This window comes from Streptomyces sp. NPDC044003 (assembly GCF_056435185.1).
On record NZ_JBWKFA010000007.1, the window covers coordinates 111,318 to 223,524 of the forward strand.

Annotated in this window: 100 protein-coding genes, 2 pseudogenes and 1 riboswitch (1 of these 103 running past the window's edge); of the genes and pseudogenes, 46 read left to right on the plus strand and 56 right to left on the minus strand. The window is 73.3% G+C overall.

Translation table 11 applies throughout. The annotated features are described in order from the left end of the window. The 3 genes from AC07AW_RS26625 to AC07AW_RS26635 form a co-directional block, all read right to left on the minus strand. A protein-coding gene (locus tag AC07AW_RS26625) for an Lrp/AsnC family transcriptional regulator (protein WP_478817969.1) crosses the window boundary here: on the minus strand, positions 1-77 show its 5' portion. 373 nt of this gene lie to the left of the window's left edge; 77 of the gene's 450 nt are visible here — the first part of the coding sequence; it begins with the start codon at positions 75-77; the stop codon falls past the left edge of the window. A gap of 70 nt (positions 78-147) precedes the next feature. Then, on the minus strand, positions 148-1,860 hold the full coding sequence (locus AC07AW_RS26630) for a DUF885 domain-containing protein (protein ID WP_478817970.1): 1,713 nt from the start codon (positions 1,858-1,860) through the stop codon (positions 148-150). A 40-nt stretch (positions 1,861-1,900) separates the two neighbouring features. Continuing rightward, a complete protein-coding gene (locus AC07AW_RS26635) occupies positions 1,901-2,398 on the minus strand; it encodes an Lrp/AsnC family transcriptional regulator (RefSeq protein ID WP_030686247.1) in 498 nt (165 codons plus the stop codon). A gap of 59 nt (positions 2,399-2,457) precedes the next feature. Here AC07AW_RS26635 and AC07AW_RS26640 point away from each other — a divergent pair, with 59 nt between their 5' ends. Further along, a complete protein-coding gene (locus tag AC07AW_RS26640) occupies positions 2,458-3,684 on the plus strand; it encodes a trans-sulfuration enzyme family protein (protein ID WP_478817971.1) in 1,227 nt (408 codons plus the stop codon). Here AC07AW_RS26640 and AC07AW_RS26645 read toward each other — a convergent pair. The 5 genes from AC07AW_RS26645 to pdxR form a co-directional block, all read right to left on the minus strand. Then, a complete protein-coding gene (locus tag AC07AW_RS26645; RefSeq protein WP_478817972.1) occupies positions 3,596-5,035 on the minus strand; it encodes a GNAT family N-acetyltransferase in 1,440 nt (479 codons plus the stop codon). The two genes, AC07AW_RS26640 and AC07AW_RS26645, sit on opposite strands and share 89 nt — an antisense overlap. Positions 5,036-5,123: 88 nt before the next feature. Continuing rightward, positions 5,124-7,901, minus strand: coding sequence for a DUF7824 domain-containing protein (locus tag AC07AW_RS26650; RefSeq protein ID WP_478817973.1), 2,778 nt, complete (start codon positions 7,899-7,901; stop codon positions 5,124-5,126). Positions 7,902-7,954: 53 nt separating this feature from the next. Then, a complete protein-coding gene (locus AC07AW_RS26655) occupies positions 7,955-9,328 on the minus strand; it encodes an SWIM zinc finger family protein (RefSeq protein WP_478817974.1) in 1,374 nt (457 codons plus the stop codon). Positions 9,329-9,395: 67 nt separating this feature from the next. After that, entirely contained in the window at positions 9,396-10,988 is a 1,593-nt protein-coding gene (locus tag AC07AW_RS26660; RefSeq protein WP_478817975.1) for an alkaline phosphatase D family protein, read from the minus strand. A gap of 292 nt (positions 10,989-11,280) precedes the next feature. Continuing rightward, positions 11,281-12,690 carry a MocR-like pyridoxine biosynthesis transcription factor PdxR gene (gene pdxR, locus AC07AW_RS26665; protein ID WP_478817976.1) on the minus strand — a complete coding sequence of 470 codons (1,410 nt, stop codon included), beginning with the start codon at positions 12,688-12,690 and terminating at the stop codon, positions 11,281-11,283. A gap of 158 nt (positions 12,691-12,848) precedes the next feature. Here pdxR and AC07AW_RS26670 point away from each other — a divergent pair, with 158 nt between their 5' ends. Next, positions 12,849-14,141 carry a pentapeptide repeat-containing protein gene (locus AC07AW_RS26670; protein ID WP_478817977.1) on the plus strand — a complete coding sequence of 431 codons (1,293 nt, stop codon included), beginning with the start codon at positions 12,849-12,851 and terminating at the stop codon, positions 14,139-14,141. Positions 14,142-14,164: 23 nt separating this feature from the next. Here AC07AW_RS26670 and AC07AW_RS26675 read toward each other — a convergent pair whose 3' ends face one another. Beyond that, positions 14,165-15,196: a saccharopine dehydrogenase family protein gene (locus AC07AW_RS26675; protein ID WP_478817978.1), complete on the minus strand. Its 1,032-nt coding sequence runs from the start codon at positions 15,194-15,196 to the stop codon at positions 14,165-14,167. 123 nt (positions 15,197-15,319) lie between these two features. On the opposite strand from AC07AW_RS26675, the gene AC07AW_RS26680 reads away from it, so the two are divergent. After that, positions 15,320-16,297: a helix-turn-helix domain-containing protein gene (locus AC07AW_RS26680; RefSeq protein WP_478817979.1), complete on the plus strand. Its 978-nt coding sequence runs from the start codon at positions 15,320-15,322 to the stop codon at positions 16,295-16,297. Positions 16,298-17,230: 933 nt separating this feature from the next. Here the strand turns inward: AC07AW_RS26680 and AC07AW_RS26685 are convergent. After that, positions 17,231-18,061 (minus strand): alpha/beta fold hydrolase, encoded by an 831-nt coding sequence (locus AC07AW_RS26685; protein WP_478817980.1) that lies wholly within the window; start codon positions 18,059-18,061, stop codon positions 17,231-17,233. A gap of 154 nt (positions 18,062-18,215) precedes the next feature. Here AC07AW_RS26685 and AC07AW_RS26690 point away from each other — a divergent pair, with 154 nt between their 5' ends. Both AC07AW_RS26690 and AC07AW_RS26695 read left to right on the plus strand, forming a co-directional pair. Next, positions 18,216-19,133, plus strand: coding sequence for an RNA polymerase sigma-70 factor (locus AC07AW_RS26690; RefSeq protein WP_478817981.1), 918 nt, complete (start codon positions 18,216-18,218; stop codon positions 19,131-19,133). A 257-nt stretch (positions 19,134-19,390) separates the two neighbouring features. Further along, on the plus strand, positions 19,391-20,131 hold the full coding sequence (locus AC07AW_RS26695; protein ID WP_478817982.1) for a GntR family transcriptional regulator: 741 nt from the start codon (positions 19,391-19,393) through the stop codon (positions 20,129-20,131). A gap of 72 nt (positions 20,132-20,203) precedes the next feature. Here AC07AW_RS26695 and AC07AW_RS26700 read toward each other — a convergent pair whose 3' ends face one another. Beyond that, entirely contained in the window at positions 20,204-21,361 is a 1,158-nt protein-coding gene (locus AC07AW_RS26700) for an ROK family transcriptional regulator (protein ID WP_392158382.1), read from the minus strand. Positions 21,362-21,512: 151 nt separating this feature from the next. Between AC07AW_RS26700 and AC07AW_RS26705 the strand changes: the two genes are divergently transcribed. Then, positions 21,513-21,953: a hypothetical protein gene (locus AC07AW_RS26705; RefSeq protein ID WP_478817983.1), complete on the plus strand. Its 441-nt coding sequence runs from the start codon at positions 21,513-21,515 to the stop codon at positions 21,951-21,953. A gap of 3 nt (positions 21,954-21,956) precedes the next feature. Here the strand turns inward: AC07AW_RS26705 and mug are convergent, their stop codons facing one another. The 3 genes from mug to AC07AW_RS26720 form a co-directional block, all read right to left on the minus strand. Next, positions 21,957-22,445 (minus strand): G/U mismatch-specific DNA glycosylase, encoded by a 489-nt coding sequence (gene mug, locus AC07AW_RS26710; RefSeq protein ID WP_478817984.1) that lies wholly within the window; start codon positions 22,443-22,445, stop codon positions 21,957-21,959. 62 nt (positions 22,446-22,507) lie between these two features. Further along, complete coding sequence (purB, locus tag AC07AW_RS26715; protein ID WP_478817985.1) at positions 22,508-23,950, minus strand: adenylosuccinate lyase; 1,443 nt, start codon at positions 23,948-23,950, stop codon at positions 22,508-22,510. A 97-nt stretch (positions 23,951-24,047) separates the two neighbouring features. Continuing rightward, positions 24,048-24,830, minus strand: a complete 783-nt coding sequence (locus tag AC07AW_RS26720) for an SGNH/GDSL hydrolase family protein (RefSeq protein WP_478817986.1) — start codon at positions 24,828-24,830, stop codon at positions 24,048-24,050. A 64-nt stretch (positions 24,831-24,894) separates the two neighbouring features. Here AC07AW_RS26720 and AC07AW_RS26725 point away from each other — a divergent pair, with 64 nt between their 5' ends. After that, complete coding sequence (locus AC07AW_RS26725) at positions 24,895-25,959, plus strand: maleylpyruvate isomerase N-terminal domain-containing protein (RefSeq protein ID WP_478817987.1); 1,065 nt, start codon at positions 24,895-24,897, stop codon at positions 25,957-25,959. A gap of 46 nt (positions 25,960-26,005) precedes the next feature. Here the strand turns inward: AC07AW_RS26725 and AC07AW_RS26730 are convergent, their stop codons facing one another. From AC07AW_RS26730 to bioB, 8 genes are all read right to left on the minus strand, one after another. Continuing rightward, positions 26,006-27,025, minus strand: coding sequence for a hemolysin family protein (locus tag AC07AW_RS26730; protein ID WP_478817988.1), 1,020 nt, complete (start codon positions 27,023-27,025; stop codon positions 26,006-26,008). Then, positions 27,022-28,371 (minus strand): hemolysin family protein, encoded by a 1,350-nt coding sequence (locus tag AC07AW_RS26735; RefSeq protein WP_478817989.1) that lies wholly within the window; start codon positions 28,369-28,371, stop codon positions 27,022-27,024. The genes AC07AW_RS26730 and AC07AW_RS26735 overlap by 4 nt, the downstream gene beginning before the upstream one ends. 172 nt (positions 28,372-28,543) lie before the next feature. Continuing rightward, the gene (locus AC07AW_RS26740; protein WP_478817990.1) at positions 28,544-28,972 is read right to left on the minus strand and encodes a GNAT family N-acetyltransferase; all 429 of its coding nucleotides are present in this window, start codon (positions 28,970-28,972) and stop codon (positions 28,544-28,546) included. Between the two features lie 40 nt (positions 28,973-29,012). Next, positions 29,013-29,666: a class I SAM-dependent methyltransferase gene (locus AC07AW_RS26745; RefSeq protein WP_478817991.1), complete on the minus strand. Its 654-nt coding sequence runs from the start codon at positions 29,664-29,666 to the stop codon at positions 29,013-29,015. A gap of 11 nt (positions 29,667-29,677) precedes the next feature. After that, positions 29,678-30,022 carry a VOC family protein gene (locus AC07AW_RS26750; RefSeq protein ID WP_478817992.1) on the minus strand — a complete coding sequence of 115 codons (345 nt, stop codon included), beginning with the start codon at positions 30,020-30,022 and terminating at the stop codon, positions 29,678-29,680. A 4-nt stretch (positions 30,023-30,026) separates the two neighbouring features. Next, positions 30,027-30,758 carry a dethiobiotin synthase gene (gene bioD / locus AC07AW_RS26755; RefSeq protein WP_478817993.1) on the minus strand — a complete coding sequence of 244 codons (732 nt, stop codon included), beginning with the start codon at positions 30,756-30,758 and terminating at the stop codon, positions 30,027-30,029. A gap of 198 nt (positions 30,759-30,956) precedes the next feature. Next, positions 30,957-32,237, minus strand: coding sequence for an adenosylmethionine--8-amino-7-oxononanoate transaminase (locus AC07AW_RS26760; protein WP_478817994.1), 1,281 nt, complete (start codon positions 32,235-32,237; stop codon positions 30,957-30,959). Next, entirely contained in the window at positions 32,230-33,471 is a 1,242-nt protein-coding gene (bioB, locus tag AC07AW_RS26765; protein ID WP_392158403.1) for a biotin synthase BioB, read from the minus strand. Before bioB ends, AC07AW_RS26760 begins: the two co-directional genes overlap by 8 nt. A 143-nt stretch (positions 33,472-33,614) precedes the next feature. Here bioB and AC07AW_RS26770 point away from each other — a divergent pair, with 143 nt between their 5' ends. Both AC07AW_RS26770 and AC07AW_RS26775 read left to right on the plus strand, forming a co-directional pair. Further along, positions 33,615-34,793, plus strand: coding sequence for an 8-amino-7-oxononanoate synthase (locus AC07AW_RS26770; protein WP_478817995.1), 1,179 nt, complete (start codon positions 33,615-33,617; stop codon positions 34,791-34,793). Positions 34,794-34,963: 170 nt separating this feature from the next. Then, positions 34,964-35,401, plus strand: a complete 438-nt coding sequence (locus tag AC07AW_RS26775) for an ATP-binding protein (protein ID WP_478817996.1) — start codon at positions 34,964-34,966, stop codon at positions 35,399-35,401. Positions 35,402-35,474: 73 nt separating this feature from the next. Here AC07AW_RS26775 and AC07AW_RS26780 read toward each other — a convergent pair whose 3' ends face one another. The 3 genes from AC07AW_RS26780 to AC07AW_RS26790 all read right to left on the minus strand — a co-directional run bounded on the left by AC07AW_RS26780 (position 35,475) and on the right by AC07AW_RS26790 (position 37,408). Then, positions 35,475-35,951 carry a C40 family peptidase gene (locus tag AC07AW_RS26780; RefSeq protein ID WP_392158407.1) on the minus strand — a complete coding sequence of 159 codons (477 nt, stop codon included), beginning with the start codon at positions 35,949-35,951 and terminating at the stop codon, positions 35,475-35,477. 3 nt (positions 35,952-35,954) lie between these two features. Next, a riboswitch (cyclic di-AMP (ydaO/yuaA leader) is annotated at positions 35,955-36,077 on the minus strand. A 400-nt stretch (positions 36,078-36,477) separates the two neighbouring features. Continuing rightward, positions 36,478-36,783 (minus strand): hypothetical protein, encoded by a 306-nt coding sequence (locus tag AC07AW_RS26785; protein WP_478817997.1) that lies wholly within the window; start codon positions 36,781-36,783, stop codon positions 36,478-36,480. Positions 36,784-36,790: 7 nt separating this feature from the next. Further along, on the minus strand, positions 36,791-37,408 hold the full coding sequence (locus AC07AW_RS26790; RefSeq protein ID WP_478817998.1) for an ATP-dependent Clp protease proteolytic subunit: 618 nt from the start codon (positions 37,406-37,408) through the stop codon (positions 36,791-36,793). Positions 37,409-37,471: 63 nt separating this feature from the next. Between AC07AW_RS26790 and AC07AW_RS26795 the strand changes: the two genes are divergently transcribed. After that, positions 37,472-37,750, plus strand: a complete 279-nt coding sequence (locus tag AC07AW_RS26795; protein WP_478817999.1) for a type II toxin-antitoxin system Phd/YefM family antitoxin — start codon at positions 37,472-37,474, stop codon at positions 37,748-37,750. A gap of 109 nt (positions 37,751-37,859) precedes the next feature. Here the strand turns inward: AC07AW_RS26795 and AC07AW_RS26800 are convergent, their stop codons facing one another. Further along, positions 37,860-38,855, minus strand: a complete 996-nt coding sequence (locus AC07AW_RS26800) for an ABC transporter permease (RefSeq protein ID WP_478818000.1) — start codon at positions 38,853-38,855, stop codon at positions 37,860-37,862. A gap of 104 nt (positions 38,856-38,959) precedes the next feature. Here AC07AW_RS26800 and AC07AW_RS26805 point away from each other — a divergent pair, with 104 nt between their 5' ends. The 8 genes and pseudogenes from AC07AW_RS26805 to AC07AW_RS26840 all read left to right on the plus strand — a co-directional run bounded on the left by AC07AW_RS26805 (position 38,960) and on the right by AC07AW_RS26840 (position 46,090). Then, positions 38,960-39,592 carry a TetR/AcrR family transcriptional regulator gene (locus AC07AW_RS26805; RefSeq protein ID WP_478818001.1) on the plus strand — a complete coding sequence of 211 codons (633 nt, stop codon included), beginning with the start codon at positions 38,960-38,962 and terminating at the stop codon, positions 39,590-39,592. Positions 39,593-39,755: 163 nt separating this feature from the next. Continuing rightward, positions 39,756-40,058 carry an urease subunit gamma gene (locus AC07AW_RS26810; RefSeq protein WP_478818002.1) on the plus strand — a complete coding sequence of 101 codons (303 nt, stop codon included), beginning with the start codon at positions 39,756-39,758 and terminating at the stop codon, positions 40,056-40,058. A gap of 13 nt (positions 40,059-40,071) precedes the next feature. After that, a pseudogene (locus AC07AW_RS26815) lies at positions 40,072-40,377 on the plus strand (urease subunit beta); the annotation flags it as partial. A 172-nt stretch (positions 40,378-40,549) separates the two neighbouring features. Beyond that, complete coding sequence (locus AC07AW_RS26820; RefSeq protein ID WP_478818003.1) at positions 40,550-42,271, plus strand: urease subunit alpha; 1,722 nt, start codon at positions 40,550-40,552, stop codon at positions 42,269-42,271. Then, a complete protein-coding gene (locus AC07AW_RS26825) occupies positions 42,271-42,933 on the plus strand; it encodes an urease accessory protein UreF (RefSeq protein WP_478818004.1) in 663 nt (220 codons plus the stop codon). The genes AC07AW_RS26820 and AC07AW_RS26825 overlap by 1 nt, the downstream gene beginning before the upstream one ends. Before the next feature lie 19 nt (positions 42,934-42,952). After that, a complete protein-coding gene (ureG, locus tag AC07AW_RS26830; protein WP_478818005.1) occupies positions 42,953-43,630 on the plus strand; it encodes an urease accessory protein UreG in 678 nt (225 codons plus the stop codon). After that, positions 43,627-44,370 (plus strand): urease accessory protein UreD, encoded by a 744-nt coding sequence (locus AC07AW_RS26835; RefSeq protein ID WP_478818260.1) that lies wholly within the window; start codon positions 43,627-43,629, stop codon positions 44,368-44,370. Before ureG ends, AC07AW_RS26835 begins: the two co-directional genes overlap by 4 nt. 142 nt (positions 44,371-44,512) lie before the next feature. Next, the gene (locus AC07AW_RS26840) at positions 44,513-46,090 is read left to right on the plus strand and encodes an alpha/beta hydrolase (protein ID WP_478818006.1); all 1,578 of its coding nucleotides are present in this window, start codon (positions 44,513-44,515) and stop codon (positions 46,088-46,090) included. A 54-nt stretch (positions 46,091-46,144) separates the two neighbouring features. Here the strand turns inward: AC07AW_RS26840 and AC07AW_RS26845 are convergent, their stop codons facing one another. Both AC07AW_RS26845 and AC07AW_RS26850 read right to left on the minus strand, forming a co-directional pair. Beyond that, a complete protein-coding gene (locus AC07AW_RS26845) occupies positions 46,145-47,179 on the minus strand; it encodes an NAD-dependent epimerase/dehydratase family protein (protein ID WP_478818007.1) in 1,035 nt (344 codons plus the stop codon). A 64-nt stretch (positions 47,180-47,243) separates the two neighbouring features. Next, positions 47,244-47,963 (minus strand): lysophospholipid acyltransferase family protein, encoded by a 720-nt coding sequence (locus AC07AW_RS26850; RefSeq protein ID WP_478818261.1) that lies wholly within the window; start codon positions 47,961-47,963, stop codon positions 47,244-47,246. A 78-nt stretch (positions 47,964-48,041) separates the two neighbouring features. On the opposite strand from AC07AW_RS26850, the gene AC07AW_RS26855 reads away from it, so the two are divergent. Continuing rightward, on the plus strand, positions 48,042-49,055 hold the full coding sequence (locus tag AC07AW_RS26855; protein WP_478818008.1) for a DUF3048 domain-containing protein: 1,014 nt from the start codon (positions 48,042-48,044) through the stop codon (positions 49,053-49,055). A gap of 9 nt (positions 49,056-49,064) precedes the next feature. Here AC07AW_RS26855 and AC07AW_RS26860 read toward each other — a convergent pair whose 3' ends face one another. The 5 genes from AC07AW_RS26860 to AC07AW_RS26880 all read right to left on the minus strand — a co-directional run bounded on the left by AC07AW_RS26860 (position 49,065) and on the right by AC07AW_RS26880 (position 53,666). Next, positions 49,065-49,265 (minus strand): hypothetical protein, encoded by a 201-nt coding sequence (locus AC07AW_RS26860; RefSeq protein ID WP_478818009.1) that lies wholly within the window; start codon positions 49,263-49,265, stop codon positions 49,065-49,067. A 168-nt stretch (positions 49,266-49,433) separates the two neighbouring features. Beyond that, the gene (locus AC07AW_RS26865; protein WP_478818010.1) at positions 49,434-50,384 is read right to left on the minus strand and encodes a cytochrome c oxidase assembly protein; all 951 of its coding nucleotides are present in this window, start codon (positions 50,382-50,384) and stop codon (positions 49,434-49,436) included. Between the two features lie 102 nt (positions 50,385-50,486). Then, positions 50,487-51,512: a 6-phosphofructokinase gene (locus tag AC07AW_RS26870; RefSeq protein ID WP_478818011.1), complete on the minus strand. Its 1,026-nt coding sequence runs from the start codon at positions 51,510-51,512 to the stop codon at positions 50,487-50,489. Positions 51,513-51,670: 158 nt separating this feature from the next. Continuing rightward, positions 51,671-52,399: a type 1 glutamine amidotransferase gene (locus AC07AW_RS26875; protein ID WP_478818012.1), complete on the minus strand. Its 729-nt coding sequence runs from the start codon at positions 52,397-52,399 to the stop codon at positions 51,671-51,673. A gap of 19 nt (positions 52,400-52,418) precedes the next feature. Continuing rightward, the gene (locus AC07AW_RS26880; RefSeq protein WP_478818013.1) at positions 52,419-53,666 is read right to left on the minus strand and encodes a MurT ligase domain-containing protein; all 1,248 of its coding nucleotides are present in this window, start codon (positions 53,664-53,666) and stop codon (positions 52,419-52,421) included. Between the two features lie 126 nt (positions 53,667-53,792). Between AC07AW_RS26880 and def the strand changes: the two genes are divergently transcribed. Next, on the plus strand, positions 53,793-54,350 hold the full coding sequence (gene def / locus AC07AW_RS26885; RefSeq protein WP_478818014.1) for a peptide deformylase: 558 nt from the start codon (positions 53,793-53,795) through the stop codon (positions 54,348-54,350). A 110-nt stretch (positions 54,351-54,460) separates the two neighbouring features. Here def and AC07AW_RS26890 read toward each other — a convergent pair whose 3' ends face one another. Beyond that, complete coding sequence (locus AC07AW_RS26890) at positions 54,461-55,108, minus strand: TetR/AcrR family transcriptional regulator (protein ID WP_392158442.1); 648 nt, start codon at positions 55,106-55,108, stop codon at positions 54,461-54,463. A gap of 162 nt (positions 55,109-55,270) precedes the next feature. Here AC07AW_RS26890 and AC07AW_RS26895 point away from each other — a divergent pair, with 162 nt between their 5' ends. Continuing rightward, positions 55,271-56,485, plus strand: coding sequence for an acyl-CoA dehydrogenase family protein (locus AC07AW_RS26895; protein WP_478818015.1), 1,215 nt, complete (start codon positions 55,271-55,273; stop codon positions 56,483-56,485). Between the two features lie 9 nt (positions 56,486-56,494). On the opposite strand, the pseudogene AC07AW_RS26900 reads toward AC07AW_RS26895, so the two are convergent. Next, positions 56,495-56,988, minus strand: a pseudogene (locus AC07AW_RS26900) (VOC family protein). Positions 56,989-57,131: 143 nt separating this feature from the next. Between AC07AW_RS26900 and AC07AW_RS26905 the strand changes: the two are divergent. Then, the gene (locus AC07AW_RS26905) at positions 57,132-58,505 is read left to right on the plus strand and encodes a cytochrome P450 (RefSeq protein WP_478818016.1); all 1,374 of its coding nucleotides are present in this window, start codon (positions 57,132-57,134) and stop codon (positions 58,503-58,505) included. A gap of 42 nt (positions 58,506-58,547) precedes the next feature. On the opposite strand, the gene AC07AW_RS26910 is transcribed toward AC07AW_RS26905, so the two are convergent. Both AC07AW_RS26910 and AC07AW_RS26915 read right to left on the minus strand, forming a co-directional pair. Beyond that, positions 58,548-59,315 carry a putative protein N(5)-glutamine methyltransferase gene (locus AC07AW_RS26910; protein ID WP_478818017.1) on the minus strand — a complete coding sequence of 256 codons (768 nt, stop codon included), beginning with the start codon at positions 59,313-59,315 and terminating at the stop codon, positions 58,548-58,550. Continuing rightward, on the minus strand, positions 59,308-59,790 hold the full coding sequence (locus tag AC07AW_RS26915; protein WP_478818018.1) for a glutathione peroxidase: 483 nt from the start codon (positions 59,788-59,790) through the stop codon (positions 59,308-59,310). The genes AC07AW_RS26910 and AC07AW_RS26915 overlap by 8 nt, the downstream gene beginning before the upstream one ends. 36 nt (positions 59,791-59,826) lie before the next feature. On the opposite strand from AC07AW_RS26915, the gene AC07AW_RS26920 reads away from it, so the two are divergent. Further along, positions 59,827-60,051 carry a DUF6011 domain-containing protein gene (locus AC07AW_RS26920; protein WP_478818019.1) on the plus strand — a complete coding sequence of 75 codons (225 nt, stop codon included), beginning with the start codon at positions 59,827-59,829 and terminating at the stop codon, positions 60,049-60,051. A gap of 111 nt (positions 60,052-60,162) precedes the next feature. Beyond that, the gene (locus tag AC07AW_RS26925) at positions 60,163-61,233 is read left to right on the plus strand and encodes an RNA ligase (ATP) (protein WP_478818020.1); all 1,071 of its coding nucleotides are present in this window, start codon (positions 60,163-60,165) and stop codon (positions 61,231-61,233) included. A 10-nt stretch (positions 61,234-61,243) separates the two neighbouring features. On the opposite strand, the gene AC07AW_RS26930 is transcribed toward AC07AW_RS26925, so the two are convergent. Next, positions 61,244-62,107, minus strand: coding sequence for an acyl-CoA thioesterase (locus AC07AW_RS26930; protein ID WP_478818021.1), 864 nt, complete (start codon positions 62,105-62,107; stop codon positions 61,244-61,246). A gap of 13 nt (positions 62,108-62,120) precedes the next feature. Beyond that, entirely contained in the window at positions 62,121-64,679 is a 2,559-nt protein-coding gene (locus AC07AW_RS26935) for a DEAD/DEAH box helicase (protein WP_478818022.1), read from the minus strand. A gap of 86 nt (positions 64,680-64,765) precedes the next feature. Between AC07AW_RS26935 and AC07AW_RS26940 the strand changes: the two genes are divergently transcribed. Continuing rightward, positions 64,766-65,557: a metal-dependent hydrolase gene (locus AC07AW_RS26940; protein ID WP_478818023.1), complete on the plus strand. Its 792-nt coding sequence runs from the start codon at positions 64,766-64,768 to the stop codon at positions 65,555-65,557. A 171-nt stretch (positions 65,558-65,728) separates the two neighbouring features. Here AC07AW_RS26940 and AC07AW_RS26945 read toward each other — a convergent pair whose 3' ends face one another. Both AC07AW_RS26945 and AC07AW_RS26950 read right to left on the minus strand, forming a co-directional pair. Continuing rightward, complete coding sequence (locus AC07AW_RS26945; RefSeq protein ID WP_478818024.1) at positions 65,729-67,510, minus strand: ABC transporter ATP-binding protein; 1,782 nt, start codon at positions 67,508-67,510, stop codon at positions 65,729-65,731. Beyond that, positions 67,507-69,303, minus strand: a complete 1,797-nt coding sequence (locus AC07AW_RS26950; protein ID WP_478818025.1) for an ABC transporter transmembrane domain-containing protein — start codon at positions 69,301-69,303, stop codon at positions 67,507-67,509. Before AC07AW_RS26950 ends, AC07AW_RS26945 begins: the two co-directional genes overlap by 4 nt. A gap of 205 nt (positions 69,304-69,508) precedes the next feature. Between AC07AW_RS26950 and AC07AW_RS26955 the strand changes: the two genes are divergently transcribed. Further along, entirely contained in the window at positions 69,509-71,122 is a 1,614-nt protein-coding gene (locus AC07AW_RS26955) for a peptide-N4-asparagine amidase (RefSeq protein ID WP_478818026.1), read from the plus strand. 55 nt (positions 71,123-71,177) lie between these two features. Here AC07AW_RS26955 and AC07AW_RS26960 read toward each other — a convergent pair whose 3' ends face one another. From AC07AW_RS26960 to AC07AW_RS26970, 3 genes are all read right to left on the minus strand, one after another. Then, a complete protein-coding gene (locus tag AC07AW_RS26960) occupies positions 71,178-72,605 on the minus strand; it encodes a Gfo/Idh/MocA family protein (protein ID WP_478818027.1) in 1,428 nt (475 codons plus the stop codon). Positions 72,606-72,845: 240 nt separating this feature from the next. After that, complete coding sequence (locus AC07AW_RS26965; RefSeq protein WP_478818028.1) at positions 72,846-75,770, minus strand: FAD-binding and (Fe-S)-binding domain-containing protein; 2,925 nt, start codon at positions 75,768-75,770, stop codon at positions 72,846-72,848. 39 nt (positions 75,771-75,809) lie between these two features. After that, positions 75,810-76,307, minus strand: coding sequence for a MarR family winged helix-turn-helix transcriptional regulator (locus tag AC07AW_RS26970; protein WP_478818029.1), 498 nt, complete (start codon positions 76,305-76,307; stop codon positions 75,810-75,812). A gap of 87 nt (positions 76,308-76,394) precedes the next feature. Between AC07AW_RS26970 and AC07AW_RS26975 the strand changes: the two genes are divergently transcribed. Together AC07AW_RS26975 and mltG are read left to right on the plus strand one after the other, a co-directional pair. Further along, complete coding sequence (locus tag AC07AW_RS26975) at positions 76,395-78,239, plus strand: ABC transporter ATP-binding protein (protein ID WP_478818030.1); 1,845 nt, start codon at positions 76,395-76,397, stop codon at positions 78,237-78,239. A gap of 287 nt (positions 78,240-78,526) precedes the next feature. Beyond that, entirely contained in the window at positions 78,527-79,432 is a 906-nt protein-coding gene (gene mltG / locus AC07AW_RS26980) for an endolytic transglycosylase MltG (protein ID WP_478818031.1), read from the plus strand. Between the two features lie 9 nt (positions 79,433-79,441). Here mltG and AC07AW_RS26985 read toward each other — a convergent pair whose 3' ends face one another. From AC07AW_RS26985 to AC07AW_RS27005, 5 genes are all read right to left on the minus strand, one after another. Beyond that, on the minus strand, positions 79,442-80,554 hold the full coding sequence (locus AC07AW_RS26985; protein WP_478818032.1) for an NAD(P)-binding domain-containing protein: 1,113 nt from the start codon (positions 80,552-80,554) through the stop codon (positions 79,442-79,444). 121 nt (positions 80,555-80,675) lie between these two features. Then, positions 80,676-81,887 (minus strand): LLM class flavin-dependent oxidoreductase, encoded by a 1,212-nt coding sequence (locus AC07AW_RS26990; RefSeq protein WP_478818033.1) that lies wholly within the window; start codon positions 81,885-81,887, stop codon positions 80,676-80,678. Beyond that, positions 81,887-82,918, minus strand: a complete 1,032-nt coding sequence (locus AC07AW_RS26995) for an ABC transporter substrate-binding protein (RefSeq protein ID WP_478818034.1) — start codon at positions 82,916-82,918, stop codon at positions 81,887-81,889. Before AC07AW_RS26995 ends, AC07AW_RS26990 begins: the two co-directional genes overlap by 1 nt. A 61-nt stretch (positions 82,919-82,979) precedes the next feature. Continuing rightward, positions 82,980-83,714 carry an ABC transporter ATP-binding protein gene (locus tag AC07AW_RS27000; RefSeq protein WP_478818035.1) on the minus strand — a complete coding sequence of 245 codons (735 nt, stop codon included), beginning with the start codon at positions 83,712-83,714 and terminating at the stop codon, positions 82,980-82,982. Next, entirely contained in the window at positions 83,687-84,547 is an 861-nt protein-coding gene (locus tag AC07AW_RS27005; protein WP_478818036.1) for an ABC transporter permease, read from the minus strand. The genes AC07AW_RS27000 and AC07AW_RS27005 overlap by 28 nt, the downstream gene beginning before the upstream one ends. Positions 84,548-84,914: 367 nt before the next feature. On the opposite strand from AC07AW_RS27005, the gene AC07AW_RS27010 reads away from it, so the two are divergent. Continuing rightward, a complete protein-coding gene (locus AC07AW_RS27010; RefSeq protein WP_478818037.1) occupies positions 84,915-85,808 on the plus strand; it encodes an alpha/beta fold hydrolase in 894 nt (297 codons plus the stop codon). On the opposite strand, the gene AC07AW_RS27015 is transcribed toward AC07AW_RS27010, so the two are convergent. Beyond that, positions 85,790-86,413, minus strand: a complete 624-nt coding sequence (locus AC07AW_RS27015; protein ID WP_478818038.1) for a hypothetical protein — start codon at positions 86,411-86,413, stop codon at positions 85,790-85,792. The two genes, AC07AW_RS27010 and AC07AW_RS27015, sit on opposite strands and share 19 nt — an antisense overlap. Positions 86,414-86,791: 378 nt before the next feature. Between AC07AW_RS27015 and AC07AW_RS27020 the strand changes: the two genes are divergently transcribed. From AC07AW_RS27020 to AC07AW_RS27030, 3 genes are read left to right on the plus strand one after another with little or no spacing between them, the layout of a single operon-like run. Then, entirely contained in the window at positions 86,792-87,928 is a 1,137-nt protein-coding gene (locus AC07AW_RS27020; protein WP_478818039.1) for a hypothetical protein, read from the plus strand. A gap of 40 nt (positions 87,929-87,968) precedes the next feature. Next, on the plus strand, positions 87,969-88,517 hold the full coding sequence (locus tag AC07AW_RS27025; protein ID WP_478818040.1) for a nitrobindin family protein: 549 nt from the start codon (positions 87,969-87,971) through the stop codon (positions 88,515-88,517). A gap of 24 nt (positions 88,518-88,541) precedes the next feature. Beyond that, positions 88,542-90,554 (plus strand): prolyl oligopeptidase family serine peptidase, encoded by a 2,013-nt coding sequence (locus tag AC07AW_RS27030; protein WP_478818041.1) that lies wholly within the window; start codon positions 88,542-88,544, stop codon positions 90,552-90,554. A 6-nt stretch (positions 90,555-90,560) separates the two neighbouring features. Here AC07AW_RS27030 and AC07AW_RS27035 read toward each other — a convergent pair whose 3' ends face one another. Continuing rightward, the gene (locus AC07AW_RS27035) at positions 90,561-91,559 is read right to left on the minus strand and encodes a LuxR family transcriptional regulator (protein ID WP_478818042.1); all 999 of its coding nucleotides are present in this window, start codon (positions 91,557-91,559) and stop codon (positions 90,561-90,563) included. 160 nt (positions 91,560-91,719) lie between these two features. Here AC07AW_RS27035 and AC07AW_RS27040 point away from each other — a divergent pair, with 160 nt between their 5' ends. Together AC07AW_RS27040 and AC07AW_RS27045 are read left to right on the plus strand one after the other, a co-directional pair. Further along, positions 91,720-93,132, plus strand: a complete 1,413-nt coding sequence (locus AC07AW_RS27040; RefSeq protein ID WP_478818043.1) for an aminopeptidase P family protein — start codon at positions 91,720-91,722, stop codon at positions 93,130-93,132. A 112-nt stretch (positions 93,133-93,244) separates the two neighbouring features. Continuing rightward, entirely contained in the window at positions 93,245-94,627 is a 1,383-nt protein-coding gene (locus tag AC07AW_RS27045) for a sialidase family protein (RefSeq protein WP_478818044.1), read from the plus strand. A gap of 21 nt (positions 94,628-94,648) precedes the next feature. On the opposite strand, the gene AC07AW_RS27050 is transcribed toward AC07AW_RS27045, so the two are convergent. Beyond that, positions 94,649-95,104, minus strand: a complete 456-nt coding sequence (locus tag AC07AW_RS27050; protein WP_478818045.1) for a VOC family protein — start codon at positions 95,102-95,104, stop codon at positions 94,649-94,651. A gap of 201 nt (positions 95,105-95,305) precedes the next feature. On the opposite strand from AC07AW_RS27050, the gene AC07AW_RS27055 reads away from it, so the two are divergent. The 7 genes from AC07AW_RS27055 (at position 95,306) to AC07AW_RS27085 (ending at position 102,584) form a co-directional block, all read left to right on the plus strand. Beyond that, entirely contained in the window at positions 95,306-95,956 is a 651-nt protein-coding gene (locus AC07AW_RS27055; RefSeq protein WP_478818046.1) for a choice-of-anchor M domain-containing protein, read from the plus strand. A 109-nt stretch (positions 95,957-96,065) separates the two neighbouring features. After that, the gene (locus AC07AW_RS27060) at positions 96,066-97,220 is read left to right on the plus strand and encodes a choice-of-anchor M domain-containing protein (RefSeq protein WP_478818047.1); all 1,155 of its coding nucleotides are present in this window, start codon (positions 96,066-96,068) and stop codon (positions 97,218-97,220) included. Beyond that, a complete protein-coding gene (locus tag AC07AW_RS27065) occupies positions 97,217-98,746 on the plus strand; it encodes an anchored repeat ABC transporter, substrate-binding protein (protein WP_478818048.1) in 1,530 nt (509 codons plus the stop codon). The genes AC07AW_RS27060 and AC07AW_RS27065 overlap by 4 nt, the downstream gene beginning before the upstream one ends. 5 nt (positions 98,747-98,751) lie before the next feature. After that, complete coding sequence (locus tag AC07AW_RS27070) at positions 98,752-100,341, plus strand: choice-of-anchor M domain-containing protein (protein ID WP_478818049.1); 1,590 nt, start codon at positions 98,752-98,754, stop codon at positions 100,339-100,341. After that, on the plus strand, positions 100,338-101,063 hold the full coding sequence (locus AC07AW_RS27075) for an anchored repeat-type ABC transporter ATP-binding subunit (protein ID WP_478818050.1): 726 nt from the start codon (positions 100,338-100,340) through the stop codon (positions 101,061-101,063). Before AC07AW_RS27070 ends, AC07AW_RS27075 begins: the two co-directional genes overlap by 4 nt. Continuing rightward, the gene (locus AC07AW_RS27080) at positions 101,060-102,043 is read left to right on the plus strand and encodes an anchored repeat-type ABC transporter permease subunit (protein WP_478818051.1); all 984 of its coding nucleotides are present in this window, start codon (positions 101,060-101,062) and stop codon (positions 102,041-102,043) included. The genes AC07AW_RS27075 and AC07AW_RS27080 overlap by 4 nt, the downstream gene beginning before the upstream one ends. A gap of 28 nt (positions 102,044-102,071) precedes the next feature. Then, positions 102,072-102,584: an STAS domain-containing protein gene (locus AC07AW_RS27085; protein WP_478818052.1), complete on the plus strand. Its 513-nt coding sequence runs from the start codon at positions 102,072-102,074 to the stop codon at positions 102,582-102,584. Here the strand turns inward: AC07AW_RS27085 and AC07AW_RS27090 are convergent. Together AC07AW_RS27090 and AC07AW_RS27095 are read right to left on the minus strand one after the other, a co-directional pair. Continuing rightward, on the minus strand, positions 102,506-103,231 hold the full coding sequence (locus AC07AW_RS27090) for a response regulator (protein WP_478818262.1): 726 nt from the start codon (positions 103,229-103,231) through the stop codon (positions 102,506-102,508). The genes AC07AW_RS27085 and AC07AW_RS27090 overlap by 79 nt on opposite strands. Positions 103,232-103,233: 2 nt before the next feature. Further along, positions 103,234-104,559 (minus strand): sensor histidine kinase, encoded by a 1,326-nt coding sequence (locus AC07AW_RS27095; protein ID WP_478818053.1) that lies wholly within the window; start codon positions 104,557-104,559, stop codon positions 103,234-103,236. A 205-nt stretch (positions 104,560-104,764) separates the two neighbouring features. Between AC07AW_RS27095 and AC07AW_RS27100 the strand changes: the two genes are divergently transcribed. The 5 genes from AC07AW_RS27100 to AC07AW_RS27120 all read left to right on the plus strand — a co-directional run bounded on the left by AC07AW_RS27100 (position 104,765) and on the right by AC07AW_RS27120 (position 110,865). Further along, complete coding sequence (locus AC07AW_RS27100) at positions 104,765-105,460, plus strand: ABC transporter ATP-binding protein (protein WP_478818054.1); 696 nt, start codon at positions 104,765-104,767, stop codon at positions 105,458-105,460. Continuing rightward, entirely contained in the window at positions 105,457-107,835 is a 2,379-nt protein-coding gene (locus tag AC07AW_RS27105) for an ABC transporter permease (protein WP_478818055.1), read from the plus strand. Before AC07AW_RS27100 ends, AC07AW_RS27105 begins: the two co-directional genes overlap by 4 nt. A 265-nt stretch (positions 107,836-108,100) precedes the next feature. Beyond that, positions 108,101-108,616, plus strand: a complete 516-nt coding sequence (locus AC07AW_RS27110; RefSeq protein ID WP_478818056.1) for a helix-turn-helix transcriptional regulator — start codon at positions 108,101-108,103, stop codon at positions 108,614-108,616. A gap of 102 nt (positions 108,617-108,718) precedes the next feature. Beyond that, positions 108,719-109,933, plus strand: coding sequence for a DUF2306 domain-containing protein (locus AC07AW_RS27115; protein ID WP_478818057.1), 1,215 nt, complete (start codon positions 108,719-108,721; stop codon positions 109,931-109,933). After that, positions 109,930-110,865: a hypothetical protein gene (locus tag AC07AW_RS27120; RefSeq protein WP_478818058.1), complete on the plus strand. Its 936-nt coding sequence runs from the start codon at positions 109,930-109,932 to the stop codon at positions 110,863-110,865. Before AC07AW_RS27115 ends, AC07AW_RS27120 begins: the two co-directional genes overlap by 4 nt. Before the next feature lie 119 nt (positions 110,866-110,984). Here the strand turns inward: AC07AW_RS27120 and AC07AW_RS27125 are convergent, their stop codons facing one another. After that, positions 110,985-111,524, minus strand: a complete 540-nt coding sequence (locus AC07AW_RS27125) for a GNAT family N-acetyltransferase (RefSeq protein ID WP_478818059.1) — start codon at positions 111,522-111,524, stop codon at positions 110,985-110,987. Positions 111,525-111,586: 62 nt separating this feature from the next. Further along, complete coding sequence (locus AC07AW_RS27130; protein WP_478818060.1) at positions 111,587-112,135, minus strand: hypothetical protein; 549 nt, start codon at positions 112,133-112,135, stop codon at positions 111,587-111,589. Positions 112,136-112,207 lie beyond the last annotated feature (72 nt).

Genomic DNA, 112,207 nt, shown 5'->3' on the forward strand with positions numbered 1-112,207 from the left:
AAGCTGGCGCGGCCCTCGGACTGGAGGGCTTCGAGGATGCGCCAGTCGGTGGCGTCCGGAGTGTATTCGGGGCTCATGAGGGAGAGCCTGGAGGGGAATCCCCGGTCGATCAAGGGAACGACCGGGGATTCTCGCCATCCGAACGGCTCAGAGGCGGGAGATCTCGTCCACCAGGTCGTCCAGGCCCAGCGGGCCCAGGGAGAGCGCCGCCATGTGCCAGGCCTTCGCGTCGAAGGCGTCGCCGTGCGCGGCCCGCGCGTTGGCACGGCCGAGCAGCCAGGCGCGCTCGCCCAGCTTGTAGCCGATCGCCTGGCCCGGCATCGACAGGTAGCGGGTCATCTCGCTCTCCACGAAGGACGGCGGCCGGCTGCTGTGCAGCTGGAAGAACTCCTGGGCGAGCTCCGGCGTCCATCGCTCGCCCGGGTGGAAGGGCGACTCCGCGGGGATCTCCAGACCGAGGTGCATGCCGATGTCCACGATGACCCGACACGCGCGCATCATCTGGCCGTCGAGGTAGCCGAGGCGCCGCTCGGCGTCGGGCAGGAAGCCCAGTTCGTCCATCAGGCGCTCCGCGTACAGCGCCCAGCCCTCCGAGTTCGCGCTGACCTTGCCGATCGTCGCCTGGTAGCGGGAGAGCCGGTCGGCGACGTGCACCCACTGCGCGAGCTGCAGGTGATGGCCGGGCACGCCCTCGTGGTACCAGGTCGACACCAGGTCGTACACCGGGAAGCGGGTCGTGCCGTCCACGGGCAGCCAGGTGCGGCCGGGGCGCGAGAAGTCCTCGGAAGGACCGGTGTAGTACGGCGCGGCGGCGCCACCCGGCGGGGCGATCCGGGACTCCACCCGCCGTACGCGCTCGGCGAGTTCGAAGTGGTGCCCGTCGAGCGCCGCGATCGCCTCGTCCATGAGCTCCTGGAGCCAGACCCGGACCTCCTCGACGCCCTCGATGTGGGTGCCGTGCTCGTCGAGGTGGGCGAGCGCCTCCCAGGGGCCCGCGCCCGGCAGGATCCGCTCGGCCTCGGTCCGCATCTCGCCGAGGAGGCGGTGGTACTCGCTCCAGCCGTACGCGTACGCCTGGTCGAGGTCCAGGTCGGTGCCGTTGAAGAAGCGCGTCCAGCGCTGGTAGCGCTCGCGGCCCACCGTGTTCGGCGCGTCGGCCACGACCGGGGCGTACACGTCCCGCATCCAGTCCCGCAGCGTCTCGACAGCCGCGGTGCCGCCCTTGGCGGCCGCCGCGAGCTCGGCCCGCAGCTCCTCGGGGAGCGTGGCAGGGCCGGCGGCGGCGAACTCCTCGAACCAGCCCGGCTTCCCGCTCTCCCCGCCGGCCCACTCGGTGAGCTGCTCGACGAAGGTGGCGGTGGGACGCGGCCCGCCGAAGAGCTTGCGCTCCAGGCCGAGCGCGAGCGCGGCGCGGTAGCCCTCGAACGCGGCCGGGACCGCGCGCAGCCGGGCGGCGACCGCCGTCCAGTCCGCCTCGGTCTCCGTCGGCATCACGGTGAACACGATCCGGACGCTGTGCGCGGGCGAGCGCATGTTGCTGACCGCGCAGAGGTACTCCTCGGCCTCGTGCACGGCGAGTTCCGCCGTCAGCCGCTCCCGCAGCAGCCGGGCGCAGCGCCGCTCGGCGTCGCTGTCCGCGCCGGGGGCCCGCTCCGCCTCGTCGAGCCGGGCGAGCGTGCGGCGGGCGAGGTCGGCCACCGCCCGCTGCCCGGCGGGCGAGAAGTCCGGCAGCCGTCCGGCGCTCTCCTTGACTCCCAGGTACGTACCGATGATCGGGTCGAGGGCGATGAGGGCGTCGACGTGCTCGTCGGCGACCTGGCGGGGCAGCGGGCTGTGGGAAGTGTCTGGCATGGGAGTCATCCTGATGCCTCCGGTGGGCCCGCGTCACCCTCGTCCAGGCTCAGTCGGCTGACAAGGAAGGGCCGGGGGAGGGCGGCAGGAGGGGGCCGCACTCCCACTGCTGGAAGATCAGCCGGGTCTCCACGCGGGCCACCTCGCGGCGCGAGGTGAACTCGTCGAGGACGAGACGCTGCAGGTCGGCGGGGTCCGCCACGGCCACGTGCACCAGGTAGTCGTCGGGCCCGGTGAGGTGGAACAGCGCCCGGGACTCGGGCAGGGCCCGGATCCGGTCGACGAACGGACCGATCAGTTCACGCCGGTGGGGGCGGACCTGGACCAGAAGCAGTGCTTCGAGCCCACGCCCGAGTTTGGCCGGATCCAGACGTAGCTGGTGTCCGAGGATCACTCCGGTGCGGCGCAGCCGCGCCACCCGGTCGAGGCAGGTGGAGGGTGCGACGCCGACCTCGGCGGCGAGTTCGCGGTAGGTGCTCCGGGCGTCGTTCTGCAGGAGGCGAAGAATGTGCAGATCGACCGCGTCCAGTACGACAGAATCAGCCATCTGGCGAACGTAGCACGGTGATTTCCCGCTACTTCCCGGTATCCGTTCACAGTGCCGCCATGGACGCCATGGATCACGGCCTCTCGGTCACCCCGAGGGCCCTTGCCACCGAAGCCGTGCACGCCGGCCGCGAAGACCTCGCCGGCCTCGGGCTGCACGCCCCGCCGCTCGACCTGTCCACCACCTACCCCTCGTACGACGCCCGGGCCGAGGCCGCCCGGATCGACGAGTTCGCCACCACGGGCGCCCGGCTCGACGGTCCGCCCGTCTACGCCCGGCTCGACAACCCGACCGTGGCCCGTTTCGAGGAGGCCCTCGCCCGCCTGGAGGGCGCCGAGGCCGCCGTCGCCTTCGCCAGCGGCATGGCCGCCCTCACCGCCGTGCTCCTCGCCCGCGCGAGCCAGGGCCTGCGCCACGTCGTCGCGGTCCGCCCGCTGTACGGCTGCAGCGACCACCTCCTCGACGCCGGGCTGCTCGGCACCGAGGTGACCTGGACCGACCCGGCGGGCATCGCCGACGCGATCCGGCCCGACACCGGCCTCGTCATGGTCGAGTCGCCCGCCAACCCGACGCTTGCCGAGGCCGACATCCGGGCCATAGCCCACTCCTGCGGCTCCGTCCCGCTGCTCGTCGACAACACCTTCGCCACGCCGGTGCTCCAGCGCCCCGTCGAGCAGGGCGCCCGCATCGTGCTGCACAGCGCCACCAAGTACCTCGGCGGCCACGGCGACGTCATGGGCGGCGTCGTCGCCTGCGACGAGGAGTTCGCCCGTACCCTCCGGCAGGTCCGCTTCGCCACCGGCGGGGTGCTCCACCCGCTCGCCGGCTATCTGCTCCTCCGCGGTCTCTCCACCCTTCCGGTACGGGTCAGGGCGGCGTCCTCGACGGCCGCGGAGCTCGTGCGGCGGCTCGCCACCGACCCCCGGATCGCCCGCGTCCACTACCCGCGGATCGGCGGCGCGATGATCGCCTTCGAGGTGTACGGGGACCCGCACGACGTGATCGCCGGAGTGCGTCTGATCACCCCGGCGGTCAGTCTCGGCAGCGTCGACACCCTCATCCAGCACCCGGCCTCCATCAGCCACCGGATCGTGGCCGAGGGCGACCGGCGCTCGGCCGGCGTCAGCGACCGACTGCTCCGCATGTCCGTTGGCCTGGAGGACGTCGAGGACCTGTGGCGCGACCTGACCCAGGCGCTCAGCGCTCCGCCGGCCGGGCCCCTTCGTGCGGCTGCTCCTGCTGCGTCCGGGCGGCCGGTCGCGGTGCCGGGGCCAGCCGGGCGGTGATGACCAGGGTGCCCTCCTCGATCTGGTAGTCGAGGGGGAGGTTCAGCGCACGCATCGCGGCCACCATCCCCGTGTTGGAGGACTGCGTCACGGCGTACACGCTGTCGCAGCCGGTCTCCTCGGCCATCGCCACCAGCCGGCCGAGGAGCTCGGAGCCGATGCCGCGCCGCTGCCAGTCGTCCTCGACGAGGAGGGCGACCTCCGTCTCGTCGCCGTCCCACAGCAGGTGGCCGAGGGCGACGAGACGGCCCGAGGCCGTCTGGACGGCGAGGGTGCGGCCGAAGCGGGGGCTGAGCAGGTGGTCGAGATAGCGGTCGGCGTCACCGACCGGGCCGTGGTAGCGCAGGCCCAGGGTGCGGGCCGAGCAGCGGTCGTGCATGGCGCGCGCCGCGGCCAGGTCGCGCTGGTCGGCGCGGCGGACGGTGATCTCGTTGCCCTCGGGCAGGGTCAGCACGTCCTGGCTGCGCGGGACGCGGGGGCCGAGCCGGGCGTCCAGCTCGACGAGGGCGCGGGCCCGGGCGAACTCGGTCGGGGTGAACGGCAGATAGGGCCGCTCGATGATCAGGGTGCCGCCGTGCGGGTCGCGCAGCCGCATCACGGTCTCCTCCAGGACGCCCTCGACCGGGGCCTGTTCGCCGGTGGGGCGGCCGGTGAGCGAGACCGCCGGCACCGAGTGGAGGGTGCAGCGGCCCAGCAGCTGGCGCAGCGCGAGCGGCAGTTCGGCCGCGTCGAGGGCGGTACGGGTGGCCAGGCCGAGGACCCGGGTGGGGGTGTCCACCAGGTCGTGGGCGTCGGCCCGCTCGGTCCAGGTGTCGCGACCGCCGGCCGCCGCCGTCGCGCGGGCGAGGGCCTGCGCGGAGAGGTCGGCGGGGGCGCGCAGCAGGAACTCGTCGACGGTGCCGTCGCCCAGCGGGTGGGTCTGGAGGGTGAGGATGTCCACGCCCAGGCGGGCGAGGACCGTGCACAGCGCGGCGAGGCTGCCCGGGGTGTCCTCGACGGTGGTCCGCATCCGCCACAGCGCCGTCTCGGCGGGCGGCGCGGACTGCGTCTCCGTGTCGTTCCGCGGGTCCGCCGCCGGCTGCTCGGTGGTGGAGCGCCCGCCGGTGTCACCGGCGGGCGGGGCATGGCTGGCATGACTGTGCCGCCGCGCCCACCAGGTGTGGAACCCGGCGGTGGCGACCAGCGCGATCGCCGAGAAGACCAGGAGGGAGGGGCCGTCGGGGCCCTTGGCGATGGTCTTGGCGATCGTGTCGGCCACCACCACGGCGGTGAACATGGCGGCGAGCTCGATCAGGTCGTGCCGCCAGTGGTGCGGACGGCGGGTGCTCTTCGAAGACGTCACGTGGGTCATGGCTTCACTGTGACCCAGCGGTGTTGCGTGATCACGAACGCTTTGTGACTGACGGGTTAAGCGCCGATCTGGCGGCTTAAAGGCCGATTCAGACCGTTTCTGTCAGACGCTGATCGGCTCCTTGGCGGAGTGCGTTCAGCAGCCGCTTGGCCTGCACCACCAGCTGCGAGGAACGCCCCGAGGCGAGCGTGTCGAGCCCGGCGACCCCGCCGCCGGCCCCGCATCGCTCCACACAGTCGGCGGCGACCGCGAGGACCTCGCCGAGCCCGCGTACCGGCTTGGCTCCGGCCGACAGCTCCGGAAGCATCGCCGCGAGGATCGCCCACACCGTCCCGTACGCCCCCGTGGCGGCCGCCGTACGGGCCGCGTCCGCCAGCCGGTTCGGCTTGACCGAGCCCTCCGTGACCAGCCACGCCAGCTCCTCGCCGAGCCGCCGGGCGTCCAGCTCGCCCCGCGCCGCCAGGACGAGCACCGCGTCCACCGCGCGCAGCCGGTCGTCCGCGTCCACGCAGGCGAGACCGAACGCCAGCGTCAACAGGACCGCCCGGCCGACCGGGCCGTCGGCCTCGACCAGCGCTGTCAGCGGTTCGGTCGCCCCGCGCGCGTCCGCCTCGGCGGAGTGCGCGATCGCCGGCAGGAGACAGGCCGCGAGCAGCTCACGGTCGGCCGGCAGCACCGGAGCCCACTGCGCGCGGCCCTCCACCCAGTGGTAACAGCGGCGGGGAATCGCCCCCAGGGCACCCCCGAGCCACTGGAAGGCGGGCGGGAACTCCGCCCGGACCGCCGGGTGCTCGCCGAGGTCGACCACGATCCGGTCGAACACGTAGTACCTCCGCAGGGACTTGTCCTCGTCCCGCCGGAGGAACCGTACGGTCGCGCCCACAGCCGCCTCCTCCCGGAGCCAGGCGGCGAGCCGCAGGCCGGCCGCGGTGCCGAGCGCCGCCGCCTCCTCGGCCGCCCGCCCCGCCGACGGATCGGCCCGCAGGACCCGCAGCAGGGCCTGGGCGAGATCGGCCGGAGCGGGCTCGACGCCCGCGTCCCGGTACTGCCGCAGCCGCTCCACCAGGACCATCGGATCGATCGCCCCCGTGTGCCAGGTCGGCGTGGCGAGGAGGAACGGCAGCGCGTCCGTGCCCACCAGGTCGGCGGCCTCCCACAGCCGGGCGTCGAGGACCCCCGACAGGGCCTGGTGGAGACAGGAGTCCACGCTCTGCCCCTTGCTCCGGTGGAAGTCGACGAGGTTCTGGTTCAGCAGACCGAGCAGCCCCGCCAGCACCACATGGATCCCATGGGCCTCGTGGGTGAAGTAGTGGGTCTCCTGCTGCCAACGGGTCCAGGGGAAGGCCTCCCGCACCGCCTCCGCCACGGCCGCCCGGTCCCGGTGCGCAAGCCGCACCAGACCGTCGAGCGCCCGCTCGAACGCCACGGGCTCCTCGGAGAGTCGCTTCACCACCAGCTCCGCAAGCAGCTCCTCGACGGTCGTCGCCGGGACCGCGACCCGCTGCGCCTCGGGCACGGGCGGCAGGATCTCCTCGTACGGCCCTGACACCTCCTCCTCCAGGTCCGCGCCGAACAGCCCCTCGGCGGTGTGCCGGTGCGTCGGGCTCAGCAGCCCGGCTGCCTCTGCCAGCTCGCGCCGCACCTCCGCGTCCACGGCAGGCAGGTGACGGGCGACCAGCTTGAGGGCCCGCTCCTGCACATCGGTGTCCTCGTTCCCGAAGGCCTCCGTCACGGCGGGCAGCAGCTCCCCGGCCGCGCCCGGCTCCCGCGCGAGCACCTTGCCGACCAGCGCCAACTGGGCCCGTACCAGCTTCTTCTCGGTACGGAAGAGAACACCGGACGTCATCTCGGCCAGCGCACCGACCGGCACGGCACCCGCCGAGGCGAGCTCCACCAGGACGTCCTGCGCGTACCCGGCGACGATCGACGGAGCGTCGGCCGCGATCCCGACCCAGTCCGGGATCCGCGCCCGCAGCTCCTCCGCGTCCGGGGCGAGGAGCTGCACCATCTCCAGCGGGAGGCGCAGGTTCCGGACGGGGCCGCCACGCAGCAGCCGGGACACGCACAGGTCCAGGACCTGCGTACGGTCCAGAACCCCTTCCTCGACGAGCGTCCGCAGCGCCGACGGCCAGTGCCTCTCCGGCCGGCGACCGACCGGACGGGTCAGCCGCTCGGGAGGCTCGGCCATCGCGAGGGCGTGCGCCACCAGGGCGGGTGTCTGCGGGTCCTCCCGGAGCCGCTCCACGAGCCGGTCGTCGGAGAGGTGCCAGGTCCACCCGGTGACGTAACCGTCGGTCGGCGCGACGGTGTGTCCTGCGCGGACGATCAGCCCGTGGAGGAGGGGGTAGCTGTTCTCCGCCACCGCCCGGCGCCCGGCCAGACGCCCCGCCAGGTCCGCCGCCCACTCCGGGTCGGGATCGCCGAGCGCCGCGAGGGCCAGGGGTTTGTCCTCCGGCCAGATCTGGAGGTCGCGCGCGCCGAGCCAGCTCGCGGCGGCCGCCGCCGTCGGGAGACACCCGGCGCCCGCCACGTACAGCGCGCTGCGGATGCGGTTCGGAACGTACGGCGGCGTCGCCCACTTCCCGGCACGCACCTCGGCGCGCAGCGCCTTCAGCCGGGCGAGCGCGACCTTGCGCTCGGCGGCGTCCAGCGGCTCCAACGCGGCCGGCACCTCACGAGCCTCCCCGGCCAGCACCACGGCGAGCAGCCTCTCGACGCCGGAGTGGTGGCCCGCACCGGTGCCCGCGCCCGGGCCCTCCGCCCCGCCCGCGGCCACGTCCTCCACCTCGTCCCTCCCCGTCCCCATGCCGTTCCCCACGCCCGTCCCCACGCCGTTCCCCACGTTCTTTCCCGTTCCGTTCCCCATGTCGTCCCCTGTCCTGTTTTCCCTGCCCCGATGGTCCGCCCGTGCCTCCGCCATCACGACGCCTCCGTTGCGGCCTTCGCGCCCCGGCGTGCCATCCGGACCGCGAGCGCGTGCTTGCACGGGCCCCGTCGGCCCTGGTGGTCCGCCCACCACCGGCACGTGCAGCTCAGCGTCCCGGACGATTCGCGCACCCGGTGGCGACGCTCGCCCGAGGCCACCGTCCCCAGGTCCCCGTCCAGCTCCACCGCCCCTTCCACGAGCAGTCGGCGGGCGCTCAGCAGACGGGGGTTGTGCCGTTCGGCGCGGTCCGCGTCGTACGGCAGTTCGCGGTGGAAGTAGGCCGCGTCCGCCACGTCGTACCCCACACGCCCCGCCGTGCCGAGCCGGGTCAGCGCCGCCCGCACCCGGTCGACCGTCAGACCGGCCTGCGCCGCGAGGTCGGCCGGATCGATCCGCGGCTCCCAGGCGAGCAGCACCGCGACGAGCTCGGCGTCCTGTGCCGCCTCCTCCGTGGCCAGCGCCTCCAGGACACCGCCCTCGCCGGAGAAGCCCCGCGCGGGGTCGGGCGACAGCGTCAGCGTGAGCCGCATGCCCGGCAGGGTCACCTCCCAGGCGCTCGCCGTGGCCAGGGTCCCGTCGGGCACCGGGCCGTACACCCGCAGCCCCGTCGCGTACCGCAGCACCCGCTCCAGGGCGGCGAGGCGCTCCGGCCCCGGCAGGCACACCGCGCCCGCGCCCGGCCGCGTCGTCGGGCGCAGGGCCCGCCCGGACTGCGCGATCCACAGCGGACCGCGCCCCCGGGCCTGCCCGCGCGGCAGGGACCGCAGGATGCGGACGGCCTCCGGACCGCCGAGCTCGGCCCGCAGGTCGAAGCGGGCCGAGGCGACCTGCGCCTCCGCGAAGCCCCGCAGCCAGCGGTCCGGCAGCGGGACCTTCTTCTCCACGACCGCGCAGGAGAGCGTGGTCACGGCCAGCTCCTCCGGGCCGACCCGCAGGTGCAGCGGATCGTCCCCGGTCATCCGGGACAGGGCCTCGCGCAGCGGGTCGTTCACGTCGACGTTGGTCGTGCCGTGCCCCGTCTCCGTACCGCCGAGTCCCTCGTCGAGCACGTCCAGGCGCGCGTACACCCCGCCGCAGCCGGAGAAGGACTCGAACCTCAGCCGGTCCCCGTTCCCCGTCACCACCGGGTCCAGCGAGCCGGGCCGCATCCGCTGGTGGTAGCGGGCCGCGGCCACGTCGGCGACCGCCAGCAGACCCCGGGCGGCGATCCGCGGCGAGGCCAGGAAGCCCGAGAAGAAGCGGGGATGGGCCTGCGCCCCTGCGGGCGTGAGGCCCCCCGCCGTCTCCAGACCGAGCAGCCGGCCGGAGCCCGTGGACTCCAGCGCGGACGGGCGGACGTAGGCGAGCGCCTGAACGGATCGCGTCATGGGAACGACGTTAGGACCCGCCTCTGACATTCAGCCCGTGCGGGCCCTCGCACCCGCCCACCAGGGGCTACTGCCCGACCTGCCCCGGCTGCAGGACCTTGCTGAACAGCACCGTCCCGCCCTCGGCCCGCAGCCGTACCGTCAGCTCTCCGCTCCCGCCGTCGATGTCGACCTCGCCGAAGTACTGCGGGCTCTCCATCGGCGACAGGTTCGCCCGCTCCGGCGCCCGCACGAAGACCCGCTCCGGGCCGAAGGTCGCGTCCAGGGCGTTCGCCGGGAACCCGCCCGCCGCCAGCGGGCCGGACACGAACTCCCAGAAGGGGGCGAAGTCCTGGAAGGCGGCCCGCTCCGGCGCGTAGTGCTGCGCAGAGGTGTAGTGGACGTCCGCCGTCAGCCACACCGTGCCGGTGATCCGCCGGTGCTTCACGAACCGCAGCAGCTCCGCGATCTGGAGCTCCCGGCCCAGCGGCGCACCCGGGTCGCCCTGCGCGATCGCCTCGAAGTTCGCCGCGCCGTCCGGGACGACCAGACCGATCGGCATGTCCGCCGCGAGCACCTTCCACACCGCCCGGGACGCGGCCAGCTCCCGCTTGAGCCACGCCAGCTGCTCGGCACCGAGGATGCCGGTGGTGTCGTCGGCCTGCCGGCCGGGCGAGTTGGCGTTCCGGTACGAGCGCATGTCGAGGACGAACACGTCGAGCAGCGGCCCGTACCGCACCACCCGGTGCATCCGCCGCTCGCGCCCCTCACCGCGCGCGTGGAGGGTGGAGACGGGGAAGTACTCGCCGAACGCGCGCGAGGCGCGGGCCGCGAGGACGTCCACGTCCTTCTCCGTGTAGCGGGCGTCGTCCAGGATCTGGCCCGGGTACCAGTTGTTCCGCACCTCGTGGTCGTCCCACTGCACCACCGACGGCACCTGCGCGTTGAAGGCCCGGACGTTGTGGTCGAGGAGGTTGTAGCGGAAGTTGCCCCGGTACTCGTCGAGGGTCTCGGCGACCTTGGACTTCTCCGGCGTCGTGACGTTCCGCCAGATCCGCCCGTCCGGGAGGGTCACGCTCGGCTGGATGACCCCGTCGGCGTAGATCGTGTCACCGCTGCACAGGAAGAAGTCCGGGTCGAGCCGGCGCATCTCCTCGTACGCGCGGAAGCCCCCGATGTCCGGGTTGATGCCCCAGCCCTGCCCCGCGATGTCGCCGGACCACAGGAAGCGGACCCCGTCGCGGCGCCGGTCCGGGGCCGTACGGAAGGTGCCGAGGACCGGCTCGCCCGCCCGGCGCGGGTCGTCCGGGTCGACGAGGGTGACGCGGTAGTGGATCTGCTCGCCCGCGGGCAGGCCGCGCAGGGCGGTCGTGCCGGTGAAGTCCGTGTCCGCGCCGATCAGCGGCCCGAGGTGGCGGCGCGCCTGCCGGAAGGACTCGGTCGCCGAGGTCTCCACCAGCATCCGCGCCGGCCGGTCCGAACGCACCCACACCAGGCCGGAGGAGGCCGTGACGTCACCCGCCTGCACACCCCACTCGGCCCGGGGCCGGCCCGACAGCGCGAACGCGGGCGCGGCGAGACCGGTGCCGCCGAGGGTGAGCGCCGCCGACGCGGCCAGCGAGCCGCGCAGGACGCTGCGCCGTGCGGGGGAGGGGGAGGAGTCGGGCACGGGAAGGGACATGAAAAGGCCTCCGGGGTCGGGTCGTTCCGGTCGCGGACGGTGCGCCGCCCCGTGCCTCACGGCCGGGGCGCCGCCCCATGCCTAACGGCCGGGTGAGGCGCCCGCGCGAACCCCGCGTGAACAGATCGCCCTTGGGGGGCTGGGGCTTGGATCCAATGTCCGGGATCCAAGCCATCGGATCCCGGATCCCGGATCCCGGATCCCGGATCCCGGATCCCGGATCCCGGATCCCGGATCCCGGATCCCGGATCCCGGATCCCGGATCCAATGTCCGGGATCCAAAATCCCCGCCTCACCCCCTCCCACACGCCTCCGCCGCCAGCCTGATCCCGGTGTCGATGGCCGAAGGCGCCAGGTGGGCGTACCCGATGACGAGCCGTACGTCCCCGTCCGCCGGCCGCGCCGTTCCGTACTCCTCCAGGGGCCGCAGCGCCACCCCGGCCTCCGCCGCCCGCGCCAGGAACCGCTCGGAAGGCCCGAACCGCCCCGGTACGCGCGCGATGACGTGCAGTCCGGCCGCGATCCCGCTCACCCGGGTGCCGGGCAGATGCTGCGCGAGCGCCGCGAGCAGCGCATCCCGCCGCTCCCGGTAGGCGCGTTGGCAGCGGCGCAGCTGACGGTCGTATCCGCCGCGCGTCACGAACTCCGCGAGGACGGCCTGATCGAGTACGGGATTGCCGAGGTCCATCGTCCGCTTGCGTTCCACGACCTCGTCGAGCAGCGCCTCCGGCACGAGCATCCAGCCGAGCCGCAGCCCGGGGGCCAGCGACTTGCTGACGGAGCCCGTGTAGGCGACCCGCTCGGGGTCGAGGCCCTGGAGCGCGCCGACGGGGGCCCGGTCGTAGCGGAAGTCGCCGTCGTAGTCGTCCTCCAGGACGTACCCGTCCACCGAGCGCGCCCAGTCGAGGAGCGCGGCGCGGCGCTCCGCCGACCAGCTGATGCCGGACGGGAACTGGTGCGAGGGCGTCACGACCACCGCCCGTATCCCGGAGTCGGCGAGCGGCCCGGGGCGCAGCCCCTCCTCGTCCAGCGGAAGCCAGACCGTCTCCATGCCGGTGGAGGCGAACAGCCGTCCGTGCTCCGGGCTGCCGGGATCCTCGATCCCGACCCGGCGCAGTCCACGCGCGCGCAGGACGAAGCCTAGGAGCGTCGACGCCTGGGCCACGCCCGAACAGACCACGAGCCGCTCCGGATCGGCGACCACGCCCCGCCGTCGCGCCAGCATCGCGGCCAGCGCCTCGCGCAGTTCGGGGAGCCCGCGGGGGTCCGGGTAGCCGAGCGCCGGGTGGGGGAGCCGCGTGAGCACGGACCGCTGCGCCGCCGCCCACGCGCTCCTGGGGAACAGCGACAGGTCGGGGGTCCCCGGGCGGAAGTCCACCCGGACTCCCGGTGCCCCGGCGGCCAGGTCTCGGGTCCCGCGCACGGCCGCCCGGGCCGCGCCGCCCACCCAGGTTCCCGCGCCCCGGTCGCTGCGCAGATAGCCCTCGGCGGTCAGCTGCTCGTACGCCTCGGTGACGAGTCCCCGCGAGACGCCGAGGTCGGCGGCGAGCTCACGGGTGGACGGCAGCCGTGTCCCTGCCGCGAGCCGGCCCGAACGCACCGCCTCCCGCAGTGCCTCCTGCAGGGCTCGCCCCCGCCGCCGCGCCGGGGCTCCGACGGCCGGCAGAAGCAGCTCCCAGGCCGCCTGCCCCGGACTCCCCATGTCATCTGGCCCTTCTCGCCGCCCCCGCGCCGGGGTCCGTCGGTCCGTCCCGGTCGGGACCCATGATGCCGGGGCCCGTGACAGGGCAGCTACGTCGATCGGGTGCATCGGCGGTGTGGCGTCCGCCCGTTGCGGGGTCGGTCGACTGCCATGGACGGGTGAGGGGACGCACGGGCAGCGGCCTGTTGGCACGGATCGCGAACCGGCGCGAGGCCCGGCGCGGAAGCCGGCGCCGAGGTGCGGGCGACTCCGGCGCGGGCCGGCCGGGCCGTTCGCAGTGGCCCGTGCTGGCGGTGGCCGTGCTGCCCGGCTTGGCCGCGATGGTGGCGCTGCTCTTCACGTGGCGGGAAGTACGGGTCACGGAGCAGGGCCAGCTCACGAGCCGGTTCAACGACGCGATCACCAACCTCGGGTCCCCGTCGCTCGACGTGCGTTTCGGCGGCATCTACGCCCTCGAACGCATCATGCAGGACTCGCCGCGCGACCAGCCGAGGGTCGTCCAGGTCCTCTCGGCGTACGTGCGCCGCCATGCGAGCGTCCCGGCGACCGGCTTCGCGAAGGAGCCGGAGGAACCGCGGGAGGGACAGGAGGCACCCGAACACCGACGCCCTGCGACGGACGTGACCGCCGTGGTGAACGTCCTGGCCCACCGTGCCCCGGGGCACGACGGCGATGCCCCGGTCGACTGGAGCCGGGCGGACCTCCGGGGCCTGCTTCTGACCACCTGGGCCGTCGAGGACATCGCGAAGATGCCCGAGGTCGGCTCGTTCCCGCGCGCGCGTGCCCCGTTCGCCTACGTGAACCTGGAGGGCGCGGACCTGCGTCACGCCAACCTGTCAGGGGTCGACCTGCGGAGCGCGTTCGCCGCCGAGTCCAACCTGAGGCAGACCCAACTTCTCCGCGTCGACCTGCGCGAGGCCGATCTGAGCCTGGCCGACCTGACCGAGGCGAACGTGATCGACACGGACCTGTCCGGAGCGGACCTCAGCGGCGCGATCCTGCGGGGAGCATTCCTGGGGGTCTTGGACACGCCTTCCGCCGTCAAACCGGCCGATCTGTCCCGTGCCGTGCTCTGGGACGCGGATCTCACCGGCGCGAACCTCGACGGAGCGACGCTGACGGGGGCGATCCTCGCGGATGCCGATCTGACGGGCGCGTCTCTGATCGGTGCCCACGCCCGCGGCGCCCGGTTCAGCGCGGCCGACAGCTCGCTGCAGGCCGAGGTCGTCGTCGGCACCGTGGTGGAGAGCGCGAATCTGACCGGTGCCGACCTGACCGGCGCCGACCTGCACGGAGCCGACCTCCGCGAGGTGAACCTGACCCGGGCGGATCTCACGGGTGCGGACCTCACCGGAGCGGACCTGAGAGGGGCGAGGACGACCGGAGCCAAACTGACCGGCGCACGCACCGAAGGGGCCCGCGGGTTGTCCGGCTCCGAAGCGCCGGACTGACCCGGACCGGCGACCGGACTCCGCTACTGCCGCACGTCCAGGGTCAGGTGCCCGGACAGCGCGCGGAGGAAGTCCGGCGCGTCGAACAGCGCGCCGGCCGAGGCGACGCCGGTGGTGCGGGTCCGGCCGGTGAGGATCCGGTGGACCGCCTCCACCGCGAGCGGCGCGCTGACGGCGTAGATGTCCTGCCCGGCGGCGACGGCCCGGCGTTCCGCGCCCCCGGAGCGCACGACGACGTCGACGAGGAAGGTCTGCGCGGACCGGCCGCGCTCGTCCACGGCGGTCGGTGCCGACGCGTCCGGCGCCGACAGGTCCTGGGCCGCGTCGACCGCCATGTACGTGCGTACCTCGGGCACCTTCAGATGGCTCGGGACGGTCACCACGTCGGCCATCGTGAACTCGCCGATGACGGGCCGCATGCCCAGGGGGGCGGGGAAGGGCCACTCCACGACCGAGAACGTGTCGTCGTGGTACTCCAGGCGCCCGCCGGTGTAGCGGACGTGCCGGCCGTTCCGCCGCTCGCGGGAGACCTTGCCCGCCGCGAGGGTGCCCGCCGTGGGGTGCCAGCTGCTCAGCCCGTACGCGACGTGCACCTCGTCGGCGGCCGTCCAGTCGCCCATGGCCGTGGTGGCGAGGAGGTCGCCGAGACCGCCGTAGAAGGCCATCGCGGGGACGACGACCGTTCCGGCGGCGCGGGCCCGGTCGGCGAAGCGGGCGAAGGTGTCGGCGTTGGCCTCGATCTCGGCGGCCACGTCCACGTACGGGATTCCCGCGCGCAGTGCGGCCTCGATCACCGGGGCGCCGGTCACGGCGAACGGCCCGGCGCAGTTGATCACGGCCGCCGCGCCGGCCACCGCGCGGTCGAGCGAGGCCGGGTCGTCGACCGACGCCGGGCGGACGTCGAGCCCCTCGTGCGACGCGGCGAGTGCCCGCAGCCTGCCGGCGTCGCGGCCGGAGAGCACCGGGACGAAGCCCCGCTCGAGGAGTTCCGCCACGACGAAGCGCCCGGTGTGACCGTACGCCCCGAACACCACGACCCGCTGACCCGATCCCATGACTTCTCCCGCCGTTCCCGGGCAACGAATTCCCGGTTGTCGAATGTTGAACTACCCCCATCCTGGCGGCCGGTGACGGCGACCGCGAGTGTCCGGAACGACATCCCCCGTACAATTACGGACATGAGGACGCTCGCACTGGCCGTCACCGACGGCATGCTGCACTTCGAACTCTCCCTCGCGTACGAGGTGTTCGGCTCCGCCCCGGACGCGGTGGACGTCCCCTGGTACGACGTGACCCTCTGTGGACCCGGCCCCGCGCGCGTCGAGCGGTTCCGCATGGAACCCGACCAGGGGCTCGACCGGCTCCCGTACGCGGACACCGTGATCGTCCCCGGCTGGGCCGACGTCGACGAGGAACCGCCCGCCGAGCTGGTCGACGCCGTGCGCGCGGCCCACGAGGCAGGCGCGCGCGTGGCCTCCCTGTGCACGGGCGCGTTCGTCCTGGCCGCCGCAGGCCTCCTCGACGGCCGGCGCGCCACCACCCACTGGGCGCACACCGAGGCACTCGCCGAGCGCTACCCCCGCGTCGAGGTCGATCCGGACGTCCTCTACGTGGACAACGGCAGCGTGCTCACCTCCGCCGGCAAGGCCGCCGCGATGGACCTCTGCCTCCACCTCGTCCGCCTCGACCACGGCTCGGCGATCGCCAACACGGCCGCCCGCCGCCTGGTCGTGCCCCCGCACCGGGACGGCGGCCAGGCCCAGTTCGTCACCGCCCCCGTACCCACCCGGGAGGACCACCCGCTCACCGAGCTGCTGCCCTGGGCCGTCGAACGGCTCCACGAGCCGCTGACCGTGGAGGACCTGGCCCGCCGGGCGCGGATGAGCTCGCGCCACCTGGGCCGCCACTTCCGCGCGGCGACCGGCACCACCCCGCTGCAGTGGCTGCTCACCCAGCGGATCCGGCGCGCCCAGGAGCTCCTGGAGGCCACCGACGACAGCGTCGACGCCATCGCGGAGGCGACCGGCATGGGCACCGCCACGACCCTCCGCCGCCACTTCAACCGCACCGTCGGCGTCCCCCCGGACACCTACCGCCGCACCTTCCGCTCCCGCACCCACCCCGTACCCGGTGAGAAGTGGTCCCCGATGGCGTGACGGAAGTGGACCTTAAACGGGGCCGCGCCGGTTCATAGCGTCGGAGGCATGAACGCGAACGCCTTGCGCGGGGTCCTCCTGGTGACCCTCGCCTACGCCCTCGTCGGTGCCTCCTTCACCGCCAACAGCCTGCTCGGCGCCTACCCGTACGCGGGAGGGCAGGCGCTCCGGTACGGCGCCGCCTGCCTGTTGCTCCTTCCGCTGCTCGGCCGTGGCGGGCTCGCCCCGCTGCGGCTCCTGACCGCCCGTCACGGGCTGCGGCTCGCCGCCCTCGCGGCCGTCGGCATGGTCGGCTTCAACCTCGCCGTCCTCGCCGCCGAGCGGACCGCCGAGCCCGCCGTCCCGGGCGTCCTGGTCGGCTGCGCCCCGGTCGTCGTCGCGGTCCTGGTCCCGCTGACCGAGGGTCGCAGGCCCGCCCCCGCCGTGCTGTACGGGGCGCTGCTCGTCGCCGCCGGTGCCTTCACCGTGCAGGGCTGGGGACGGACGGACCCGGCCGGGATCGGCTGGTCGGTGGCGGCGCTCGCGGGCGAGGTGGGCTTCACCGTCCTCGCCGTCCCGGTCCTGCGGATCCTGGGGCCGAAGCTGCTGACGGCCGCCGTGTGCGGGATCGGGGCGGCCGAGGCGGCACTCGTCGGCCTGGTCGTGGACGGCGCGGGGTTCGTGCGGATGCCGACGGCCGTGGAGGCGGGCGCTCTGGTCTGGCAGGCGGCCCTGGCCACGGTCGTCGGATTCGTCCTCTTCTACATGGGCGTCCAGCGCGTCGGCATGGAGAGGGCCACTCTCTACACCGGGGCCATCCCGATCGCCGCCGCCCTGAGCGCCGCCCTGGTCGGAGGCGGCGTCTTCGGCCTCCCGCAGGCGGCCGGCAGCCTCCTCGTGGGTGCGGGCGCCGCCCTGGGCACCGGCCTGTTCACCCGGTCGCCCCGGCCCCTCTCAGCGGCTGCCGTCCAGGATCACGCGCGCGACCAGGGCCGGGTCGTCGTTCATCGGCACGTGCCCGCAGCCAGGCAGCCGGACGAGCCGCGCGGCGGGCAGGGCGTGCTTGGCGCGGACGCCCTGGCGGCGCAGCAGCAGCCGGTCGCGGCTGCCCCAGGCGACGGTGACGGGAACGGCGGGGATGCCGTCACGGAAGAGGGCGGTCCGGCCCGCGGCGAGGGTCTGGTGGAAGCCGGTGGCCTCGCGCAGCGCCAGCGTCTCGGCGACGACGGCCTCGGGTGACCGGCGGCCGGGCCGCGCGTAGATGGTGCTGGTGAGCACGGTGCGCCCGGCGGCGGTGCGCGAGAGGCGTTCGATCACCGGCACGGGCAGCGACAGGGCGGCGCCCCGCATGGCCCGCAGCGTCCCGAAGGCGTACCGCCGCTCGCCCTCCGACCAGAACCCGGCGGGGGAGAGGGCGGTGACCGAGCGCACCAGCTTCTCCCGGCCGAGCTCCAGGGCGAGCAGCCCGCCGAGCGAGTTCCCCGCGACGTGCGGCCGCTCGAAGCCGACGGCCTCGCAGAAGGCGCCGAGCACGGGGACGACGGTGGACAGGTCGTACGGGACGCCCTCCGGCAGCCCGTCGGAGGCCCCGAAACCGGGCAGGTCGGCGGCGATCACCTCGCGTTCGGCGGCGAGGACGTCGAGGACCGGTTCCCAGGCCTGCCAGTGGTGCCCGATGCCGTGGAGCAGCAACAGCGGCTCGCCCGCGCCCCGCCGCTCGTACGCCATGGACGTGGTGCGGGGACCCGCCGGGGTCTCGATCGTGAACGCGATCCGTGCGGGCATGCGGGCTCCTCGGTTCCTCGTGAAGCGCTTCGTGAACACCGGCCGGCGCCACCTTTTAGACGTCCCGTCAGTAAGAATTACCGCTCAGTAGCCAGGAGTTCAAGACGGGAACCGGAAACTGGACACGGCCGGTGGCGTGGGCTGGGATGGACGCGTGCCCACCGACATCCCAGCAGTCGTTCCGACCGACACCCTCACCGAACTCTTCGAGGAGCACCGCCCGATGCTCCTCGGCGTCGCCTACCGGATGCTCGGCCGCACCGCCGACGCCGAGGACGTCGTCCAGGAGTCCTGGCTGCGCTGGACCGCCGCCGACCGGGACGCCGTCCGCGAACCGCGCGCCTTCCTCGTACGGATCACCACCCGGCTCGCCATCGACCGGCTCCGCCAGGCGCAGGCGCGCCGCGAGTCCTACGTCGGCCCCTGGCTCCCCGAACCCCTCGTCACCGACTTCGGCCCCGCCACCCCCGACAGCGCCGAGCGCGCGCTGCTCGCCGACTCCGTCTCGCTCGCGGTCCTCGTGGTGCTCGAATCCCTCTCCCCGCTGGAGCGGGCCGTCTTCGTCCTCCGCGAGGCCTTCGGCTTCCCGTACGGGGAGATCGCCACCGCCCTCGACCGCTCCGAGGCTGCCGTGCGCCAGCTCGCCGGACGCGCCCGGCGCCACGTCGACGAGGGCAGGCCGCGCTACGACGTCGACCCGGCCGAGCGCCGCGACCTCACCGAACGCTTCCTCTCCGCGGCCGCCGGCGGCGACCTCGGCGAGCTCCTCGCGATCCTCGCCCCGGACGTGCGGCTCGTCGGCGACAGCGGAGGCAAGTCCAAGGCGCCGCTGCGGATCATCGAGAGCGCCGACAAGGTCGGCCGTTTCCTCTCCTCGATCGCTCCGGACTCATGGGCCGGATACGCGGTCCGCTTCCTGGAGCTCAACGGCGCCCCGGCCGTGCTCGTCCTCGTCGACGGGAAGCCCGACACCGTCTTCCAGGTCGAGTCGCGCGACGGACTCGTCCAGTGCGTCTACATCCATCGCAACCCCGACAAGCTCCAGGGCGTCGTGGAGCTCCCCGACGCCTGACGGTGATCACGCCATCCGGCCGGATCTCACCCCGCCTCCCCTCCGGGGAGGCGGGGCTTTTTGCTGCGCGGGCCTCACAAGGGCGCGAACGTCCTGTGAACGATCTAGGTCAGAGGGTCACATTCAGGGGCGTTCGACGGAGGATTGGTCTTGACCAAGGGGGTAGCTCGCCTTATGGTCGCAGAGTTAGTGCAGGAACCTTTAATAAACAAGGGCGCGGAAACGCCGCGGGACACGGCGAATTGCGGAGGATCAGGGTGGGGACCACGCAGCTGGCATCGGTACCGGAGCCGAAGTACCAGCACCTCAAGACAGTGATCGGCGAAGCGCTCGACTCGGACTTCGCCGTCGGGGAGATCCTCCCCAACGAGCGCGAGCTCGCGGCCCGCTTCGGCGTCGCCCGCGCCACGCTCCGCCAGGCCCTGGAACAGCTGGAGCTGGAGGGCCGCCTGCAGCGCCGCCGCGGCGTCGGCACCACGGTCGCCCCGCCGCGCGTCGGCGTCGACGTCTCCACCACCCAGCACACCTGGCCCGGTGTCGGCGACGACGTCTGGCAGCCCCAGGACTCCGCGGCCGACGTGGCCCCGGCCGCCGTCGCCCGCGTGCTGGAGACCGGCACCGACGAGCAGGTGCACGTCGTGCGCCGTATCCGCATCAGCCAGGGCCAGCCGGTCGCGGCCGAGCTGCTCTACGTGCCGGCCGGCTCCGTCCCGGGCCTCAGCGCCATCGACGCGCCCGCCGGCCCCGCCCGCGCCCGCGCCGTGCTCCGTGAACTCCAGCACCTCGCCCTCGACGGCCAGGACCGCTCCGTGGAGCTCGGCTCCGCCCGCGCCGACGACGCCAAGGAGCTCGACCGACTGCCGGGCGCGCCCGTCCTCGTCGTGACGACCCGCTACCTCTCCGCCGGGCGCACCGCTGCCGTCTCCGTGGCCACCTACCGCGCGGACACCTGCCGCCTCACCTTCGGCGACTCGGTCGACCTGGTCATGGCCTCGTAACACGGAACGAGTAACGCCGTACGACTGACACCGCACGAGCACCGGCCCGTCGCAGGCTCCCCGGAAAGGGGGCTAGCGGCGGGCCGTCACCGTGCCGTCGACGGCGAAGAGCTGCTCCTCGACGTGGTCGAGGGCGAGCCGCAGGGCGCCCGTGCCCACCGCGGCCTCGCCGAGCAGGGACAGCACCACCCGGGGCGGCCGCAGACAGAACCGCGCCAGCTCCTCGCGGAGCGGCTGGAGCACCCCGTCGAGGCCGGCCGCCCAGCCGCCGACGACCACCAGCTCAGGGTCGATGGCGAGGACCAGGGCCGCCACGTCGTGCACGAGCCGCTGGATGAACCGCTCCACCGCCGCCTGTGCGCGCGCGTCGCCCTTGCGGGCCAGCGCGAAGACCTCCGCGACCGCCTGCTCGTCCAGCGGGTGCAAGGGCTCGTCGGTGGTCGACAGAAGATGCTCGGGAGTGACGCCCCGGCCGAGCAGGTGCAGGGCTCCGATCTCCCCGGCCGCCCCGCCGAAGCCGCGGTGCAGCCGGCCGCCGATCAGCGAACCCGCGCCGGGGCTCAGACCGGCCAGGACGAAGACGATGTCGTCGGAGTCGGTCGCGGCACCCTTCCAGTGCTCGGCGACGGCAGCCGCGTTGGCGTCGTTCTCCACGATCACCGGGCAGCGGAACGAGCGCCGCAGCCGCTCGCCGAGCGCGAGGCCCGTCCAGCCCGGCAGGGCCGTGCCGAGGCGCACCGTGCCGTCGGCCTCCACGATGCCGGGCGTGCCGACACCGACGGCCCGCAGATTGGACCGGGCGACCCCGGCCCTGCGCAGCACGTCGGCCACGACCGTACGCACCCGGTCGAGACGCTCGTCCTCGGGCGCCGTCTCCGACACCTCCCGGGACCCGGCGCCGATGATGCGCCCGTCCAGACCGGAGAGCAGGGCGGCCACGCGGTGCGGGCCGATCTCGATGCCGAGCAGATGACCGGCCTCGGCCCGGAAGCGGAACCTGCGTGCCGGACGTCCCTGCCGCCGGGTCTCGCCCTCCTCGGGCGCCGACTCGACGACGAGACCGCCCTCCATGAGACCCTCGACGACCCCCTCGACCGTGGGCCGCGACAGGCCCGTGATCCGGGTCAGATCCGTGAGCGTGGGCGCGTCGGCGCCCCGCAGCGCATGGAGTACCACCGCGGAGTTGATCCGCCGCAGCAGAGACGGATCCCCGCCGGTCAGCCGCCCCACCGTGTGTCCTCCCAGCTCGTGCGCTTCTCAGGCGGATGGTACTCAATGGGTCGGGATGCGGCGAGTGCCGCCCCCGCGGCGGACCCGGCGGGATCGCGCCCCGCCTCCTGACGCGACGCCAACTGTCAGTGCCAGCGGCTTTACTGTCCCCATGACCACGGCAGGGCACCTGGCGACCATCGACTTACTCCGCACCCGCGCCTTCCCGGCGCGACCGGAGCGATCCGGACCCGTCGACAGCGGTCCCGGCTTCCACATCGGGGAGCTCGCGACGAGCGAGGACTTCTGGGAGGACGACGGCACCCGCAGCCTGCTCGTCGAGGAGCAGTACGAGGCGGAGCGGGACGGGCTCGCGACGCTGCTCACCGCCCGCTGGGGCCCGCCGCTGGAGGTGGCCCTCTGGCCCGTCCTGGAGCGGAGCATGGACGGGGAGGAGATACCGGAGCCGTGGTCGACCCTCAGCTGCCACACCCCGCATCTGAAGCTGTGGCGGGCGGACGGACGGTGGACAGGCCTCGGTGTCTCCCAGTGGGACAAGGAGCTGCCGTTCCAGCTCCTCGCCGTGATCACCGAGGTCGACCCACCTTCCTAGGGCCTAGGTCTCTGCCGCCGCCCGCAGCCGGGCGAACTCCTCCGCCATCGTCGCCGCCGTCCAGTGGGCGTTGAGACCGCTCGGGTTGGGCAGCGCCCAGATCCGGGTGGATCCGATCATCCGGTCCTGCGGCCCGATCGCGGCCTTCGGCTCCCCGAAGGCCGTGCGGTACGCCGTCACCCCGACGACCGCGAGCCAGCGCGGCGCGAGGCGCTCGACCTTCTCCACGAGCAGCCGTCCGCCCTCGCGGTACTCCTCGCGGCTCAGCTCGTCGGCCCGGGCGGTCGGCCGCGCCACCACGTTCGTGATCCCGAGCCCGTACGAGAGGAGCTCTTCCTGCTCGTCCGGCCGCAGCTGCCTCGGCGTGAACCCCGACAGGTGCAGCACCGGCCAGAAGCGATTGCCCGGCCGGGCGAAGTGGTGGCCCGTCGCCGCCGTCATCAGACCCGGGTTGATCCCGCAGAACAGCACCGAAAGGCCGCCCGCCACCACGTCGGGAACGACGCGGTCACGAGCGGCCTCCAGCTCTTCCTGGGTGAACCGGGGAGTCCGGGTCAGAGGATCGCCCCGGGGGTGTAGGCGGCGGCCTCCGGGTGCTGCTTGAGGATCTCGTCGATACGGGAGACCACCGACGCGACCTGGTCGGCGGCGGCGCCCGTGAAGGACAGCTTGTCCGCCATCAGCTCGTCGAGCTGCGCACGGTCCAGCGGGATCCGCTCGTCGGCGGCCAGCTTGTCGAGGAGCTCGTTGCGCTCGGCGCCCTGCTCGCGCATGGCGAGGGCGGAGGCGACGGCGTTCTCCTTGATGGCCTCGTGCGCGACCTCGCGGCCCACGCCGGCGCGGACCGCGCCCATGAGGACCTTGGTGGTCGCCAGGAAGGGCAGGTAGCGGTCGAGCTCACGGGCGACGACGGCCGGGAAGGCGCCGAACTCGTCGAGCACGGTGAGGAAGGTCTCCAGGAGACCGTCGAGCGCGAAGAACGCGTCCGGCAGCGCGACGCGGCGGACCACGGAGCAGGACACGTCGCCCTCGTTCCACTGGTCGCCCGCCAGCTCGCCGGTCATCGAGGCGTAGCCACGCAGGATGACCATCAGGCCGTTGACGCGCTCGCAGGAGCGGGTGTTCATCTTGTGCGGCATCGCCGAGGAGCCGACCTGGCCGGGCTTGAAGCCCTCGGTGACCAGCTCGTGGCCCGCCATCAGGCGGATCGTCTTGGCGATCGAGGACGGCGCGGCGGCCAGCTGCACCAGCGAGGTGACCACGTCGTAGTCGAGCGAGCGCGGGTAGACCTGGCCGACCGAGGTGAAGGCGTGCGCGAAGCCGAGGTGACCGGCGATCCGCTGCTCCAGCTCGGCCAGCTTGCCGGCGTCGCCGCCGAGCAGGTCCAGCATGTCCTGCGCGGTGCCGACCGGGCCCTTGATGCCGCGCAGCGGGTAGCGGCCGAGGAGCTCCTCCAGGCGGGCGTAGGCCACGAGCAGCTCGTCCGAGGCCGTCGCGAAACGCTTGCCGAGGGTGGTCGCCTGGGCGGCGACGTTGTGCGAGCGGCCGGCCATGACCAGCTCCGCGTACTCGGCGGACAGCTTGCCGAGACGGGCGAGGACGGCGACCGTGCGGTCCCGCATCAGCTCCAGGGAGAGCCGGATCTGCAGCTGCTCGACGTTCTCGGTGAGGTCGCGCGAGGTCATGCCCTTGTGGACGTGCTCGTGGCCGGCGAGGGCGTTGAACTCCTCGATCCGGGCCTTCACGTCGTGCCGGGTGACCTTCTCGCGCTCGGCGATGGAACCGAGGTCGACCTGGTCGAGAACGCGCTCGTAGTCGGCGAGGGCGGCATCCGGAACCTCGATCCCGAGGTCCTTCTGCGCACGCAGCACGGCGAGCCACAGCTGACGCTCCAGCTTCACCTTCTGCTCGGGGGACCAGAGGACGGCGAGCTCCGCGGAGGCGTAGCGGCCGGCCAGAACGTTGGGGATGCGGGGCTTCGCAGTCACAGCAGTCACGTGCACAGAGTTTACTGGTGGTTTCTGCAGGCCAGCGCCACGGCCCGGTGTGGAGCTTGCTACGAGACGCAGGTCACGCGCGCGCGTGCCCCGGCCGCTACGGGCCGGCCGGGGGCTCGTACGGCAGCAGCTCGGGGCGCTTGGGCGCGCGGCCGTCCCCCGAGGAGCGGCCGGTCAGGCGCCGTCCGATCCACGGGCCCAGGTGCTCCTTGGCGAAGCGGGCGTCCGCGATCCGCCGGCTCGCCCAGCCGGGCTTCACGGCCGGGGGCAGCGGCGTGCGCCAGTCCTCCTCGGGCGCCAGACCGAGCGTCTGCCACACGGCCTCGGCGACCCGCCGGTGCCCGTCGGGCGTCAGATGCAGCCGGTCCACGTCCCAGAGCCGGGGGTCGCCGAGCGACGGAGCCCCGTACAGGTCGACGACCAGGGCGCCGTGCTCGCCGGAGAGCGCGTCGATGTGGGCGAACAGCTCCTCCATCCGGGGGCGGAAGCGCTCCATGACCGGGCCGTTGCGGCCGGGGCTGCGCATCAGGACGAGCTGCCCGCAGGAGGGTGTGAGGCGTTCCACTGCCTCGGTGAGCAGGTCCCGTACCCGGACCATGTCGACCTTCGGGCGCAGGGTGTCGTTGAGCCCGCCGACCAGGGTCACCACATCGGCCTTCATCCCTGCGGCCAGGTCGACTTGCTCGTCGACGATCTGGCCGATGAGCTTGCCGCGCACGGCCAGGTTGGCGTAGCGGAAGCCGGGGGAGCGGGTGGCGAGCCGGCCCGCGAGGACGTCGGCCCAGCCCCGGTAGGAGCCGTCGGGCTTCAGGTCCGACATACCCTCGGTGAAGCTGTCCCCGACGGCGACGAGACTGTTGTACGTGGCATTGATCTCCATGGCGGAGCGATCATACCGTGCGGTATGCGCGGGGTGCCGTGGAGAACCCGGGAGGGGAAACCCGATGAGCGACGCGCTCCTGAGCACGCTGGCCGAGGCCCTGGCCGAGCTGGTCACGACGGTCGAGACCTCCGACGACGAGGACCTCGACCCGGACACGGCCGTGAAGTGGCTGGAGAACACCGCGCACACCCTGGGCAGACTCGGTGCCGCGGACCGACGCGCCCTCGACGGGCTCTTCCGCGAGGCCGCACTGCGGGAACCGGCCGGCCCCTGGCGCGAGGAGCTCCTCAAGGTCTCCGAGGGCTTCGGCCTCACCGAGGACACCCACGCCGCCGCCTGCGACGCCGCCCTGGAGACCGCGCGGCGCTTCGCCGCGACCGTCCGCACGGCCGACCCGGCGACTCCGGTCCCGACCTGCCCCGGCTGGACCCTCGCGGACCTCACCCGCCACCTCGGCACCGTGCACCTCTGGGCCGAGCACCTCGTACGGACCCGTGCCACCGCGCGCGTCCTCGCCCAGGACGTCCCCCTCGACGTGCCGGCCGACCCCGCCGCGTCCCCCGACTGGCTCACCGCCGGGGCCGAGCGGTTCACCGCCACCGCGCGCGAGGCCGACCCGGACGCCCCGGTCTGGTCGCCCGGCGCCGACCCGCACGTCCGCCACTACCCCCGCCACGTGCTCTTCGAGACCCTGGTCCACCTCGCCGACGCCGAACTCGCCGTCGCGGGGACGGCGGGACCCCTCGACCCCGACACGGCGGCGGACGCCATCGACCACTTCCTCGGGAACGCCCCGTACATCCCCTGGATCGCCGAACCGCTCGCCCATCTCGACCGCGACGGCGCCGTCCTCCGCCTCACCGCCCGCGACACCGACGCCGTCTGGACCCTCGCCCTCGGCGGGGGCGGCTTCACCTGGAGCCGGGAGAGCCGGGAGAGCCGGGAGAGCCGGGGGAGCCGGGGGAGCCGGGGGAACGGCGGCGCGGAGCCGACCGCCGGCGTCGAGGCGGACACCGGGGAACTGCTGCTCCTGCTGCACCGCCGGTACGCGGCCGACGACCCCCGCTTCACCCACACCGGCGACCGGCACCTGCTCGACGACTGGCTCGCCGCCACCGCGCTCTGACACGCCCGAGGGCCCCGGGATCACTCCCGGGGCCCTCGGGGGACGGTCACGGCGCCGCCGGGCGCCCCACCAGTTCGCGCAGCACGTCCTCCATCGCCACCAGGCCGGCCGGCTTGCCGTCCTCGTCGAGCACGGCCGCCAGATGCGTCCGGCTGCGGCGCATCGCGGTGAGGACGTCGTCCAGCGGCGTCGCCGCCCGGACCCGGGCGATCGGCCGCAGCGCCGACACCGGGAACGGCACATCGCGCGGGGTGACGTCGAGGGCGTCCTTGACGTGCAGATAGCCCAGGATGCGGCGCTCGGCGTCGACCACCGGGAAGCGGGAGAACCCGGTCCGCGCCGACAGCGCCTCCAGCTCCTCCGGAGTGGTGCCGGCCTCTGCGTACACGACCTTCTCCGCCGGCATCACGACGTCCCGCACGGGCCGGCGGCCCAGTTCGAGGGCGTCGTGCAGCCGCTCGGCGGCCCGGTCGTCGAGGAGACCCGCGTCGCCCGCGTCGGTGACCATCCGGGCCAGCTCGTCGTCCGAGAAGGTCGCCGAGACCTCGTCCTTCGTCTCCACCCGCAACAGCTTGAGCAGGGCGTTGGCGAAGGCGTTGATCGCGAAGATCACCGGTCGCAGCGCCCGCGCGAGCGTCACCAGCGGCGGTCCGAGGAGCAGCGCGGAGCGCGTCGGCTCCGCCAGCGCGATGTTCTTCGGCACCATCTCGCCGAGCAGCATGTGCAGATACGTCGCCAGGGCCAGCGCGATCGCGAACGAGATCGTGGCGGCCACACCGTGCGGCACGCCGACCGCGTCGAAGACCGGTTCAAGCAGGTGCTCGATGGCCGGCTCGGCGACGATGCCGAGGACCAGGGTGCAGAGCGTGATGCCGAGCTGGGCCGCCGCGAGCATCGCGGAGACGTGCTCCAGGCCCCAGATGACGCTGCGCGCCCGCCGGTTCCCGGAGTCGGCCAAGGGCTCGATCTGACTGCGGCGGACCGAGATCAGGGCGAACTCGGCGCCGACGAAGAAGGCGTTGACGACCAGCGTCAGCAGACCGATCAACAGCTGGATCGCGATCATCGGCCGGCCTCCCCGGACTCGTCCGTGTCATGCGGGGCGGGGCCTGCGGGGGCGTGCAGGAGCACGCGCGCGGCGCGCCGGCCCGAGGCGTCGACGACGTCGAGCCGCCAGCCGGCCAGCTCCACGCTGTCGCCGGCGGCGGGGATGCGGCCGAGCTCGGTCGCGAGGACGCCCGCGAGCGTCTCGTACGGGCCGTCCGGCACCCGCAGGCCGATCGTGGCCAGCTGGTCCGTACGGGCGGCGCCGTCGGCGGACCACAGCTCGCGCCCGTCCGCGTCCTCGCCCGCCCGCGCCAGGTCCGGCGTCTCGTGCGGGTCGTGCTCGTCGCGGACCTCGCCGACGACCTCCTCGACGATGTCCTCCAGGGTGACGACCCCGGCCGTGCCGCCGTACTCGTCGATGACGACGGCCATCGTCTGCTTGCCCGACAGCCGGTCGAGCAGCCGGTCCACGGTGAGCGTCTCGGGGACGAGCAGGGGCTCGCGGAGCATCTCGCCGATCCCGCGGCGGGGCCGGTCCTCGGCCGGTATCGCGAGCACGTCCTTGATGTGGGCGATGCCGACGACCGCGTCGAGGCTGCCCCGGTAGACGGGGAAGCGGGACAGACCGGTCGCGCGGGTCGCGTTGGCGACGTCCTCGGCGGTGGCCTGCACCTCCAGGGCGGTGACCTGCACGCGCGGCGTCATCACGTTCTCCGCGGTCAGCTCCGCCAGGTTGAGGGTACGGACGAACAGCTCGGCCGTGTCCGCCTCCAGGGCGCCCTCCTTCGCGGAGTGCCGGGCGAGCGCCACCAGCTCCTGCGGGGAGCGCGCGGAGGCCAGCTCCTCGGTCGGCTCCAGGCCGAGGCGGCGCAGGACCCGGTTCGCGGTGTTGTTGAGATGACTGATGAACGGCTTGAAGGCGGCCGTGAAGACGCGCTGCGGGGTGCCCACCACCTTCGCGACGGCGAGCGGCGAGGAGATCGCCCAGTTCTTGGGGACCAGCTCGCCGACGACCATCAGGACGACGGTGGACAGGGCGGTGCCCAGGACGAGGGCGACCGAGGAGGCCGCCGAGGGCGAGAGTCCGATCGACTCCAGGGGGCCGCTGATCAGCGCGGCGATCGAGGGCTCGGAGAGCATGCCGACGACCAGGTTGGTCACGGTGATGCCCAGCTGGGCGCCGGAGAGCTGGAAGGTGAGGGAGCGGACGGCCTTGAGCGCGCCCGCCGCGCCCCGCTCGCCGCGCTCGACGGCCGCTTCGAGCTCGCCGCGCTCGACCGTGGTCAGGGAGAACTCGGCCGCGACGAACGCGCCGCACGCGAGAGCGAGCAGCAGCGCCACCACGAGCAGAAGCACTTCGGTCATCGGTTCACCTCCGTCCCATGATCAGTCAGCGGGAGAGGTATCGCTCGATGTCGATGGTCGGAACCAGTGCTACTGGGAGGCTCGCCCATGGGCGGACGTTCACACCTTTCGGTCGTCAGGATGAGTCATCATGGTAAAGGATCAGCAAAGTGGGGCGGGTCCCCCTCTCCGTCTACGCCGTGAACGGCTTCACCCACCGGCGCCACTGCTCCTGTCGCTCGTACCCCGCGGCCCCCCACGCGGCGTGCGCCGTCTCGTTCGCCACCAGGACCATCGCGTCCGCCCGGCGCCCGCCGAGCGCGGCGAAACGATCCTCCGCCGCGCGCAGGAGCGCGGTCGAGATGCCCTGCCGCCGGTGCGAGGGCAGCACGGCGAGCCGGTAGAGCGAGGCCCGCCAGCCGTCCCAGCCGGCGATCACGGAGCCCACGATCCGCCCGTCGGGCAGCGTGGCCAGAATCAGCGCCTCGGGGTCGCGCTCCAGGAGCCGGGTCACCCCGTGCACGTCGTCGGAGATGGACGTGCCCTCGGCGGACTCCCGCCAGAAGGCCAGGACGGCCTCCGCCTCGTCGGTCACGGCGGCGCGAATCTTCACATCGATCATGGCCCGATCCCATCACGCGGCGCGGCGGCACGGCCAGGGACTACCGTCGGGCCGTGCCCAGGACGCAGGGGGAGGACGGCAGCCGCGGACCCTGCTCGGGAACGTCGAAGGAGCGGCACGAGACGAGCTCGAAGCCCGCCTCCTCGATCGCCGCCACGGGGGTACGGGAGGTGTGGCACCCGCCGAACAGCAGCGGCCAGACCGTGCGGTCGAGGCCCCGCTGCACCCGTGCGAGCCCGGGCGTGTCCGCCGCCCCGTGCTCGAAGAACCGCAGCTCGCCGCCGGGCCGCAGCACCCGCCGCAGCTCGGCGAGGACCTCCGGCACGCTCCGTACCGTGCACAGCACCAGCGAGGCCACCGCCGCGTCGAAGGAGCCGTCCGGCCCCGGCAGCGCCTCGGCCGTGCCCGACAGCACGGTCACCGGGACGGCGGCCCGGCGCGCGGCCTCCTCGGCGAGCCGGCGCAGATGGGCCTCCGGCTCGACGGCCACGACCTCGGTGACCCCGGCCGGGTAGTGCGCGAAGTTCAGGCCGTTCCCCGCGCCGATCTCGACGACCCGGCCGGAGAGCCCGGCGAGCAGCTCGGTACGCAGGGCACCGAGCCCGCCGCGCGTGTCGGCCGAGACGCTGAACCGGGCGTAGAAGCGGGCGAACAAAGGGTGGTGGACACGAGGAGGCGAGCCGGGGTGTGTCATCGTCGGTCACCTCATCCCGTCACGAAGCAGAACTCGTTGCCCTCCGGGTCCCGCATGACCTGGAAGGAGCCCTGCTCGTCGGTGACGAGCCCGCCGACCGTCACCGCCCCGAGCGGCACCACCTCCTCGGCCGCCCGTGCCGGATCCGCCACCTCCACGTCGAGATGGACCCGGTTCTTGACGGCCTTGCCCTCCGGCACCCGCTGGAAGGCGATCCGTACGAACTCCGGCGGATCCACGTACGACCAGTCGGCGCTCCGGTCGACGGGATCGCCGCCGAGGAGCCCGGCCCAGAAGCGGACGAGCGCCGCCGGGGCGGCGCAGTCGAAGACGATCTCCTGAACTCGTGCGCGCATACCGTCAGCCTACGGAGACCGGTGCCGCCTGCGCCCCCGCGAACGCCTCCGCGTCCCACGTGCCGCCGAGCTCCGGAGCCAGCCAGCCGCCCGCCGCCGCCCGGAACTCCGCCGGGTCGAGTGCCCCCGAACCCTCCGGTACGGCTCCGAGCAAGGGAGCGCCCGCGGCCTGCGGCAGGTCCGCGAGGTTGCAGCGCGCCGCCAGGTCCGGCGCGTCCGGCCAGCTGCCGACGACGACGCCGAGCTGCTCGATCCCGCGGGCCCGCAGGGCCTCGGCCGTCAGGGCCGTCGAGTTGAGCGTGCCGAGACCGGCCGGGGCCACCACCAGGACGGGCGCGGCGAGCAGCGCGGCCGCGTCGGCGAGGGTGCCGCCCTCCTCGTCGAAGCGGACGAGGAGGCCGCCCGCTCCCTCCACGAGCACCAGGTCGTGCTCCTCGGCCAGCTTCCGGGCGGCCTCGGCGACCTCCCGGGGGCCGACCGGAGCCATCCCCGCCCGCCGGGCCGCCGTCCCCGGGGCCAGCGGCTCCGGGAAACGGCCCAGCTCGGCGGAGGCCGTGGCGCCGGAGAGGCGTACGACCTCGTCCGCGTCGCCTTGCTCGTCCGGGCCGATGCCCGTCTGGGCGGGCTTGAGGACGGCGACGGTGCGGCCGGCGGCGGTGGCGACTGCGGCGACGGCCGCGGTGGTGATCGTCTTGCCGATTTCCGTGCCGGTGCCGGTGACGATGATGATGCCCATGGGGGGTCCTTCCTTGGTCGTGCGGGCGGTGCGGGCGGTGCGGGTTCAGGCGCGGGAACCTCTGGCGCCGGTCAGGGCGCCGTTCCGTTGTGCCCACCCTCCCCCAAGCTCTCGGCTTCGCTCGAGCAGGGGGGACCCCCATCGCCCCTGCGGAACGATTGCCCACAACGGCGGGGCGCAGCCCACGACGGGCATCCGTCAGCCCGCCGCCGCTGCCGCCCTCACCGCCGTGCAGATACGCGCCAGGTCCTCGTCGCCCGTCACGTACGGCGGCATCGTGTAGATCAGGTCGCGGAACGGGCGCAGCCACACGCCCTCCCGGACCGCCGCGCGGGTCGCCGCCGCCATGTCGACCTCGTGGTCGAGCTGGACGACGCCGATCGCGCCGAGCACCCGCACCTCGCGGACGCCCGGGAAGCCGGCTGCCGGGGCGAGTCCGTCCCGCAGGCCCGCCTCGATCCGCTTGACCTCGACCTCCCAGTCCTGGGAGAGCAGCAGGTCGATCGAGGCGAGGGCGACGGCCGAGGCGAGCGGGTTCCCCATGAACGTCGGCCCGTGCGCCAGGACCGGGACCTCGCCGCGCGAGATCCCGTCGGCGACGCGGCTCGTGCAGAGCGTCGCCGCCATCGACATGTAGCCGCCGGTCAGCGCCTTGCCCACGCACATCACATCGGGGGAGACCCCCGCCCGGTCGGCGGCGAACAGCGTGCCCGTCCGCCCGAACCCGGTCGCGATCTCGTCGAACACGAGCAGCACGTCGTGCGCGTCGCAGGCCTCGCGCAGCACCCGCAGGTACGCCGGGTCGTGGAAGCGCATGCCGCCCGCTCCCTGCACGACGGGCTCCACGACCACCGCGGCCAGCTCGTGCGCGTGCTCGGCGATCCGGGCCCGGAGCAGCTCCGCGTACGACTCCTCGTACGCGGCCGGCGGCGCGTCCGTGAACACCTGCCGCTGGAGCACCCCCGACCACAGCTCGTGCATCCCGCCCTGGGGGTCGCACACGGACATCGGCTGCCAGGTGTCCCCGTGGTAGCCGCCGCGCCAGGTGAAGAGCCGCTGCTTCTCGGGGCGGCCGAGGGAGCGCCAGTACTGCAGGCACATCTTGGCCGCCACCTCGACGGAGACCGAGCCCGAGTCGCTGAGGAAGACGTGCCGCAGCGGCTCCGGGGTGATCTCCACGAGCCGGGCGGCGAGCCGGACGGCCGGCTCGTGGGTGAGCCCGCCGAACATGACGTGGCTCATCTTCTCCAGCTGGCCGCGCACCGCCTCGTTGAGCACGGGGTGGTTGTAGCCGTGGACCGCCGACCACCACGAGGACATGCCGTCGACCAACTCGTCCTGTCCCTCGACGGGTTCGGCGAGCCGGAGGCGCACCCCGGACGCGGACGCGACGACCAGCGGCTCCGCGCGGCCCGGCATGGGGCCGTACGGATGCCAGACGTGCGCCCGGTCCAGGGCGAGGAGTTCGTCGTTACGCATTCGGCGCGAGGTCCGTGCCGGCGCCCCGGCGGCGTACGGCCACCAGGTCGGTGCGGGCCTCGTCGGCGGTGCGCGCCGGAGCCGCGGAGGGCGCCGCGTGACCGCCGCAGGGGCCGCAGCCGCCGCCCTCCTCCGCGTGCGAGCCGCAGCCGGCCGAGGCCTCGGAGCCGCAGCCCGCCGAGGCCGTCGAGCCGCAGCCGCCCGTCGCGCCGGCCGCGGCGAGTGCGTCCGCGCGGTGCTTCGGGAGGGTGGTCGTGCCGGCGCCCTCCACCTCGAAGCCCGCGTCCGCGATCATGTCCAGGTCGGCCTGGCCGGCCTGGCCCTCGCTGGTCAGGTAGTCGCCGAGGAAGATCGAGTTCGCGATGTTCAGCGCCAGCGGCTGCATCGAGCGCAGGTGGACCTCGCGGCCGCCGGCGATCCGCACCTCGACGTCGGGGCAGACGAACCGGACCATCGCGAGGATCCGCAGGCAGCGCTGCGGGGTGAGGTTCCACTCCTTGGCGAGCGGGGTGCCCTCGAAGGGGATCAGGAAGTTGACCGGCACCGAGTCGGAGTCGAGCTCGCGCAGCGCGTACACGACGTCGACCAGGTCCTCGTCGCTCTCGCCCATGCCCGCGATCAGACCCGAGCAGGCCGACAGACCGGCGGCGTGCGCCTTCTGCACGGTGTCCACGCGGTCCGCGTAGGTGTGGGTCTTGGTGATGTCCCCGTACGTCGCCTCGGACGTGTTCAGGTTGTGGTTGTACGCGTCGGCGCCGGCCTCCCGCAGCCGCTCCGCCTGGCCGTCCGAGAGCAGACCGAGGCAGGCGCACACCTCGACGCCCTCGTTCTGCTCCTTGATCGCCTCGATCGTCTTCCCGACGCGCTCCACGTCCCGGTCCGTCGGACCGCGGCCGCTGGCCACCAGGCAGACCCGCTTGGCGCCGCCCGCGACACCGGCCGCCGCGGCCTGCGAGGCCTCGTCGGGCTTCAGCCACGTGTACTTGAGGATCTCGGCCTTCGAGCCGAGCCGCTGCGAGCAGTACGAGCAGTCCTCGGGACAGAGACCGGACTTCAGATTGACCAGATAGTTGAGCTTCACCCGGCGCCCGAACCACTGACGGCGCACCTTGCCGGCCGCCGCCACCACATCGAGCAGTTCGTCGTCGGAGGTCGCCAGCACGGCGAGCGCTTCTTCACGGGTCGGCAGCTCGCGCCGCAGCCCCTTCTCCACCAGCGTGTTCAGCAGGTCCATAACCGCAGATCCTTGCTTACCGCCCACCCCCGGGCCAAGGAGGATCCGAACAAACGCCCCCGATAGAGGTGTGTGGATGACCACATCCCGACCTCGGCATCCTGCGGTTAGGGTCTGTGCGCTGCCTACAAAAGGATCGCCGCATGTCTCTGGCCGACGACACGCGGGCCGCGGGCCCGCGCCGCACCGCCTTCGACTGGACCGACGCCGAGGCGCGTCGCCGGGCCGAGGCCGGTCTCGTCCGGACGCTGCGACCCCGGGCGGCCGAGTCGGACCTCCTGGACCTGGCGAGCAACGACTACCTCGGCCTCACCCGCCGCGCGGAGGTCACCGGGGCCGCGGCCGAGGCGGCCGGGCGCTGGGGCGCAGGCTCCACCGGCTCGCGGCTCGTCACCGGCACCACCCGGCTGCACACCCGCCTGGAGCGCGAACTCGCCGAGTTCTGCGGCTTCGAGGCGGCCCTCGTCTTCTCCTCCGGCTACACCGCGAACCTCGCCGCGCTCACCGCGCTCGGCCGCCGGGACTCCCTGATCGTCTCCGACGCCTCCAACCACGCCTCGATCGTGGACGGCTGCCGTCTCGCGCGCGCCGAGACCGCCGTCGTCCCGCACACCGACCCCGAGGCCGTCGCCAAGACCCTGGACGCGCACCCGGGGCGCCGGGCCCTGGTCGTCAGCGACTCCGTCTTCTCGGTCGACGGCGACAAGGCGCCGCTGGGCGAGCTCGCCGACGCCTGCCGCGCGCACGGTGCCGGACTCGTCGTCGACGACGCCCACGGCTTCGGCGTCCTCGGCGAGGGCGGCCGGGGCGCCCTGCACGAGGCGGGGCTCGCGGGCGACGAGGACGTCGTCGCCACCCTCACCCTCTCGAAGTCCCTCGGCAGCCAGGGCGGCGCCGTGCTCGGCCCGGCCCGGGTGATCGAGCACCTGGTGAACGCGGCCCGCACCTTCATCTTCGACACCGGGCTCGCCCCGGCCGCCGCCGGCGGCGCGCTGGCGGCCCTGCGTCTGATCGTGGCCGAACCGGGCCTCGCCGAGCGGGCCCGTACCGTCGCCGCGACGCTGCACCGGCTCCTCACGGAGGCCGGCCTCACCGCCGCCCGGCCCGACGCGGCCGTCGTCTCGGTGCACGCGCCCTCCCCGGAGGCGGCGCTGCGCTGGGCGGCGGACTGCCGTGAACAGGGCCTGGCGGTCGGCTGCTTCCGGCCCCCGTCCGTCCCCGACGGCATCTCGCGGCTGCGGCTCACGGCCCGGGCCGATCTGACGGACGCGGAGATCACGCGGGCGGTGGAAACGATCCTGCGGACCGCACCCCAGGTCTGACGGACCGTCGGGTGGTCCAAGAGCGGTCACGGACAGCAGAGTTCACCGCTTCGGGCGACAGATGGGGACATATCTTGGTGGAACGCCTGCCGGGGCGGCACGATCGGTGGGACTCTGACGCGAAGCGCGATCCGGGGCGGAAGCCCCGGCGGGAAAGGGACAGCGTCGCCATGGCAGACCATCAGGAAGCATCCGTCACTCTGCCGAGCGATCCCGCGTCGGTCCCCACGGCCCGGCGGTTCGTCGCGGAGGTCCTCGACGGGTGGGGTCTGGACGGTGCGGACGACCTGGCGGACGGGATCCGCCTGATGGTCTCGGAACTGGCCACCAACGCCGTCCTGCACACCTTCGGGCAGTCACCCACCTTCACCATCGACGTCCGTCTGGAGCGCGAGGAGCGACTCCACATCGGCGTCACCGACAGCCACCCGCGCTGGCCCCGCCGGCTCCCGGCGGCGGTCCAGCAGGACAACGGCCGGGGCATGGTCATCATCCGCTCCCTGGCGGCGGAGGCGGGCGGCCGGCTCTCGGTCACACCGACCGAGGAGGGCGGGAAGACGGTCTGGATCACCCTCCCGTGGACCCCGGCGACCGCCTCGTACGTCTAGGGGGTGAGAGTCCCGGCGCAGGGGTGCGGCGGCGCCACCGCACCCCTGGGGCGGGGTCAGAGGCCGGCGGGCGTCATCGGACGCGGCCGTAGTAGACCTTCGACGTCCAGATCGCGTCGAGCTTCACCCAGGATCCCGTCTTGGGCGAGTGCCAGATCTTGCCGCTGCCGGCGTAGATGCCCACGTGGTAGACGCTCCCGCCGGAGTGGAAGAAGACCAGGTCCCCCTTCTGTCTGCTGGACGCGGAGATGTGCCGGGTGTTGTTGTACTGCTGCTGCGCGGTGCGGGGCAGCGACTTGCCCGCCTGCTTGTACGCGTAGAGCGTCAGACCGGAGCAGTCGAACCTGGAGGGTCCGGCGCTCCCGTACCGGTACGGGGCTCCCTTCTTGGACGCGGCGACGCTCAGTGCCTTGTTCGCGTATGTGGTGGCTGCCTGGGCCTCGGGTGCCGCACCTGGTGCGAGCAACGTGCCGCCGACGGCGGCGAGGGTGAGAGCCGAGACGGCTCCGGCCCGGGACAGCAGGGACGGGACGTGCATCTGCGCAGTCATGCGCAACCCTTCGTCAGCCGCCTGCGAAGGATGACCTGTCGGGTTCGGACTGGCGAAGATGCCCGGCCGCGGCTGCGGCTTCACCCCAAGGGACGGCCCCGCTGCGAGAAACAGCGCGTACGTCCCGTACTGCTCGGGTCCTCCACTCCTGCCGATCCACTCCTGTCGACCAGACGTCCGGGACAGCGGCAGGACTCGGCGTCCGCCCGGACCGCCCCGCCGCGGATGGCGGGGGCTTGTCGTCGACAGGGATCTTGACCCACAACCAGGGCGAAATCCGAGCTGAAACGGCGATATGTGAGGCTCCTCACGACTGATCCATACGGGTGGACAGGCGGGCTTTGTGATCTTCGGAGGTTTGACCGACGAGCCCCGCACCAGCGGCGGAACGTCCCATTCCGCCAAATGCGTACACCTGTTGCGCAACTCACCCGCCCCATATGTCGACTCGTCGACTACGCCGAACGGGGGAGCGATTCTGCGATCCGTGTCGGCCGACCGGACCTCGACACGACATGCCGGAATGTCAACTAGCCCGCGTGCGGGGGACGGTGACGCGGTCGGCGCGGCGCTCGCCGTCCAACACCCGTAGGGCGCGCGCCAGAGTGTCCGCGTGGACCTCGCTCTCGCCCCGCATATGCATGAGCGTCAGGGCCTCGCGCAGCGCCTCCGCGCGTCCCACCAGGGCCTGTGCCGCGCGCAGCGCCCCATAGGTATGCGTACCCCTGGATGGGTTGATCTTCCCCAGGAGGTCGACGACTTCGAGGTACGCGTCGATCAACTCACCCTCGGCGCGGGTCAGCGCGGGCAGCGGCGGCAGCTCGGGCACCACGGCCGGCTCACCGCGCCGCGCCGGTGTCGCGCCGGCTCGTGATCACGTGGTCCACCAGTCCGTACGCGACGGCCGCGGGCGCGTCCAGGACGCTGAGGCGGTCGATGTCGGCGTCGATCCGCTCCCGGCTCTGCCCGGTGTACTCGGTGAGCATCCCGGCCACCAGGGCGCGCAGCCTCAGCAGTTCGCGCGCGTGGATGTCGAGGTCGCTCGGCTGTCCCTGGAGGGGCTCGTCCATGGCCGGCTGCCGGAGGGTGATGCGGGCGCCGGGGAGGACCATCCGCTTGCCGGGGGTGCCGGCGGCGAGCAGGACGGCGGCGGTGGACGCGGCCTGGCCCAGGCAGGTGGTCTCCACGTCGCAGGAGAGCGTCCGCATCGTGTCGTGGATCGCGGTCATGGCGCTGATCGAGCCGCCGGGGGAGTTGATGTAGAGCGAGATGTCCTGGCCGGGCGCCGCGTAGTCGAGGTGCAGGAACTGCGCGATGACGTCGTTGGCCGAGGTCTCGTCGATGGGTGTGCCGAGGAAGACGATCCGGGCTTCGAGGAGCTTCGAGTACGGATCGAGGGTCCGGGTTCCGAAGCTGGTCCGCTCCGTGAACTCGGGCAGGACATAGCGAGCGTCCATGGCTGAGCACCTCCAGCTGTCTGTAAAAAATGTACAGGACGTACAGACCGTAAGATGAGGAGCATGACCTACGAGATCCCGGTGACGCAAGCGCGAGCTGAGCTCGCCGACCTCATCAACCGCGTCGTGTACGGCGGCGAACGCGTCGTCGTCACCCGCCACGGGAAGCCGCTCGTCGCCCTGGTCTCCGCTGCTGACCTGGAAGAACTCGAAGCGGCGGAGAAGCCCGCCGACGAACAGGTGGTCAGCTCGCTCTCCAGCCTCCGGCCGGTCGACTCCGCTCCCGGCGAACAGCGCCGTTTCGGCATCGCCGCCCACCACCAGGAGCCCGGCACCTCCTGACCGGGGCACGGGGGACGCCCGAGCCCGGCACCTCCCGGCCCCGCAAGCGAAAAGCCGCGCACCCCCGTCCGCTACAGCGGGGGTACGCGGCCGTTTTCGGGTGGGGGTCTCAGCCCACCGGCACCGGTGCGGGCTCCGTCGAGGGGGCCGGCTCCACGCGGCGCCGCGCGCCGAGCGCGGTCGCGGCCAGACCTGCCACGGCCCAGAGGGAGAGGACGAGCAGCGGGCGGCCCGCCGCCGCGCCGTCGAAGGCGGACACCGACCGCAGGGCCGAGCCCCCGGCGCCCGGCGGCAGCCACTGGCCGAGGGAGCCGACCCCGGCGGGCAGCATCTGCGGAGCGCTCGACATCCCCGAGAAGGCGTTGCCGAGCAGGATCGTCAGGGCTGCCGCCAGCCCGAAGCCGGGCTTGCCGAGCAGGGTGGCGAGCCCCGCGAAGGCCGAGCCGATCGCCAGGACGGTCAGGCCGAGCACCCCGGCCTCGGCCCACCAGTCGCCCGTCAGCGCCCCGAGCCAGCTGTCGGCGAGCGCCGCGCCGACCAGCCCGGCGAGCGCCGCCGCGCCCACGAGCGTCGCGGCCGCCCTGGCCCCGCGCAGGCCGAGCAGGACGGTGACGACGCCCGTGGCCGCGCCGACCAGGGCGAGGGGCAGCAGACTCGCGCCGAGTACGGCGCCGCGCGGGTCGCCCGCCGGTGCGGCGACCACGTCCGTGACCCGGACCTCGGCTCCCGCCGGGGCCTGGGCGGTCACGGCCTCGCGCAGCAGCCCGGCCACGACGGGGCTCGCCGCCGAGGCGGTGAGGAGTTCCGTACCGCTCGGGGTGACGACCACGGCTCCGTATACATCGCGGTCCTCGATCGCGGCCCGGGCGGCCTCGGCGTCCTCGTAGCGGTGGATCTCGAAGGCCCCCTCGTGCCGGCCGAGCTGCCGCTCGACCGCGCCGGCCGCGGCGGCGGGCCCGGCCACGCCGATCGGCAGGTCGCGGGGCGCGATGCGCGCGGCCGGCCAGGCGAAGACCGCGAGGGCGAGGGCGGCGACGACCGGTATCAGTACGAGCACCGCGAGGATTCTGCGGCCGGTGGCCGGCGGGGTGGTGGCGGCGGGCATGGCGGCCTCGATTCAAAGCGAAGGATCGTTCGTTTTATGTGAGGCACAGCGTGCGCCGCCGCCCGGGAGTTGTCAAGAATGAACATTCGTTTTAGGTTCTGCCCATGGCACGTGTCTCCCAGGAACACCTCGACGCCCGCCGGCGCCAGATCCTCGACGGCGCCGCTCGCTGCTTCGCCCGCAACGGCTTCCACGCCACGTCCATGCAGGACGTGCTCGCCGAGGTGGGGCTCTCCGCGGGCGCGGTCTACCGCTACTTCCGCGGCAAGGAGGAGCTGATCGCGGCCATCGCGACCGAGGCCTTCGCCGGCATCCGGGGCGCCTTCGAGGAGGCGTCCCTCGCCACCCCGCCGCCCACCCCCGACGTCCTCCTCGGCGCGGTGCTCCGGCTCTTCCTGGAGGAGCGGGTCGAGGGCGCCGACCGGCAGGCCTTCGCCCGTCTGATCATCCAGGTGTGGACCGAGACCCTGCGCAACGAGGAGCTGGCCGGGACCCTCGCCGAGGGCTACCACGGGATGCGGGTCGCGTGGACGAAGCTCGTGACCGCCTACCGGGAGAACGGCCTCCTCCACGCCGACGTCCCCGCCGACCATGTGGCACGCACCCTCATCGCCACCGCCCAGGGCTTCATCGCCCAGCAGGCGCTCTTCGGCGACGTGTCCGTGGAGGTCCTGGAGGACGGACTGCGTGGCCTGATGTCGATGTCCGTACCCCCGGAGGCCGACCCGATCGGATGATCATGAGAACGCAAAGCCGGAGTTAACGAGCCGGAAAAACTTCCGCCCTAACGTGCAATGTCTGGCCGCGCACCGCATCTCCGCAGTTCAACAGAGTGTTGACGGTCGGTAGGGTCCGCAGCTGTCCGGGTCCCGTCCCGGTCGACGACTGTGAGGTGGAAGAGTGCAACTGAGCCCGCACGAGCAGGAGCGCCTGCTCATCCATGTGGCCGCCGACGTGGCCGAGAAGCGCCGGGCCCGCGGTGTGCGGCTCAACCACCCCGAGGCCGTCGCGCTCATCACGTCCCACATCCTGGAAGGCGCCCGGGACGGCCGGACCGTCGCCGAGCTGATGGCCTCCGGGCGCAAGGTGCTCACCCGTGACGAGGTCATGGACGGCATCCCGGAGATGATCCACGACGTCCAGGTCGAGGCCACCTTCCCGGACGGCACCAAGCTCGTCACCGTCCACGACCCCATTCTCTGAGGGGCGGCCGCCGATGATCCCCGGAGAGATCCTGTACGCGGACGGCCCCGTCGCCCTCAACGAGGGGCGCCCCGTCACCCGCCTCACCGTCCTCAACGCCGCCGACCGGCCCGTCCAGGTCGGCTCCCACTACCACTTCGCCGAGGTCAACCCCGGTCTGGACTTCGACCGCGCCGCCGCCCACGGGCAGCGGCTGCACATCGCCGCCGGGACCGCCGTCCGCTTCGAGCCCGGCATCCCCGTCGAGGTCGAGCTGGTCCCGATCGCCGGCCGCAGGATCGTGCCCGGCCTACGCGGCGAGACCGCCGGACCGCTCGACACCACCGAAGCCACCAGCGAAGCCACGACCGAGGCCACGACCGAGGCCAGCACCGAGGCCACGACCGAGGCCACGACCGAGGCCAGCACCGAGGCCACGACCGAGGCCACCACCGAAGCCACGACCGAAGCCGGCACCGAACAGGACCAGGACAAGGACAAGGACGGCGACCGTGCCTGACCTCCACCGTGCCGTCTACGCCGACCTGTTCGGCCCCACCACCGGCGACCGCATCCGGCTCGCCGACACCGACCTCCTCGTCGAGATCGAGGAGGACCGCTGCGGCGGCCCCGGCCGCGCCGGCGAAGAGGCCGTCTTCGGCGGCGGCAAGGTCGTCCGTGAGTCCATGGGCCAGGCCCGCACCACCCGCGCCGAGGGCGCCCCCGACACCGTCATCACCGGCGCCGTGGTCATCGACCACTGGGGCGTCGTCAAGGCGGACATCGGCATCCGGGACGGCCGCATCACCGCCCTCGGCAAGGCCGGCAACCCCGACACCATGGACGGCGTCCACCCCGACCTCGTCATCGGCCCCGAGACCGAGATCATCGTCGGCAACGGCCGGATCGTCACCGCCGGCGCCGTCGACACCCACGTCCACTTCATCTCGCCGACCATCGTCGAGCAGGCCCTCGCCACCGGCGTCACGACCCTCGTCGGCGGCGGCACCGGGCCCGCCGAGGGCACCAAGGCGACCACGATCACCCCCGGCCCCTGGCACATGGCCCGGATGTTCGAGGCCCTGGACACCTTCCCCGTCAACATCGGCCTGCTCGGCAAGGGCAACACGATGTCCCGGGAGGCGATGCACTCCCAGCTGCGCGGCGGCGCGCTCGGCTTCAAGATCCACGAGGACTGGGGTGCCACCCCCGCCGTCATCGACGCCTGTCTGAGCGTGTGCGAGGAGACGGGCGCCCAGCTCGCCATCCACACCGACACCCTGAACGAGGCGGGCTTCGTCGGCGACACCCTCGCCGCCATCGCCGGACGCACGATCCACGCGTACCACACGGAAGGCGCCGGCGGCGGGCACGCCCCCGACATCATCACGGTCGTCTCCGAGCCGTACATCCTGCCCAGCTCCACCAACCCGACCCGGCCGCACACCGTCAACACCATCGAGGAACACCTCGACATGCTGATGGTCTGCCACCACCTCAACCCGGCCGTCCCCGAGGACCTCGCCTTCGCGGAGTCCCGCATCCGGCCCTCCACCATCGCCGCCGAGGACGTCCTCCACGACCTGGGCGCCATCTCGATCATCTCCTCCGACTCCCAGGCCATGGGCCGGATCGGCGAGGTGATCATGCGGACCTGGCAGACCGCCCACGTCATGAAGAAGCGCCGCGGTGCCCTGCCCGGCGACGGTGCCGCCGACAACCACCGGGCCCGCCGCTACGTCGCCAAGTACACGATCAACCCGGCCGTCGCCCAGGGCATGGACCACCTCATCGGCTCGGTCGAGCCCGGCAAGCTCGCCGACCTGGTCCTCTGGGAGCCCGCCTTCTTCGGCGTGAAGCCGCTCGTCGTCGTCAAGGGCGGCCAGATCGCGTACGCGCAGATGGGCGACGCCAACGCCTCCATCCCCACGCCCCAGCCGGTGCTGCCCCGTCCGATGTTCGGCGCGCTCGGCCGGGCCGCCGCGGCCGGTTCGGTCAACTTCGTCTCCCAGGCGGCGATCGAGGACGACCTGCCCCGGAAGCTCGGAGTGCACAAGGAGTTCGCCGCGATCGGCTCCACCCGGCGGGTCACCAAGGCCGACATGCGCGAGAACGACGCTCTGCCCCGGGTCGAGGTCGACGCCGACACCTTCTCGGTGAGCATCGACGGCGAGCCGGTCGAACCGGCACCCGCCGTCGAACTGCCCATGGCCCAGCGCTACTTCCTCTTCTGATGTCGCGCTCCGCCCTCCTCGTGCTCGCCGACGGGCGTTTCCCCGCCGGCGGGCACGCCCACTCCGGTGGTGCCGAGGCCGCCGTCAGGGCCGGCCGCATCAAGGACGCCGCCGGCCTGGAAGCCTTCTGCCGGGGCCGTCTGCACACCACGGGCCTCACGTCGGCGGCCCTCGCCGCCGGGGCCGCGCACGGACTCGACCCGTACGAGCTCGACGCGGCGGCCGACGCCCGCACCCCCTCGGAGGCCCTGCGCGCCGCCGCCCGCAAGCTCGGCCGCCAGCTGATGCGGGCCGCCCGTGCCACCTGGCCGAGCCCCGAACTCGACGCGCTCGCCGCCGCGTTCCCGCGCGGCGCCCATCAGCCCGTCGTCCTCGGCACCGCCGCGCGGGCCGCCGGACTCGGCCCCGAGGACGCGGCGCACTGCGTCGCGTACGAGACGGTCGGCGGCCCGGCGACCGCGGCCGTCCGCCTCCTCAGCCTCGACCCCTACCAGGCCACCGCCGTCCTCGCCCGCCTCGCACCCGAGATGGACCAGGTGGCCGCACGCGCGGCCGCCGCCGCCCGGCAGGGCGTCGACGCCCTGCCCGCCGCCTCGGCCCCGCTGCTCGACCTCACCGCCGAACAGCACGCGGCCTGGCCGGTCCGCCTCTTCGCCTCGTAACCCCACCAGGAGCCGCACCATGCACCTCGACCACGCCCCTACCCACCCCGGCGCCGTCTCCGCCGACGCCCACCGGCCCGACGGCACCCGCCGCGCCCTGCGCATCGGGCTCGGCGGACCGGTCGGCTCCGGCAAGACCGCCACCGTCGCCGCCCTCTGCCGGGAGCTGCGCGACACCCTCTCCCTCGCCGTCGTCACCAACGACATCTACACCCGCGAGGACGCCGAGTTCCTGCTCCGCAACGCCGTCCTGCCGCCCGAGCGCATCCAGGCCGTGGAGACCGGCGCCTGCCCGCACACCGCCATCCGCGACGACATCTCCGCCAACCTCGAAGCCGTCGAGGAACTCGAGGACACGGTCGGTCCGCTCGACCTCATCCTCGTCGAGTCCGGCGGCGACAACCTCACGGCCACCTTCTCCAAGGGGCTCGTCGACGCCCAGATCTTCGTCATCGACGTGGCCGGCGGCGACGACATCCCGCGCAAGGGCGGGCCCGGCGTCACCACCGCCGACCTCCTCGTGATCAACAAGACCGACCTCGCCCCGCACGTCGGTTCCGACCTGGAGCGGATGGCCCGCGACGCCGAGGAGCAGCGCGGCGAACTGCCGGTCGCCTTCACCTCGCTGCGCGGCGAGAACGGCGTCGCGCCCGTCGCCGACTGGGTCCGGGCACAGCTCGCGGCGTGGACCGCGTGAGCCTGCGCGCCACCGCCCGGATCGCCGCCGACGCCGACGGCGGACTGCCGCTCCTGGTGAGCGACGGCCCCCTGGCCCTGCGCCGTACCCGGGCCGCCGGACCGTACACCCGGGTCACCGTCGTCGGCGCGATGAGCGCGCCGCTCGGCGGTGACCGGCTCGCGATCGAGACCGAGGTACGGGACGGGGCCCGGCTCCTGGTCGACTCGGCCGCCGCCACCCTCGCCCTGCCCGGCCGGAGCGCCGACCCCGCCGCGTACGACGTGCGGATCACCGTCGGCGACGGAGCGGAGCTCCGCTGGCTGCCCGAACAGCTCGTCTCCGTCGCCGGCTCGCACCTGCGGATGCGCACCACCGTCGACCTCGCGCCCACGGCCCGGCTCGTCCTCCGCGAGGAACAGGTCCTCGGCCGGCACGGCGAGGCGCCCGGCACCCTCACCACCCGTCTCACCGTCCGCCGTGCCGGACGCCCTCTGCTCGACCAGGAACTGGCCTTCGGCCCCGGTGCGCCCGGCGGCTGGGACGGCGGCGCGGTCCTCGGCGGCCACCGGGCCACGGGCCAACTCCTCGTCGTCGACCCTGCGTTCGCCGAGAAGCCGGCGGAAGCGCGGCGGCTCGGGGAGAACGCCGTGGTCAGTCCGCTCGCCGGGCCCGCCGCCCTCGCCACCGCGGTCGCACCGGACGCGCTCGCGCTGCGCCGGCTCCTCGACGAGGCCTTCGCCCAACTCGTCCCGTTCTGACCGTCTCCGCACGTTCACCGCTCAGCGGTACACCTGTCACCGGTTATTGGTTCGGCAAAGAAACACGTGTACGCCCTTTCATCGCGAGCCCCAGGGACGAAAGGATCCCCCGGACACACAGACTCCTTCTGGGGGAGGATCATTGAGACGCACAGCAGTGCTCGGCTCGGCCGGCACTCTGATAGCGGGCACGCTCATGGCGACCGCGCTGGCGGCACCGACCGCCGGTGCCGTCACCGGCCACGACCGTGACGAGGAGGCGCGCGGCGCGACCATCGCCGCCGCCGAGGCCGCCAAGGCCGGAATCGACTGGCAGGACTGCCCCGCTGACTGGGGCTTCGCCAAGCCCATCCAGTGCGGCTGGGTCACCGTCCCGGTCGACTACGCCAAGCCCAACGGCAAGAAGATCAAGATCGCGGTGGACCGCGTCAAGTCCACCGGCACGCCCGCCGAGCGCCAGGGTGCGCTGCTGTACAACCCCGGCGGCCCCGGCGGCTCCGGCCTGCGCTTCCCGCGCCGGGTCACCACCAACAACCCGCTCTGGGTGAACACCGCGAAGGCGTACGACTTCGTGGGCTTCGACCCGCGCGGTGTCGGCCACTCGGCGCCCATCTCCTGCGTCGACCCGACCGAGTTCGTCAAGGGCCCGAAGCTCGACCCGGTCCCGGACAGCGAGGCGGACAAGCTCGCCCAGCGCAAGCTGGCCGCCGAGTACGCCAAGGGCTGCGCCGAGAAGAGCGGCGACATGCTGCCCTACATGACGACCCGGAACACCGCGCGTGACCTGGACGTCATCCGGGCCGCGCTCGGCGAGAAGAAGCTCAACTTCATCGGCGTCTCCTACGGCACCTACCTCGGGGCCGTCTACGGCACGCTGTACCCGAACCACGTGCGCCGCATGGTCGTCGACAGCGTGGTCAACCCGGCGAAGCACAACATCTGGTACCAGGCCAACCTGGAACAGGACATCGCCTTCGAGGGCCGGCTGAAGGACTGGATGACCTGGGTCGCCCAGAACGACGCCACCTACCACCTCGGGGACACCCTGGCGGAGGTCCAGCAGCAGTGGGTGACCCTGCGCGCCGCCGCCAAGAAGGAGCCCCTGGGCGGCAAGGTCGGCCCGGCCGAGCTCATCGGCTTCTTCCAGAGCGCCCCGTACTACGACTCCTCGTGGGTCCCGGTCGCGGAGGCCTGGAGCGCGTACGCCGCGGGTGACCCGCAGCCGCTGATCGACGGCGCCGCCGCGGACCTCACCGACACGGCCGGCAACATCGCGTCGGAGAACGGCAACGCCGTCTACACCGCCGTCGAGTGCGCCGACGCGGCGTGGCCGACCAACTGGAACAAGTGGAACCGGGACAACTCGGCCCTCCACGAGCAGTACCCGTTCATGACCTGGGCGAACGCCTGGATGAACCTGCCGTGCGCCACCTGGTCCGCGCCGCAGCAGAAGCCGACCGAGGTCAAGACGGGCAAGGGCCTGCCGCCGGTGCTCATCGTCCAGTCCGAGCGCGACGCGGCGACGCCGTACGTCGGCGCGGTCGAGCTGCACAAGCGCTTCAAGGGCTCGCGTCTCATCACCGAGAAGAACGCGGGTTCGCACGGTGTCACCGGCCTGGTGAACCCCTGCATCAACCCGAAGGTCGAGACGTACCTGCTCACCGGCAAGGTGGACAGCCAGGACGTGACGTGCGAGCCGCACGCCACGCCCAAGCCGTAACACCCGCACCACAGTGAGGGGCGGTCGCCGTACGGCGGCCGCCCCTCCGCCGTCTCAGCGCGAGGCGAGCCAGGCGTCCTCGGCCGCGTAGTCGAACCAGTCCTGCCCGTACTTGGCGAGGTTCGGGAACGCCTCCAGCCACCCCCGGCCCGCGAGCCGCTCCGTCAGCCACTCCACCGTCGCCGGCAAGGACTCCGCGTACCCCACCACCGGCCGGTAGCCCAACTCCCGCTCCGCCGCCGTCATGTCGTACACGATCGGCGCGTCCAGACCCCACGGCGTCTCACCCACGATGCCCACCGGCGGCGGCCCGTCCACGAGCACCAGCTCGCTCTCCACTCCCACGACCGCGTCCACCGCCGCGGAGATCTCCGCGGTCGTCGGCACGTCCGGATCGCCGGCGTTCAGCACCCGCGTCCCCGGCCGCGCCGCCGCGAGCCGGATCAACTCGGCCAGATTGTCCACGTTCGCCGGGTGGAACCGCGACAGACCGTTGTACGCGAGCACCCGCACCGGCCGCCGGTCGAGCGCGCGCTTCACGAAGAACAGCTCGCGCGGCGAGCGGCAGTGCGGGCCGTGGATCGAACCCGCCCGCAGCAGCGTCGTCGGCAGCAGCTCCCCGGCCGCCGTCAACGCCTGCTCCAGGGCCACCTTCCGCGTGCTGTACGTGCCGGCGCCCGGCGCCACCGTCGCGAGCGACTCCGGGATCGGCACCGGATAGCGCGGGAAGCCGTCCGGCCGGTCCTGGGTGTCGAAGCTGCGCCCCTGCTCGTCCTCGTACACCGCCCCGCTGGAGATCACCACCGCCGAGCCGATCCGGTCCGCGAGACCGGTCAGCTGGGCGGCGTGCCCGGCGTCGTACGCCACGACGTCCACGAGGACGTCGGTGCCCTCGCCGAGCGCCGACGCCAGCGCGCCCTCCTCGTCCCGGTCGAGCCGCACCGACCGCACCTCGTCCGTCCAGCCGTCGTCCCTGCCGCCGCCCCGCGAGGCGGCCGTCACCTCCCAGCCGTCCGCGACGAGCGCCCGCACGGCCGCCCGCCCCACCTGTCCCGTCGCACCCAGCACGAACGCGTTTCGCTTGGTCATGCAGGGGACGCTACGGGTGCCGGGGGCGGCGGCCCAGGGGATTGCGCCGTGCGCGGATCCGCCCTCAGCGTTCCCCGCGCGGGAACTTCTCGGGAGGTGCGTCGCCGCCGGACTCCGCGGCCTTCACCACCGCCGCGTACTCGTCCACGTACTCCTGTCCCGACAGGCGCAGGATCTCGTACATGATCTCGTCCGTCACCGCGCGGACCACGGCCCTCTCACCCGCCGACCCGGCGAACCGGGAGAAGTCCAGCGGCGCCCCGAACCGGATGGTGACCCGGCGGATCCTCGGCACGACCTTCCCCGGCGGCTGGATCTCGAAGGTCCCCACCATCGCGCACGGCACCACCGGCACCCCGGCGGTCAGCGCCATCACCGCCACCCCCACCTTGCCCTTGTAGAGCCGTCCGTCGTGCGAACGCGTCCCCTCGGGATAGATCCCGAGCAACTCGCCCCGGTCGAGGACGCCGAGACCCTCCCGGATCGCCGCCTTGCCGGCCTCCTTCCCGGACCGGTCCACCGGGATCTGCCCGGCGGCCCGGAAGAAGGCGGCCGTCAGCCGGCCCTTGAGCCCCGGCCCGGTGAAGTACTCCTGCTTCGCGAGGAAGGTGATCCGCCGGTCCAGGACCACCGGCATCAGGAAATGGTCGGAGAAGGACAGGTGATTGCCCGCGACGATCGCGGCCCCCTCCTCCGGGATGTGTTCGAGCCCCTCGATCCGCGGCCGGAAGAGCAGCCTGAGGAGCGGTCCGAGCAGGACGTACTTCATCAGCTGATAGAACACGCGCGACCCCCGTTCGTCGTCCGTCACGCCCGTTGTATCCCCGCGGGGGCCCGTGGTCCACTGGTGGGGGAGCGTCACATGACAGGCGAGCGCGGAGTCAGGCGCCCCGGCCGCGTCCTCACCGCGATGCTGTGCGCGCTGACGGCGGCCGGGCTCTACGGCTGCTCCGGCTCGGGCCCGTCGGAGCCCAGCCCCACGCCGACGACCGCGCCCGCCACCCCGACCACCACCCCGGCCACCGGCCTCTCGCCCTTCACCGGGCTTCCCGCGAAGCCCGCCCCCGTCCTGGCCGTGAAGCTCGACAACGTGCCGGAGGCCCGCCCCCACACCGGACTCGCCGCGGCCGACCTCGTCTACGTCGAACAGGTCGAGGGCGGCGTGACCCGGCTCATGGCCGTCTACTCCTCCCACCTCCCCGACCTCACCGGCCCCGTCCGCAGCGCCCGCGAATCCGACATCGCCCTGCTCGGCGACTTCGGCCACCCGGTCCTCGCCTACTCCGGCGCCCAGTCCGCCCTCACCCCGCTGCTGCGGGCCGCGCCCCTCCACCTCGTCACCGAGGGCACCACACCCCAGGCCTTCCGGCGCTCACCGGACCGCCCGGTCCCGCACAACCTCTATCTGCGCCCCGGCCGCGCCGTCGCCGCCGTCCCGCGCGCCGACGACCCCCGGGACATCGGCTTCCGCTTCGGGCCCGCCCCGGCCGGCGGCACCGCGGTCAGGACCGAGACCGTCCGCTACCCGGCGGCCCGCTACACCTTCACCTGGTCCGCCGCCGACCACGCCTGGCGGGTGGCCATGGACGGCCGCGAGGCCCGCGCCACCGACACGGGCCTGCTCACCCCGGAGACGGTCGTCGTCCAGCGCGTCACGGTCCGCCCGTCCCGCTTCCACGACCGGTTCGGCTCGGTCTCCCCGTACAGCGAGACCGTCGGCAGCGGCACGGCGCTCGTCCTGCGCGACGGCCGCGCCCACGAGGCCCGCTGGTCCCGCCCCTCGGCGACCTCCGGCACCACGTTCACCACCCCGGCCGGAAAGCCCCTGGCCTTCGCGCCGGGCCAGACCTGGATCGTCCTGGCCCCGCGCGCGTAGGCCCGTCGCTCAGGACGTGGTGCCCGGCGGGCGGGGCGGGGGAGGCGGTGGTACGGAGCTGTCCGCCGCCGCCATCCCGATCGTCGCCACGATCAGGACCACCAGACCGAACCAGAGCCAGCCGCTGCTGCCGAGCGCCACCGTGTAGGCCGTCGTCAGCACCAGCGCGGCGCAGGTGAGCACCGCCATCGTCTTCGTGGGACCGGACATCAGCCCGCCCTCCTCCCGACCGGGGCCGCGGAAGCCGTCCAGCCCATCGTGACCCCGCGACAGGGGCGCGCGCTACTCCCAGGACGCTCCGGCGTGCGCCGGTACGCAAACGGGCCCGGCGCCGCAGGCGGCACCGGGCCCGTGAGGAGCACCGTGGAATCCCGGTCGTCAGCGGCTCCGCGCCTGCAGCGAGGCGAGATAGGCGTTGTACGCCTCCAGCTCCTTGTCGCCGTCCCGGTCGGCGGCCCGGTCCTTGCGGACGGCCTGCCGCTGCTCGGAGTGGTACCACTGGTAGACCAGGGCGATCAGGACGAGGACGGACGGGATCTCGCTGAACGCCCAGGCGATGCCGCCCGCCGCGTTCTGGTCGGTGAGCGCGTCGATCCCGAGCGAGGCCGGCGGGTTCTTGTACGACTCCACCAGCGGCTGGGTCGCCATCATCATCGCGATGCCGAAGAACGCGTGGAACGGCATGCCCGCGAACAGCTCCAGCATCCGCATCACGTACCCCGGCCGGTGCGGGCCCGGGTCCACGCCCATGATCGGCCAGAAGAAGACCAGGCCCACCATCAGGAAGTGCACCATCATCCCGATGTGCCCCGCCTTGGAGCCCATCAGGAAGTCGAAGAGCGGCGAGAAGTACAGCCCGTACAGGCTCGCGATGAACATGGAGATCGTGAACGCCGGGTGCGTGATCACCTTCATGTACCGGCTGTGCAGCAGCTTCAGGAGCAGCTCGCGCGGCCCCGTCGAGCCCCGGCCCGCCACCGGCAGCGCCCGCAGCGCGAGGGTCACCGGCGCGCCGAGCAGCAGCAGGATCGGCGACAGCATGGAGATCACCATGTGCTGCACCATGTGCACGCTGAACATGACCATGCCGTAGTCGTTGAGCTTGGTGCACATCATCAGGGCGACGCTCAGCACGCCCACGGTGAAGAACACCGTCCGGCTGATCGGCCACCCGTCACCGCGCCGCCGCAGCCGTGCCACCCCCCACCCGTACAGACCGAGCGCCGCAAGGCACCCGATCAGGAAGAAGAGGTCGGGAGAGAACTCCAGGCCCCGCCCCAGCGTGAACGGCGGCAGATCCGTGGTCATGCCGTGCCCGCTGTGATCCATCCGTACACTCCTGGAGCCCGATTCGCGCTTGTTGTCCGCACCAGACTAGAACCGCCCCCGGCCGCGACTGCGACCGGGGGCGGATGTCACGGACGGGAGCCGTCAGAGCACGCACTCCGCCTCGGCGTACCGGTCGGCCGGAACCGTCTTGAGGGTCTCCACGGCCTGCGCGAGCGGGACCATCGTGATCTCCGTGCCGCGCAGCGCGGTCAGCATGCCGAACTCGCCGCGGTGCGCCGCCTCGACGGCGTGCCAGCCGAAGCGGGTCGCGAGGACGCGGTCGTACGCGGTCGGGGTGCCGCCGCGCTGGACGTGACCCAGGATGACCGGGCGGGCCTCCTTGCCGAGGCGCCCCTCCAGCTCGGCGGAGAGCTGGTTGGCGATGCCGGTGAACCGCTCGTGGCCGTAGATGTCCTTGCCGGCGGTCTTGAAGTCCATCGAGCCCTCGCGCGGCTTCGCGCCCTCGGCGACGACCACGATCGCGAACCGCTTGCCGGCCTCGAAGCGCTCGCCGACCCGGGCGGTCAGCTCGTCGATGTCGAAGGGGCGCTCGGGGACGACCACGGCGTGCGCGCCGGCGGCCATGCCGGAGTGCAGCGCTATCCAGCCGGTGTGGCGGCCCATCACCTCGACGACGAGGACCCGCTGGTGCGACTCGGCGGTGGTCTTCAGCCGGTCGAGGGCCTCGGTGGCGACGGTCACGGCGGTGTCGAAGCCGAAGGTGACGTCGGTGGAGGCGATGTCGTTGTCGATCGTCTTCGGGACGCCGACGATCGGGAGGCCCGCCTGGGAGAGCAGGTTGGCCGCCTTGAGGGTGCCCTCGCCGCCGATCGGGATGATGGCGTCGAGACCGAGGTCGGCGACGTGGCCCCTGGCCCGCTCGACGCCGTCGACGAGGTGCGCGGGCTGGACCCGCGAGGAGCCCAGGATGGTGCCGCCCCGGGCCAGGATGCCGCCCACCGCGTCGAGATCGAGCTTGCGGTAGTCGCACTCCAGGAGGCCCTTCCACCCGTCGTGGAAGCCGATGACCTCGTCGCCGTGATCGACGACGGCGCGGTGCACGACGGAACGGATGACAGCGTTCAGACCGGGGCAGTCTCCGCCGGAGGTGAGTACGCCAATGCGCATAGCCCAAAAACCTTTGCAACGTGGGCCGACTCCCGGACCACGTCGTCCGGCTGGATCCCCGCCACCCTATCGTCGCAGGGTGGCGGGGCCGAACCGGATGTCCGCACAGTGGACAACGTACGTTCGTACGAGGGACCAACGGCGGTGCGCGGATTGACTCAGGCGGGCTGGGTCGCCGCCGCGATGCGCTCCGCGCGCAGCGCCTCGTACCAGCGGTCGTCCGTCGGCGGCAGCGCGTTCACGTCGAGGGCCAGCTTCAGCAGCATGTCCGCGATCTGCGGGTTCCGCGCCATGACGGGGCCGTGCATGTACGTACCGAAGACGGTGTCGTTGTACGCGCCCTCGGTGCCGTCGCCGGTCCCGTTGCCGTTGCCGAAGACGGTCCGGGCGAACGGCCGGGCCGTCGGGCCGAGATGGGTGATGCCCTGGTGGTTCTCGAACCCGGTCAGCTGGGGGAGGCCCAGGCGCGGGTCGATGTCCGCGAGGACGTCGCCGACGCAGCGGGCGCCCTCGCCGCGGGTCGAGATCACGTCGATGAGCCCGAGCCCGGCCTCGCGCTCGCCGAGGTCGTTGATGAACTCGTGGCCCAGGATCTGGTACCCGGCGCAGACCGAGAAGATGATCGCGCCGTTGGAGGCGGCCCGGCTCAGCCCGCCGTCCCGCCGCAGCCGCTCGGAGGCGAGCCGCTGCGGACGGTCCTCGCCGCCGCCGATCAGGTAGATGTCGCCCGAGGTGGGGACCGGCTGGTCGCTGCGGACGTCGACGCGCTCGACGCTGAGGCCGCGCTGTTCGGCACGGCGCTGGACGACGAGGACGTTGCCCTGGTCGCCGTAGGTGCTGAGCAGGTCCGGGTAGACCCAGACCAGGCGCAGGCTGCTGTCACTCATGCTGCAAGTCCTCTACGGGTCAGTTGCCGACGCGGCGGCGGACGTCCTGGAAGGCGGTGTAGTTGGCGATCAGCTCGATCTGCCCGGGCGGGGCCATCGCGACGGCCTCGTCGAGCGTCTCGCAGACGCGGAAGTCCACCCCCGCGACCTCCAGGCGGACCGCGAGGTCCAGCTTCCGGTCGCCGATCACCATGATCGGGTGGCCGGCGAGCCGGCCGTAGTCCACGTCCCACAGCCAGGAGGTGTCCGTGCCGTCGGCGCCGCGCGCGTTGACGGAGAGGATCACCGGGGCGGGCGGCCCGTCGATGAGAGAAAACGTTTCGAGCCAGCCGGCCGGGTTCTTCGCGAGGAGCAGACGCAGGTCGCGGTTCTGGAAGGAGACCACGTCATAGCGTCCGGCGACGGCCTGCACCTGGTACATGCGCTCCAGGGCTACCTGCGGCGGCACCCCGAAGACGGCGGCGACGGCGGCCGAGGTCGCGGCGTTCGCCTTGTTCGCGCGGCCGGGCAGCTGCAGCCGGATCGGCCAGGCCGAACCGTGCGGGTCGAGCACGTGGTCGCCGCTGAGCGCCCAGCTCGGCGCGGGACGACGGAAGCCGCACTCGCCGCAGAACCAGTCGTCGCCCGGGCGCTGCATCACACCGCCGCAGGCGGGGCACGACCAGGCGTCGTCCTTCCACTCCTGTCCGGCGGCGACCCACACCACGTTCGGGGAGGAGGAGGCGGCCCACACGATCAGCGGGTCGTCGGCGTTCGCGATGACCACGGCCTTGGTGCCGTTGAGGCCCTCGCGCCACTTCTCGGCGAGCATCCGGGTCTCGGCCGCGCGGTCCAGCTGGTCGCGGGAGAGGTTCAGCAGCGCGATCGCCTTGGGCGTGGTGTCCCGGGCGACGCCGGCGAGGTACTTCTCGTCGACCTCGATCACGCCGAACTTGGACTCCGAGCCGCCGGCCAGCGCCGAGGTGATGCCGGCGGGCATGTTGGCGCCGAGCGCGTTGGAGACCACGGGCCCGGCGGCACGCAGGGCCTCCGCGATCAGCCGGGTCGTCGTCGTCTTGCCGTTGGTCGCCGACACCAGGACGACGTCCAGATGCTGCGCGAGCCGACCGAGCAGGTCGGGGTCGAGCTTCAGCGCCACACGGCCGCCGATCACCGATCCGCTGCCGCGCCCCGCCGCACGCGACACCGCGGCCGCGGCCTTGCCCGCCGTCACGGCCAGCTTGGCGCGCGGCGACAGCGGCTCTGGATTACCGGGGTGTCCTGACATCGTTCTTGTTCCTCCTTGCGTCGGTCCGGGCTCAGCCTATCGAGATCCGGCCAGCAGCCCGAACAGCGGCACCGGCAAGCGGCCGCACGAAACACGGAGGTCACGGCGGACCGTACCCTTACGGCCATGCGAAACCGCCCCATCCCCGGCAGTTCCGGTCTCGTCCGAGCGATGACCCTCCTCGGCGACCCCGTGCTGCACACACCCTGCGCGCCCGTCACCGACTTCGGACCCGAACTGGCACGGCTCGTCGAGGACATGTTCGCCACGATGTACGCGGCGCACGGCGTGGGCCTGGCGGCGAACCAGGTCGGCGTGGGCCTGCGGGTCTTCGTGTACGACTGCCCCGACGACGAGGAGAACCGCCACCTGGGCCATGTGGTGAACCCGCGCCTGGTGGAGGCGGACGGCGACGAGATCCGGGGCCCCGAGGGCTGCCTCTCCCTGCCGGGCCTGGAGGCGCCGACGCCCCGCTTCGACCGCGCGGTGGTGGAGGGCGTCCGCCTGGACGGCACTCCGATACGGGTCGAGGGCACGGGTTTCTTCGCCCGCTGCCTCCAGCACGAGACGGACCACCTGGAGGGCGGGGTCTACGCGGACCACGTCACGGGGTGGCGCAAGTCACGCCTGCTGCGCACGATCCGCAAGCAGCCGTGGGGGAGCGGAGCGGACCGGATCTCCTGACTCGATCGTCCGGAAGCGGGCCGGATCTTCCGGCTCGCTCAGGGGGAGGCCAGGCCGGATCTTCCGGCCCGCTCGGGGGGAGCCCAGGCCGGATCTCCCGGCCCGCTCGGCTAGAAGCCCGGTCCGCCCGGGAGGTCGTCCGCCTCCGCGAGCCGGCCCCACAGCAGGTCCGCCAGGCTCTTGACGAGGTCCGCGCGGGAGCAGGGGCGCTCGCCGAGCCACCAGTCGCCGGCCGCGTGCATCATGCCGACGATGCCGTGGCCCCAGATCCGGGCCTGGGCCTCGGCGGCCGGGCCCAGGTCGACGCGCTCGGCGATGACCTGGCCGAGCTCCTCGCCCATGCGGCGGAGCAGCGGGGCCGAGTGACGGCCGACGTCGAAGCCCTGCTCGGTCTGGTGCGACTCCTCCGCCGGGTGCATGAGGAAGCGGTAGACCTGGGGCATGGCCTCGATGGACGCCAGGTACGTGTCGAGAGTGGCCTCGACGCGGCGGCGCCGGTCGGCGGGCGCGTCGAGCGAGGCCCGCAGTGAGGCGAGGAGCGCGTCGGTGTGCCGGGTGGCGAGGGCGCGGTAGAGCCCGCCCTTGTCGCCGAAGTGGCGGTAGAGGATCGGCTTGGTGATCCCGGCCTCGGCCGCGATCGCGTTCATGGACGCCTTGGGGCCGTCCCGGAGCACCACCCGGTCCGCCGCCTCCAGCAGCTCGCGGCGCCGCTGCTCGGCGGGCGTCTGCTGGTCGGTGGCCCGGTGTGCGATGTCCATGTGCGTGTCTCCCCGCCCGTGCGATTCGTGAGGCTGTCGCAACGTAACACCCGGTCGGGATCCGATGTCGGTCGGGCCGAACCGCTCCACTGCAGGTTGACAGCCTCTACCCACCGGTAACAGACTGCTGTTACCGCAAGTAACGTCATGCTGGGAGGGAACATGGGCGAGTTCACGCTCGAACTCAACGAGGACCAGAAGCAGGTCCGCGACTGGCTCCACGGCTTCGCCGCCGATGTGATGCGCCCCGCGGCCGCCGAGTGGGACGAGCGTGAGGAGACTCCCTGGCCGATCATCCAGGAAGCGGCCAAGATCGGCATCTACTCCCTCGACTTCTACGCCCAGCAGTTCTTCGACCCGACCGGCCTCGGCATCCCGATGGCGATGGAGGAGCTCTTCTGGGGCGACGCCGGCATCGCCCTCTCCATCGTCGGCACCGGCCTCGCCGCCGTCGGCGTCCTCGCCAACGGCACCGAGGAGCAGATCGGCACCTGGGTCCCGCAGATGTACGGCGACGCGAACGACGTCAAGGTCGCCGCCTTCTGCTCCTCCGAGCCCGACGCCGGCTCGGACGTCGCCTCCATGCGCACCCGGGCCGTGTACGACGAGGCCAAGGACGAGTGGGTCCTCAACGGCACCAAGACCTGGGCGACCAACGGCGGCATCGCCAACGTCCACGTCGTGGTCGCCGTCGTCGACGCCGAGCTCGGCTCCAAGGGCCACGCCTCCTTCATCGTGCCGCCGAACACCCCCGGTCTGTCCCAGGGCCAGAAGTTCCAGAAGCACGGCATCCGCGCCTCGCACACCGCCGAGGTCGTCCTGGAGGACGTCCGCGTCCCCGGCTCCTGCCTGCTCGGCGGCAAGGACAAGCTGGACGAGCGCCTCGCCCGCGCCCGCGAGAAGGCCAAGGCAGGCGGCGAGCGCGTCAAGAACGCCGCCATGGCCACCTTCGAGGCCTCCCGCCCGGCCGTCGGCGCCATGGCGGTCGGCACCGCCCGCGCCGCGTACGAGGTCGCCCTCGACTACGCCAAGACCCGCGTCCAGTTCGGCCGCCCGATCATCGAGAACCAGGGCGTCGCCTTCCAGCTCGCCGACATGGCCACCCAGATCGACGCCGCCCGGCTCCTCGTCTGGCGCGCCTCGTGGATGGCCACGGCCGGCAAGCCCTTCACCGCGGCCGAGGGCTCGATGTCCAAGCTGTACGCGAGCGAGGTCGCCAAGAAGGTCACCGCCCAGGCCATCCAGATCCTGGGCGGCAACGGCTACACCCGTGAGTACCCGGTGGAGCGCATGCACCGCGACGCCGCCATCTACACGATCTTCGAGGGCACGAGCGAGATCCAGCGCATGGTCATCAGCCGCGCGCTCGCGAAGTAGGGCGACCGCTCACACGATGCAGAACTCGTTGCCCTCCGGGTCCTGGAGGACCACCGCGTAGTAGTCCATGCCGTTCGGCTCGTCCATCGCGTACAGCACGGTCGCGCCGAGGGCCGTCAGCCGGGCCACCTCGCCGTCCACCCTCCCCCAGCCTCCGGCCGGGGGGACCCCCAGCGGCGGAGGGCGAGGGGGACCTCCCGGCCGCCCCCGACCTTCAGGTCGAGGTGGACGCGGTTCTTCACGGTCTTGGGCTCCGGGACGCGCTGGAACCAGACCCGGGGGCCCACCCCCTTCGGGTCGACGATGGACTCCGGGAGCTCCCCGGCGTCCTCGCCCAGCTCGTCCTCCGGCACGCCGATCGCCTCCCAGTACGCCCGCCAGCTGGCGTGGCCGGCGGGCGGCGGGTCGGGTACGTAGCGCAGGGCGTCCAGCCAGAAGGGCACCAGGTGCTGGGGGTCGGCGCAGTCGATGGTCAGTTGCAGAGTCAGCTCGGGTCGCTCCATGGGAACGAGCCTCGCAGACGCCACCGACAGTGGCTCGTTTCGAGTCAACCGGCCAGATTCGGCCCGGCGTTCGGACGGCCTACCCGTGAGTCACCCGCTGCGGGAGAATCACCCCGCAGGAGACGATCGAGGGGGAACCGCACATGGCCATCACCACAGGTACCGAGGCACCCGAGCTGGAGGGACTGCCGTTGCTCGGCTCCATGCTCGACCTCAGGAAGGACTCGCTGGGCACCTTCCTGCGCGCGCGGCGCGAGCACGGCGACGTCGTGAAGATGACCGCGGGCCCGCCCGGGATCGGCGCCACCTTCTACGGCGTCTTCTCCGCCGAGGGCGCCCAGCAGGTCCTCGCCGGCGAATCCGCCAACTTCCGCAAGGACAACGCCTTCTACCAGGAGATCCGCGAGTCCTTCGGCAACGGCCTGCTCACCAGCCAGGACGAGGACTACCTCCGCCAGCGCCGGCTCGTCCAGCCCCTCTTCACCAAGCGCCGCGTCGACAGCTACGCGGGGGCCATCGCCGCCGAGGTCACCACCCTCATCGGCGAATGGCAGGACGGCGGCGCCGAGACCGTCGACGTCCTCCACGAGATGACCCGCCTCGCCCTGCGCGCCGTCGCCCGCATCCTCTTCGGCACCGACGTCGACGCGGCCGTCGAGATCGTCGAGCGCTGCTTCCCCGAAGTCGGCGCCTACGTGCTCAGCCGCGGCTACTCCCCGGTCAAGTTCCCGCGCCACTGGCCCACCCCCGGCAACCGCAAGGCCGCCGCCGTCCACCAGGCGCTGTACGAGGTCTGCGACCGGATCATCGCCGAGCGGCGGGCTTCCGGCCGTGCCTCCGCCGAGGGCGACGACCTCCTCACCCTGCTCGTCGAGGCCGAGAGCGCCGAGGACGGCAGCTTCGACGCCACCGAACTGCGCGAGCAGGTCCTCGTCTTCCTGCTGGCCGGGCACGAGACCACCGCCACCTCCCTCGGCTTCGCCCTCCACCTCCTCGCCCGCCACCCGGACGTGCTGAAGCGGACCCAGGAGGAGGTCGACCGGGTCCTCGGAGGCCGTACCCCCGGCGCCGCCGACCTCGACGCGCTGCCCTATCTCACGCAGGTGCTCAAGGAGGCCATGCGCCTCTTCCCCGCCGCCCCGGCCACGGGCCGTCGCGCCGTCGCCGCCACCGTGATCGACGGCGTCACCATCCCGGCGGGCGCGGACGTCATCGTCGCCCCCTGGGTCACCCACCGGCACCCCGCCTACTGGGAGGACCCGGAGCGCTTCGACCCGGACCGCTTCACGCCCGAGGCGGAGGCGGCCCGCCCCCGGTACGCCTGGTTCCCCTTCGGCGGCGGCCCGCGCGCCTGCATCGGCCAGCACTTCTCGATGCTGGAGTCCGTGATCGCGCTGGCGATGATCCTCCAGAAGTACGGCTTCGAGGCCGTCGACACCGAGGTGCCCGTCGGCTCCGCGATCACCCTCACGCAGGAGGGCCCGGCGCGCTGCCGTCTGCAGCCGAGGACGGTGTAGCCCGACCGGACGGGGGAGCGGCCCGGGGCCGCTCCCCTCGCCCTACGGCTTCGTCGCGACGACGACCGTCGCCCACCATTCCTCGGAGGTGATGACGCGCGGCGTCAGACCGGCCGCGGACATCACCGCGAGGGCCGTCTCCGCCTGCCGCTCGCTCGTCTCCACCAGCAGGTGCCCGCCCGGCGCCAGCCACTCCGGCGCCTCTGCGGCGACCCGCCGCATGACGTCGAGGCCGTCCGCGCCGCCGTCGAGCGTGACGTGCGGCTCGTGGTCGCGGGCCTCCGGCGGCAGCAGCCCGATCTCCCCGGTCGGTACGTACGGCACGTTGGCGACCAGGACCCCGACCCGGCCGCGCAGCTCCCGCGGCAGTGGCGCGAAGAGGTCCCCCTCGTACACACGCCCGCCGCGCGGCTCGACGTTCCGCCGGGCGCAGCGCACCGCCGCCGGCTCGATGTCCGAGGCGTGCACCTCCACGCCCTCGACCTCGGCGAGCAGGACCGCGCCCGCCGCGCCGGAGCCGCAGCACAGGTCGACGCAGACGGCGCCCGGCCGGGCCAGCTCCACCGCGTGGCCGACGAGGAACTCCGTACGGCGCCGGGGCACGAAGACCCCGCCGTCGACCTCGATCCGCAGCCCGGCGAACTCGGCCCAGCCCACGACGTGCTCCAGGGGCAGGCCGGAGGCCCGCCGCTCGACCATGAGGTCGAGCTCGGCGGGCCCGGCGGCGGTCGCGAGGAGCATCTCCGCCTCTTCCTCGGCGAAGACGCACCCGGCGGCGCGAAGCCGCTCGACAACCCCCAGGTCAGACAAGCTGAGCCTCGATCGCCGCCACGACCTCGGGGGCCTCCGGCTCGGTGCGCGGACGGAAGCGGGTGACCTGGCCGTCACGGCCGATGAGGAACTTCTCGAAGTTCCACTGCACGTCACCGGCCTCGCCGTCGGCGTCGGCGATCTTCACCAGCTCGGAATAGAGCGGGTGACGATCGTCACCGTTCACGTCCGTCTTCTCCAGGAGCGGGAAGGAGACCCCGTACGTGGCCGAACAGAAGGTCGCGATCTCCTCGGCACTGCCCGGCTCCTGCCCGGCGAACTGGTTGCAGGGCACCCCGAGCACGGTGAGGCCGCGCTCTCCGTACTCCTTCTGCAGCCGCTCCAGACCCGCGTACTGCGGGGTCAGACCGCACTTGGAGGCGACGTTCACCACCAGGACCGCCCGGTCGCGGTAGTCGGCAAGGGAGACCGGCTCGCCGGCCAGCGTCTTCAGGGGGATGTCGTAAAGGCTCATGGACCGCTCCTCGTAGGAATAGGGTTTGATCTCAGCATGGGAGACGAACCACTGGCAATCGCGATCGATTCCACGGCGGACGCAGGACCGCGCCGCGTCCACTGCCGCCTCTGCGGCCGCCCCCTGACCGGCGCGGACTCCCGCCGCACAGGCCTGGGCCCCACCTGCGACGCCAAACTCCACCCGACACCTCCGGACATCCGCACCCGCCGCCACGAGGTGGAGCAGGACACGCTCCCGGGCATCGACCAGGAGCCGTAGGACCGCAGCCCGGCGACGCTACCAGGCGACAAACCGATGGCCCACGGGAATTCGGGGCGGTCACAGTGACCGGCGATGAGACCCAAACCCGAGCAACCGGAGTCCTGAACCATGTCCACCCTGCGCGTCACCGCCGAAGTCCTCACCGTTCATCCGCATCCCAACGCCGACGCCCTCGAGCTCGCCCAGGTCGGGCTCTACCGGGCCGTCGTCGCCAAGGGGGTCTACGAGACGGGCGATGTCGCCGTCTACATCCCCGAGCAGGCAGTGCTTCCTCTTCCGCTCGTCGACGAGCTGGGGCTCACCGGGCGGCTCGCCGGGGGGAACGCGGACCGCGTGAAGGCGGTGCGGCTGCGTGGGGAGTTGTCGCAGGGGATCGTGTGCCGGCCCGGTGCGCTCGCCGGTACCGATCTGGCGCGGGCGGCCGCCGAGGGGGTCGACTTCGCGGAGGTGCTCGGGATCACCAAGTGGGTGCCGCCGATACCGCCGACGATGAACGGGGAGGTCGAGCCCGCGCCCGATCTGCTGCCGTGGGTCGACATCGAGAACCTGCAGCGCTACCCGGACCTCTTCGAGCCCGGTGAGCCCGTCGTCCTGACGGAGAAGCTCCACGGCACCGCCTGCCTGCTGACCTTCCACGCCGAGGAAGGGCGCGTGCAGGTCTCCTCCAAGGGGTTCGGGGCCAAGGGGCTCGCCCTGCGGGAGGACCCGCGCAATCTGTACTGGCGCGCCGTCCACGGCCATGGGCTCGCCGGTGTCGCCGAGCGGCTGGCGAAGCGGCTCGGCGCCCGCCGGGTGGGGCTCTTCGGCGAGGTGTACGGCTCCGGGGTGCAGGACCTCGCCTACGGCGCCGACGCCCGCTCCGAGACCGTCGGGTACGCCCTCTTCGACGTGTCCGCCGAGATCGACGGACAGGTTCGGTGGCTCGACCCGGAGGACGTCGTCGAGGCCGGCGAGGTGGCGTTCGTACCGCGGCTCCACTCCGGCCCGTACGACCTCGACACCGTCCTCGCCCTCGCCACCGGGCGCGAGACCGTCTCCGGCCGGGAGACGCACCTGCGGGAGGGCGTCGTCATCCGGCCCGCGACCGAGCGGTACAGCCCGGTGACCGGCGGCCGGGCCATCGCCAAGGCCGTCAGCCCCGCCTACCTGACCCGCAAGGGCGGCACCGAGTTCGAGTGACCCCGGCGCGTCAGAGCTTGCGGAACAGGCCCTCCTGGACCACCGACACAAGCAGCCTGCCCTCGCGGTCGTAGATGCGGCCGCGGGCCAGGCCCCGGCCTCCCGTCGCGATGGGCGACTCCTGGTCGTACAGGAACCACTCGTCCGCGCGGAACGGCCGGTGGAACCACATCGCGTGGTCCAGGGAGGCCATGTCGAAGCCGCGCGGGCCCCACAGGGGTTCGACCGGGATGCGGACCGCGTCCAGGAGCGTCATGTCCGAGGCGTAGGTGAGGGCGCACGTGTGGACCAGCGGATCGTCGCCGAGCGGGCCCACCGCCCGCATCCACACCGCGCTCCGCGGGTCCGCGCCCTTGACCTCCTCCTGCGTCCACCGCAGCCGGTCCACGTACCGGATGTCGAAGGGCTGACGGCGGGCCATCCGCTCCAGCGCCTCCGGCAGCGCGCCCAGGTGCTCCCGGATCTCGTCCGCGAGGTTCGGCAGCGTGTCCGGGTCGGTCAGGTGCCGCGGCGGCAGCTGGTGCTCGAAGGCGCCCTCCTCCGGCTTGTGGAAGGAGGCCGTGAGGTTGAAGATCGTCCGCCCTTCCTGGATCGCCGTCACCCGGCGGGTCGTGAACGACCGGCCGTCCCGCACCCGCTCCACCTGGTACACGATCGGCACCCCGGGCCGCCCCGGCCGCAGGAAGTAGGCGTGCAGCGAGTGGACCGGCCGGTCGCCCTCCGTGGTGCGGCCGGCCGCCACGAGGGCCTGCCCGGCGACCTGCCCGCCGAAGACCCGCTGCAGCGACTCCTGCGGGCTGCGCCCGCGGAAGATGTTCACCTCGATCTGCTCCAGGTCGAGCAGGTCCACGAGCCTCTCGGCGGGGTTGGTCATCCCGGTTCTCCTCCTACAGCTGTCCGACGGACGTCACGCGGACCACCGCCCGGCCCTCCTCGTCGGAGGCCGCGAGATCCACCTCCGCGCTGATTCCCCAGTCATGGTCGCCGTTCGGGTCGGCGAAGGTCTGCCGGACGCGCCACAGCCCGTGCGCCGCGTCCTCCTCGATCGCGAGCAGCTTCGGGCCGCGCGCGTCCGGGCCCGTACCGAGGTCGTCGTACTCGTCCCAGTACGCGTCCATCGCCTCGCCCCACGCGTCCGCGTCCCAGCCGGCCTCGGCGTCCAGCTCGCCGAGCGCGTCGACGTTGTCGAGGGCGGCCAGCTCCACCCGGCGGAACATCGCGTTGCGCACCAGGACCCGGAAGGCGCGGGCGTTCGCCGTGACCGGCTTGACCTGGTCGGCCTTCTCCTGGGCCTCCTCGGCCGTCTGGATCTCCGGGTTGGCCAGCTGCTCCCACTCGTCGAGCAGCGAGGAGTCCACCTGGCGCACCATCTCGCCGAGCCAGGCGATCAGGTCCTCCAGGTCCTCGGTCTTCAGGTCGTCCGGGATGGTGTGGTCGAGCGCCTTGTACGCGCTCGCCAGGTACCGCAGGACGATGCCCTCGGTCCGCGCCAGCTCGTACCAGGAGGTGAACTCCGTGAAGGTCAGAGCCCGTTCGTACATGTCACGGATGACCGACTTCGGCGACACCGGGTGGTCGCCGACCCACGGGTGCGACTTCCGGTACACGTTGTACGCGTGCCAGAGCAGCTCCTCCAGCGGCTTCGGGTACGAGATGTCCTGGAGCCGCTCCATCCGCTCCTCGTACTCGACGCCGTCCGCCTTCATCTGCCCGACGGCCTCCCCGCGCGCCTTGTTCTGCATGGCGGCGAGGATCTGGCGCGGGTCGTCGAGCGTCGACTCGACGACGGACACCATGTCCAGGGCGTACGAGGGGGACTCGGGGTCGAGCAGGTCGAAGGCGGCGAGCGCGAACGTCGACAGCGGCTGGTTGAGCGCGAAGTCCTGCTGGAGGTCGACCGTGAGACGGATCGTGCGGCCCTCGGCGTCCGGCTCGTCCAGCTGCTCCACCACGCCGCCGTCGAGCAGCGAGCGGTAGATCGCGATGGCCCGGCGGATGTGCCGCAGCTGCGCCTTGCGCGGCTCGTGGTTGTCCTCCAGGAGCTTGCGCATCGCCTCGAAGGCGTTGCCCGGCCGGGCGATCACCGAGAGCAGCATGATGTTGGTGACCTTGAAGCGGGAGGTCAGCGGCTCCGGCTCGGCTGCGATCAGCTTCTCGAAGGTCGTGTCGCTCCAGGCGACGAAGCCCTCGGGGGCCTTCTTGCGGACCACCTTGCGGCGCTTCTTCGGGTCGTCGCCGGCCTTCGCGAGCGCCTTCTCGTTCTCGATGACGTGCTCGGGGGCCTGCGCCACCACGAAGCCCGCGGTGTCGAAGCCGGCCCGGCCGGCCCGGCCCGCGATCTGGTGGAACTCACGGGCCCGCAGGGTGCGCACCCGGTTGCCGTCGTACTTGGTGAGGGCCGTGAACAGCACCGTACGGATCGGCACGTTGACGCCGACGCCGAGGGTGTCCGTCCCGCAGATCACCTTCAGCAGACCCGCCTGGGCCAGCTTCTCCACGAGCCGCCGGTACTTCGGCAGCATGCCCGCGTGGTGCACGCCGATGCCGTGCCGGACGTACCGCGAGAGGTTCTGGCCGAACTTGGTGGTGAAGCGGAAGTTGCCGATGAGCTCGGCGATCTGGTCCTTCTCCTCGCGCGTGCACATGTTGATGCTCATCAGCGACTGCGCGCGCTCGACGGCCTGCGCCTGCGTGAAGTGCACGATGTAGACGGGCGCCTGCTTGGTCTCCAGGAGCTCGGTCAGGGTGTCCGTGATGGGCGTCAGCCGGTACTCGTACGAGAGCGGGACCGGCCGGGTCGCCGAGCGGACCACGGAGGTCGGCCGGCCGGTGCGCCGGGTCAGGTCCTTCTCGAACATCGACACGTCGCCGAGCGTCGCCGACATCAGGATGAACTGCGCCTGGGGGAGTTCGAGCAGCGGGATCTGCCAGGCCCAGCCGCGGTCCTGCTCGGCGTAGAAGTGGAACTCGTCCATGACGACCTGGCCGATGTCGGCGTACTTGCCGTCCCGCAGCGCGATCGAGGCGAGGACCTCGGCCGTGCAGCAGATCACCGGGGCGTCCGCGTTCACGGAGGCGTCGCCGGTCAGCATGCCGACGTTCTCGGTGCCGAAGAGCTTGCACAGGTCGAAGAACTTCTCCGACACCAGCGCCTTGATCGGCGCGGTGTAGAAGGTCACCTGGTCATTGGCGAGCGCGGTGAAGTGCGCACCCGCCGCGACCAGCGACTTTCCCGATCCGGTGGGTGTGGACAAGATCACGTTGGCCCCGGAGACGACCTCGATCAGCGCCTCTTCCTGGGCCGGGTAGAGCGTGATGCCCCGGTCCTCGGCCCAGGAGGAGAAGGCCTCGAAGAGGGCGTCGGGGTCGGCGGTCGGCGGCAGCTGATCGATAAGGGTCACGCCCCCATCTTGCCCGCATTCGGCTCGGATGAGGGAACCGGCCATCGTCAGTCTTGATCACGGACGATAGGCTCGTCCGTCGACCGGCCGTCAACTCGGCGCCGGCAGGGGAGAAACGGGGCGGACCAATCATGATGGGACCGGCGCATTCGCTGTCCGGAGCGGCGGCATGGCTCGGGGTCGGAGCGGCAGCGGCCGCCTTCGACCACCCGATGCCCTGGCCGGTTCTCGTCGTCGGCGCGCTCATCTGTGCGGGCGCGGCCCTCGCGCCCGACCTCGACCACAAGTCGGCGACCATCTCCCGCGCCTTCGGGCCGGTCTCCCGGGGCCTCTGCGAGATCGTCGACAAGCTGTCGTACGCCGTCTACAAGGCGACCCGCTCCACGTCCGACCCCCGCAGGTCCGGCGGGCACCGGACGCTCACCCACACCTGGCTCTGGGCGGTCCTGATCGGCGCCGGTGCCTCCGTCGCGGCGGTCACCGGCGGCCGCTGGGCCGTCCTCGCGATCCTCTTCGTGCATCTGGTCCTCGCCGTGGAAGGCCTGCTGTGGCGGGCCGCCCGGGTGTCCAGCGACGTCCTGGTGTGGCTGCTCGGCGCCACCAGCGCCTGGATCCTCGCGGGCGTCCTCGACAAGGCCGGCAACGGCTCGGACTGGTTCTTCACGGGCCCCGGCCAGGAGTACCTGTGGCTGGGCCTGCCCATCGTCCTCGGCGCCCTCGTGCACGACATCGGCGACGCCCTGACCGTCTCCGGCTGCCCGATCCTGTGGCCCATCCCCGTGGGCCGCAAGCGCTGGTACCCGCTCGGCCCGCCCAAGGGCATGCGCTTCCGCGCCGGCAGCTGGGTCGAGCTCAAGGTCCTGATGCCCGCCTTCATGCTCCTGGGTGGCGTCGGCGGAGCCTCGGCGCTGGGGTTCTTCTAGGTCCTTCCGCCGGGTGTGCACCGGGCTCGCCGGACTCGCCGCGGCGGCCTGGCCGGACGAGGCGGAGCTGCCCCGCTTCGTCCGGCGCCGCTTCACGATCGGGCTACTGAACGGCGCCGGGCCGGACCGTCGCACGACGGCCCGGCCCGGGTCTGCCGGGGCCCCGTCGCGTCAGCCGTGCCAGGACCGCCACAGCGCCGCGTACGCCCCGTCCGCCGCGACCAGTTCCTCGTGACTGCCGAGCTCGCTGATCCGGCCCGCCTCGACCACCGCGATCAGATCGGCGTCGTGGGCCGTGTGCAGCCGGTGCGCGATGGCCACGACCGTCCGGCCGTCCAGGACCCGGCCCAGCGAGCGCTCCAGGTTCCGGGCCGCGCGCGGGTCCAGCAGCGAGGTCGCCTCGTCGAGGACCAGGGTGTGCGGGTCCGCGAGGACGAGCCGGGCCAGCGCGATCTGCTGCGCCTGCGCCGGGGTCAGCGCGCGGCTGCCCGAGCCGACCTCGGTGTCCAGGCCCTCGTCGAGGGCCCGGGCCCAGCCCTCCGCGTCCACCGCCGCCAGCGCCGCCCACAGGTCGGCGTCCGCGGCCCCGGTCCTGGCCAGGAGCAGATTGTCGCGGAGGGAGCCCACGAAGACGTGGTGCTCCTGGTTGACCAGGGCCACGTGCTCGCGGACCCGCTCGGCGGGCATCCGGGCCAGCTCGGCGGCGCCGAGGGTGACCGAGCCCGTCCTCGGGGCGTAGATCCCCGCGAGCAGCCGGCCCAGGGTGGACTTGCCCGCGCCCGACGGGCCGACCAGGGCCAGCCGGGTGCCGGGCGCCACCTTCAGGGACACCTCGTGCAGCACGTCGACGCCCTCGCGGTAGCCGAACCGGACCCCGTCCGCCTCGACCGCCCGCCCCTCGGGCCGCACCTCCCGGTCGCCCGCGTCCGGCTCGATGTCCCGGACGCCGACGAGCCGGGCCAGCGACACCTGCGCCACCTGGAGCTCGTCGTACCAGCGCAGCACGATCCCGATCGGGTCCACCAGCATCTGCGCGAGGAGCGCGCCCGTCGTCAGCTGCCCCACGTCGATCCAGCCCTGGAGCACGAACACCCCGCCGAGCAGCAGGACCGCGCACAGCACCGTCGTATGCGTGAGGTTGATGACGGGGAAGAGCACCGAGCGCAGGAAGAGCGTGTACCGCTCCCAGGCCACCCACTCCGAGATCCGCCGGTCCGACAGCGCGATCCGCCGCCTGCCGAGACGGTGCGCCTCGACCGTGCGGCCCGCGTCGACGGTCTCGGCGAGGGCGGCGGCCACCGCCGCGTACCCCGCGGACTCCGAGCGGTACGCGGACGGCGCCCGCTTGAAGTACCACCGGACGCCCACGATCAGCACCGGCGCCGCGAGCAGCGCGGCGAGCGCGAGCGGCGGTGCGGTCACCGTGAGGCCGCCGAGCAGCAGCCCCGCCCAGACGACACCGATGGCCAGCTGGGGCACGGCCTCGCGCATCGCGTTGGCGAGCCGGTCGACGTCCGTGGTGATCCGGGAGAGCAGATCGCCCGTCCCGGCCCGCTCCAGGACGCCGGGCGGCAGGCCGACCGCGCGGACGAGGAAGTCCTCGCGCAGATCCGCGAGCATCTCCTCGCCGAGCATCGCCCCGCGCAGCCGTACGAGCCGCGTGAACACGGTCTGGACGAGCAGCGCGACCGCGAACAGCGCGACCGTACGCTCCAGATGGAGGTCACGGGCCCCGTCCGCGAGACCGTCCACCACCGAACCGAGCAGATACGGGCCGACCATCGAGGCGGTCACGGCGACCGCGTTCACCCCGACGAGCAGCGCGAACGCCCGGCGGTGCCGGCGCAGCAGCTCGCGCACGTAGCCGCGGACGGTGGCGGTTGCGGCGACGGGCAGTGTCGTCGCCGTCTTCGGGGCCGCCGGGTCGTACTCCGGCGGCGCCAGGCCGATCATGCCGATTCCCCTTCCAGTGCTTCGAGTTCGCCCGTACGGACCGCGAGTTCCTCGTCCGTCTCACGGGTGACGACCGCGCGGTAGCGCGGCTCCGCGGCGAGCAGCCCGCGGTGGCTGCCGACGGCGACCGCCTGGCCCCCGTGGACCAGGACGACCCGGTCGGCGCGGTCCAGGAGGAGCGGCGAGGACGCGAGGACCACGGTGGTCCTGGTCTCCCGCAGCGCCGCGATCCCGGTGGCGACGGCGGCCTCGGTGTGTGCGTCGACCGCCGAGGTCGGCTCGTCGAGGACGAGGACCTCCGGGTCGGCGACCAGCGACCGGGCGAGCGCGAGTCGCTGGCGCTGGCCGCCGGAGAGCGAGCGGCCCCGCTCGGTGATGCGGGTGCGCATCGGGTCGCCGCCGGTGGAGACGGAGGCCTGCGCGAGTGCGTCGAGGACGTCGTCGCAGCGGGCGGCGGCGAGTGCCTCCTCGGCCGTGACGGCGCCCGACGCGGGCACGTCGAGCAGCTCGCGGAGGGTGCCCGAGAGCAGCACCGGCTCCTTGTCCTGGACGAGGACGACCGCACGCGCGTCCTCCAGCGGCAGTTCGTCGAGCGGTACCCCGCCGAGCAGCACCGAGGTGTGGTCGGCCTCCGGCTCCGTCGGGTGGCCGCCCAGCCGGTCCGCGAGCCGCCCGGCCACGTCCGGATCGCCGCAGACCACGGCCGTGAAGAGACCGGCCGGGGCGCGCAGTCCGGTCAGCGGGTCGTACAGGTCGCCGCCGGCCTCGAGCTCCCGGGCCTTCGGGGCCGTGGTCGTCGTGCGGGTCAGCGAGAGGACCCGGGCGGCCCGCTTCGCGGACGGCCGCGAGAAGGAGAAGGCCTGGGCGATCTCCTCGAAGTTCCGCAGCGCGTGATGGGTGAGGGCCACCGCGCTGTAGACGGTGACCAGCTCGCCGACCTCGATCCGCCCGTCGAGCGCGAGCCGCGTCCCGTACGCGACCACGGCGATGAGCAGCAGGCCCGGCAGCACGACCTGGACGGCGGAGATCAGCGCCCACATCCGCGCACTGTGCACGGCCGCCTTGCGGACCTCCTGGGAGGCGGCGCGGTAGCGGCCGAGGAAGAGGTCCTCACCGCCGATACCGCGCAGCACCCGGAGCCCGGCGACCGTGTCGGAGGCCAGCTCGGTGGCCCTGCCGGCCTTCTCCCGCTGGACGTCCGCCCGGCGGGTCGCGCGGGGGAGGAGCGGCAGGACGGCCAGGGCGAGGACGGGGATGCCGGCGGCGACCACGACGCCGAGGGCCGGCTGGTAGACGACGAGGCCGACGCAGATGACGACCAGGGTGACGGCGGCCGCGGCGAACCGGGACAGGGCCTCGACGAACCAGCCGATCCGCTCGACGTCACCGGTCGACACGGCGACGACTTCTCCGGCGGCGACCCGCCGGGTCAGGACGGAGCCCAGTTCGGCGGTCTTGCGGGAGAGGAGCTGCTGCACACGGGCGGCGGCGGTGATCCAGTTGGTGACGGCGGTGCGGTGGAGCATCACGTCGCCGGCGGCGATCGCCGACCCGAGGGCCACGAGCAGCACCCCGGCGAGCGCGAGCCGTCCGCCGTCGCGGTCCACGACCGCCTGGACGGCGAGTCCGACGGCGAGCGGCAGACCGGCGATGCCCAGATGGTGCAGCAGCCCCCAGAGCAGGGACTTCACCTGCCCGCCGAGCTGTTGTCGGCCGAGCCAGAGGAGGAACCGGGTGCCCGAGCGGACATCGGGGACCCCCGGGTCGGCGAAGGGAAGATCTCGAATCTGCATGGCTGCCCAGGATCTCCGGGTCGGTCTGGGGGATCGCGCGCCGGTGGTGTGCCATGGCGGTGTGCGACCACGATGGGGAAACCGTGCAAGGTTCGCTTTTTCCCCCGGGAGCGGCAATCGATTTTCCCCATGAGGGAACAGATCGCGCCATGTCCGCTCATCGTCCTCTGGACCGCGGGGCACCGGCGCGCTTCACTTCCGCCCCATGAGATCACTCAAGATCACGAGCGTGATCGGCGGTCTGCTGCTCGCCGCCGGCGCGCTGTTCACCGCCCACCCGGCCGCCGCCGACGGTCCGAACGGCCCGACGCCGCCCGCCGAGTTCACCACCGACTGGCACGACCCGGTCACCGCCGCCCCGCCCGTCGACACCCCCGGGACCCGCAGCTGCGAGGTCACCCTCGCCGCCGCGCAGTTCCGCGACTTCACCCCCTACAAGGGGAGCTACACCCCGCCGAAGGAGTGCGGCACGTCCGCCCGCTGGAACAAGGTCGTCCTGCGCCTCGACGGACAGGTCAAGGGCCGCCAGTACGACCGACTGGGCTACCTCACCCTCGGCGGCGTCGAGATCCTCCGCACCTCCACCCCCGAGCCCTCGCCCGACGGCATCACCTGGTCCGTCGAGAAGGACGTCACCCGCTACCGCGACACGCTCAGCCGCCCGCAGTCCGTCGAGATGCTCATCGGCAACGTCGTGAACGAGACGTACACCGGGGTCATCGACGTCCGCGTCACCCTCACCTTCCACACCGCCGAGGGCCGGGTGAAGCCCGCCGCCGGCACCCCCGACCGGGTCGTCCCGCTGACCGGCGCCACCCTCACCACCCCGCGCAACACCGAACGCGTCCTCGCCGAGGTGTACGCCACCGGATCCGGCGGCGGCTGCGAGGAGTTCTGGTACCTCACCGTCCCGGACGCGGCCCCCTACTCCTGCAAGGCCACCGACGGGCCCTACCGTGAGGTGCAGATATCCGTCGACGGGAAGCTCGCCGGCATCGCGGCCCCCTTCCCGCACGTCTGGACCGGCGGCTGGTCCAACCCCTTCCTCTGGTACGTGACGCCCGCGCCGCGCGCCTTCGACGTGCAGCCGATCGTCTACGACCTCACGCCCTTCGCGGCCCTGCTCAACGACGGCGCGGCCCATCGCGTCGAGGTCTCCGTCGCCGGCGTCCCCGCGGGCCAGTCCGGCTGGAGCATCCCCACCAACGTGCTCCTCTGGCAGGACGAGGGCAGCGAGGTCGTCACCGGGGCCCTGGACCGCCACGAGCTCGGCACCCCGCGCAACTCCGTCGTGTACACGGCCGGTTCGCCCGACGTCCTGGACACCACGGGCGGCGACACGCTCACCGTGGCCGGACACCTGAACACCTCGCACGGCCGGGTCGCCACGACCGTCACCCGTACCGTCGACCACCGCTCCACGCACCGCTGGGGCGCCGACGAGAACCCGGACGCGCTCACCGCCCGCTGGACCGACGACGAGACCGTGACCGTCGGCGGGACCGCGACCCGCACCCGGCACACGTACAGCATGGACGGTGAGATCAGCGTCGACGGCGCGAACCGCCTGCGGACCGTCCTCACCGTCGGCGACCGTGCCTCCGTCGACGTCGTCCGGGGCGGCAAGCGGCTGTCCTGGTCCCGCCTGGACGACACGTACACCGGCGACGCCTCCTTCACCCTCGGCGTCCCGCGCGACCAGCGGCACGCGGTCGGCACCAGCACCGAGCGCTACCGGCTGTACGGCTCCGCCGGCTGCTACGACCGCAGCCTGACGACCGTCCAGGGCACCGTCACCCAGGACCTGCGACGCTGCTGAGGAACACGGCCGCCCCGGCCCCTCACGACGAGGGGCCGGGGCGGGCGCGGCTCCGTCAGGCGGGCTTCGCCGAGTCCACGCCCGAGCGGGTCTTCTGCCACTCGCCGCGCGTGAAGTCCGGGATCTCCTGCGGCGCCCCGTTCGCCTTGATCGACGCGTGGCTGAGCGGCACCGGAGCCGTCCAGGTCGCCGCGTCGTACACGTCGAAGTCCGGCGGAAGGCCCAGCTGGAGGCACTGCATCAGGCGGTAGACCATGATGTAGTCCATGCCGCCGTGGCCGCCCGGCGGATTGGCGTGCTCCTTCCACAACCAGTGGTCGAACTCGGTCGCGTACGCCGAGAAGTCGCCCCACACGTCGTCCTTGTGGTCCGGCTCCAGATAGATCCTGGCCGGGTAGTCCTCGAAGACCCCCCGCGTCCCGCCGAGACTGTTGATCCTGCTGTACGGGTGCGGGGTGGAGACGTCGTGTTCGAGGCGGATCAGCCGGCCCTTGGACGTCCGGACCATGCTGACCGTCCGGTCGCTCTCGATGTACGTCTCCTTCCAGCTCGGATCGCCGGGCGGCATGTTCGCCGCGCGGTACTCGGCGAGACCGAGCGCCGGCGTGCCGAAGCTGCTGATGCTCACCACCCGGTCGCCCCGGTTGACGTCCATGTAGTTGGCGACCGGACCGAAGCCGTGGTTCGGGTAGAGGTCCCCGCGCAGCCGCGTGTGCCACAGGCGGCGCCACGGCCCCTCGTAGTACGTCGGTGAGAACATCAGGCCGCGCAGGTCGTGGTTGTACGCCCCCGCGCCGTGCAGCAGCTCCCCGAACTTGCCGGCGTGCGCCATCCGCAGCACCCGCATCTCGTTCCGCCCGTAGCAGCAGTTCTCCAGCTGCATGCAGTGGCGGCGGGTCTGCTCCGAGAGGTCGACCAGCTCCCACAGATCGGCGAGCTCCATCGCGACCGGACACTCCACGCCGACGTGCTTGCCGCCCAGCATCGCCGATCTGGCGATCGCGAAGTGGGTCTCCCAGGGCGTCGCCACATAGACGAAGTCGAGGTCCGTGCGGGTGCAGAGGTTCTCGTAGTCGTCCTCGCCGTGGGAGTACAGGGCGGGGGCGGGCTGTCCCGCGGCGACGACCGTCGCGGCGGCCCGCTCGGCCTTCTCGCGCACCGGGTCGCAGACGGCGACCACCCGGACCCAGGGCAGCGAGAGGAAGTTGCCGATCATGCTCGCGCCGCGGTTGCCGAGCCCGACGATGCCGACCCGGACGGTGGAACGGCCCTCGAACGGCACCCCGGCCATGGTGGTGCCCCGGCGCTTCGGCACGGCCGCGGTGACGGCTTCCGGTGCGGCTGCGGGAGCGGATCCGGTGGCGGCCTGCGCGCTCTGCGCGGCGCCGCCCGCGGCGGCGATGCCGAGCCCTGCCCCGGCCGCTCCCGCGGTGGTCCTGAGGACCTTGCGGCGGCTCGGGGTGCGCGGTGTCTGCTCGTTCATGGAACCTCCCGGAGCTGTGTGCACGGTTGTTTCATGGAGCCCGCACAGGACCCTGGCCCCGGTGGCCGATGGTGCGCAAGGGCGCCGATAGGACTCTTGCGACGGGTAGTTGGACTTTACTGTTCCGGTTCCTCTGCCGAGCCGGACCGACCGCCGATGATCACTCGAACATACGAAGGGCCCCTCACCGCTCGGGGTGAGGGGCCCTGCTCGCCGGGGGAGAGACCGGCTGGCGGACGGTCAGGGACGGGTGGCGTGCTCCAGGGCGAGGAGCACCGATCCGTAGCTCCGGCCGGTCGCCCGGTCCATCCCGATCTCGCACATCCGGTTGGCCGAGAAATGCGCGTCGAACGGCCGGGCCGTGACCTCGGCCGCCTCGCGGGCGGTCGCCGAGGCCGTCAGCTCCGGATGCAGCATGCCCCGGTCCCCGGCGAACGCGCAGCAGCCCGCGTCGGCCGGGACGACGACCTCCTCCGCGCAGGCCTCGGCGAGCGCGGTGAGCTTCTCCTCGTCGCCCAGATGCCGCATCGAGCAGGTCGGATGGACCACGGCCGAGGCGACGCGGCGCCGCACGTCGAGCCGGGGGAGCAACTCGTCCGCCGCCCACACGAGCGAGTCGACGACGGTGAGTTCGGCGTGCAGCTCCCGGTTGTCCTCCGTCAGATACGGCACCACCTCGTGCGCGATCCCGAGGGTGCACGAGGAGGCGTCCACCACGATCGGCAGCCTCCCGCCGGCCGTCCACCCCCAGGCGGCTTCGACGATCCGGTTCGCCATCACCTCGTTGCCCCGCTCGTACCCCTTGGAGTGCCAGATCGTCGCGCAGCACGTTCCGGCCACGTCGTCCGGGATCCACACCGGCCGCCCGGCCCGCGCGGACACCGCGACGACGGCCTCCGGGAGCGAGGGCCCCCGCTCGCCGTCCGCGTTGCCGAAGATGCGGTTCACACAGGACGGGTAGTAGACGGCGACCGCCGCGGGACGGTGGGTGCGGGGCAGCCGCCGGGCCGCCGCGCCCGGGATCTCCGGCAACCACTCCGGTACGAGGTCGGGGCGCACGGCCTTGCGGGCGAGGCCCGTCACCGATCCCAGGACCCGGTCGCCGATCCGGTCCGCGGCGGCGACCGCGAGCCGCGCGGACGCCTCCACCGCGCGGAAGTTCCTGGCGGCCAGGGCCGCGATCCGCTCCTCGCGCGGCGAGTGCCGCTCGTGCCGGAACTCCTTCATCAGCGCCCCCGTGTCGATCCCGACCGGGCAGGCCAGCTTGCAGGTGGAGTCACCGGCGCAGGTGTCGACGGCGTCGTAGCCGTACGACTCCAGGAGCCGGGACTCGACGGGGGAGCCGTCGGACTGGCGCATCATCTCCCGGCGCAGCACGATCCGCTGCCGCGGAGTGGTCGTCAGATCGTGGCTGGGACAGGTCGGTTCGCAGAAGCCGCACTCGATGCACGGGTCGGCGATCCGCTCCACGGCCGGGATCGTCTTCAGGCCGCGCAGATGGGCCTGCGGGTCGCGGTCCAGGACGATCCGCGGGGCGAGTACACCGGCCGGGTCGACGGCCTCCTTGACCCGCCACATCAGCTCGGTCGCCTTCGCCCCCCACTCCAGCTCCAGGAACGGCGCGATGTTGCGGCCGGTGGCGTGCTCCGCCTTCAGCGAGCCGTCGAAGCGCTCCACGGTCAGCTTGCAGAACTCGTCCATGAAGGCCGCGTACCGCTGGACGTCGGCGGGGTCGGCCGCGTCGAAGGCGAGCAGGAAATGGAGGTTGCCGTGGGCCGCGTGGCCCGCCACCGCCGCGTCGAAGCCGTGCCGGGCCTGGAGCCCGAGCAGCGCCTCGCAGGCCTCCGCGAGCCGGTCCGGCGGCACCGCGAAGTCCTCGGTGATCAGGGTCGTACCGGAGGGGCGGGCGCCGCCGACCGCCGTCACGAAGGCCCTGCGGGCCTTCCAGTAGCCGGAGATCCGCTTCGGGTCCCGGGTGAACGCGTTCTCCACGGAGGCCACCGGGGCGACCAGGCCGAGGCCGTCGAGCACGGCCGCCGCCGCCCGCTCGTACGCCTCCAGGGCCGCCGTGTCCGGGGCCCGGAACTCGACCAGGAGCGCCGCCGTCTCCTTCGGCAGCTCCGCCCAGTCGGCGGGCACGCCCGCCACGCTCACCGAGGCCCGCAGCGTGTTGCCGTCCATCAGCTCGACGGCGAGCGCCCCGGCGTCGTTGAACAGGGGCACGGCCGCGGCGGCGGCCGGCAGCGAGGGGAAGAACAGCAGGGCCGTCGACACCTGGCGGTCCAGCGGCAGGGTGTCGAAGACGACCTCGGAGATGAAGCCGAAGGTGCCCTCGGAGCCGACCATCAGACCCCGAAGGATCCGCACCGGGGTGTCGCCGTCGAGGAAGGCGTCGAGCCGGTAGCCGTTGGTGTTCTTGATGGCGTGCTTGGCGCGGATCCGGGCGGTCAGCTCGGCGTCCGCCTCGATCTCCGCCTTCAGCGCCATCAGCTCCGCGCACAGCCTCGGCTCGGCGCGCGCGAGCTCCTCGTCGGCGTCCGGGTCCGCCGTGTCGACCACGGTCCCGCTCGGCAGGACGACGGTGAGGGAGGCGACGGTCCGGTAGGAGTTCCGGGTGGTGCCGGCCGTCATGCCCGAGGCGTTGTTGGCGACGACCCCGCCGATCGTGCACGCGACCGCGCTGGCCGGATCGGGCCCCAGGACCCGCCCGTGCGGGGCGAGCGCCGCATTGGCCCGCACCACCGTGGTGCCGGGCCGGATCCGGGCCCGGGCGCCGCCGTCCAGGACCTCGACGCCCACCCAGTGGCGGCGCACGTCGACGAGGATGTCCTCGCCCTGCGCCTGCCCGTTGAGGCTGGTCCCGGCGGCCCGGAAGACCACCTCGCGGCCCTTGCCGTGGGCGTACGACAGGACGGTGGAGATGTCGTCGATGTCCTCGGCGACCACGACGACCTGCGGGACGAAGCGGTACGGGCTCGCGTCCGAGGCGTAGCGCACCAGGTCGGAGATCTTCGACAGGACCTTGCCGGGGCCGAGGAGCTCGGTGAGCTCCTCCCGCAGCCGCCGCGGCGTGCCCCGGGCCTGGAGCTCCGGCACGCGGTCCGGGGCGGGGGTCCGCTTCGTACCGGGACGGAGGGCCCGCGGGTCGGGTTCGAGCAGCGGCATGTCACGGCTCCCCTTCGGCGCGTCCCCGCACCCGACGGGTCAGCAGCCGCGCTCCGGGCCGGGGTCGACCAGGGCGGACAGCAGACCTTCGAGCACCTCGCGCTGATCGACGGTCAATGGAGCAAGGATGTCCTCTGCGGCGGCCCGGCGCGCGCTGCGCAGCTCGCGCAGCGTGGCGCGGCCCGCGTCGGTGAGCTCGATCCGCACCACCCGGCGGTTGTTCGGGTCGGGCACCCGGCGCACCCGGTCGCCCGCCTCGAGTCCGTCGACGAGACTGGTCACGGCCCTCGGGACGACCTCGAGACGGGCCGCGAGGTCGGCCATCCGGGGCGGCTCGCCGAAGTGTGCGACCGTGCGCAGGAGCCGGGACTGCGCCGGTGTGATGCCGACCGGCTCCAGGTGGCGCTTCTGGATGCGGTGCAGGCGCCGGGTGAGCCGCAGCAGCTGCTCGGCGAGGAGGCCGTCGGTGTCGGCCCCGCTCGGCCGTTCGGTCCCGCTCGGTCGCTCGGAGCTGCTCGGACGGTCGGAGGTGCTCATACAGGAACAATATCAGGACCATGTTCATTGTGAGTATAGGTAACAGTGAGCTATGCTCCGATGGATCGTCTACCTTCGAAGGAGCCCATGCGTCCCCACGACCAGTCCGACTGGACACCCCCGCCCCGCGACTCCGGCCAGCCCAAGGAGCCCGCCCAGGTGCGGCGGATCCTGCGGCTCTTCCGCCCCTACCGCGCGCGCCTCGCGCTCGTCGGCCTCCTGGTCGGCGCCGCCTCGCTCGTCTCGGTGGCCTCGCCGTTCCTCCTCCGGGAGATCCTGGACACCGCCATCCCGCAGGGCCGCACCGGGCTGCTCAGCCTGCTCGCCCTCGGAATGATCGCCACTGCCGTCCTGACCAGCGTCTTCGGCGTGCTCCAGACCCTCATCTCGACCACCGTCGGCCAGCGCGTCATGCACGACCTGCGCACCGGGGTCTACGAGCAGCTCCAGCGGATGCCGCTCGCCTTCTTCACGCGCACGCGTACGGGCGAGGTCCAGTCCCGCATCGCCAACGACATCGGCGGCATGCAGGCGACCGTGACCTCCACGGCCACCTCCCTCGTCTCCAACCTCACCGCCGTCGTCGCGACCGTCGTCGCCATGCTCGCCCTCGACTGGCGCCTCACCCTCGTCTCGCTGCTCCTGCTGCCCGTCTTCGTCTGGATCAGCCGGCGCGTCGGCCGCGAGCGCAAGACGATCACCACCCAGCGCCAGAAGCAGATGGCCGCCATGGCCGCGACCGTCACCGAGTCCCTCTCGGTCAGCGGCATCCTGCTCGGCCGCACCATGGGCCGCGCCGACTCGCTGACCAAGTCCTTCGCCGAGGAGTCCGAGCGCCTCGTCGACCTCGAAGTGCGCTCCTCCATGGCCGGGCGGTGGCGGATGTCCACCATCGGCATCGTCATGGCCGCCATGCCGGCCCTGATCTACTGGGCCGCCGGCATCGCCCTCGGCTCGGGCGGCTCGGAGATCTCGCTCGGCACACTCGTCGCCTTCGTCTCGCTCCAGCAGGGCCTCTTCCGGCCCGCCGTCAGCCTGCTCTCCACCGGCGTGCAGGTGCAGACCTCCCTCGCGCTCTTCCAGCGCATCTTCGAGTACCTCGACCTGCCCGTCGACATCACCGAACCCGACGAGCCGGTCCGGCTGCCGGAGATCCGCGGCGAGGTCTCCTTCGAGAAGGTCGAGTTCCACTACGACCCCGAGGGTCAGAGCCGCCCGACCCTGGACGGCATCGACCTGACCGTCCCCGCCGGGGGCAGCCTGGCCGTCGTCGGCCCCACCGGCTCCGGCAAGTCCACCCTGAGCTACCTCGTGCCCCGGCTGTACGACGTCACCGGCGGCCGCGTCACCCTCGACGGGGTCGACGTGCGTGACCTGGACTTCGACACCCTCGCCCGCGCCGTCGGCGTCGTCTCCCAGGAGACGTACCTCTTCCACGCCTCCGTCGCGGACAACCTCCGCTTCGCCAAGCCCGACGCCACCGACGAGGAGATCGAGGCCGCCGCGCGCGCCGCCCAGATCCACGACCACATCGCCTCGCTCCCCGACGGTTACGACACCCTCGTGGGCGAGCGCGGCTACCGCTTCTCGGGCGGCGAGAAGCAGCGCCTCGCCATCGCGCGCACCATCCTGCGAGACCCTCCGGTCCTGATCCTCGACGAGGCGACCAGCGCCCTCGACACCCGGACCGAGCACGCGGTGCAGCGCGCCATCGACGCCCTGTCGGCCGGCCGCACCACCATCACCATCGCCCACCGGCTCTCCACCGTCCGCGACGCGGACCAGATCGTCGTCCTGGAGGCCGGCGGGATCGCCGAGCGCGGGACGCACGAGGAGCTCCTCGCCCGGGACGGGCGGTACGCGGCCCTGGTCCGCCGGGACGCCCGTACCGAACAGGCGAACGTGGGAGCGGTTGTTCCCCAGAACGTGTGATCGTGCCGGGATTCGTTGCCCGACTCCCGTGCGGCATCGGAAGATTACGGAGTGCGAGCGACGGGCTGCAGACCGCGACCGCACCGTCCCACTGATGCACCTGTACGAGGAGAAGCACCACCATGAACGTCATCACCAACCTGCTCGCCGGCGTCCTCCACTTCCTGGGCTGGCTCGTCTGACGATCGCAGTGCCCGGCGCCGTCGGTCCCCCGTCCCAGGGGGCCGGCGGCGCCGCCGCGTGCGCGGTTCCCGGGATTCGCGTACGGACCGGGTTAGCGTGCGGCCATGACGTACCGGCCGTCCTCCCCGTACGCACCCCCGCGCCGCCCCTCCCTGCCCCGGCGTCCCCGCCGCGCCCGGCTGCCCCGGCCTCCCCGCCGGGCACGCCTCACCCGGCGCGGGCGGCTCGCACTGCTCTTCGGGGCCGTCCTCGCCGTGGCCGCCGCCGTCACCGTCCCGCTCCTCGTCACCCACGACGAACCCGCCGTCGAACAGCCCCGCACCCTCCTCGTCCCGGAGGGCTGGCGGGCCGGCCAGATCTACACGGCCGTCGACCGGGCACTCCATCTGCCCGACGGCACCGCGCGGAGGACCGCGACCACCCCCGGCATCCTCCCGCTGCCCGCTGCGGCAGGCGGCAACCCGGAGGGCTACCTCTTCCCCGCGACCTACCCGGTGCTCTCGACCACCACTCCGGAGGCCCTGCTGCGCTTCATGGTCGACACCGCCGGCAAGCGCTACGGCACAGGGCGGATCGCCGAGGGGGCGCGGGCACACGGACTCAGCGTGTACCAGACGGTCGTCGCGGCCAGCATCGTGCAGGCCGAGGCCGACAACCCCGAGGACATGGCGAAGGTGGCCCGCGTCGTCCACAACCGGCTCGCCCGCGGCATGGCGCTCCAGATGGACTCGACGCTCCACTACGCCCTCGGCCGCAGCACCGTCGACACCAGCTTCGCGGACACGAAGTCGGAGAGCCCGTACAACACGTACGCGCGCAAGGGTCTGCCGCCGACGCCCATCGGCAACCCTGGGGACGAGGCCATGGACGCGGTCGTCCGCCCGGCGGACGGCGACTGGCTCTACTTCGTCACGGTGGCCCCGGGGGACACCCGCTTCACCGCCGACTACGCGACCCACCAGGCGAACGTGGCCGAGTTCAACGCCAACCGGGGCGCCACGCGGCAGTGAACGGGCAGGTCAGGCGGTCGGCGCGGTGACCTCGGCGAGGCCTCGTCCGTGGCCGAGGAGACGGCGGATGTCGGAGACGGCCCCGCGGCCGGCCCGGTTGGCGCCGATCGTCGAGGCCGAGGGGCCGTAGCCGACGAGGTGGACGCGCTCGTCCCGTACCGCGCGCGTGCCCTCCACCTGGATGCCCCCGCCCGGCTCCCGCAGCCGCAGCGGCGCCAGATGGTCGATCGCCGCCCGGAAACCGGTCGCCCACAGGATGACGTCCACGTCGACGGTCCGGCCGTCGTCCCAGGCCACCCCGGTGGGGGTGATCCGGTCGAACATCGGCAGCCGGTCCAGGATCCCGCGCGCGCGTGCCGCGCGGATCGCGTCGTTGAGGGGAAGTCCGGTGACCGAGACGACGCTCTGCGGCGGCAGCCCGCGCCGCACCCGGTCCTCGACGAGGGCGACGGCCGCGCGGCCCTCCGCCTCGCCGAAGGAGCCCTCGCGGTAGACGGGCTCGCGCCGGGTCACCCAGGTCGTCCCCGCGGCGACCTCGGCGATCTCCATGAGGTGCTGGGTGCCGGAGGCCCCGCCGCCCACGACGAGCACCCGCTTCCCGGCGAACGCCTCGGGGCCCGGGTACTGGGCGGTGTGCAGCTGATGTCCCCGGAAGGTCTCCTGCCCCGGGTAGCGCGGCCAGAACGGCCGGTCCCAGGTGCCGGTCGCGTTGATCAGGGCCCGCGTCGCGTAGACGCCCTCCGAGGTCTCGACCCGCAGCCGCCCGCCTTCGCCCTCCCGGACGGCGGTGACGTCGACGGGCCGGTGGACCCGCAGGCCGAAGGTCTTCTCGTACGTGTCGAAGTACGCGCCGATCACCTCCGAGGAGGGGCGCGCGGGATCGGCGCCGGTCAGCTCCATGCCGGGCAGCGCGTGCATCCCGTGGACCTTGCCGTACGTGAGGGAGGGCCACCGGAACTGCCAGGCACCGCCCGGGTCGGGAGCATGGTCCAGGACGACGAAGTCCTGGTCCGGCTCCAGGCCGGTGCGCCGCAGGTGGAAGGCGGCGGAGAGCCCCGCCTGCCCGGCGCCGATGACGACGACGTCCACCGCCCTGACCTCTTCGAACCCGAAATCGTTCACCTTTCCACCAACCGGGGCGGGGGCGCGGTTCTTCCCGGCGCCCCGCCCCCGGCCTATCGCCCCCGCCCCCGCCCCCGGCTTACCGCCCCGGCTTACCGCCCCGGTCCTGCGGCCCCCTGTCCTACCGCCCGCCGGGCACGAGCAGCGGCGCGCCCCCCGGAGCCGAGGCGGGGCGACCGTTCACCGCCGGGACGCCCTTCAGCGGCGAGGCGGGTGTCGACGGCAGCAGTCCGCGGGCCGCGAGTTCGGGTTTCACGCCCTCGCCGAACCAGTACGCCTCCTCCAGGTGCGGGTAGCCGGAGAGGACGAAGTGCTCCACGCCCAGGTCGTGGTACTCCTCGATCCGGTCCGCGACGTCGGCGTGGCTGCCGACCAGTGCGGTCCCGGCCCCGCCTCGTACCAGACCGACGCCCGCCCACAGGTTCGGCGAGATCTCCAGCCGGTCGCGGTCGAGCGAGCCGCCGCCGTGCAGCGCCAGCATCCGCTGCTGGCCCACCGACTCGCTCCGCCCCAGGAGCTCCTGCGCCGCGGCGACGGTCTCCGCGTCGAGATCGGAGAGCAGCCGGTCGGCCGTCGCCCACGCCTCGCGCGCCGAGTCGCGGGAGATCGTGTGCAGCCGGATCCCGAACCGGACCGTCCGGCCCTGCTCCGCCGCGAGCCGCCGGATCCAGTCGATCTTCTCCTTCACCTGCCAGGGCGGCTCGCCCCACGTCAGGTACACGTCCGCATGCTCCGCCGCGACCGGGCCGGCCGCCGCGGACGAGCCGCCGAAGAAGATCTCGGGCAGCGGGTCCGGCGGCAGGGCGGTGAGCCCGCCCTCGATCCGGAAGTGCTCGCCCTCGAAGTCGTACGGCCGTCCGCCCCACACGCCCCGCACCACCGAGAGGAACTCGGCCGTGCGCGCGTACCGCCGGTCGTGGTCGAGGTGGTCGCCGAAGCGCCGCTGCTCGGCGGAGTCGCCGCCGGTCACGACGTTGAGCAGGAGCCGGCCCCGGGTGATCCGCTGGTACGTGGACGCCATCTGGGCCGCGAGCACCGGGGAGATCACCCCCGGCCGGAACGCCACCAGGAACTTCAGCCGTTCGGTGTGCTGGGCCAGCGCGACCGTCGTCAGCCAGGCGTCCTCGCACCACGTGCCGGTCGGCGTCAGCACGGCCTCGAAGCCCAACTGCTCGGCCGCCTTGGCGATCTGGATCAGGTAGTCGATGTCGGGGGCGCGGACCCCGGACACGGTCCGGTTCCGGGTGATCCCGCCGTCCGTGTAGGCGTGCCGGTCGACGAGGGTCCGGCCGTCGCCGCCGGTCGGCAGGAACCAGTGCAGATGGACGGTCATCAGGAGGCCTTTCCGTAGCTGCGCGCCGGGGTGGTGGACGGCGGCAGGTCCTTGTTGAAGCGGGTGTCGACGTAGTCGGCGAAGCGGAACTTGTGGGGGATGAGCCCGAGTTCGGCGAAGGTGTCGGCGATCTTCTGCTCGGAGGCGACGGCCGCGTCGTCGAGGGCGACGGGGACACGGGTCCCGTTGGTGCGCTTCACGGCGGCCAGCGCCACCTCGTACGGCAGTCCGGTCTCCTTCGCCCAGACCTTCGCCCACTGCTCGGGGTGGTCGAACACCCAGCCCTGGGCGCGGCGCAGCCGCTCGACGAAGTCGCCGATCGCCTTCGCCTTCTCCTTGTCGGCCAGCGCCGACGGGGCGGCGACCTGGAAACCGAGGCCGTTGACGAGACCCCGCCCGTCGGCCAGCACCCGGCCCTTGCCGCCCAGCAGGACCTGGGAGGTGTACGGGTCCCAGACGGCCCAGGCGTCGACCTTGCCGCTGGTGAACGCGGCCAGGGCATCGGCCGGCTGCAGGAGGCTGACCCGGACGTCGGACAGTTCCAGGCCGGCCCTGCGGAGCGAGGAGATCAGCTGGAAGTGGGCGGAGCTGCCCTGGGCGACGGCGACCGTCTTCCCCTTCAGGTCCCGCGCGGTGCGCAGCGGCGAGTCCTTCGGGACGAGGATCGCCTCGCCCGCGGAGTCGCCGTGCGTCGACGCGACCACGGTGATCTTCGAGCCGGCGCCGGCGGCGAAGACGGGCGGGGTGTTGCCGACGGACCCGAAGTCGACGGCCTTGGCGTTGATCGCTTCGAGGAGCGGCGGGCCGGAGGCGAACGTCGACCACTTCACCCGGTACGGAAGGTCGTCGAGCTCACCGGCGGCGCGCAGCAGGGCCTCCACGCCGCCCTTCTGGTCGCCGACGTTCAGGACGAGGGAGCCCTTGCCGTCGGAGTTCGCGACGTCACCCGCCGCGGAGGCACCGGAGCAGGCCGAGACGAACAGGGCTAGGGGTACGAGCAGCGCGGCGGTGGACAGGCGGAAGGACTTCACGGATGTCTCCTCGGGGGCGGTGGAGGCGGTGGAGGCGGTGGAGGCGGTGGGGACGCATGGGTCAGGCAGCCGCGCGTCCGGCGAACTCGCCTTCGGACACGCCGAGTTCGGCGAGCAGTCGGGTACGGAGGGCCGCGAGCGCGGGATCGCCGGGGGAGCGGGGCCGGGCGAGGTCGACGGCGGTGTCGTAGGCGATCACGCCGTCCCGCATGACCAGTGCGCGGTCCGCGAGCAGCAGTGCCTCGTCGACGTCGTGCGTGACGAGCAGGACCGTGCAGCCGCGCCGCTGCCACAGCTCGGCCACGAGCCGCTGGGCCTTGATCCGCGTCAGCGCGTCGAGCGCGCCGAAGGGCTCGTCGAGCAGCAGCAGATCCGGGTCCCGTACCAACGCCCGGGCGAGCGAGGCGCGTTGGGCCTCGCCGCCCGACAGCGTCTTCGGCCAGGCTCCCGAGCGGTGGTCGAGGCCCACCTCCGCGAGCGCCTTCTCCGCCACCGCCCGGCCGGGCTTCCCCGGCAGCCCGAGCAGGGCGTTCCGCCAGACCTTCTTCCAGGGCATGAGGCGGGGCGCCTGGAAGGCGACCGCGCGGCGGCGCGGCACGAGGACCGTGCCGGAGATCTCCCGGTCGAGCCCCGCGAGGATCCGCAGGAGCGTTGACTTGCCACAGCCGCTGTGTCCGAGGAGCGCCGTGAACTGCCCCGCGCGCAGGGTCAGATCGAGCCCGTCGACGACGGGACGCCCGTCGAAGGAGCGGGTGAGACCCTGGACGGTCACTGCCCCGTGAAGGTCGGTCGCCATTGCAGCAGCAGCCTTTCGAGAGTACGGACGAGGGCGTCGGCGAGCAGGCCGAGGAAGGCGTAGACGACGAGGCAGACGACGATCACGTCCGTGCGGAAGAACTCCCGCGCCTGGTTCATGAGGAAGCCGATCCCGGCGTCGGCGTTGATCGACTCGCCGAAGACCAGGGCGAGCCAGGCCGTCGCCAGGGAGTACCGCAGTCCGGTCATCGCCCCGGGGAGCGCGCCCGGCAGGACCACGTGCCGGACCAGACCCCAGCGGCCGAGCCCCAGGGCCTCGCCCGCCTCGACGAGCCCCGCGTCGACGCCCCGGATCCCGGCGTACACGTTCAGGTACAGGTGGAAGGCGACGCCGAGGGCGATGAGCGCCACCTTGGGCGCCTCCCCGATCCCCAGCCAGATGATGAACAGCGGGATGAGCCCGACCCACGGGACCGTCCGCAGCATCTGTACGGGGGCGTCGACGAGGTCCTCGCCGAGCCGCGAGAGCCCGGACACCAGGGCGAGCGCGATCCCCACCGTCCCGCCGAGCAGCAGCCCCACGGCGACCCGGCGCAGCGAGACGCCCATCGCGGTGGGGAGCGTCCCGTCCGCGGCCAGCTCGCCGGCGGCCCGGGCGATCGTCCCCGGCGAGGCCAGCACGTCCGCCGGAAGCAGCCCCGCCGTGCTGCTCGCCTGCCAGAGGACGAGCAGCAGCACGGGTCCCACGGCCCGGCGCAGCCAGCGCGGAACGGCCGGGCCACGGCCCGGCCTTCGGGCGGGGGTCAGGGACTCGACATCCGGCAAAGGCGATATGTCGGGCGGCGCGGAGGGAGGGGCATGGTCGACCGTCATGACGGACTCCGGGGAAGAGGGAGGTGAAGGTACGCGTCAGCGCCCGTGGGCGCGGAGCGGACACGCGCGCACGGCGATGAGAGCCTCAGCGGAGGCGGGGTACAGGTGAAAGGGCGTCAGCAGCCGCGGCGACACGCGGCGGAGGCCACCCGCAGCAGGTCGATGTGACCGCGCGTGGTGAGCAGGGCTGTACGCAACATGGCGCGAAGGTAGCGGCCATCACGCGCAGGGTCAACGGCGTCTCGGACGGTGGACGCGCGGGCCCGGGCCGTGTCCGGAAAGTCCCGCCCGGCCCGGCGTGCAGACGGCGCTGCTTCACGGACGCGGCCTAGGCCGTGGCGCGTACCCGGGCCTAGGCTCCCTTCCCATGGGACACCCTGTGCGCACCCACGACGGGCGGCTTCTGATGGCCGAGGAATGGGGAAACCCTTCGGGGACCCCGGTGATCCTCTTCCACGGAACGCCCGGCACCCGCCTCGGCACCCTGCTGCCCGGGCTAGCCGAGCAGCACCCCGGGTTCCGGTTCCTCGCCTACGACCGCCCCGGCTACGGGGAGTCCGAGCGCGCCGCGGGCCGCCGGGTCGCCGACGCCGCCGGGGACGCGGCGGCGGTCGCCGACGCCTTCGGTGTGGAGCGTTTCGCGGTGGTCGGCCGGTCCGGCGGGGGGCCGCACGCACTCGCCTGCGCGGCGCTGCTGCCGGAACGGGTCGGGGCGGCCGCCGTGCTGGTGGGGCTCGCTCCCCCGGACGCGGCCGGCCTGGACTGGCACGCGGACATGACCCCGTTCAACGTCCACGAGTACGGTCTCGCCCGCGCCCATCTGGACGGACGGGACCCCGGCGGGCTCGAACGCGACCTCGTCGCCCGGGCCGTCGCCATCCGTCGGGACCCGGTCCGGCTCCTCGACGACCTGCGCGCCGATCTCTCCCCCCACGACCTGCCGGTCGTCGAGGACCCGCGGGTCCGCACCGTGCTGCTGCGCACCTACCGGGAGGCGCTGCGGGTCTCGCACCACGGCTGGCTCGACGACTGTCTGGCCTTCGTCCGCCCGTGGGGCTTCGACGTCTCCTCCGTCACCGCTCCTGTGCTGCTGTGGCACGGCCTCGACGACGCCTTCTCCCCTGTGGCGCACACCCGTTGGCTGGCCGGCCGGATCCCCGGCGCCGAGCCCGTCCTCGTCCCCGACGCCGGTCACTTCGCCGCCCAGTACGCGCTGCCCGACGTACTGCACTGGCTGGAGGGTCAGAGCGCCGGGCGCTGATACGAGGTCGAGCGGGCGCCCTTGAGGGCGTCGAGTATCCGCTCGTGGCTGTCCCCGACGACGTCGACCACGCGGACCCGGAGGTAGAGCGCCTCGACCTCGTCGACGAAGCGCTGGGAGAAGGCGCCGAGCATCGTCGTCTCGTAGCTGCCGGTGCCGACCAGCGGGAAGTTCCCCATGGTGACGAGCTGGAAGTCCTCGCCGACGGTGAGTCCGGCCCCGGTCAGCACGGCTGCCACGCCCTGGACGTCCGCCCACGGGGCGGTGGCGTCCCGCGGCTCCTCGCCCCGCAGCACGGCCCGGCACTCGTAGGCCTCGACGACCACCGTGTGCGACCCTCCGTTGAGCAACCCGACCTGCCACTCGGGCACGCCGCCCCGCAGGTGCCCGGTCATCCAGTCGGCGCGCCAGCCGAGCAGCGGGCGTACGGTACGGGCGTACTGGGCCCGGGCGAGGACCGCGCCGGCCGCGACCGCGAGCAGGCTGCCGAGCGGTTCCATGTCGAGCAATTGCAGCCGCCACGGCCATTCGGCCCGTGCCTCCGCCGTCATGTTGGCCCGGACGATCTCCCAGCCGAGCACCGCCGTCAGCAGGACGAGCAGCATGATCGGCACAGTGAAGAGCAACGGGCTGCGACGCACCCGCCGTTGGGCGTCCGCCTCGAATGTCGGCCGACCGCGCCTGAACCTGCCCACTGGCACTCCCCCGGTTCGCGAACAGGGGTCCCCCGGCCACGTGTACGGCCGGGGGACCTCGACTGGGGTCATGGTGCCCGAAGCGGGGCGCAGCCGACCAGGGGCCGGTGTCCTCCCGGGCCGAGTCCACGCACACCCGGTGGCCGCCCACCGTCCCGTTCGAGAAATGACCGAACAGGGCCGGATGAGGTGCGCCGGTCCCGCAACCGACGTGCGACCGTGCCCCGCACGTGATCACCACGCTCTAGTCTCCAGCTGACCGAACGCGTTCACGACGGGGGACAGGACATGACATACCGGCGCGCGGTGATACCCGCACTGATCGGCGGGCTGCTGCTCACCGCACTCCTGTGGTGGGCCGGGGCCACCGCGGACGCGTTGCGCCTGCCCGGCAGCGGCGACCGGCTCGGCGCCGAGCGGGTGGCCGAGCTCCAGAGCTGGCTGGCCCCGTGGGCGTACGACCCGCCGTCCTTCCTCGACGCCGGTGCGATGGTGTCCGGCTACGTCCCGGACACCACGGGCGGCGACGACCGCGGCTACTACGGAGGCCTGTACACGACGGGCCTGCAGATCCGGTACGGCACCGTCCTCGTCGTCCACGTGCTGGGCGCCCGGCTCCTGCTCCGCAGGCTCCCGCCGGTGCGCGGACGCACCACCGCCGCGTTCCTCGCGCTGTGGGCCTGGGGCGCGGTCGCCGGGACCCTGGCGCTCGCCCTGTCCGCGCCGTGGCTCATCGCCTCGACAGGACACGGCAGTTACCGCTTCCTGCCCCAGCTGGCGAACGTGATCGCCTCCGGACGGCAGCTCCCCGTGGCCGTCGGACTCGTCGCGGCGGGCGCCACCGTCCTCGCCGCACGGATCACCGCCAAGGGTGCGGGCCCGACGCCGCGCACCGACGTCCCGGCCCGCGCCGCGCGCCTGGCCGCCACCGCGGGAACGGCCGTGATCGCGCTGTCTGTCGTGCTCCTCTCGTACCACTCGGTCGCCGCCGCCCTCCAGGAGTTCTCCCCGGACGGCGGACTCCTCTCCGAGCCGGGCGACCTGCTGCGCCAGTGGCTGCTGCTCGGCGCCTGGTCCGCCCCGGAGGGCGGCCCGCTCGGCGAGTGGCTCCTCTACCGCGCCTCCGACGTCCTCCTCCTCGTCGTCGTCTGGTGGGCCCTGCGCACGCTCCCCGGGCTCCTCACCCGGGCCACGCTCCCCGCCATGGCGGCCGGCGCGGTCTGCGCCACCGTCCTCGGCCTCCTCGCGAGCCAGCTCCTCCGGATCGCGGTCGTCCAGGCAGGCCCCCAGCAGGGTCTGCTCCACTTCTCCGCCGGCATCGGCAACGGCATCCCGGCCGCCCTCACCTGCGGCCTCGCGGCCGGCGTCGTCGCCACCACGGTCCTCCGGCTCTCGCTGCGGGGCGCGCCGGACACCGCGGCCTAAGCTGCCCTACGGCACAGGTCCCGACCCAGGAGCGCACCCCATGAACGACCGCGACCGGCAGCACCCCTACCCCGACGCGTTCGGCGCGGACGAGGCGCCCGCACCGCACGCGCTGCTCGCTCCGGTGACCTGGCTGCTCGGGACCTGGATCGGTCGCGGGCGCGGCGGCTATCCGTCGCTCGCCGAGGAGTTCGCGTACGAGCAGGAGGTCACCTTCAGCCACGACGGGCGCCCCTTCCTGCGCTACGAGGCGCGGGCCTGGCTCATCGACGAGGCCGGCACCCCGCTGCGCCCGTCGGCCCGGGAGAGCGGCTGGTGGCGGCTCCAGCCCGAGGGGCGCGTCGAGGCGCTGATCACCCAGCCCACGGGCATCGCGGAGATCGCCGTCGGCCACGCGGAGGGCACCACCGTCGACCTCGGCACCCACGAGGTCGCCCTCGCCCCCACCGCCAAGCAGGTCGACGCCACCCGCCGCCGCTACACGCGCACCGGCGAGGACACCCTCGACTTCGTCCACGACCTGGCCGCGGTCGGCCGGCCGCTCCAGCACCACCTCGCCGTACGGCTGCGCCGCGAAAGCCGGAGCTGAACGCCGAACCTGCACAATACGGGGGTGAGCGATGACGACCCGTACCTGTGGCTGGAAGACATCTCCGGCGAGGCCTCCCTCGCGTGGGTGGCCGAGCGGAACGCCGAGACGGCGGACGTACTGGCCGCCGACGCCGGGTTCGCCCCGCTGAAGGCGCGCGTGAGGGAGGTCCTCGACGCCTCGGACCGCATCCCGTACACCACGCGGCGCGGCGCGTACCTCTACAACTTCTGGCGCGACGCCGAGCACGTCCGCGGGGTCTGGCGGCGGACGACCCTGGAGCAGTACCGCAAGGACGCGCCCGAGTGGGAGGTCCTCCTCGACGTCGACGCGCTGGCCGCCGCGGAGGGCGAGAAGTGGGTGTGGGACGGGGCGCGGGTGCGCCGTCCCGCCTACGACCGGGCCCTGGTGCGCCTGTCCCGGGACGGCGGCGACGCCGTCGTGGTCCGTGAATTCGACCTCGCCACGCGGGAGTTCGTCGCGGACGGCTTCCAGCTGCCGGAGGCGAAGACGCGGATCGGCTGGATCGACGCCGACACCGTCTTCGTCGGCACGGACACCGGGCCGGGCTCGCTGACCGACTCCGGCTACCCGCGCACGGTCCGCCGCTGGCGGCGCGGCACGCCGATCGAGCGGTCCGAGCTCGTGTACGAGGCCGAGGACGCCGACGTGTCCGCCTGGGGCTACCGCGACGACACCCCCGGCTTCGAACGGGACTTCGTCGGCCGCTCGCTGGACTTCTTCCGCAGCGAGACGTACCTCCTGGAGCCCGACGGCACCACCGTACGCATCGACGTCCCCGACGACGCCCTCGTCCACGCCCACCGCAGGCACCTGCTCGTCACCCTGAAGTCCGAGTGGCTCGGACAGCCCACCGGCTCCCTCCTCGCCTTCGACTTCGACGCCTTCCTCGCGGGCGACCGCAGCCCAGAGGTGCTGTTCACCCCGGACGCGCGGACCGCCCTCGCCGGGCACTCCTGGACCCGGCACCACCTGATCCTGGAGACGATGCGGGACGTCAGCACCCACATCGAGGTCCTCACCCCGGGAGGCGACGGCGCCGGCTGGACGCGCACCCCGCTCGTCGGCGTCCCGGCGCTCTCCGCCGTCGGTGTCGTGGACACGGACCCGGACGTCTCCGACGAGTACTTCCTCGACGTGTCCGGCTTCCTCCAGCCGTCCAGCCTCCACCGCGGGCACGTCGGCGGCGACACGGAGGTCCTCAAGCAGGCCCCGGACCGCTTCGACACCGCCGGTCTCACGGTCGAGCAGTACTTCGCGACCTCGCCCGACGGCACCCGCGTGCCGTACTTCGTCATCGGCCCCGACCACGCCGTCACCGGCCCCGGCCCCACCCTGCTCTACGGCTACGGCGGCTTCGAGGTCTCCCTCACCCCCTACTACGGCGCCGTCACCGGCCGGGCCTGGCTGGAGACCGGCGGCACGTACGTCATCGCGAACATCCGCGGCGGCGGCGAGTACGGACCGGACTGGCACCAGGCCGCCCTCCGCGCGGACCGGCCGCGGGCCTTCGAGGACTTCGCGGCCGTCGCCCAGGACCTCGTCGCCCGGGGCATCACCACCCCGGACCGGCTCGGCGCCTCCGGCGGCAGCAACGGCGGCCTGCTCATGGGCGCGATGCTCACCCGCCACCCGGAGCTCTTCGGCGCGATCGTCGCGCAGGTCCCGCTGCTCGACATGACCCGCTTCCACAAGCTCCTCGCGGGCGCGTCCTGGATCGCCGAGTACGGCGACCCGGACGACGAGACCGACCTCGCCCACCTGCGCGAACTCTCCCCGTACCACCGCCTCGCGGCCGACCGGACCTACCCGCCGGTGCTCCTGATGACCTCCACCCGCGACGACCGCGTCCACCCCGGCCACGCCCGCAAGACGGCGGCCCGGCTGCGGGAGCTCGGCCACCCCGTCCTGTTCCACGAGAACACCGGCGGCGGCCACGCGGGCGCCGGGGACAACGAACAGGCCGCCCACAACAGCGCCCTCGTGCACACCTTCCTCCGGCGGCACCTGACCTGACCGGGCCTACAACCAGCCCTGGCGCTGCGCCTGCAGCGCCATCTGGAAACGGCTCGTGGCGCCCAGCCGGGCCATCAGGACCTGGATCCGGCGGAAGAGCGTGCGGCGGCTGACCCCGATCTCCCGGGCGATGACGTCGTCGCTCGCGCCGCCCGCGAGCAGCCAGAGGAGCCGACGGTCGGCGGGCAGCAGTCCGGCGGGCAGCACGCCCGCCGGACGGGCCGTGCGACCGTGGAACGGCAGGGCGCTCTGCCAGGTCTGCTCGAACAGGGCCACGAGCGCGGAGAGCAGCCCGCACGGCTGCACGACCAGCATCGTGTTGTGCACGTCCGCCTCCCTGATCGACAGCGACACCAGCGCGTACGCCTCGTCGATGATCATCAGCTTGACCGGGAGCTGCGGCAGCACCCTCGCCTGCTCGCCCGCCTCGATGCACGGCTCGATGACCGTCCGCATCTTGTCCGGATACTCGAGCGACGCCTGCGAGTAGATGACCCGCTGCGTCACCCCCCGGGCCAGCGTCGCCAGCGCGTCGTCGGTCGAGCCCGGGATGGGCGTGTACGGCGGCGAGTCGAACTGCCGGATCTGCTCACGGGCACTGGCCCAGGCCTGCCGGCTCCGGGGGCCGATGGCGTCGCCGGTGACGACCTCCACGAGATCGTCGTTGTACGCGGCGAGCCGCTGCCGCCGGAAGGACTCGAAGGCACCCCCGACGGTGATCCGCGACTCGTCGAGCTCCGCCGCCCGGTGCCGGCCCAGAATCTCCAGGCCTGCGGCCGGAGGCACCGGGGCCACCAGGTCCGGGCCCTGCGCCGCCGGACTCGCCAGGCCCGCGTCGACCAGCTCCCCGTACGCCGCCGAGAGCTCCGCACCGTCGAGACCGGCCGCCGCACCGATCGCGCTCAGCGGCGCGGGCCCCAGGTCCAGGAGCCGGATGTAGACCCGCCGGGCCTCGTCGCCGATCCCCAGGAGCCGGAGCGCCTCACCGAGCTTCTCGTTCGCCATGGACCGCATTATCGACGGGCCCCGGCCACTTCCGCCGCCCGGGTGTGGCCGATTCGTGCCACTGACCGATCCGGGCACCGGCCGGGCCCGCGGCGGAGTACCTTCCGGGTGTCGCCGACCACCGGCGGCCGAGAAACGTACTGGGAAGAAGGTGCAGGACGTGGCGAAGGGTCGCAAGAACGGCCTCTACAACGGCGTCTCCGAGGAGCTTTCCGCTCTGATGAGGACGGGGTGGGCGGACACCGAGCGGCACGACCTCGAACCGGCCGAGCAGGCCCCGTACGCGGCCGGGCGCCGCGCCGCGCTCTCCGCGCTCTTCCCCGGCGAGCGCCTGATCGTCCCCTCGGGCAACCTCAAGACCCGCTCCAACGACGACACGTACCCGTTCCGCCCGTACTCCGGCTATGTGCACATGACCGGAGACCAGGCCCGCGACGGCGCCCTCGTGCTCGAACCCCGCGCCGACGGCGGCCACGACGCCTACTGCTACCAGCTGCCCCGCGACAGCCGCGACAACGACGAGTTCTGGATCGGCTACACCGCCGAGCTGTGGATGGGCCGCCGGCGCACCCTCGCCGAGGCCGAGACCGTCCTCGGACTGCCCTGCCGGGACGTCCGCACCATCACCGAGGACCTGGCCGCCGGCTCCGGCCTGCCGACCCGGATCGTGCACGGCATCGACCCGGCCCTCGAAGCCGCCGTCACCACCGACGAGGAGCGCGACGCCGAGCTGGAGGGGGCGCTCAGCGACCTCCGCCTCGTCAAGGACGAGTGGGAGATCGGCGAGATGCGCAAGGCGGTGGACTCCACCGTCCGCGGCTTCACCGACTGCGTCGCCGAGCTCTCCCGCGCGGTCGCCTCGTCCGAACGCTGGATCGAGGGCACTTTCTTCCGCCGGGCCCGCCTGGAGGGCAACCACGTCGGCTACGGCTCGATCTGCGCCGCCGGCGACCACGCCACGATCATGCACTGGACGGACAACGACGGCCCGGTGCGCCCCGGCGAGCTGCTCCTCCTCGACGCCGGCGTGGAGACGCACTCCCTCTACACCGCCGACGTCACCCGCACCCTCCCCATCAGCGGCACCTTCACCCCCGTCCAGCGCCAGGTGTACGACGCCGTGTACGAGGCGCAGGAGGCGGGCATGGCCACGGTGAAGCCGGGCGCCCCGTACCGCGACTTCCACGAGGCCTCCCAGCGCCACCTCGCGGCGCGCCTCGTCGAGTGGGGCTTCATCGAGGGTCCCGTCGACCGCGCGTACGAGCTCGGCCTCCAGCGCCGCTTCACGATGGCGGGCACCGGCCACATGCTCGGCCTGGACGTCCACGACTGCGCCCAGGCCCGCACGGAGGAGTACGTCGACGGCGTCCTCGAACCGGGCATGGTGCTCACGGTCGAGCCCGGCCTGTACTTCCAGCCGGACGACCTGACCGTGCCCGAGGAGTGGCGCGGCATCGGCGTCCGGATCGAGGACGACCTCGTCGTCACCGAGGACGGCCACGAGAACCTGTCGGCCGGTCTGCCGCGCTCCTCGGCCGAAGTCGAGGCGTGGATGGCCCGGTTCGCGGGCTGAGCCTCCCGCCGGCTCGGACGAGGGGCCGTCCGCGCGAATCTTCGCGTGGACGGCCCCTCGTGTTGTTCCGGAGTTCGGCCCGTCGCCGGGTCGGGCGCGGACCGTGGGGCGGATGGGGCGTGTGACGGTGAGGAGCTGCGGGCTGCTCGTCCTGCTGTTCGTGGGTCTGTACGTCGCGGGTTCCGGCGACTCGGGTACGGGCGTGGCGGATTCGGGCGTGCCGGGTTCGGGCGCGGCGGGATCCCGCGGGGTGCCGGGCCCGACGGGCGCTCCGGCCGGGTGCCAGGTGTCCGTCCCGTACACCGCCGGTGTCGGTGGCTACGCGAGCTACCGCATCCCCGCGGCCGTGCGGACCCGCGCCGGGACCGTGCTCGCCTTCGCCGAGGGCCGGACCGGCGGGGCCGGGGACAGCGGTGACATCGACATCGTGGTGCGCCGGTCGGCCGACGGCGGCTGCACCTGGGGCCGGTTGACGGTCGTCGCCGACGGGCGCGGCGACACGCGCGGGAACCCCGCACCGGTTGTGGACCCGCGCTCGGGCGACGTGGTGCTGCTCAGCTCGTACAACGGCGCGGAGGCGGCGGAGCGGCGGATCCTGCGGGGCGAGGTCCCCGCTCCCCGCGGCCGCCGGGTGTTCGTCCAGCGCAGTGCCGACGACGGGCGGACGTTCTCCCCACCGCGGGAGATCACCGCGCAGGTGAAGAAGCCCGGATGGCGCTGGTACGCCACCGGCCCGGGCCACGCCCTCGCCCTGACCCGGGGCCCGCACGCAGGGCGGCTCGTCGTCCCCGCCGACCACTCGGCCGCGCCGCCGGAGGGCTCCACGGACACCGGCGAGGAGTCCCGGTACTACGGCGCGCACGCGGTCTACAGCGACGACGGCGGCCGGTCATGGCGCCTCGGTTTCGTGGACGACACCTACGACGGCTTCGTCAACGCCAACGAGTCGACTGCGGCCCAACTGCCCGACGGGAGCGTGTACTTCAGCTCCCGTGACCAGCTGGGTACGAGCCCCGGCAACCGTGCGGACGCCTCCTCCCGCGACGGCGGCGTGACCCTCGAACGCCCGCTCGCGCCCCAGCACACCCTGGACCGCGCGCCCGTGGTGCAGGGCAGCCTCCTGTACGTGGGAGGCCGGGACGGACTCCTGTTGTTCTCGGCTCCCTCGGTGCCGGACGCCCGCGCGGAGCCGGCCGTCTGGATCAGCCGGGACGGCGGACGGACCTTCGCGAAGGCGCTGACGGTGTCGCGACGGAAGGGCGCCTACTCGGACCTGGTGCCGCTGGACGCCGCGACCGTCGGCCTCCTCCACGAGACCGGGACGCGGAGTCCGTACGAGACCGTGGAGTTCCGCCGGATCCCGCTGACGGCCCTCACCGCCACCGCGCGGCCCCAGGGCGAGGACGAAAGCGGATCACCCTCCCGAACAAGGCCGGCCGGGCCCGCGACCGAAGGGGCGACGGTGCCGGCCGCACCCGTGAACGAGTGGCTGTGACCGATCCTGTCTCAACGGCCCTCAGACGACGTCGAATTCGTTGCCCTCGGGGTCCTGCATGGCGGCGGCGTAGAACCCCGCATCCGGTTCGTCCTTGATCCGCAGCACGGTGGCGCCGGCTTTGACCAGCCGCTCCACCGTGGCCTTGACCCGCTGTATGCGGACGTCCAGTGGGACGTCACGGCCCCCACCGACCTTCAGGTCGAAGTGCCACCGGTTCTTGGCGGCCTTCGGCTCCGGAACCTCCTGGAACCACACCCTCGGCCCACGTCCCGTGGGATCGACGATCGACTCCGGAATGTCCCCGGCACCGGCCGGCAGCTCTTCCTCGGGCACCCCCATCGCCGCCCAGTAAGCACGCCACGTGGCGTGCCCGTCCGGCGCGGGCTCAGGCACATAGCCCAGGGCCTCGGCCCAGAAGGCCACCATCTTCTGCGGATCGGAGCAGTCGATCGTCAGCTGCAGTGTCATCTCCATGCTCAGAGCATCGCAGGCGGGTCTGACAGACGGTCCCCTTGCGCAACGGGCCCCGGGGCCTGGCCGAACCTTCCCTGGGATCAGGCCACGCCCGACGGCGCCGCTCCCTGGCTCCGGACCCTGCTTGCGAGGTCTTAATGAAAACGATTATCGTCTCCCCTGTTCGCGCACACTCAACCATTTGCCCAAGGGGGGCTTCTTTTGCGTGCCTTCACGCGTTCTCTCACTCTTGCCGGAACCGTCGCCGCGACCCTCGCCGTCGGCGGACTCACCGCCGCCCACGCCGCCGGCACCACCCTCTCCACGGGGCACGTCGACGTCCTCGACGTCGAGTACGACGGCACCGGCCTCGACCTGCACGTCCACGACGAGTCCGTGACCCCGGACGTCGAGTACGCCCCGGCCGACGTCGTCCTCAGGGCCCTGCCGGCCGCCGCCTACACCGTGCCCGCCGGCACCTGCTACAGCCACCTCGGCACGGCGGGAACCACCGTCCACCGCCTGCCCCAGACCCAGAACGCCGACCTGCTCTGGCCCGGCATATCCGGCGAACACCTCACCGCCGGCGTCTTCCAGAACGACAAGGTGCAGGTCAAGCTCACCTCCCTGAGCGGCCCCGGCAAGCTCACCGTCTACAAGAACGGCCTCTGCCCCAAGAGCAACCGCTCCTACGACAGCGGGGACGCCACCCTCCCCAACACCCGGGACATCGCCGCCGGCGAGCACGACCACGCCAACTGGGTCTTCACCAAGGCCGGTTCGTACACCGCGACCTTCGCCGTCAGCGGCACCCTGACGAACGGCACCCCGGTCGGCCCGACCTCCGCCACGTACACCTTCCAGGTCGGCTGACACCCGCCCGCCCATGAGCCCCGCGCCGGGGGCGGGACAACCCGCCGTTCGAACCGCCCCCGGCGCGGCCGTGGCCTCCCCGTACGCACCCCGAAGGAGCCGCCCCGTCATGCGGGCCCGCAACGCACCCTCCACCCCACCCGCAGCCGCGCTCACGGTCGTCCTCGCGGCCGCCCTCGCCCTGTCGCCCGCCGCACCGCCCGCGTACGCGGCCGAACAGCCCCTGCGCGAAGCCCCCGCAGGCGAGCGCGTCGTCCTCGACGGCGGCCACCTCGACCTCGCCGCCCGGCTCACGGGCGGCCGCCTGGAGTTCCGCGTCAAGGACGGCACGGTCCCCGGCGCCACCGTCTGGCGCGAACCCTCCGACGTCCTCCTCCACTTCGACCCGCGCCACGAGATCGTGATCCCGCCGCGCGAGGAGGTCCCGCAGCTGGAAGGCTTCGGCGCGCCCGGCGCGAGCCTCTGGGTCGACAAGGACTTCGCCTCGACGGAAGGCCTCCTCTGGCCCGGCTGGAACACCCTCGGCATCCTGCCCGCCGACGTGACCGGCGGCGTCGAGGTCGCCTTCCCCGCGATCGAGGGGCCCGGCCGCTTCGTCCTCGGCCGGTGGGAGGACGATCCCGAACTCGGCCTGCGCATCGGCGTCGACGTCGACAGCGCGAAGGCCGAGCCCGGCACCGTCGCCCTGCCGGCGTTCACGCACGCCCACCCGCTGTGGATCTTCGACACGGAGGGCGTCTACCGGATCACCCTGGAGATGAGCACCACCCTGCCCTCCGGGACGCGACTCTCGGACCGCGAGACCCTCGCCGTCGCCGTGGGCGAGGTCGACCCGTCGACGATCGAGCCGGGGGTGGGGGAGGGGACACCGACGCCCACGCCCACGCCGACACCCACGCCCACGTCTACGACTCCGCCTACGCCGACACCCACGTCCACGACCGCGCCCACGCCGACTTCGGTGCCGTCCGGTACGCCTTCGCCGTCCGGTACGCCGACTCCGACTCGTCCGTCGACCGGTGCGGCGGCTCCGACGCCGGGCTCGACCTCGCCGTCGTCCGCCACGGAGGCGATTCCCACGTCCCCCTTCGAACCTCGGCCGACCGTCACCCTTGCCTCCACACGGCCCACCACCACGGGCAGCCCTCAGCTGGCGGCCACCGGCGCGGTCCCGCTCGCCCTGCCGGCCGGTCTCGCCGGTCTCGCGCTCGCGGCCGGGGCCGTGACGGTCGCCCTCGTGCGCAGGAAGCGGGCGGCCCGGTGAACACCCCCCGTACGACCGCCGCCCTCGCGCTCGGTGCCGCGCTGCTGGTCTCCGGCTGCGGCGGCGGGCCCGCCGGCCGCCCCGGCGGCAAGGGCGAACTGACGGTCTCCACGACCACCGCGATCGTCGCCGACCTCGTCCGCAACGTCGGCGGCGACCGGGTCGACGTCGCCTCCGTCGTGCCGCAGCACGGAGACCCCCACTCCTACGAACCCAGTCCCGGCGACGCCGCCCGCGTCGCGCGCTCGGACCTGGTCCTCAGCAACGGGCTCCTCCTCGAAGAGCCCGGAATCATGAAGATGATCCACACCAACGCCCCCGAGGGCACCCCCAAAGTGCCCCTCGGCGAACGCCTCGAACAGTACGGCGGCTCCGCCATCAGGCTCACGGAGGACCTCGGACTCGACGTGCTCTGGCTGGGCTGGGCGGTCGAGGGCGAGGTGGCGGGCGACGGCTCCCACGTCCGGACGACCGCCACCGCGCTCGAAGGGCCCGGTGACCTCCACGTCTATCTGACGGACACGCTCGGCACCCCGCAGATCGTCGTCGACTCCACGGACGGCTTCGACGCCAGGGACTCCTTCACTCTGCCGCCCGAGGCACACACCCACGTCAACTGGGCCTTCAGCAAGCCCGGTACGTACCGGTTGACCGTGCGGGGACAGACCGAGACCCTCGACGGGAAGACCGCCCCGATCGGCGGCGGAACCGTCACGTTCGCCGTCGGCGGCGCCCCGGCACCGGCCGGGACGACCGTGCTCGACGGCGGGCACGCCGACATCGCACTCGACACCCGGACCAGGTCGGTGCGGATCCGCTCCGACGACCCGGCCACCGGCCGGCGCGTGCACCGCTCCACGGACGCCGTCGTCCTCTCCGTACCGCAGCGGGCCAGGGAGACCGTGCCTCGCGAGGAGGCCTACCGCTTTCTCGGCCGACCCGGCGCCGACCTGTGGGTGCTGCCGCAGGCCGTCATCGGCCGCCATGTGCACGGCGACACCGACCCCCACACCTGGGAGGACGTCGCCAACGCCGAGGCGTACGTCCGCCGGATCCAGGACGAGCTGACGAAGGCCGACCCCAAGGGCCGCGCCACGTACGAGCGGAACGCCGCCCGCTACCTGAAGCGGCTCGCCGCACTCGACGACGAGGTGGCGAGGACGCTCGCCCGAGTCCCGGAGAAGAACCGCACGTTGATCACCACGCACGACGCCTTCGGCTACCTCGCGCACGCCTACCACCTGGAGATCGCCGGCTTCGTCGTCCCGGTGCCCAGCCGCGAGCCGAGCGCCGCGGAGATCGCGCGCCTGCGCGCCACGATCCGCGACCGCGAGGTCCCCGCCGTCTTCGTCGAACCCCATCTGGCCGCCCGCGCGGACGTCCTGCGCCGCGTGGCGGAGGACGAGGGCGTCGCCGTCTGCACGATCTACGGCGACTCCTTCGACGACGAGGTCCACGACTACGTCTCGATGATGCGCCACAACGCGAACGAACTGGCCCGCTGCCTGGGCCGGGAGGGGAGGTGAGCCCGATGCGGCTCGCACGGAACACGAGCGTCGCCCTGGCGGCGGCCGGGGCGCTCGCCCTCGGCGGTACGGCGATGGCCGGGCCGCCGGCCGATGACCGCGCACCCGCACCCGTACCCGTACCCGTGACACCGGGTCCGGACGGGCCGGGCTGGGTCGACGGCGTGCTCGGGCTCGGGAGGGACGGTGTACTCGATCTCGACGACTCCCACCGGGTCACGGGGGAGGACGGCATGGTCCGCTGGGAGTTCAGGACTCCGTGGGACACCACGGCCCTCCCGGAGGGCGGCTCGGTGCGCTGGTCCCTGACCGAGGCGGAAGGGCCTGGCACGGTGACGGTGTACGGGGCGGAGGGCGATGCGTCCGGGGCGTGGTTCGACAGCGGCGACGGGCTCCCGGACGCGTCCGAGCTGCAGGCGGGCGGCCGGGGCGAGAGCCGCTGGGCCTTCTCCGCCCCGGGCGTCTACCGGATCGCGCTCGCGGCGGAGGCCGACCCTGCCGAGGCCGACCCTGCCGAGGCCGACCCCGCCGAGGTCGCCACGGCCGGGTTCACCGTACGGGTCGGGGGCGCCGCTTCCGTACCTGTCGAGGTGCCCGAGAGGACCGAGCCCCGGGCCTCCGTCGCCCAGTCGGCCGCTCCCCAGGCCCAGTCCGTCGTCCCCCTGCAGAAGGCCGAGACGGCGCGTACGGTCCTCGACGAGGGCCACGTCGACATCGCCGCGCGCGTGGTGGACGGCAGGATCCAGATCCAGGTCAAGGACGGTGCGGTGCCCGGCCGGACCGTCTGGCGCGAGCCCTCCTCTCTGGTGCTCCGGGTCAAGCCGGAGGCCCGCCGGGCCGTTCCGGCCAACCCGGACTTCGCCTTCCTGGGGAAGGCCGGAGAGCCGGTGTGGCTGCTCGACCAGGTCCAGCGACCGGGGTTGCTCTGGCCCGGCTGGTCCACGGACAACATGGCGGCGGGCGCCACGCGGGGCGAGATCGCGTTCTCCCTGGTGAAGGCCGAAGGGCCGGGCCCGTTCGCGCTCTTCACCTACGACGGCCTCTCCGGCGCGACCGTCCGTTTCGCCAGTGCGGACGGGGTGCCCGACACCTTCGGCGTCCCGCAGAACACGCACGCGCACGGCGGCTGGGCCTTCGGCGCCGAAGGCACGTACCGGCTGACCCTCACGATGTCAGGCCTCCTCGCGGACGGGAGGAGGGCGAGCGACACCGAGACGTTCACCTTCGAGGTGGGCTCGGGCGGTTCGGGCGGGGGCTCGACGGGCGGATCGACCGGGGGCAGCCCCGCCTCCGGTACGAGTACGGGGACGAGTACGGGGACGGCTTCAGGCTCCAGTGCCTCCTCGGGCGGCTCGGCCACGGGCGGCTCCAGTACGGGAGGGGCGACGACCGGCGGCAGCGCCACGGGCACCACGGGCAGTACTAGTGCCACGGGCAACACCGGCAACACCGGCAACCCCGGCAACACCTCCCCCCGTGGCTCCATGGCCGCCACCGGCGCCGAGTCCACCGTGCTGCTCGCGGGAACGGCCGCCGCGCTCGCCGTCGTCGGCGCCGGTGCCGTACTCGTCGCCCGGCGGAGGCGCGGCGCATGAGCGACGACCGACACGAGCTGCTGCGGGTCCGTTCCCTCTCCGTCGCGCTCGGCGGCCGGACGGCGGTCGCGGACGTCTCGCTGGCCGTGTCCGGCGGGGAACTCGTCGGGCTGCTGGGCCCGAACGGCGCGGGCAAGACCACACTTCTCCGCGCCGTCCTCGGGCTCGTCGCCCCGTCGTCGGGAGCGGTCGACGCCAGAGGCCCGGTCGGCTACGTACCCCAACGGCACGAGTTCGCCTGGGACTTCCCGATCGACGTCGCCGGGGCCGTGCTCAGCGGGCGTACCCGTACGGTCGGCTGGCTGCGCCGGCCCCGGGCGCGCGACCGCGCGGCGGCCGACGAGGCCCTGGAGCGGGCCGGTCTCACCGCGCTGCGCCGCCGGCCGATCGGCGAGCTGTCCGGCGGTCAGCGTCAGCGCGTCCTGGTGGCGCGCGCCCTCGCCGCCGAGCCCCGGCTGCTGCTCCTGGACGAGCCGTTCACGGGCGTCGACGTCCCGACCCAGGACCTGCTCAACGAGCTGTTCGGCCGGCTCGCGGCGGAAGGCAGAGGGCTGCTCATGACCACCCACGACCTGGCGGCCGCCGCCCGGACCTGCACCCGGGTGCTGCTCCTGAACCGGAGCCTCGTCGCGGAGGGAGGACCCGAACTCCTCGCGGACGCGGGACAGATGCTGCGGGCCTTCGGCCTGGACCGGACCGAACGGATCGAGGAAGCGGCATGAACGACCTTCTCGCTCTCCTCGCCGAGCCGTGGGCACTGCCGTTCATGCGGCGGGCCTTCGCCGTCGCCGCGATCGTCGGCCTCGTCTGCGGGGTCGTCGGCGTGTACGTCGTGCTGCGGGGCATGGCCTTCATCGGTGACGCCGTCGCCCATTCCGCCTTCCCGGGGGTGGCGCTCGCGTACGCCTTCGAGGGCAACCTGCTGCTCGGCGGCGCGGCGGCCGGCGTCACGACGGCGGTGCTCATCGCCTTCGTCTCGCAGAACCGGCGCCTCAAGGAGGACACCGTCATCGGGGTCTTCTTCGCCTTCGCCTTCGGGCTCGGCATCGTCCTCGTCTCGACCCGCGACAGCTGGACGACGGACCTGTCGTCGTTCCTGTTCGGGCAGGTCCTGGCCGTGGACGCGGCGGACCTGTGGCGGGTGGCCGCCATCGGGACGGTCCTGGTGGCCGTCGTCCTCGCCCTCCGGAAGGAGCTGGTCGCGGTCAGCCTCGACCGCGAGACGGCCCGGGCCTCGGGGCTTCCGGTCCTGCCGCTCGACCTGACCCTGTACGTCGTCGTGACGGCCACCATCGTGATGTCCCTGGAGGCCGTGGGGAACGTCCTGGTCCTCGCGCTCCTCATCACCCCCGCCGCCACGGCCCGGCTGCTCACCGAGCGGCTGTGGGCGATGACCCTGCTGGCCTCGGCCTTCGGCTGCGCGGGCAGCCTCGCCGGGCTGTACCTGAGCTATACGTACGACCTGGCGGCCGGCGGCTCGGTCGTGGTCGTCCTGACCGGGTTCTTCGCCCTGGTCTGGCTGCTCGCACCCCGCCACGGCCTGGGCGCACGCGCGCGCGTACGCAGGGGCCGACGGTTCGTACACACATCCGGCTCACGTGCGCCCGAACGGGAGAAACAGGGTCGGATGTTCACCGATTCAGGTGACAGCGGACGAGGCGAAACGTCCCTCCCCTCAGTGGGGCGGCCACGCTCGACGTGACACATGGAGCCACCCTGTGGAGCGCCAGATGCACCTGATCCCCCGTCATGACCCGTACCTCGTCGTCCGCTCGACCGGCGGTCTCACGGTCGCCGCCCTGCGGGGCGAGCTGGACCTCGTCCTGGTGCGGCACCTGCGGCCCGAGCTCGACGCCCTCGTCCGGGAGTCCGACGCCCTGACCGTCGACATCCGGCGCCTCACCTTCTGCGATGCCACCGGGCTCGGACTCCTCGCCCACTGCGCCGGGCGCATGCACCGGCGCGGTGCGCGCTGGCGGCTCGTCTGCGACCAGCCGTGGATTCTGCGGCTCATCCGGCTGACCGCGCTGAGCGACGTCCTCCGGCCCGAGGCGGGACCACCGGATCTCCTCGATCAGCCGGATGCGATCGGGCGGCCGGCCCCGGTGGGTCAGCCGGCTCCGGTGGGTCAGTCGGCGCCGGTGGGGCGGCCGGCCTCGGTGGGTCAGGCCGCCCCGGTCGGGCTGTCGGCCCCGCCCGTCGCGCTTCCGGTCGAGCCCGGGGTGACGAGACCCGTCTCGTAGGCGGCGATCACCGCCTGGGCCCGGTCGCGCAGCCGGAGCTTCTGGAGGATGCGGGCGACGTGGGTCTTCACCGTCGCCTCGCTCAGCCGGAAGCGTGCGGCCAGTTCGGCGTTGGTGTGGCCGCGTGCCAGGGCCTCCAGGACCTCCAGCTCGCGCGGCGTGAGCGTGGCCAGTTCGCGGTGCGGGGCGGTCGTACGGGCCCCCGCCCCGGTACCCGACGTGGCGAAGCGTTCCACGAGGCGCCGCGTGATCGCCGGGGCGAGCAGGGCGTCCCCGGAGCGGACGAGCCGGACCGCCGCCGTCAGGTGCTCGGGGGTGACGTCCTTGAGCAGGAAGCCGCTCGCGCCCGCCGCGAGCGCCGCGTACACGTACTGGTCGAGGTCGTAGGTGGTGAGGACCACGACCCTCGGGGACGTCGCCGTCTCGTCGGCGAGGATGCGGCGCGTGGCCTCCAGGCCGTCCGTACCGGGCATCCGGATGTCCATCAGGACCACGTCCGGTCGGGTCCTGCGGACCTCCGCCACGGCCGCTTCGCCGTCGGCGGCCTCCGCGACCACGTCGATGCCGTCGGCGGCGAGGATCATCCGGAAACCGGTCCGCACCAGCGCCTGGTCGTCGACGATCACCACGCGCGGAGCGTCGGCCACGGTCACGGAACCTCCCACGGAATCACCGCACGGACCCGGTAACCGCCGTGCGGGCGGCTGCCCGCGTCGAGCGTACCGCCGTACACCGCGAGCCGTTCCCGCAGTCCGAGCAGCCCGTGGCCGCCGCCCGGCTCCGCTGTCCGCAGCCGGCGCCCGCCCGTGTCGGACACCTCCACGCGCAGCCGGTCCGCCCCGTACTCCACCGTCACCGACACCCGCGCGCCCGCCGCGTGCTTCACCGCGTTCGTCAGCGCCTCCTGCACCACCCGGTAGGCGGCGAGATCCACCCCGGCCGGCAGCTCGACCGGGACACCCCGTACCGCGACCTCCACCGGCACCCCCGAGGAGCGCACCCGCTCCGTCAGCTCCGTCAGCCGGTCCAGGCCCGGCTGCGGGGCGAGCGCCACGTCGGCGGCCGGATCGGGACCGTCCGCGGCCATCGTGAGGAGCCCCATCACGTGCCGCAGCTCCGACATCGCCGTCCGCCCGGCCGCCTCCACCGCGAGCATCGCCTCCCGGGCCAGCTCGGGCGAGGCGTCCAGGACCGTGCGCGCCGCGCCGGCCTGAATCGTCATCATGCTGACGTTGTGGGTGACCACGTCGTGCAGCTCCCGGGCGATCCGGGACCGCTCCGCCTCCACCGCCCGGCGCAGCTCCGCCTCCTGTTCCTCCCGCAGCACCCGCTCCCGCTGCCGCCAGAGGTGGACGCCGTGCGAGGCGAGCGCGAGCGGGAGGAGGACGAGGACGGGCACGAGGTCGCTGTCGACGGCCGGGACCAGTGGGAAGACCGCGTAGAGCAGGGCGCCGGCCAGGAGCGAGGCCGCCACCGACTTGCGGTGCGGGCTGTACATCGCCGCGCTGTAGGCCGCGACGAGCCCCGAGGCGAAGGTGATCCGGGTGGCGTCGTCCGCCGCGTCCCCCAGGTGCAGGACCACCGCGGCGGTCGTCACCAGCCAGTAGACGGCCAGCGGGTAGCGGCGCCGCAGCACCAGCGGCAGCGCGGTCAGCAGCGCCGCCGCCAGCTCCCAGGCCTCCACCGGCGGCAGCAGATGCTCCACGGCGGGCACCGGGCGCGGCCCCTCCGGACCTCCCGGTACGTCCGGGGGCGCGGGCGGGGTCGGGAGCTGCCCGGGCACCCGCGTCTTGCTCCCGGCCAGGTCGGGCCGGAGCTCCACGTACGAACGGTTCATGTTCCCGACGAGCGTGGCGACCGTGAGCGACAGGGCGAGCAGCCCGTCGGCCAGCCATGCCCAGCGGGACAGCGGGGGCGGCGCGCCGATGGTCCGCGACCCGCGCACCCGGCCCATGAGTTCCTCGTACCTGCTCACCGGTGCAGTGTGCCAAGCGGGGGTGCCGGGGCGAATCGGCCCGGGGGACCAGGGCGCCGTCCCCGAGGCGTACATCGCGCGGATGACCCGCGCACGCCTCCGCCGCACACGGTACGGATCTTCGCCACCGCGGCCGACGCGCCCTGGGGCGGGCCGCTCCTAGCGTCGCTGCGATCCCGCTTGCTTCCCAGCCCTGGAGGGCCCCATGACCCAAGCAGAGCCTTTGATCGACCTGAGCGAGGTGGGCAGGACCTACGACGACGGGCCGGCCGCGCTCGCGGGGCTGAACGTGCGGGTGGCGCGAGGGGAGTCGCTCGCCGTGCTCGGTCCCTCCGGTAGCGGCAAGTCGACCCTGCTCAACCTCCTCGCCGGCCTCGACCGGCCGAGCACCGGCCGGGTGACCGTGGACGGGCTGCGCGTCGACGCGCTGAGCGAGACGGCGTCCGCCCGCTACCGGCGCGGCCGCATCGGCATGGTCTTCCAGTTCTTCAACCTCCTCGACGACCTCACCGTCCTCGACAACGTGCTGCTCCCCGCCCAGCTCGCCGGCATGCCGCGCGGCCGGGCGGCGGCCCGTGCCGCCGAACTCCTCGACCAGCTCGGCGTCGCCCGCCACGCGCGCGTGCACCCCGGCCGTCTCTCCGGCGGCGAGCGGCAGCGCGTCGCCGTCGCCCGCGCCCTGATGAACCGTCCGCCGCTGCTCCTCGCCGACGAGCCGACGGGGGCCCTGGACACCGCGTCCGGCGCGGACGTCCGCGACCTCCTGCGCGAACTGAACGCCGAGGGCCAGACGATCGTCCTCGTCACCCACGACCTCGCGCTCGCCGAGGCCTGCGCCACGCGCACGATCGAACTCGTCGACGGACGCATCGCCCGTGACGTCACGGCGGTGGCCCGATGAGCACGCATGTCAGCGGGAGTGGTGGGGCCCTCGGTCGTGTCGTGCGCGCCGGGGTCGGACGGCGCCGTACGCAGACCGCCGTGATGGTCCTGACCACGCTGCTCTCCGTCGCCTCCGCCGTCCTGGCGCTCGGCCTCCTCGTCGCCTCGGGCGCGCCCTTCGACCGGGCCTTCGACCGGCAGCACGGCGCCCATCTGACCGTGCGGTTCGACGGCGCGGCCGTCACCCCGGAGCGGCTCGCCGCCACCGCCCGCGCGTCCGGGGTGGCCGCGGTCTCGGGTCCCTTCGCCGTCACCTCCCTGCGCCTGAGCGCGGACCGGGCGGCCCCGCCCGGGTTCGCACCGCCGCCGCTGACGGTCGTCGGCCGGGCATCCGCCGCCGGGCCCGTGGACGCGGTGACCCTGACGGAGGGCCGGTGGGCGACGGCTCCCGGCGAGATCGTCCTGGAGCGGGGATCCGAACCGCCGAGCTCGGGCCCGGGGGCCCGGCTGACCGCCGGCGGCGTCACCCTCACGGTGGTCGGCATCGCCGAGTCGGTCGGCGAGAGCGCCGACGCCTGGGTCGTACCCGAGCAGCTCACGGCGCTCGCGGGTGGACGGCCGCCCGCGCTCCAGATGCTCTACCGGCTCACCGCCGCCGACACCGCCGCCGAGGTGACGGCCGGACAGCAGGCCGTCACCTCCGCCGTACCGGCCGGGGCGGTCACCGGCACCCGCTCGTACCTCGACGTACGCGAGACCGCGAGCGAGAACACGGCCGCCTTCGTGCCCTTCGTCACCGCCTTCGCGCTCCTCGGGCTCGCGATGTCGGTCCTGGTGATCGGCATCGTGGTGAGCGGAGCCGTCGGCGCCGCGACCCGCCGCATCGGGATCCTCAAGTCCCTCGGCTTCACCCCGTTCCAGGTGGGACGCGCGTACGTGGCGCAGGCGCTGATCCCGGGCGTCGTCGGGGCCGTGCTCGGCGTCGCCCTCGGGAACGCGCTCGCCGTCCCCCTCATGGCGGAGGTCGCCGAGGTGTACGGGACGACCGAGGTCCTCATCCCCGCATGGGTGGACCTCGTCGTCCCGGCCGGCGCCCTCGTCCTCGTGGCCGCCACCGCCTTCGGGCCCGCCCTGCGCGCGGCCCGGCTGCCGACCGCGGCGGTCCTCCGCGTCGGCCCCGCCACCGGCGGCGGCCGGGGCCGCCGGATCCGCGGCCTGTTCGGGCGCCTCCCGCTGCCCCGGCCGGTCACCCTGGGACTCGCCGCGCCCTTCGCTCGCCCCGCTCGGGCGGCGAGCACGGCCGCGGCGGTCACCTTCGGAGCCCTCGCGGTGACCTTCGCCGTGGGACTCGGCAGCACGCTCGTCGCCGTCAAGGCCGACGGCGACCCGGACCGGGGCGGCGACGTCACCGTCCACACGGTCTCCCTGCCGCACGGGAACCCCGGCGGTCCGATGCCTCTGCCGGGCGAGCCCGCCGATCCGGCCGCCGTGGCGGTGGCGATCGCCGCGCTCCCGGGGACGGACTCGGCGTACCGGACGGCCCGCACCCAGCTGGACGTGGCCGGACTCAAGGGAGGTGCCCCTCTCGTCGCGTACGAGGGGGACACGGCCGGCAGCCGCCACACGATGGTCTCCGGCCGCTGGTTCGCGGCCACCGGGGAGGCCGTCGCGGCGACCCGGTTCCTGCGCACCACCGGGGTCCGCGTCGGGGACACGATCACCCTCTCCGAACAGGGCCGCACGGTACGGGTCCGGATCGTCGGCGAGATCTTCGACCTGGGCGACGACGGCATGACCCTGCGCACAGGGGCTGCCTCCGTCGCCGCGCTGCACGCCCGCTACCAGCCCGCAGACTTCGCCGTGACCGTCACCGCGGGCACGGACGCGGCAGGCTACGCGAAGCGCCTCGATGCCGCCGTGCAACCGCTCCGGGCGGAGGCCGCCCTCACCGAGGGAAGCAAGTCCAGCGTCATCCGGGCGATGCAGGCCCTGATCGTCATGCTCACCCTGATGCTGGTCGTCGTCGCCTGCCTCGGCGTGCTGAACACGGTCGTCCTCGACACCCGCGACCGCGTCCGTGACCTGGGCGTCTTCAAGGCCCTGGGGATGAGCCCGCGGCAGACGGTCGCGCAGGTCCTCACCTCCGTCGGCACCATCGGCCTCGTGTCGGGCCTCGTCGGCGTGCCGATCGGCGTGGCCCTCCACGCCCGGGTGATGCCGGCGATGGGCCGCGCGGTCGGCACCACGATCCCGCCGGCCGACATCGACGTGTACGGCACACCGCTGCTCGTGCTCCTCGCGACGGCGGGCGTGGTGATCGCGACGGCCGGTGCCCTGCTCCCGGCGGGCTGGGCGGCCCGCACGTCCACGGCACGGGCGTTGCGGGCGGAGTAGGAGCCGAGGGCTCGGTGGGGCGCCCGCCTCCCCGGACCGGGATCGGGGCGTCTTCCCGGCCCGCCCCCACCGGCCCGTCTTCCCGGCCACCCCCCACCGGCCCGTCTCCCCGGCCGCCCCCCACCGGTCCGCCCCCACCGGTCCGCCTCCACGGCCGCCCCCACCGGTCCGCCTCCACGGCCGTCCCCACCGACCCGCCTCCCCAGGCGTCCCGTCGGCCCGCCTCTCCGGGCGTTCCGTCGGCCCGCCGCGATACCGTCGCCGCATGTCTGAAGTCCGGTTGACCACGCCCTCCTTCCTCGTGCTCGGCATCATCGACAAACTGGGCGAGGCCAGTCCGTACGACGTCAAAGTGGAGGCCGCGCGGACGGTGGCTCCGTTCTGGTCCATGCCGCACGCGCAGGTGTACGCGCAGTGCGACCGGCTCCTGGAGGCGGGGCTGCTCTCGGAGGTGCGGCAGCCGGGCGGCCGCAACCGGCGGCTGATGAGCCTCACGGAGGAGGGCGCGGCGGCGCTGCGCGGCTGGCTGGCCGATCCCGCCTTCGTCCCGGTGGAGGCCCGTGAGCGGGGCATCCTCAAGCTGTGGTTCGGCGCGAGCCCCCGCGTCCACGCCCCCGTCCAGATCGACGAGCACCGCACGACCCTGGAGGAGTACGAGGGACTGGCGGACGAGGTGGGCGAGTTGCTGACGCGCGGGCAGCGCGAGGCGCTGGAGTTCGGCATCCGCTATGAGCGGATGATGGTCGATTTCTGGCAGTGGGTGGAGAGCCGCGAGCCCTGATCCCGCCGACGACAGCTTGTTACCGACCGGTTGACCCCGGTCGTCACTCGCCCTACCTTCCTCCATAGTCCAGACAGGACTATCGGTGAAGGGGGAACCGCCATGGCGCGTACGACCGGCACGAGTTGGGGGTGGGGGAGGGCGGCCACCCTCGCGGTGACCGTGGTCTGCCTGGCGTACGCGCCGATCGCCATGACCGAACTCTGGCCGTACGCGCGCCCGGGAGCCCCCGCCGTCGGCGAGTGGCTGCTCGGCCGGTCCGTCTCCCCGGAGTTCGTCGCCGAGGCCGTGCGCGACCGGATGGGACCGTACGGACGCAGCCTCGTCCCCCTGATCGTGCACTCGGTCCTGGGCGGCCTCCTCATGCTCCTCGGCCCCGTGCAGCTGCTCTCCGCGGTCCGGCGCCGCATCCGGCTCCACCGGATCACCGGGACCGTCTTCGCCGTCACGGTGTACGTGTCGATGGCGGGCGCCGCCCTCTACCTGGTGCGCACTCCGCCGGCGGAGGCCTTCAGCGGGGCCGCGTTCTGGATCGTCCTCGCCACGATCCTGGTCGGCACCGTCGGCAGCGTGACCTTCGGGATCCTCGCCGCCGTCCGCGGCTTCCCCGACCTCCACCAGCGCTGGCTGCTGCTCTGTTACGGCTTCCTGATGACCGCTCCGCTGCTGCGGCTCGAATGGGGACTCCTGCCCTCGCTCTACCCCGGGCTCGACCTGCGCGACATCAACCGCGTCGCGATCATGCACCTCGGTGCGCTCGTCTCCTTCGGTGCGCTGCTCGCCTCCCGCGCCCTCGACCGGCGTGCCACCGTCCCCGGACTGACCGGCACCTGGTGCCCGCTGCCGGTGCGGGTGGCCGCCCATCTCGCCGGCGGCGCGGGCCTGGTGTGGATCACGGTGGCGTTCCTCGACGAGGGAACCGCCGGGCGGCGACTGCTCCTCGCGTACCTCGTCCCGTACGCCGTCACGTACGCGGTCATCGCCGTCCGGGCGGCCCGCGCCGGCTCCCGGGGCGCGGACTGGGCGCGTGAGGAGTGGTCGCTGCACCTCGCCGCCCTCTGCCTGGCCCCCGCCTTCTCGGCGGTGACCGTGCCCGTACTGGAACGGACCCTGGGCCTCGACCGGATCACGGCGCTCGTCGCGGGCGTCGGCATCGGCTGCGGCATGCTCGCCTACGCGGCCGTCACCGTGGTGAGCCTGCGGATCCTGTACGCACGGGAAGTCCTCAAGCGGCAGCGGGAGTTCGCGGACCTGCCGACGGCTCCGGCGAAGGCCCCGGTCACGGCGGGCACCGCTCGGGAAGGAGACCAGGGATGAGCGTCGTTCCGCAGGAGACGGCCATCGGTACCGGCCGCGCACTCTCGCCCGCCGTCGTGGTCCTGAGCGGTGTCGTCGGAGGCATCAGCGCCACCGTCGGCACCCTGCTCGCCGTGGCGAGCGTGACCGGGCACGCGGCGGGCGCCTGGGTGTCGCCCGAGGCGCTCAGCCCCGGTCTCGTCGGGGCGGCCATGGCGGGCGTGGCGCCCGCGCTGTTCACGGTCGGCCGGGCCCGCGTCTGGGAGGAGGTCCGGTGCCTGGTGCTGCCGCTCGCGATCGTCCTCGTCGGTCTCTTCACGGTGACCCTGCTGAACGCCGGAAGCCTCCAGGCCGTACGCGGCGGCCCGCTGTTCCTCGCCCTGTTCAGCCTCGGCTGGGTCGCCACCCTCGGCGTCCTCGCCCTCGCCGCGCTGGGCTGCCTTGCGGCGCAGTACCGCAGACGGCCCGCCGGCGACGGGGCGGCCGGCCGACGTCCGGTCGCTCCGCTGCCCGCCTGGTCGAAGCCGCCGCTCGCCGTGGTCGGCTCGGGATGGCTCGGCATCGGCGCGGGCCTGCTGTTCTTCCCTGCCTTCTGGGGCGCCCTGCTCCCGTGGACGGTGAACCGCGCCGACGCGCAGGGCCTCGGCGTGTGGGCGCTCGCGCTCGGCGTCGGCGTCCTCGGCTCCCTGGTGGAGGACGACCTGGCCCGTATCCGTCCCGCGCTCAAGGCCGTCCCCGCGGTGGCCCTGGCCCTCGCCGTGGTCCTCGCCGCCCGTGGCAGCGCGGTCGACTGGGCCTCGGGCCCCGGAGCCGCCCTCGTCACCCTGGTCTTTGGCCTCCTCGCCACGGGCGTCTCGGGCCACTGGCTGCTCGCCCGAGCCGTCCGGCGGGGCGAGGCCGCGGAGGCCGAGGACCGGTCGGACCCGCACCGGTCCGAGGGCGTGACGCTCTAGGGTCTGCTGAGGTCCACCGGTCCGAGGGCGCGGTGCTCTGGGGCCTGCGGAGGTCCACCGGTCCGAGAGCACGGCGCTCTAGGGTCTGCTGAGGTCCACCGGTCCGCGGGCGCGGTGCTCTAGGACCGGCCGGACTTCCACTCGTGGGCGAGCTGGCCGAGCAGGACCTCGTCGAGGAACTCGCCGAGGACCCAGGCCGAGGACCGCAGCACGCCCTCGCGCACGAAGCCGTTGCGCTCGGCCGAGCGCAGCATCGCGTGGTTGTCCGCGAGCGTCTCGATCTGCAGCCGCTGCAGGCCGCGCACGACGAAGCCGTAGTGGGAGAGGACCGCGACCGCGTCGGTGCCGTAGCCCTTGCCGCGGGCGGACGGAAGGAGGCCCAGGCCGATGTGCGCGGACCGGCTGTGGTTGTCGATGCCCCAGAGGTTCGCGCTGCCGATCAGTGTGCCGCCCTCCAACTCCACGACGGAGAAGGAGACGTTCCGCTCGTTCGTGTCGTCCACCACGAGGCGCGGGTCCTTCGAGCCCGGTGTGATCGGCCGCCACGGCGCGGCCTCGGCCCGCGAGCCGTTGACCACGTCGTCGTAGAGCTCGGTCCGCAGGATCGGGATGTCGTCCTCGTGCCGGGCCCTGAGCCCGATCGTCGTACCTCTCAGCATGCAGGCTTCCTATCGGACCGGACTTGCCGCCCGCAAACGAATTCGGCGGCCCGCCCCGCGGCTCACGGCCGCCAGCGCGGCGCCTCGTCGTCGGGGGTGTTCGGGCTCGCGAAGTGGAAGGGAACGGCGAGGTGTTCGGCCAGCGCCCGGCCGGCCAGGCCGGCGGCCGTGGCCTGCGGGTGGAGCGCCTTCTCGTCCCGCGCGTCGCCCAGGTACCGTACGGCCGTCTCCCGGTAGATCGTCGCGAGAGAACGCTCGCCCGGGGGCTCGGCGGTGATCGCGAGGAGGATCACGAACCAGTCGTGGACGGTGTCGCCGTCCCAGATCGCCTCGACCGCGACCACGGGCCCCGGGCAGCCGGAGGCCCGTGCGGCCAGCGACTCCAGGTCGAGGGGGCTCAGCGGGGTGCGCGCGATCCGGTCGCCGTGGTGGAGATACCGGTCGTGGACCACCCTCTCCGCGTCGTGGAGTCCCAGACCACGGCTCCGGCAGGTGTCCAGGACGACGCGCACCGCGCGGAGCCGGGCGTCCTGGAGGACGTACCCGTCGACCTCGGCGCGGATGCCCTCCGGCAGCAGTGCCCACCACTCGGACGTCGTCGACTCGCTCATGCGGACCTCCCCCACTTTCCCTGGCCCGTGAGGATACCCGCAGGTCCGTGGCGCGGGCTCGGGTGAAATCCC

Coding starts and splice junctions, on each gene's coding strand:
- AC07AW_RS26790 (WP_478817998.1), bottom strand. CDS start 37,408: ATGGACGCTCGCTATGTCCTGCCCGAGTTCACGGAGCGGACCAGCTTC.
- AC07AW_RS26865 (WP_478818010.1), bottom strand. CDS start 50,384: ATGGATCACAGCGGGCACGGCATGACCACGGATCTGCCGCCGTTCACG.
- AC07AW_RS26740 (WP_478817990.1), bottom strand. CDS start 28,972: ATGATCGATGTGAAGATTCGCGCCGCCGTGACCGACGAGGCGGAGGCC.
- AC07AW_RS26805 (WP_478818001.1), top strand. CDS start 38,960: ATGGCACGTGTCTCCCAGGAACACCTCGACGCCCGCCGGCGCCAGATC.
- bioB (WP_392158403.1), bottom strand. CDS start 33,471: ATGGACCTGCTGAACACGCTGGTGGAGAAGGGGCTGCGGCGCGAGCTG.
- AC07AW_RS26925 (WP_478818020.1), top strand. CDS start 60,163: ATGTCCACCCTGCGCGTCACCGCCGAAGTCCTCACCGTTCATCCGCAT.
- AC07AW_RS26920 (WP_478818019.1), top strand. CDS start 59,827: ATGGGAGACGAACCACTGGCAATCGCGATCGATTCCACGGCGGACGCA.
- bioD (WP_478817993.1), bottom strand. CDS start 30,758: ATGGGCATCATCATCGTCACCGGCACCGGCACGGAAATCGGCAAGACG.
- AC07AW_RS26845 (WP_478818007.1), bottom strand. CDS start 47,179: ATGACCAAGCGAAACGCGTTCGTGCTGGGTGCGACGGGACAGGTGGGG.
- AC07AW_RS26795 (WP_478817999.1), top strand. CDS start 37,472: ATGACCTACGAGATCCCGGTGACGCAAGCGCGAGCTGAGCTCGCCGAC.
- AC07AW_RS27045 (WP_478818044.1), top strand. CDS start 93,245: ATGGGGCGTGTGACGGTGAGGAGCTGCGGGCTGCTCGTCCTGCTGTTC.
- def (WP_478818014.1), top strand. CDS start 53,793: ATGCGAAACCGCCCCATCCCCGGCAGTTCCGGTCTCGTCCGAGCGATG.
- AC07AW_RS26855 (WP_478818008.1), top strand. CDS start 48,042: ATGACAGGCGAGCGCGGAGTCAGGCGCCCCGGCCGCGTCCTCACCGCG.
- AC07AW_RS27060 (WP_478818047.1), top strand. CDS start 96,066: ATGCGGGCCCGCAACGCACCCTCCACCCCACCCGCAGCCGCGCTCACG.
- AC07AW_RS26930 (WP_478818021.1), bottom strand. CDS start 62,107: ATGACCAACCCCGCCGAGAGGCTCGTGGACCTGCTCGACCTGGAGCAG.
- AC07AW_RS26875 (WP_478818012.1), bottom strand. CDS start 52,399: ATGAGTGACAGCAGCCTGCGCCTGGTCTGGGTCTACCCGGACCTGCTC.
- AC07AW_RS26970 (WP_478818029.1), bottom strand. CDS start 76,307: ATGAGCACCTCCGACCGTCCGAGCAGCTCCGAGCGACCGAGCGGGACC.
- AC07AW_RS26720 (WP_478817986.1), bottom strand. CDS start 24,830: ATGGAGATCAATGCCACGTACAACAGTCTCGTCGCCGTCGGGGACAGC.
- AC07AW_RS26630 (WP_478817970.1), bottom strand. CDS start 1,860: ATGACTCCCATGCCAGACACTTCCCACAGCCCGCTGCCCCGCCAGGTC.
- AC07AW_RS26890 (WP_392158442.1), bottom strand. CDS start 55,108: ATGGACATCGCACACCGGGCCACCGACCAGCAGACGCCCGCCGAGCAG.
- AC07AW_RS26825 (WP_478818004.1), top strand. CDS start 42,271: ATGTCGCGCTCCGCCCTCCTCGTGCTCGCCGACGGGCGTTTCCCCGCC.
- AC07AW_RS27015 (WP_478818038.1), bottom strand. CDS start 86,413: ATGCTGCTCGTCCTGCTGACGGCGGTGCTCGGCTGGGAGATCGTCCGG.
- AC07AW_RS27130 (WP_478818060.1), bottom strand. CDS start 112,135: ATGAGCGAGTCGACGACGTCCGAGTGGTGGGCACTGCTGCCGGAGGGC.
- AC07AW_RS26960 (WP_478818027.1), bottom strand. CDS start 72,605: ATGAACGAGCAGACACCGCGCACCCCGAGCCGCCGCAAGGTCCTCAGG.
- ureG (WP_478818005.1), top strand. CDS start 42,953: ATGCACCTCGACCACGCCCCTACCCACCCCGGCGCCGTCTCCGCCGAC.
- AC07AW_RS26750 (WP_478817992.1), bottom strand. CDS start 30,022: ATGCGCGCACGAGTTCAGGAGATCGTCTTCGACTGCGCCGCCCCGGCG.
- AC07AW_RS26940 (WP_478818023.1), top strand. CDS start 64,766: ATGATGGGACCGGCGCATTCGCTGTCCGGAGCGGCGGCATGGCTCGGG.
- AC07AW_RS26780 (WP_392158407.1), bottom strand. CDS start 35,951: ATGACTGCGCAGATGCACGTCCCGTCCCTGCTGTCCCGGGCCGGAGCC.
- AC07AW_RS26705 (WP_478817983.1), top strand. CDS start 21,513: ATGACCACGGCAGGGCACCTGGCGACCATCGACTTACTCCGCACCCGC.
- AC07AW_RS27120 (WP_478818058.1), top strand. CDS start 109,930: ATGAGCGTCGTTCCGCAGGAGACGGCCATCGGTACCGGCCGCGCACTC.
- AC07AW_RS27110 (WP_478818056.1), top strand. CDS start 108,101: ATGTCTGAAGTCCGGTTGACCACGCCCTCCTTCCTCGTGCTCGGCATC.
- AC07AW_RS27085 (WP_478818052.1), top strand. CDS start 102,072: ATGCACCTGATCCCCCGTCATGACCCGTACCTCGTCGTCCGCTCGACC.
- AC07AW_RS27000 (WP_478818035.1), bottom strand. CDS start 83,714: ATGGCGACCGACCTTCACGGGGCAGTGACCGTCCAGGGTCTCACCCGC.
- AC07AW_RS26800 (WP_478818000.1), bottom strand. CDS start 38,855: ATGCCCGCCGCCACCACCCCGCCGGCCACCGGCCGCAGAATCCTCGCG.
- AC07AW_RS26950 (WP_478818025.1), bottom strand. CDS start 69,303: ATGCAGATTCGAGATCTTCCCTTCGCCGACCCGGGGGTCCCCGATGTC.
- AC07AW_RS26660 (WP_478817975.1), bottom strand. CDS start 10,988: ATGTCCCTTCCCGTGCCCGACTCCTCCCCCTCCCCCGCACGGCGCAGC.
- AC07AW_RS26685 (WP_478817980.1), bottom strand. CDS start 18,061: ATGCCCGCACGGATCGCGTTCACGATCGAGACCCCGGCGGGTCCCCGC.
- AC07AW_RS26895 (WP_478818015.1), top strand. CDS start 55,271: ATGGGCGAGTTCACGCTCGAACTCAACGAGGACCAGAAGCAGGTCCGC.
- AC07AW_RS26680 (WP_478817979.1), top strand. CDS start 15,320: ATGAGGACGCTCGCACTGGCCGTCACCGACGGCATGCTGCACTTCGAA.
- AC07AW_RS27005 (WP_478818036.1), bottom strand. CDS start 84,547: ATGACGGTCGACCATGCCCCTCCCTCCGCGCCGCCCGACATATCGCCT.
- AC07AW_RS27020 (WP_478818039.1), top strand. CDS start 86,792: ATGACATACCGGCGCGCGGTGATACCCGCACTGATCGGCGGGCTGCTG.
- mltG (WP_478818031.1), top strand. CDS start 78,527: ATGACGTACCGGCCGTCCTCCCCGTACGCACCCCCGCGCCGCCCCTCC.
- AC07AW_RS27115 (WP_478818057.1), top strand. CDS start 108,719: ATGGCGCGTACGACCGGCACGAGTTGGGGGTGGGGGAGGGCGGCCACC.
- AC07AW_RS27105 (WP_478818055.1), top strand. CDS start 105,457: ATGAGCACGCATGTCAGCGGGAGTGGTGGGGCCCTCGGTCGTGTCGTG.
- AC07AW_RS26735 (WP_478817989.1), bottom strand. CDS start 28,371: ATGACCGAAGTGCTTCTGCTCGTGGTGGCGCTGCTGCTCGCTCTCGCG.
- AC07AW_RS26880 (WP_478818013.1), bottom strand. CDS start 53,666: ATGTCAGGACACCCCGGTAATCCAGAGCCGCTGTCGCCGCGCGCCAAG.
- AC07AW_RS26655 (WP_478817974.1), bottom strand. CDS start 9,328: ATGACGCGATCCGTTCAGGCGCTCGCCTACGTCCGCCCGTCCGCGCTG.
- AC07AW_RS26745 (WP_478817991.1), bottom strand. CDS start 29,666: ATGACACACCCCGGCTCGCCTCCTCGTGTCCACCACCCTTTGTTCGCC.
- AC07AW_RS27100 (WP_478818054.1), top strand. CDS start 104,765: ATGACCCAAGCAGAGCCTTTGATCGACCTGAGCGAGGTGGGCAGGACC.
- AC07AW_RS27070 (WP_478818049.1), top strand. CDS start 98,752: ATGCGGCTCGCACGGAACACGAGCGTCGCCCTGGCGGCGGCCGGGGCG.
- AC07AW_RS27080 (WP_478818051.1), top strand. CDS start 101,060: ATGAACGACCTTCTCGCTCTCCTCGCCGAGCCGTGGGCACTGCCGTTC.
- AC07AW_RS26635 (WP_030686247.1), bottom strand. CDS start 2,398: ATGGCTGATTCTGTCGTACTGGACGCGGTCGATCTGCACATTCTTCGC.
- AC07AW_RS27010 (WP_478818037.1), top strand. CDS start 84,915: ATGGGACACCCTGTGCGCACCCACGACGGGCGGCTTCTGATGGCCGAG.
- AC07AW_RS27050 (WP_478818045.1), bottom strand. CDS start 95,104: ATGGAGATGACACTGCAGCTGACGATCGACTGCTCCGATCCGCAGAAG.
- AC07AW_RS27035 (WP_478818042.1), bottom strand. CDS start 91,559: ATGGCGAACGAGAAGCTCGGTGAGGCGCTCCGGCTCCTGGGGATCGGC.
- AC07AW_RS26935 (WP_478818022.1), bottom strand. CDS start 64,679: ATGGCCGGTTCCCTCATCCGAGCCGAATGCGGGCAAGATGGGGGCGTG.
- AC07AW_RS27025 (WP_478818040.1), top strand. CDS start 87,969: ATGAACGACCGCGACCGGCAGCACCCCTACCCCGACGCGTTCGGCGCG.
- AC07AW_RS26640 (WP_478817971.1), top strand. CDS start 2,458: ATGGACGCCATGGATCACGGCCTCTCGGTCACCCCGAGGGCCCTTGCC.
- AC07AW_RS26725 (WP_478817987.1), top strand. CDS start 24,895: ATGAGCGACGCGCTCCTGAGCACGCTGGCCGAGGCCCTGGCCGAGCTG.
- pdxR (WP_478817976.1), bottom strand. CDS start 12,690: ATGGGGAGTCCGGGGCAGGCGGCCTGGGAGCTGCTTCTGCCGGCCGTC.
- AC07AW_RS26870 (WP_478818011.1), bottom strand. CDS start 51,512: ATGCGCATTGGCGTACTCACCTCCGGCGGAGACTGCCCCGGTCTGAAC.
- AC07AW_RS26965 (WP_478818028.1), bottom strand. CDS start 75,770: ATGCCGCTGCTCGAACCCGACCCGCGGGCCCTCCGTCCCGGTACGAAG.
- AC07AW_RS26975 (WP_478818030.1), top strand. CDS start 76,395: ATGCGTCCCCACGACCAGTCCGACTGGACACCCCCGCCCCGCGACTCC.
- AC07AW_RS26760 (WP_478817994.1), bottom strand. CDS start 32,237: ATGCGTAACGACGAACTCCTCGCCCTGGACCGGGCGCACGTCTGGCAT.
- AC07AW_RS27125 (WP_478818059.1), bottom strand. CDS start 111,524: ATGCTGAGAGGTACGACGATCGGGCTCAGGGCCCGGCACGAGGACGAC.
- AC07AW_RS27075 (WP_478818050.1), top strand. CDS start 100,338: ATGAGCGACGACCGACACGAGCTGCTGCGGGTCCGTTCCCTCTCCGTC.
- AC07AW_RS26905 (WP_478818016.1), top strand. CDS start 57,132: ATGGCCATCACCACAGGTACCGAGGCACCCGAGCTGGAGGGACTGCCG.
- AC07AW_RS26775 (WP_478817996.1), top strand. CDS start 34,964: ATGGCAGACCATCAGGAAGCATCCGTCACTCTGCCGAGCGATCCCGCG.
- AC07AW_RS26770 (WP_478817995.1), top strand. CDS start 33,615: ATGTCTCTGGCCGACGACACGCGGGCCGCGGGCCCGCGCCGCACCGCC.
- AC07AW_RS26675 (WP_478817978.1), bottom strand. CDS start 15,196: ATGGGATCGGGTCAGCGGGTCGTGGTGTTCGGGGCGTACGGTCACACC.
- AC07AW_RS26645 (WP_478817972.1), bottom strand. CDS start 5,035: ATGACCCACGTGACGTCTTCGAAGAGCACCCGCCGTCCGCACCACTGG.
- AC07AW_RS26730 (WP_478817988.1), bottom strand. CDS start 27,025: ATGATCGCGATCCAGCTGTTGATCGGTCTGCTGACGCTGGTCGTCAAC.
- AC07AW_RS26650 (WP_478817973.1), bottom strand. CDS start 7,901: ATGGGGAACGGAACGGGAAAGAACGTGGGGAACGGCGTGGGGACGGGC.
- AC07AW_RS26990 (WP_478818033.1), bottom strand. CDS start 81,887: ATGACCGTCCATCTGCACTGGTTCCTGCCGACCGGCGGCGACGGCCGG.
- AC07AW_RS26915 (WP_478818018.1), bottom strand. CDS start 59,790: ATGAGCCTTTACGACATCCCCCTGAAGACGCTGGCCGGCGAGCCGGTC.
- AC07AW_RS26860 (WP_478818009.1), bottom strand. CDS start 49,265: ATGTCCGGTCCCACGAAGACGATGGCGGTGCTCACCTGCGCCGCGCTG.
- AC07AW_RS26945 (WP_478818024.1), bottom strand. CDS start 67,510: ATGATCGGCCTGGCGCCGCCGGAGTACGACCCGGCGGCCCCGAAGACG.
- AC07AW_RS26955 (WP_478818026.1), top strand. CDS start 69,509: ATGAGATCACTCAAGATCACGAGCGTGATCGGCGGTCTGCTGCTCGCC.